Genomic DNA, 112,957 nt, shown 5'->3' with positions numbered 1-112,957 from the left:
CACGCTGAGGATAGGTTTATCGCTTAACGCGTGGATCTCATCGGACACCGGCCAGCGAAGGCGACCATTACGGACAACCGCATGAAGAATAGTTGCGCCGACCAGATGGGGCTCAATGCCGCGGCGGCTGGTCTCTACCTCGGGTAATTCAGGCATGGTTCCTCCGTTGGGATACAGAATGCAAAAAACCCCGCAGTTGCGGGGTTTTTCAATACAAGGAGACTAAAATTATTTGATTTTAGCTTCTTTGTACAGTACGTGCTGGCGTACAACTGGATCGAATTTTTTCAGTTCCAGTTTTTCCGGCTTAGTACGTTTGTTCTTCGTGGTGGTGTAGAAGTGACCTGTACCAGCAGAAGAAACCAGCTTGATTTTCTCGCGAATACCTTTAGCCATGATTTATTTCCTCTTTAAGTACTTAGTACTTTTCGCCACGGGCACGCAGTTCGGACAGAACTGTATCGATGCCTTTCTTATCAATAACACGCATACCTTTAGCAGATACACGCAGGGTGACAAAACGCTTCTCGCTCTCAACCCAGAAACGGTGAGAGTGCAGGTTCGGCAGGAAACGGCGTTTAGTCGCGTTCAGTGCGTGGGAACGGTTGTTACCGGTCACCGGACGCTTGCCAGTAACTTGGCAGACTCGGGACATGTCTATTCTCCAAAAATCAAATTAGCTCGAGCTTCGTATGGGGTATCGGCGCCTCGTCAGGCTTTACAGCCCGGTCATCGCATAGTTCTAAGTGAACTCTCGATTGCCAGGCCCAAATGCCAAACCCGAGATTCTCAAAGGTGGCGTAGTATACGCTGACTCGGCGGTGTGCTCAAGTCCCGAACAGACAAAGATCCCAATGGATCGCGAGAAAGGGCCTAAATCCAACCCCGTTCTGCAAAAGAAATGTACTCTCCGCGGCCAATTATCATATGGTCCAGCACACGAATGTCCATGAATTGACAGCACTTGATAATGCGTTGGGTGATTTCTTTATCCGCTTTGCTCGGTTGCGCACAGCCAGAGGGGTGATTATGCGCGAGGATCACGCCGGCTGCATTCACTTTTATCGCTTCCCGCACAATTTCACGCGGATGAACCTCCACATGGCTTAACGTCCCTGAAAACAGATGGCTGTGCTTGATTATCCGATTCCTGTTGTCGAGGAAGATCACCATAAAGATCTCGCGCTCCGCATCTGCCAGCTGGCTTTGCAGGAATTCACGCGCGCCGTCTGGCGTCAGAACCGGGTCTTCCTCCTCCAGACGGACATTGTAAAAACGTCGGGCAAGCTCGGCGATGCCTCTCAATTGAGCATACTTCGCAACGCCAATTCCCTCGACGTGCCTGAACTCCTCCAGCTCTGCCGTCAGCAAACCGTACAGTGAGCCAAAGTGGTCTATCAAATCTTTTGCCAGCGTAAACACCGTCTTACCCTGCGTACCGGTGCGCAAAAAAAGCGCCAGCAGTTCGTCATCCTTTAACAACGTGACGCCATAGCGCAGTAATTTTTCGCGCGGTAGCATAAGTTCTGTCTCTTCCATGTGCCGTCTCCTTTTTGTTGCCTTCATGCTGCCACAGGCAAACCCGGCACTCGACGCGCATTTTTCGTTCTTGCGTAACGCCTCGCAAACTGGACAGCGGACAAAATGCCCCCGTTTTTATGATTGTGATAAAATGCCCGCTCTCTGGTGAACCCCAACAGGAAAGAATCATGATGAGCCTGGCCGGTAAAAAGATCGTTCTTGGCGTGAGCGGCGGAATTGCTGCCTATAAAGCCCCGGACCTGGTGCGTCGCCTGCGCGAGCGCGGGGCCGACGTGCGGGTCGCGATAACCGAAGGTGGAAAAGCCTTTATCACCCCGCTGAGCCTGCAGGCCGTTTCAGGATACCCGGTATCTGACAGCCTGCTCGATCCGGCTGCAGAAGCCGCAATGGGTCATATCGAGCTGGGAAAATGGGCAGATTTGGTTATCCTTGCCCCGGCTACGGCAGACTTAATTGCCCGCGTGGCCGCAGGCATGGCGAACGATCTCGTCTCAACCATTTGCCTTGCCACGCCTGCGCCCGTGGCCGTCGTGCCCGCCATGAACCAGCAGATGTACCGTAACGCCGCGACCCAGCACAATCTGGAGACGCTGGCCTCACGAGGCCTGCTGATCTGGGGGCCAGACAGCGGCAGCCAGGCCTGCGGTGACGTAGGCCCAGGCCGTATGCTTGACCCGCTGACGATTGTTGATATGGCCGCCGCCCATTTTTCGCCTGTCAACGATCTGCAACATCTCAACATCATGATTACCGCGGGCCCCACGCGCGAGCCGCTGGATCCGGTGCGTTACATTTCCAACCACAGCTCCGGTAAGATGGGCTTTGCCATTGCTGCTGCGGCAGCAAAACGCGGTGCGAACGTCACGCTGGTAAGCGGCCCGGTCTCGCTGCCAACGCCACCGTTTGTGCAGCGCATCAATGTCACCACCGCGCTGGAAATGGAAGCCGCCGTGCAGGCGCATGCGCAAAGCCAGCAGATTTTTATCGGCTGTGCGGCCGTGGCAGATTACCGTGCAGAGACAATTTCTGATGCCAAAATTAAAAAGCAAGGCGATGAATTAACGATAAAAATGGTGAAAAATCCGGATATCGTTGCCGGTGTCGCCGCACTGAAAAGCCATCGTCCTTACGTTGTTGGGTTTGCCGCAGAAACGAATAATGTGGAAGAATATGCCCGGCAAAAACGTACCCGCAAAAACCTCGATTTGATTTGCGCGAACGACGTATCGCTGGCCACGCAAGGATTTAACAGCGACAGCAACGCACTGCACCTTTTCTGGCAGGATGGAGATAAAGTCTTACCGCTTGAGCGTAAGGAACTCCTGGGCCAACAATTACTGGACGAGATCGTTACCCGTTATGATGAAAAAAATCGACGTTAAGATTCTGGACCCGCGAGTTGGCGAGCAGTTCCCGCTGCCAACCTATGCCACCTCCGGCTCTGCCGGTCTTGACCTGCGCGCCTGTCTCGATGACGCCGTAGAACTGGCTCCGGGTGCGACCACCCTGATCCCGACCGGCCTGGCGATTCACATTGCTGACCCGTCGCTGGCAGCGGTGATCCTGCCGCGTTCTGGCCTGGGCCATAAGCACGGCGTCGTGCTGGGCAACCTGGTCGGCCTGATTGACTCTGACTACCAGGGTCAGCTGATGGTGTCCGTCTGGAACCGCGGTCAGGACAGCTTCACCATTGAGCCCGGCGAGCGTATCGCGCAGATGGTCTTTGTCCCTGTGGTGCAGGCAGAATTTAACCTGGTAGCAGACTTTGATGCTACCGACCGTGGCGAAGGCGGCTTCGGCCATTCCGGGCGCAAATAGTCGCCCGACAGATACGCATCTCACAGCGCCATAATGTCATAACAAACCGCAAACGTTAGTTTGCGGTCGCTGTGTGGATGCCAGCCTGGCAGTGCTTATTTTCAGGGGTATTTTGTAACATGGCAGAAAAACAAACCGCGAAAAGGAATCGTCGCGAAGAAATACTTCAATCTCTGGCTCTGATGCTTGAATCCAGCGATGGCAGTCAACGCATCACAACCGCAAAACTGGCCGCTTCTGTAGGCGTGTCAGAGGCGGCGCTGTATCGCCATTTTCCGAGCAAAACCCGGATGTTCGACAGCCTGATCGAGTTCATCGAAGACAGCCTGATCACGCGCATCAACCTGATTCTGAAAGATGAAAAAGACACTACCGCACGTATTCGACTGATAGTGCTGTTGATTCTGGGCTTTGGTGAACGCAATCCGGGCCTCACCCGTATTCTGACCGGCCACGCGCTGATGTTCGAGCAGGACCGTCTGCAGGGCCGCATTAACCAGCTTTTTGAGCGTATCGAAGCCCAGCTGCGACAGGTGCTGCGCGAGAAGAAAATGCGTGAAGGTGAAGGTTACACCACCGATGAAACGCTGCTGGCGAGCCAGATCCTGGCGTTTTGTGAAGGGATGCTCTCCCGCTTTGTGCGCAGTGAATTCAAGTACTGCCCAACGGAAGATTTCGACGCTCGCTGGCCGTTAGTGGCCGCTCAGTTGCAGTAATGCCGTTGCCGGATGGCGGCTTCGCCTTTTCCGGCCAACGAAATGCGCAGGCCCGGTAAAGCGTAGCGCCACCGGGCAATTCAACTACACGCCGAACTCTTCCCGGTACGCACGTACCGCCGCCAGATGGTCCGCCATCTCTGGCTTCTCTTCCAGGTATGCAATCAGATCTTTCAGGGTGATGATGGAAGTCACCTTGCAGCCGTAATCACGCTCAACTTCCTGAATGGCAGAAATTTCGCCACGGCCGCGCTCCTGACGATCCAGAGAAATCAGCACGCCGGCCAGCGTCGCACCGTTAGCCTGGATAATTTCCATCGATTCACGAATCGCCGTGCCGGCGGTGATCACATCGTCTACCAGCATAACGCGGCCCTGCAGCGCGCTTCCGACCAGGTTGCCGCCCTCACCGTGGGTTTTGGCTTCTTTACGATTAAAGCAGTAAGGCACATCACGGTCGTGGTGCTCCGCCAGCGCAACCGCGGTGGTGGTCGCAATCGGAATGCCTTTGTAGGCCGGGCCAAACAGCAGGTCAAAATCAATCCCGGAATCCACCAGCGCTTCGGCATAGAAACGGCCTAACAGAGCCAGATCGCGCCCGGTATTAAACAGTCCGGCGTTGAAGAAATAGGGGCTCTTACGCCCGGATTTCAGCGTAAACTCGCCAAACTTAAGTACCTGCTTGTTAAGCGCAAACTCGATAAACTGGCGCTGATACGATTTCATGGATTCGCTCCTTTGGTTTTTCTGTCTTACAGGCAAAAAAAAGGCGACTCATTGGTCGCCTGTAAATCAATTTTCTAACGCCGCTTTCTGCGTCGTTACAATGGATTCGATTCCCCCTCGGGCCAACGCCAACAAGGAGAGAAGCTCTTCGTGGGTGAACGGTTCGCCTTCCGCGGTGCCCTGCACTTCGATGATGCGACCGTCTTCAGTCATCACCACGTTCATGTCGGTTTCAGCGGCGGAATCTTCAACATATTCCAGATCGCAAAGCGCTTCGCCGTTAACAATACCCACGGAAACTGCCGCAACCATCCCTTTCATGGGGTTGGTTTTCAGCTTACCGGCCGCCACCAGCTTGTTCAGCGCATCCGCCAGCGCGACGCAGGCACCGGTAATGGATGCGGTACGCGTGCCGCCATCGGCCTGAATCACGTCGCAATCGAGGGTGATGGTGAATTCGCCGAGGATTTTCAGATCAACCGCTGCACGCAGTGCACGTGCGATCAGACGTTGAATTTCCATGGTACGGCCGCCCTGCTTGCCCTTCGCTGCTTCACGGGCATTACGGGTATGGGTCGCGCGCGGCAGCATGCCGTACTCAGCGGTGATCCAGCCCTGGCCCTGACCTTTCAGGAAGCGCGGAACGCCTTCTTCGATAGAGGCGGTGCACAGCACTTTGGTGTCACCAAACTCAACCAGCACGGAGCCTTCAGCGTGTTTTGTATAGTTACGGGTCAGGGTGACGGGACGCACCTGATTGGCGCTACGACCTGATGGACGCATGATGGATTCTCCGGCTTGAAACGAATGTGGCTGCGCATTATACGGATTAAACGCGCTTATTCCTATCCTGACAAAGCCCTGAAAGCTATAATCCCCCCATCTCACCTTTAAAAACGGGAATGTCTATGATCCGCAGTATGACCGCCTACGCCCGGCGTGAAATCAAGGGTAGCTGGGGTAGCGCTACCTGGGAAATGCGCTCGGTAAACCAGCGCTATCTGGAAACGTATTTCCGTATGCCGGAGCAGTTCCGCAGCCTGGAGCCTGTCGTGCGTGAACGTATCCGTACTCGTCTGACGCGCGGCAAAGTAGAATGCAACCTGCGTTTTGAGCCTGATGCCAGCGCGCAGGGTGAGCTGATCCTCAATGAAAAACTGGCAAAGCAGCTCGTGAACGCGGCGAACTGGGTCAAAATGCAGAGCGATGAAGGCGAAATCAACCCGGTTGATATTCTGCGCTGGCCTGGCGTGATGGCCGCCGGCGAGCAGGATCTGGACGCGATTACCACTGAAATTCTGGCAGCGCTCGACGGCACGCTGGATGACTTTATCATTGCCCGTGAAACCGAAGGCCAGGCCCTGAAAGCGATGATCGAGCAGCGCCTGGAAGGCGTGAGTGCTGAAGTCGCGAAAGTCCGTACCCATATGCCGGAGGTGCTGCAGTGGCAGCGTGAGCGCCTGGTATCCAAACTGGAAGAAGCAGAAGTCCAGCTGGAAAACACGCGTCTGGAACAGGAGCTGGTGCTGATGGCACAGCGCGTTGACGTGGCAGAAGAGCTGGATCGCCTGGAAGCGCACGTCAAAGAAACCTACAACATTCTGAAGAAGAAAGAAGCCGTGGGCCGCCGTCTCGACTTTATGATGCAGGAGTTTAATCGCGAGTCGAATACTCTGGCCTCTAAATCGATTAATGCTGAAGTTACCAACTCTGCGATTGAGCTGAAAGTGCTGATCGAGCAGATGCGCGAGCAGATTCAAAATATCGAGTAATGCCGCAGCCGGGTGGTGTCGCCTGACATCACCCATTAGTTTTTTTCATCCTTTTCATACGCAATTATCTCGCCAAAGCCTCCTTCATCAACATGAATCTTTAAGTTTGGATAAGATTTACTAAGGAAAATCGCGTCGCCTTAGAAAATCTCAATCGTGATCCTGCGCACAAATCGCTAACCTCCATGCCTGTATACCGGAGGTTTTATGCTGCTTCATATTCTCTATCTTATTGGCATCACCGCAGAAGCCATGACCGGCGCACTTGCTGCCGGACGTCGCCGTATGGACACCTTCGGCGTAATCATCATTGCTACCGCCACCGCGCTGGGCGGCGGTTCCGTGCGCGATATTCTGCTCGGTCATTATCCGCTCGGTTGGGTTAAAAACCCTGAATACGTCATTATCGTCGCAACGGCTGCCGTATTAACGACCATAGTGGCTCCCGTGATGCCCCACCTGCGCCGCCTGTTCCTGGTGCTTGATGCACTCGGACTGATCGTTTTTTCGATAATCGGTGCCCAGATTGCCCTCGATATGGGTGAAGGCCCGGTTATTGCTACCATTGCCGCCGTAATAACAGGTGTATTTGGCGGCGTCCTGCGCGATATGTTCTGCAAACGCATTCCTCTGGTGTTCCAGAAAGAGCTGTATGCCGGCATCTCTTTTGCCGCCGCGGTGCTCTATGTAGCCCTTCAGCATTATGTTTCTAACCACGATGTTGTGGTCATCTCCACGCTTCTGTTCGGCTTTACGGCTCGTATGCTGGCGCTGCGCCTGAAGCTTGGGTTACCGGTATTCCACTACAAGCACAACGCACACTAATCAGAATCCGTTGATGTGCTGCTCAGCAAGCCACTTTGTCAGCACATCAACCTGAGGCGAATTTATCCAGGTCACAATTTGCCGCGCTTTCTCCTCTCCCGTTCCCGGTAGCGCCCGCCAGTCCGCAACGCTACGCTCGCTCATCGTCTGCCACGTAAGCCCACCGGCAGCCTTTAGCGTCGCTTTGGTGAGGGGAACCCCCATTGCGCTTATCCACCGAATAAAGGGCCGATCGCGCACCAGATTAAAACGATGCCAGAGCGCCAGTCCGCGTACGGCAGAAAGCCCCGGCGTTGCCTGCAGCTCTGCCTGCGTTAACAACAGCCATGAAAAAATATGTTCAAAATGATGCGCCTGGTAGAGCGCACGCCAGCCTGACTCGCCTAATCCTTCGATATCCAGCCCCTGCTTCGAGCTGAGCCAGATCAGCCGGGCAAAAAACTGCTCCATACAGTCCGGCGAGGCGTAAAAACAGCTCAGTGAATGATATTGCGAGGTGGGGGGCTGCGGTTTTTGCCTGTCTACGCCACGCCATACCACCCTATCCAGCCGAGGGATACCCTGACCGGCCAGGCTAACCAGCACCTGGTCGCCGGGAGCAACGTCCAGCTGTTGCCAGCGAACAACCGAACCAAGGCTAACCCGCTGCACCCGTTTATCATCCAGCAATACAGGCTCCAGCACCGCCACGACGGACACCCTGCCCGTGCGTCCGACGGCAAACTGAATATCCTTTACCCCAGCCAGCTGCGCGACGGGCATATATTTCCACGCTACGACCCAGGTTCCCTCCCCCGGCAACCAGTTTTCACCCGTGGGTTCCTCCGCTGAGCGCACCACAATGCCGTCCGTGGCAAAGGGTAACGCTGTGGTTTGCCATGCTGAGCGCTGCTTTTCTACCGCCTCAATCGACGCAGCAGGCAACGTAAAGCGGGATGTGAGGGTAAATCCGGCTTTTGACAGCGCAGCCAAAGCGACCGGCATGTCTTTCGGTCCATCAGGCCAGGCCCAGATAAAAATTCCAATCTGGTTCAGAATTGGGGCGTCCTTTTGTCGCATCATCGCACCCGCGACTTTTGCCCGCGCGTTCATCCCGCCCATCTGCTGCTGAACGTGGCGATCGCGCAGCCAAAAAAGCTCACCCTGCAACACGCTGTTCGCAAGCGCGCCGGCCAGATTTTGCGGAACTGACGGTATTAAACGTATTCGCGCCGTCCAGTCTTCACCTTTAAGCCCGTCGCCCCGGCTGATGGCCTGAGCGAGCTTCCCGTCACGGTAGACCAGCGTCACCGCCACTCCGTCTACTTTGGGCTGCATCCAGAGATTGCGCCGGGCGCGCATCCACTGATTCAGCTCTACTTTACTGGCAACCTTATGGACCCCCGTATGGGCTACAGGGTGCTTTACGCGCCCAATCAGTGCGGGCAGCTTCTCCTCTGAAGGATCGCTGCCAAAACAGTGCTGCCACTGCGCTAACCGTGCGTTGAGCTGGTCGTAAGTCTCGTCATTCACCTCGCTCACGCCCTGCTTCCAGTAGGCATCATCCCAGCGTTTGATTTGCGCGCTTAACAACGCTATCTCTTTCTCTGCTTTTACCTGCGACCACACCGGACACACCGCCGCGCCATAGCCACACCACAACAGCATTAATCCGCTTATCCATCGCCACATCGCTACCCCTCCTTTGCATTGCAGGAGGTATACCCGAATGCCTGAAACAACGCTAACGGCAACGTTTCACAATGCGAGGTGCTATCCAGCGTTTCTTTTTGTTGCTGAAAACCCCACATAAAACCTGAAAACGGCACGCAAAATTCAATAATCCAGGGGAAAAAGTGTGACAAAGGCTACGTCACGGTGCGCCGACGTGTATAATAAGCCCGTATGTAGGACTTCTTCGTTAACACATACAAAAGACTCTCATGGCTCAAGGCACGCTTTATATTGTTTCTGCCCCTAGTGGCGCGGGTAAATCCAGCCTTATTCAGGCATTGTTAAAAACCCAACCGTTGTACGACACGCAGGTTTCTGTTTCTCACACCACGCGAGCGCCGCGTCCGGGTGAGGTGCACGGTGAACACTATTTCTTTGTCGATCACGACGAATTCAGAGCGATGATTGGTAGAGACGCGTTTCTTGAACACGCAGAAGTTTTCGGTAACTACTACGGTACCTCGCGTGAAACCATTGAGCAGGTTCTGGCAACCGGCGTAAATGTTTTCCTGGATATTGACTGGCAGGGTGCAGAGCAGATTCGCAAGAAAATGTCGGATTCGCGCAGTATCTTTATTTTACCGCCATCGAAAGATGAGCTGGTTCGCCGTCTGCGCGGCCGCGGCCAGGACAGCGAAGAAGTGATCGCAAAGCGTATGGAGCAGGCAGTTGCAGAAATGAGCCATTACGCGGAATATGATTACCTTATTGTGAATGATGATTTTGATGCCGCCCTTAGCGATCTCAAGACCATTCTTCGTGCAGAACGCCTGCGTATGAGCCGCCAGAAGCAGCGACATGACGCATTAATCACCAAACTGTTGGCAGACTGAACCCACTTTCAGTATCATGCCCAGTCATTTCTTCACCTGTGGAGCATTTTAAGTATGGCACGCGTAACTGTTCAGGACGCTGTAGAGAAAATTGGTAACCGTTTTGACCTGGTGCTGGTCGCCGCGCGTCGCGCTCGTCAGATGCAGGTAGGCGGCAAAGATCCGCTGGTACCGGAAGAAAACGATAAAACCACCGTTATTGCACTTCGCGAAATCGAAGAAGGTCTGATCAACAACCAGATCCTCGACGTGCGTGAGCGCCAGGAGCAGCAAGAGCAGGAAGCCGCAGAACTGCAGGCCGTAACCGCCATTGCTGAAGGTCGTCGTTAATTAAACCTGCGGGTCGCCCTTGTATCTGTTTGAAAGCCTGAATCAACTGATTCAAACCTACCTGCCTGAAGACCAGATTAAGCGTCTTCAGCAGGCGTATCTCGTTGCACGTGACGCTCACGAGGGCCAGACACGTTCAAGCGGTGAACCCTATATCACGCACCCGGTTGCGGTAGCCTGCATTCTGGCCGAGATGAAACTCGACCACGAAACGCTAATGGCCGCCCTGCTGCATGACGTGATTGAAGATACCCCCGCCACCTACCAGGATATGGAACAGCTGTTTGGCAAAAGCGTTGCCGAACTGGTGGAAGGGGTGTCTAAGCTTGATAAGCTGAATTTCCGCGATAAGAAAGAGGCGCAAGCCGAAAACTTCCGCAAGATGATTATGGCGATGGTGCAGGATATCCGCGTCATTCTCATCAAACTCGCTGACCGTACCCACAACATGCGCACGCTGGGCTCGCTTCGCCCGGATAAACGTCGCCGCATTGCCCGTGAAACCCTCGAAATCTACAGCCCGCTGGCGCACCGTTTAGGTATTCATCACATTAAAACCGAGCTGGAAGAGCTGGGTTTTGAAGCGCTGTATCCTAACCGCTACCGCGTGATCAAAGAGGTGGTGAAAGCCGCACGCGGTAACCGTAAAGAGATGATTCAAAAGATCCTCTCTGAAATTGAAGGGCGTTTACAGGAAGCGGGAATTCCGTGCCGCGTCAGCGGTCGCGAAAAGCATTTGTACTCCATCTACTGCAAAATGGTGCTCAAAGAGCAGCGTTTTCACTCGATCATGGATATCTACGCCTTCCGCGTCATCGTCCACGATTCAGACACCTGTTATCGCGTGCTGGGGCAGATGCACAGCCTCTACAAACCGCGTCCGGGGCGCATGAAAGATTACATCGCCATTCCAAAAGCGAACGGCTATCAATCTTTGCACACCTCGATGATCGGTCCGCACGGCGTGCCTGTAGAAGTGCAGATCCGCACCGAAGACATGGACCAGATGGCAGAGATGGGTGTAGCCGCACACTGGGCCTATAAAGAGCACGGTGGCGAAAGCAGCACAACCGCACAAATCCGCGCCCAGCGCTGGATGCAGAGCCTGCTGGAGCTGCAGCAAAGTGCGGGTAGCTCATTTGAATTTATCGAGAGCGTCAAATCCGATCTCTTCCCGGATGAGATTTACGTTTTCACACCAGAGGGGCGCATTGTCGAGCTGCCTGCTGGTGCAACACCGGTCGACTTCGCTTACGCCGTGCATACCGATATCGGTCACGCCTGCGTGGGCGCGCGCGTCGACAGACAGCCTTACCCGCTGTCACAGCCGCTTTCCAGCGGCCAGACGGTGGAAATTATTACCGCGCCGGGCGCACGTCCGAATGCGGCGTGGCTGAACTTTGTCGTGAGCTCCAAGGCGCGCGCGAAAATCCGTCAGCTGCTGAAAAACCTCAAGCGCGATGACTCCGTCAGCCTGGGTCGTCGCCTGCTCAACCATGCGTTGGGCGGAAGCCGTAAGCTGGCTGAAATCCCGCCAGAGAATATCCAGCATGAGCTGGAGCGAATGAAGCTCGCCTCGCTGGACGATCTGCTGGCAGAGATCGGCCTCGGTAACGCCATGAGCGTGGTCGTTGCGAAGAACCTGCAGCAGGGCGATACCCCTGCGGTTCCGTCAACGACACAAAGCCACGGCCACCTGCCGATTAAAGGCGCGGACGGGGTGCTAATCACCTTCGCAAAATGCTGTCGTCCTATTCCTGGCGATCCGATTATCGCCCACGTCAGCCCGGGTAAAGGGCTGGTTATCCACCATGAATCCTGTCGTAACATCCGCGGCTATCAAAAAGAAGCGGAAAAATTCATGGCGGTTGAGTGGGATAAAGAGACGGCGCAGGAGTTCATCACCGAAATTAAGGTGGATATGTTCAACCACCAGGGTGCCCTGGCAAACCTGACGGCAGCGATCAACACGGCCTCTTCCAATATTCAAAGCCTGAATACGGAAGAGAAAGATGGCCGCGTGTACAGCGCCTTTATCCGTCTGACCGCCCGTGACCGTGTGCATCTGGCGAACATTATGCGCAAAATCCGCGTGATGCCGGACGTCATTAAAGTCACGCGTAACCGAAACTAGTTTTATGAACTCACAACGTTATGCACGGATATGCGAGATGCTGGCCAGGCGTCAGCCTGACCTGACGGTCTGCATGGAGCAGGTTCATAAACCGCATAACGTCGCTGCTATTGTCCGTACCGCTGACGCCGTAGGCGTGCATGAAGTGCACGCCGTCTGGCCAGGCAACCGCATGCGCAACATGGTTTCTGCAGCAGCAGGCAGTAACAGCTGGGTATCCGTCAAAAATCATCAAACCATTGGCGAAGCCGTATCGCACCTGAAAGCGCGCGGTATGCAGATCCTTGCGACCCACCTCTCCGATAAAGCCGTAGATTTCCGCGAGATCGACTACACTCTTCCGACCTGCATTTTGATGGGGCAGGAGAAAACGGGGATCTCTCAGGAAGCGCTGGATCTGGCGGATCGGGATATCATCATCCCGATGACCGGCATGGTGCAGTCCTTGAATGTGTCTGTTGCCTCCGCGCTCATTCTGTACGAAGCGCAGCGCCAGCGGCAAAACGCAGGCATGTATATGCGCAGTAACAGTATGCTCCCGGAGGAGGAACAGCAGCGACTGCTGTTTGAAGGGGGTTATCCGGTACTTGCGCGCGTTGCGAAGCAGAAAAAATTGCCTTACCCCCACGTTAACGCGCAGGGCGAAATTGAAGCCGACGCCGAGTGGTGGTCCACAATGCAGTACGCAGGGTAACCATGAAAGGCCGCCTGCTGGATGCCATTCCGCTCAATACGCTTACGGGCGTGGGCGCGGCGCAAAGCAGCAAGCTGGCGAAAATTGGCCTGCACACCGTGCAGGATCTCCTGCTTCACCTCCCCCTTCGTTACGAAGACCGCACCCAGCTGTATAAGATTGGCGATCTCCTTCCCGCGATCTACGCCACCGTTGAAGGCGAAGTACTGAACTGCAACATCACCTTTGGCGGACGCCGGATGATGACCTGCCAAATCAGCGATGGCACCGGCATTCTCACCCTGCGCTTTTTCAACTTCAGCGCAGCGATGAAAAACAGCCTGGCGACGGGCCGACGCGTGCTTGCCTACGGGGAAGCCAAACGCGGGAAATACGGCGCAGAGATGATCCACCCGGAGTACCGCGTGCAGGGCGATCTCAGCATGCCGGAACTCCAGGAGACGTTGACCCCGGTTTATCCGACGACCGAAGGCATCAAGCAGGCGACGCTGCGTAAGCTCACCGATCAGGCGCTGGAGCTGCTCGATACCTGCGCCATAACCGAACTGCTACCGCCCGAACTGGCGCAGGGTATGATGAGCCTGCCGGAGGCGCTGCGCACCCTGCATCGCCCCCCGCCGTCCCTGCAGCTCAGCGACTTAGAGACCGGTAAACACCCCGCCCAACGGCGTCTTATCCTTGAGGAATTACTGGCACATAACCTGAGCATGCTGGCGCTTCGCGCGGGCGCACAGCGTTTCCATGCCCAGCCGCTAAGCCCGCGTGATGAGCTCAAGGATAAGCTGCTGGCCTCATTGCCGTTTAAACCCACCGGCGCACAGGCGCGCGTCACCGCCGAAATCGAACGCGATATGGCGCTCGACGTGCCGATGATGCGCCTGGTGCAGGGCGACGTCGGGTCAGGTAAAACGCTGGTTGCCGCCCTGGCCGCCCTGCGCGCGATTGCCCACGGCAGACAGGTCGCGCTAATGGCGCCGACCGAACTGCTGGCCGAACAGCACGCCAACAACTTCCGCGCCTGGTTTGCGCCGCTAGGGATTGAAGTGGGCTGGCTCGCCGGGAAGCAAAAAGGCAAAGCGCGCCTTGCGCAACAGGACGCTATCGCCAGTGGCCAGGTGCAGATGATTGTCGGCACCCACGCCATCTTCCAGGAGCAGGTGCAGTTTAGCGGCCTCGCGCTGGTGATCATCGATGAACAGCACCGCTTTGGCGTGCATCAGCGTCTGGCATTGTGGGAAAAAGGTCTGCAGCAGGGCTTCCACCCGCACCAGCTGATCATGACCGCCACGCCGATTCCGCGCACCCTGGCGATGACCGCCTACGCCGATCTGGATACCTCCACCATCGACGAACTTCCGCCTGGCCGCACGCCGGTCACCACCGTTGCCATTCCGGATACGCGCCGCAGCGAGATCATCGAACGCGTGCGCAACGCCTGCACCCACGAAGGGCGACAGGCATATTGGGTATGTACGTTGATTGAAGAGTCCGAGCTGCTGGAAGCGCAGGCCGCTGAAGCAACGTGGGAAGAGCTAAAGCTGGCGCTGCCGGAACTGAACGTTGGCCTGGTGCACGGGCGAATGAAGCCCGCCGAGAAACAGGCGGTAATGCAGTCATTCAAGCAGGGTGGTTTGCATTTGCTGATTGCCACCACGGTTATCGAAGTGGGCGTGGATGTACCGAATTCCAGCCTGATGATCATCGAAAACCCGGAACGTCTGGGCCTGGCGCAGCTCCACCAGCTTCGCGGGCGCGTGGGCCGCGGCGCGGTAGCCTCCCACTGCGTGCTGCTCTACAAAGCTCCGCTGTCGAAAACCGCGCAGATGCGTTTGCAGGTGCTGCGCGACAGCAACGACGGTTTTGTGATTGCGCAAAAAGATCTGGAGATCCGTGGCCCCGGCGAACTGCTCGGCACGCGCCAGACGGGTAACGCGGAATTTAAAGTGGCAGATTTACTGCGCGATCAGGCCATGATCCCCGAAGTTCAACGCCTTGCGCGCCATATCCATGAACGCTACCCCGAGCAGGCGGCAGCGTTAATTGAGCGCTGGATGCCGGAAACCGAGCGCTATTCCAACGCCTGATTTCAGGCAAATATCGGCAGCATCAGGTACAGCTTGATCACCAGCGCGTTGACGATATCAATGAAGAACGCCCCGACCATCGGAACCACCAGAAACGCCATATGAGAAGGCCCAAAGCGTTCAGTGATCGCCTGCATGTTCGCGATGGCCGTTGGCGTTGCCCCCAGACCGAACCCGCAGTGGCCTGCCGCCAGCACCGCCGCATCGTAGTTTTTGCCCATCATGCGCCAGGTGACAAAAATCGCGTACAGCGCCATAAACACCGTTTGCACCGCGAGAATTGCAACCATCGGCAGCGCCAGCGATGCCAGTTCCCACAGCTTGAGGCTCATCAACGCCATCGCCAGGAACAGTGACAGACAGACGTTTCCCAGTACGGAAACCGCACGTTCAAACACGCGGTAGAAGCCCATCAGCGCCAGGCCGTTGCTCAGGATCACCCCGATAAACAGCACGCAGACGAACGTTGGCAGCTCAAATGCCGATCCTGCCAGCCATTGCGCAACCACTTTGCCGACCGTCAGGCAGATGGCAATCATGGCGATGGTTTCAATCAGCACCAGAGAGGTGATAGTGCGTCCGACGTCCGGTTTCTCAAACGCAGTCGGCACCAGCTCATCATCCGGACGACCGTCTGGCGTGGAGGAGTGTTTCACCAGATACCTCGCCACCGGGCCCCCTATCAATCCGCCCAGCACCAGGCCGAAGGTCGCGCAGGCCATCGCCACTTCCGTTGCGTTTTCAAAACCGTAGCGCTCAATAAACAGCTTGCTCCATGCCGCCCCGGTCCCGTGTCCGCCTGACAGCGTGATTGACCCCGCGAGCAGCCCCATCAGCGGGTCTAACCCCAGCAGGGATGCCATGCCGATACCGATGGCGTTTTGCATCAATAACAGCCCAACAACCACAATCAGGAACACGCCGAGCACTTTTCCGCCAGCGCGCAGGCTCGCCAGGTTAGCATTCAGGCCGATGGTGGCGAAGAAGGCCAGCATCAGCGGATCTTTCAGGGACATGTCAAAATCGATTTCCCAACCCATGCTTTTTTTCAGCACCAGCAGGGCCAGCGCCACCAGCAGGCCGCCGGCAACGGGTTCAGGAATGGTGTACTTTTTGAAAAGGGAAACACTGTGCACCAGCTTACGGCCCAGCAGTAAGACCAGCGTTGCGGCAACAAGGGTCGACAACGTATCAAGATGAATCATAGTAGGCTCCTTTATGCGCGTGTTCCATGCACACGCGGCGTTATCCTGGGCCGGCTTGCGCTCCTCATAAGACACCGGCGCGAAAAGTGTAATTTTTTTTTCGTGTGCATTGTAGAAAACCCGCCCACACCAGCAGATTTTCTTCTCTTTTTTTGCTGGCAATCGTTTGCTTTTACCAGGTGGTCAGATAAAATGCCCGCTTTTCCACCGTGGGATTGCCGCAGATGTCCGTTAACACCGTAGAGTCCGCCGATGCGCAACCGATTGCGCACAAGCACAACAGCGAATTGATTTACCGCCTTGAAGACCGCCCGCCGCTGCCGCAGACGCTGTTTGCCGCCTGCCAGCACCTGCTGGCGATGTTTGTTGCGGTGATCACCCCCGCGCTGCTGATTTGTCAGGCGCTTGGCTTACCGGCTCAGGACACGCAGCACATCATCAGCATGTCTCTCTTTGCCTCCGGCGTGGCTTCTATTATTCAAATTAAAGCCTGGGGTCCGGTGGGGTCTGGACTGCTGTCGATTCAGGGTACGAGCTTTAACTTCGTGGCACCGCTGATCATGGGCGGCACGGCGCTGAAAACCGGCGGCGCGGACGTGCCGACCATGATGGCGGCGCTGTTCGGCACGCTGATGCTGGCCAGCTGCACGGAGATGGTGATCTCCCGCGTTCTGCACCTGGCGCGCCGCGTGATCACTCCGCTGGTGTCCGGCGTGGTGGTGATGATTATCGGCCTGTCGCTGATTCAGGTGGGCCTTACCTCCATCGGTGGCGGGTATGCGGCAATGAGCGACCACACCTTTGGCGCACCGAAAAACCTGCTGCTGGCAGGCGTGGTGCTGGCAATCATCATTCTGCTTAACCGCCAGCGTAACCCCTACCTGCGCGTAGCATCCCTGGTGATCGCGATGGCGGCCGGTTATCTGATGGCCTGGGCGCTGGGCATGCTGCCGGAGAATACCGCGCCGACGAATGCTGCGCTGATTACTATCCCAACGCCGCTGTACTATGGTTTGGGCATCGACTGGGGCCTGCTGCTTCCGCTGATGCTGGTCTTTATGATCACCTCGCTGGAAACCATCGGTGATATCACCGCAACGTCCGACGTCTCTGAACAGCCGGTCTCTGGCCCCCTGTACATGAAGCGCCTGAAGGGCGGCGTGCTGGCAAACGGCCTGAACTCGTTTGTTTCCGCGGTATTCAATACCTTCCCGAACTCCTGCTTCGGCCAGAACAACGGCGTGATCCAGCTGACCGGCGTTGCCAGCCGTTACGTTGGCTTTGTGGTGGCGCTGATGCTGATTGTCCTCGGCCTGTTCCCGGCGGTGAGCGGCTTCGTGCAGCACATTCCTGAGCCGGTGCTCGGCGGCGCGACGCTGGTGATGTTCGGGACCATCGCGGCCTCCGGCGTGCGCATCGTCTCCCGCGAGCCGCTGAATCGTCGCGCGATCATGATTATCGCGCTGTCGCTGGCGGTCGGTCTGGGCGTATCCCAGCAGCCTCTAATCCTGCAGTTTGCGCCAGATTGGGTGAAAAACCTGCTCTCTTCCGGCATTGCTGCGGGCGGTATTACGGCCATCGTGCTGAACCTTGTTTTCCCGCCTGAAAAAAACTGATCGTCATCACGGCAGGCAGTCAATGCCTGCCGTGACATCTAATTACACCATTCCCGCCTTGAGCATTGCGCATAAATCGTGCATAACTCCCTTATGTGCGTTTTGCGGGATGGAAGACCATGAAATTTATTGGAAAGCTGCTTGTCTATCTTCTTATCGCCCTGCTCGTGGTGGTGCTGGCGTTCTATATTCTGCTCCAGACCCGCTGGGGCGCGTCGCAGGTCAGCAATTGGATAACCGTTAACACCGATTACGAACTCAGCTTCGACCTGATGGATCACCGCTTTTCATCGCCTTCCCACATCATCCTTGAAAACGTCACCTTTGGGCGCGACGGCAAACCGGCCACGCTGGTCGCCAAAAAAGTCGATATTGGTTTAAGCAGCCGCCAGGTGACCGATCCGCTGCATATGGACACCATCACCCTGTTCGACGGCACGCTGAATCTCTCCCCCCAGACCGCGCCGCTTCCCTTCCAGGCCGACCGCCTGCAGCTGAACAACATGGCGTTTAACAGCCCGAATACCGAGTGGGATTTAAGCGCGCAAAAAGTGACGGGCGGCGTCAGCCCGTGGCAGCCCGAGGCCGGCAACGTGCTGGGCAAGAATGCGCAGATCCAGATGAGTGCAGGCTCGCTTACCCTCAACGGCGTGCCGGCCAGCAACGTGCTGATCCAGGGCCAGCTCAACGGTAAAGAGGTGGTGCTGAACACCATCGGTGCCGATATGGCGCGCGGTTCGCTCACCGGCTCCGCCCTGCGTAATGCCGACGGCAGCTGGGTGATCGACAGCATGCGCCTGAATGAGATCCGCCTGCAAAGTGATAAATCGCTGCTGGATTTCTTCACGCCTATAACCACCCTGCCATCCCTGCAAATTGGGCGGCTGGAAGTGACCGACGCCCGCCTGCAGGGGCCTGACTGGGCGGTAACCGACCTCGACTTAAGCCTGCGTAACCTGACGCTGAGCAAAGGCGACTGGCAGAGCCAGGACGGGCGCCTGTCGATGAATGCCAGCGAGTTTATCTACGGCTCGCTGCATCTGTTCGATCCGATTATGAATGCAGAATTCTCTCCGCAGGGTATTGCACTACGCCAGCTCACCTCCCGCTGGGAGGGTGGCATGGTGCGCACCTCCGGCAACTGGCTGCGCGACGGCAAAGCGCTGGTGCTGGACGATGCCGCCATCGCCGGGCTGGAATACACCCTGCCGGAAAACTGGAAAACGCTGTGGATGGAACAGCTGCCGCAATGGCTGGACAGCGTTAAGCTGAACAAATTTAGCCTCAGCCGCAACCTGGTGATCGATATCGATCCGACCTTCCCATGGCAAATCACGTCTCTCGACGGCTACGGCGCAAACCTGCAAATCGCTAAAGACCGACAGTGGGGAGTATGGGGCGGCAGCGCGACGCTGAACGGGGCGGCGGCCACCTTTAACCGCGTGGACGTGCGCCGTCCGTCGCTGGCGCTGAATGCCAACGCCGCCACGGTGAACATTACCGACCTGAGCGCCTTTACCGAGAAAGGGATTCTTGAAGCCACGGCAACGGTTTCACAGCTTCCGCAGCGGCAGACCACCGTGAGCCTGAACGGGCGCGGCGTACCGCTCAACGTGGTGCAGCAGTGGGGCTGGCCTGCGCTGCCGATTACGGGTGACGGCAATATTCAGCTCACCGCCAGCGGCAGCGTGCAGGCCAGCGCACCGTTGAAACCAACGGTGAACGGTAAGCTGAACGCGGTGAATATGGATAAACAGCAGGTGCAGCAGACGATGACGGGCGGTGTGGTGTCAACACCCCCCTCACCCCAGCCCTCTCCCTAAAAGGGAGAGGGAGCAAACCATTCCCTCTCCCCGTGGGAGAGGGTCAGGGTGAGGGGAATTAAAGGTGAACCACCACCTCATTCCCCTCGGCTTTCACCACCACACCCCACTCGCTGCCCGCGTGTGAACCCCCTTTTACGCCGCTCACCTTCTGAACGTTGCGCAAGCACACCGACCAGTTTTGCGCGTCTCCCGCGCCGGTAAAGGTCACGATGTCGCCCCGACGTGACGCTTTCAGCGTAAACGCCACCGAACCGTCCGACGCAGGCACTTCGCTCACCGCCGTTGCGCCATCGGCCAGGTTAAACAGCTGGAAGGCCGTCCCCGCGTTCCACGCGTAGTCCGGCTTCTGGTTATTGTTACCCAGCGCCAGCAGGGTGTTATCGCGCACGTAGACCGGCAGGCTCTGGAAATCATGCTGCTGCTTATGCCAGCGGCTGCCCTGAATTTCGTCGTTGTGCCACAGGTGCGTCCAGCGGCCTTCCGGCAGGTAGAACTGAACGTCACCCGCCTCGGAGAACACCGGTGCCACCATCATTGCATCACCCAGCATGTACTGGCGGTCAAGGTAATCGCACGCCGGATCGTCCGGGAACTCCAGCATCATCGCCCGCAGCATCGGCGTGCCGAACTCGCGCGCCAGCGCCGCCTGGCGATACAGGTACGGCATCAGCTGGCACTTCAGCTGCGTGAAGTGACGCACCACGTCGCAGGACTCATCATCGTACGCCCACGGCACGCGGTAGGATTTGCTGCCGTGCAGTCGGCTGTGGCTGGAGAACAGCCCGAACGCGCACCAGCGCTTATAGACGTGCGCCGGAGCGGTGTTTTCAAACCCGCCGATGTCGTGGCTCCAGAACCCGAAGCCGGACAGGCCGATCGACAGGCCGCCGCGCAGGCTTTCGGCCATCGACTCGTAGTTGGCGTAGCAGTCGCCGCCCCAGTGCACCGGGAACTGCTGCGCGCCGACGGACGCAGAGCGGGCAAACAGCACCGCCTCTTCTTCCCCTACCGTCTCCTTCAGCACGTTCCACACCAGCTCGTTGTAGATGTAGGCGTAGTGGTTGTGCATCTTCTGCGGATCGGAACCGTCGAACCACTGCACGTCGGTCGGGATACGCTCGCCGAAGTCAGTCTTGAAGCAGTCGACGCCGATATCCACCAGGCCTTTTAGCCTGTCGGTATACCACCGGCACGCTTCCGGGTTGGTAAAGTCATAAATCGCCAGCCCCGGCTGCCATTTGTCCCACTGCCACAGGGAGCCGTCCGGGCGCTTGAGCAGGTAGCCCTTCTCTTTCAGCTCGCGGAAGATCGGGGATTTCTGGCCGATGTACGGGTTAATCCACACGCAGACCTTCAGCCCTTTCTCCTTCAGCCGGCGGATCATCCCCTCTGGGTCCGGGAAGGTCACCGGGTCCCACTCGAAGTCACACCACTGGAAGGCCTTCATCCAGAAGCAGTCGAAGTGGAACACGTGAAGCGGCAGGTCGCGCTCGGCCATGCCGTCGATAAAGCTGTTTACCGTCGCCTCGTCGTAGTTAGTGGTGAACGAGGTGGTTAGCCACAGGCCGAACGACCAGGCAGGCGGCAGCGCCGGACGCCCGGTGAACTGCGTATAGCGATTCAGCACCTCTTTCGGCGTCGGGCCGTCGATCACGAAGTACTCGAGATATTCTCCTTCCACGCTGAACTGCACCTTGGAGACCTTCTCGGAGCCGACTTCAAACGAGACGTTCTCCGGGTGATTCACCAGCACGCCGTAGCCGCGGTTGGTCAGGTAGAACGGGATGTTTTTGTAGGACTGCTCGGTGCTGGTACCGCCGTCGCGGTTCCAGGTTTCGACCGTCTGGCCGTTGCGCACCAGCGCGGTAAAGCGCTCGCCCAGACCGTAGACCGTTTCGCCCACGCCCAGATCCAGACGTTCGAACACGTAATTGCGATCGGTATTGGTATCCTGCACGTATCCGTTATTTTTCAGCTGGCTGCCGGTAATGCGCTGGCCGTTACGCAGGAAATCCAGCGCCCAGAATTCGCCTTTGGTGACGCGCACGCTGACGCTTCCGCTTTTCAGCTCGGCAAAATCGGCGTTGTTTTCAATCTCTACCTTCACGTCTTTCAGAACGTTCAGCGGATAGTGCGGGCCATTATTCAGCGCGCCCTGGAAGTGCTCGATGCGCACCCCGACAATCCCTTCCTGCGGGGCAAACAGGCGCACCGTGAACATCAACGTGTCGAGCTGCCAGGTGCGTTCGCGCACGTCGCGCGGCGCAACAAACACCACCAGGTCATTGCCCTGCTGCTCCACGTCGAACACCTGAACCGGATAGGTCACGTTCAGGCCCGGTTGAATGAGCCAGTTTCCATCACTGATTTTCATACTCTCGTCCTCTTAGTTCTGTAATTCTTTGCTGACCGGCAGGTTTTCAAACTCCTGCTGATTGCGACGCGCGCCCTGCGCCAGCTCGCCCATGATTTTGGTCAGGAAAGGGGTTTTCAGCGTGTAGTAGCGTTTAGCGATGATGGCGCTCAGCACGTAGCAGACCGCCGGGGCCAGGGTAAACAGGCCGATAATGATGCTGATGGTCGCGCTGTTCTGGGTTTTGGCTGCCGCGTCGTAGCCCCCGCCTGCCAGCATCCAGCCGATCATCGCCCCGCCCAGCGCCAGGCCGAGCTTCAGCACGAACAGGGTGCCCGCAAAGCTAATGCCGGTCAGGCGTTTGCCGTTGGTCCATTCGCCGTAGTCGACGGTATCGGACATCATCACCCACTGAATCGGCGTCACCAGTTGGTGCAGCACGCCGATGACGAAGATAAAGGCGAACATCAGCACGGTGGCATGCATCGGCACGAAGAACATCGCCACGCTGATCACCGCCAGCGCGGCGTTGGTCCACCAGAAGATGCTGACCTTGCACTTCCAGTCGGTGAGCGGTTTCGCCAGCGCGGAGCCGATCAGGTTGCCGACGCAGTAGGTGGTGAGGAACGCGACGAACACCTCCGGCGAGCCCATGATCCAGGTGCAGTAGTACATCATCGCCCCGCCGCGCACGCAGACGGCGAGGATGTTGAGGATGGTGAGCACGCCGACGATGCGCCACTGGTCGTTGTGCCAGATGTCGCGCAGGTCTTCCCGCATGGAGGTGGTGCTTGGCGGCACCTGGATGCGCTCTTTGGTGGTAAAGAAGCAGAACGCCAGCATCAGGAACGCGACCACCGACAGCACGGCAATCCCGCCCTGGAAGCCGAACGCTTTATCGTCGCCGCCAATCAGGTTCACCAGCGGCATCATCAGCACCGTGGAGAGCATGCCGCCCGCCGTCGCCAGCACAAAGCGCCAGGACTGAAGGGAGATACGCTGCGTCGGGTCGTTGGTTATCACGCCGCCCAGCGCGCAGTATGGGATGTTGACCACGGTATAGAGCAGGGTCAGCAGGGTGTAGGTAACGGCGGCGTAAACCATTTTGCCGTTGAGGCTGAGGTCCGGCGTGGTGTAGGCCAGCACGCAGACGATGCCGAACGGGATGGCGCCGAACAAAATCCACGGACGGAACTTGCCCCAGCGGCTGCGGGTGCGGTCGGCAATCAGCCCCATGCACGGGTCGGAGATCGCATCCAGCGCGCGGGCCAGCAGGAACATGGTGCCAACAAACCCGGCGGGAATGCCGAAAATATCGGTGTAGAAAAACATCATGTACAACATAACGTTATCAAAAATGATGTGGCTGGCGGCGTCACCCATGCCGTAGCCAATCTTCTCTTTTACTGACAATACTTCGCTCATCTTTTTATATCCTTCACGCTGTAGGGGGCGCTGAGACCGGTTGCATTCGTTTTAAACCATTGTTTCAAAGGCGGGTATTGCGTTTTCTGGTTAGCAGATTACGTTTCTTCTTTTTTGTGATCGGGGTAAAAGTCGATGAGCACGAAATGCTAACCTGAGGATTTTCTTAGGAATTAACTGAAACAGGGGGTTTAAGGTCAAAAGAGATGTGAAAAAAGTGTGTGGGGGTATGTGGTAAATGCCTGAAAGTAGCTATAATGCGCCCCGCCTCCATGTAGCAATCGAGGCGCGGAAGATCGTCATCTCCGGTGAGGTGGCTGGACTTCAAATCCAGTTGGGGACGCCAGCGTTCCCGGGCAGGTTCGACTCCTGTGATCTTCCGCCAGTTTGCCTCTACTGAACTCCACTGTCTCAAGTAAATCCCCTATAATACCCCCAATTACTGCTAATTATGTTCTCCCGAGTTCAACTGTCTCCACCAGAATCAAGTGCATTCTGGGGGCATAATGGGGGGCATGATTTATAGCCCCATTTTGAGATGCCCCCAATGAAGCTAACAGTCAGACAAATCGACACAGCCAAGCCCAAAGAGAAGCCGTACAAGCTATCTGATGGTGGAGGCCTCTACCTTGAAGTAACCACCAACGGCTCACGCTATTGGCGTTTAAAGTATCGTTATGCGGGTAAAGAAAAGCGCCTTGCTTTCGGCGTTTATCCCGAGGTTTCTCTCGCTCAAGCTCGTGAAAAACGTGAAGCTGCGAAAAAGTTACTATCTGCTGGAAGCGATCCCGGAGAGCTAAAAAAAGCAGAGAAAATCGCTCAAAAGCTTAACTATGAAAATACCTTCGAAGCTATTGCCCGGGAATGGCATCAACTGAGAGCGGATCGTTGGTCGCTACGTTATCGTGATGAAATTATTGATACCTTTGAAAAGGATATTTTTCCCTACATCGGTAAGCGTCCCATAGCTGAAATTAAGCCCATGGAATTGCTGGAAACTCTTCGCCGGATGGAAAAACGTGGCGCATTAGAAAAGATGCGTAAAGTCAGACAGCGCTGCGGTGAAGTATTCCGTCATGCAATCGTGACCGGACGCGCTGAATACAATCCAGCACCCGATCTCGCCACAGCCCTCGCAACACCTAAGAAAACACATTTTCCATTCCTGACTGCCGAAGAACTCCCTCACTTTCTTAGGGATCTTGCCGGGTACACCGGTAGCGTTATTACTAAGACTGCGACTCAAATCATCATGCTTACAGGGGTACGAACTCAGGAATTACGTTTTGCCCGCTGGGAGGATATCAATTTTGAAAAGCAGCTATGGGAGATCCCTGCTGAAGTGATGAAGATGAAACGACCACACATCGTTCCGATGTCGAATCAGGTTGTCTCACTTTTTGAGTCACTAAAGCCTATTACGGGGCTATACCCACTGGTTTTCGTCGGACGCAATGATCGAACGAAGCCGATCTCAAAGGAGAGCGTTAATCAGGTGATTGAGCTATTAGGATATAAAGGAAGACTGACGGGGCATGGTTTCCGCCACACGATGAGTACTATCCTTCATGAAAAAGGGTTTAACTCAGCATGGATAGAAACGCAACTTGCGCATGTGGATAAGAATGCGATACGTGGGACATATAACCATGCGCAGTATCTGGAGGGAAGGAGGGAAATGATGCAGTGGTATGCGGATTATATAAGTCAATTCGGAAAGTCGAATTTAATACTTGCCTCTTAATAATTATTAACAGAATTGTTCTTATAAGGAAAAGGAAAAAATATCATTAGAGCGCTTCCCCAGGGAAGTGCTCCACAACGTAACTTCTCATCTATTTTTTGTTGCCGATAGTAAATCTTTCCCCCACTTATCTCAGGACGTCCTCAGAATCCGTCCTTCATTCGCCGCTGCACCGACAGCCAGGTGAGCTCTTCCAGCCCGTCCGGGACGATCCGTTCCGGATTGGTGTAGATGGCGCAGGCATCCCCGGTCAGCCACCAGGAGCCGGAGGCCCGGATACGTTCAGCCACCGTCTGGCCGTCCCAGGTGACAATCAGCCAGTTATGTACGCCATGGTCATCAGGGGAGCGGAGCCAGAGCCGCTGATGACCGAGGGCGGTCAGCGCCCGCCAGACGGTTTCAAGTGAAACCGGAACGCGCTCGCTTTCATGTGATGGTATATTCATATGGAATAGTCACTCAGAGTAATTAGGATGTGCAGCACAACTGACTGCGAACAGGACTGCATCAGTCACCCACCTGAATATTGCTATGCTTATTTTTCCTGTCGTGAATATCACCAGAATGATAATAAGCAGCCTTATAACCACGCCATTAAATTACCGGATGACCGTTTCAGGCAGATCCGACTTTCCGTCTTATAACAACTTTCCGGAAGTGTAACACGGCGAGGGAATAAACAAAGCGGCAATATCTGCTCCTGCGCACCCGGTCACGGGGCAGGGGGTAAACACTATATAGAAGAAAACGCAGCTGACGGCGTGGCACATGTTGTGTTTCTGCGCAGCTGCGCGCCGGCGAGTGAGAGATAGATCCGGAACCTGGGGTTTTCGGATCTGCGGAGAAATAAGAGGGGACAGGCATTACAGTAGCGCCGTACTCATCACTCTCATTAATTCATGATGCATCACAATGTTAAGAATCAAAACAAACTGATTAATTGCTAATAATAAAATGCTAGGTTAGCATGAAGAGCAAAACAAACATGCAAGGAACGATGATGCTCAGCCAGCTTAACCTGCGTTTTCATAAAAAGCTGATCGAGGCGCTTAAAGCGCGTGCCGGTCGGGAAAATACTTCGGTCAACGCCCTGGCCGAACGCTTCCTCGATGACGGACTGAAAACGGCCGCCGCCGGCGACGGATATTTTCAGCTGGTCGCAGATCCGGATGGCACGGTCCGGCAGCTGTACCGGCATATCATTCTCGGCCAGACCTTCGGCACTAGCCCGGTTTCCCGGGATGAGTTGCGCTTCATCCTAGCCTATGCCCGGGAGGCCTTTATTTGCGGGCATAACAGGCTGGCCACTCTCCCGGCTCTGGGCACGCTGCTCGACATCACCCGCGACCTGCTGGCCTGGCAGGTGGAGCATGACCGTCCGGTGGACGGTCACTACCTGAAGGGGATTTTCCGCCTGGCCGGAGAAAACTGGACAGAAGAGTTTGACGACTTCCGGGCAGAGCTGCGCCCGGTCGTGGATCAGGTGTATGCCGAACACCTTCTGCGTCCGCTGGAGAGCGACTCCTTTAACCTCGCCGATATTCCCGACAGTGCGCTCGCTGGGATTTTCACCCTGCCGCGGCTGAAGGCCGTTTTCCCGCTGATGCTGCGCGGGCTGGACTGGAGCGGGGAGAAGGCCAGAGATCTGGCGCAGGAGCTGCGCCCGGTGATTCCGGCCGTAACTGAAACCATCGAGGCCGGCACGCTGCGCCTGGAGATCCGCATTGACGGCCTGCACCCCGGAGAACGCCCGGGGGCCTGGTACACCACGCCCCGTCTGCACCTGCTGATCACCGGACAGGACTTCGTGGTGCCGTACGGCTGGGAGACCTTCTCCGAACTGCTGGGCCTGTTCACTCTGTATGCCCGTCATCCGGAAGCCCTGACGCACGGTCACCAGGGGGAGCGCGTGATGTTCTCCCCGCCCGGGCACGTCTCGAAAGAGGGATTCTACGGTATCGACGGGCTGCGAATTTTTATGCCGGCAGAGACCTTTGAGATGCTGGTCCGGGAGGTCTACACGAGATGTGCTGAAGGCACGCTGGCGGAGGCCCTGACTGGGCTGCGTTGCCTGTACGGAGATCTGTAGATGACCACTAAAAATGCACTGTCCCGCGCCGGCTTTGAAGGCCCGGTACTGAAGGCTGAAGATGACCGTTACGGGTATACGGCGACAGCGGAGGGGCTGGCCCGCAGCATCAGCGCCCTGGATGAAAATGTCAGTTCGGGAGGCGATTTCAAGGAAAACTGGGACTAACGAAGATTCATATTTTTAAGTAACCCAGCATATCAGTCTAAACCAGATATTTTGGGAATACTCAGGGACGCTTAGTCTTACATTAATATTCCCCTAAATGATTCAATTATAAAGGTGGTGTTATGACAATGAAACGCGGTTGTTTGGCGATTATAACTGAAAATAACAAAATTTTACTGGTTAAGAGAGCAAATCCTCCTGAGCGTCATTGCTGGGGTTTACCCGGGGGATCCCTGCTTCAGGAAGAACTTCCTAGTGATGCAGTTGTCAGAGAGACATCTGAAGAAACAGGCTTAAAAGTGAAGGCATTAATATCATACTTTCCATTTAAAGAAAAATTTCATAATAAAAATGATGTTCTTAGTTATGAATTTATCCTTTATCCCATAAAATGTGAAATTGAATCTGGTTTTTTGAAAGCCAACGACGATGCGATTGATTTGGGCTGGTTTAGTTTGGATGACTTACCCAGCCAAAGAGTTAAAAATCTTGACTGGTTGTTAACTGTAATCCTGTAAATGAATTTTGTGTTCTATAGTCAAAACTAAGCTACTTATATCGCCTGCTCCACTGTCTTTCAGGATGGTGCGGTCAGGCGCCTGAACCACTTACCCATTAATATTGATACGCGGCAAAGCCGCAATCAAAATACTGTCTGAACAACTGGCACATGAGCTGCGTCAGGTTGCTGGCGGCAGAGTGACGGAGCACCCCTGATTCCTGGTTTTACCTGGACGCCAATGAATTTTCCCGACATGGATACCGGCAAAGACTCTCAGCCGGCAGAGACGTGGACTGCCGAACAGGTGATCGACTGGTTTATGCCCCGATTCAATGCAGGCGATTTTTACATACTGTGCCCGGATTGCGAAGTCACACCGAAAATGGATACCAGACGGATCACCTGGTCGTCGCAGTATATCACGGAGAACCGTCCGGCATTATCCCGCTGGCATCCGGAATGGAAGTCTTTCTTTGCAGAAGGGCTGAGGTGCCCATCCCGTCCGTTCATGACCTTTCGCTCCGGAGATTGATATCCCCGAGGCGGAAATAATTCCTGCCGTTTCCCTTCATTCTGTATCCGGTCCATCCGTATTCAGCCCCTCAGCCTGATTTACTCGCATCCCCCTCACTTCCGAAAACTTTTTACCTCGCCTTTTTCAGTCCCATAAAACCGATCAATTTATTGATTTTAAGTAATTATTTAATTCAGGCTTACCGCGCGGCCCCGTTTCCGTTTTCCCGCCGGTGCGAGCCTTTCAGGAATCTCTTTGCCCGTGGTTCCGCTGTCCGTGCAGCGTATCTCCCTGAATCACCAACTCAACCGTCACTCTCCGGCTGCACCAGAAATCGGATCTGAGAAGAGCAAGAGAGAGATTATTGCAGCAGAGTCACAAAAAAGTTGAGATTGTTGTGATTAGAGGATTATTACAATTTTAGCAAATATAAATGACTTTATATGCCGTGGGGTTAAATATTTTGTTCCTGCCGTCCGGCTGAACCAAGGGGCAGGGGATCAGCCGGGAAGGGATGTGTCACGGTTCTGTTTTCTGTGACAGGGTCTTTCGTTTTTTCTTCAGGTACATCACTTCGTCACATTTTCCGATCTTCTCCGCCAGCGTCGCGTACTGGTCTGCGTTATTGATCAGTTCGCCAAAGGATTAATTGATGTTGTAGGGCTTACCCGAGGTGTCATTGTAATGATCCAGGCTGTCGCTCAGCGCATGCAGAAAAGCCTGGGTGTTGCCGTTTCGCCGGATAAGGGCGGCAAACTCATCCCCGCCGAGGCGGCCAGCAATTTCGCCCGGTTCAAGGTGCTGATGTAAAAAGGCGGCAAAGACCTTCAGCACCTCGTCACCCTCTGCGTGCCCCCAGAGATCGTTAACCGGCTTGAACTTGTCCAGATCGAAATAGATGAGGCTGAACGACGCATCCTGCCTGTTCATTGAACGGAAGAGTTTTTCGCCGGCGCGGTAAAACCCGCGCCGGTTGGGAATGCCCGTCAGGCTGTCCGTCATGGCCAGGCTGATGGACTCGAATTCGTCCTCCACGATGCAGGCCAGATCCCGGAGGGACGCAATGTCCTCATCCGTGAAGTCACGGGGTGACGTGTGGATCAGGCACAGCGTGCCGGCCACCGTGCCGTCCGGCAGGCTCACCGGTGACCAGGGGATTATCACGGAACCGTTCATCTGCGGCCGCATCGTGAATGATGAAGGGCCCTTCCTGCAGAATGGCATGCCCGCAGAACGAGATGTTACGGGGGGGTTCACGGACACCGACACCCTGGCAGGCGAGGAGCCACTGACGCTCGCGATCCAGCAGGCTAATCAGGGCCACCGGCACCTGAAAGGCTCTCCGGGCCAGCCGCGTCAGGCGTTCAAAACGCTCATCGTCACGGGTATCAAGAAGGCCAGTAATATACAGGGACTTCAGCCTATGTTCTTCATTCTCCGGAATACCGGGTGCCTGCATGTGCTCTCCTGCATTGTTCAGAACAGATAAACAGACAAGTACGTGCCTGAGTCTGGCTGAGTATAGTTCACCGCGCCTGACCCGGTGGCTGACGTAATTTCTTTCAGGGGCCTGCACTTCGGTTCCTGAACCGCACAATAATGCATGAAGACTGCGGGCTGTCAGAGCCTGTTTTACCTTATTTCGGATCTGACGCGAAAAAGAGAAAAATACGAACAGGTAAGGCCTCGACTGAATGATACATGTTATTAACTCTTAAAAAGGCTACTATCTCAGGTAACCTCAGCTCACAGTACCAGTCCGGTGACCCCATGCATATGAATCAATTGCTTCGTATTATTGTCATCATCACAGTTTTAATGGCGGTGCTGTCTCTTTTCAGGGAAGGAAAAAGCCTCGCCTTGCTGGACATGCTCTGGGAGCGTTAATCCCTGTAAAAAGCATTAGTGCTCAGGAGTGTACTTAACGGCAAAGTACCTGATTCGTCTATGGTTATAATAATAAGTATATATTTACCATCAGCATATGCTCGACACGAACATCTGCTCGTTCATCATGCGCGAGCAGCCGGAAGCCGTACTGAACCGCCTGGCACAGGCTGTGCTGCGCGGTCACCGCATTGTGGTTTCGGGCATCACCTACTCCATGATGCGCTTCGGCGCCACCGGCCCAAAGGCCTCGCCGCGTCACATTGAACTGGTTGACGCGTTCTGTGCCCGCCTCGATGCTATCCTGCCCTGGGACCGCGCCGCGGTGGATGCGACTACAGAAATTAAGGTCGCGCTGCGCCTCGCCGGGACGCCGATCGGCCCGAACGACACGGCTATTGCCGGGCACGCCATTGCCGCCGGCGCGGTACTGGTGACCAATAATACGCGGGAGTTTGAGCGGGTGCCGGGACTGAAGCTGGAAGACTGGGTGAAGTAGGGGGATGGTGTCAGTCTCACTTATCCCGAACACCTCGTAACCCCATTTAAAATGAACGGGGGAGAATATCAGCCAAAGGATAGGGTAATGATTTAAAAGCTCAGGAAATCAGTTAATTCGGCTTTCCTTTGCGTTGAATCCCAACCTGAATCATACATGCAATTATTGAATATTATCTCTCTGCTCGCTTCATTAGCATCAGCATAGTCATAATCCTTTTGATAATACTCCGTTATTCCACGCCGCTTACCTTCCTTCTGCCCTTCTTTCTGCTCAGAGGTAACCTTATTATCTGGCGGTAATTTTTCAAGTGCTATGGCACTGCATTTAGTGATAGCTTTATTTTTTTCAGATGCACTGGTATTTGCCTTGCTCCACTCAGTGGTCGTACAGCCGGTTATGAGTAAAACAAATATGAGCATTAGACTACGGTTGTCAAACTTAGATAACAACATTATGAAACCTGATATTTGATGATAAAAAACAGAGAGTTAATCTTGCTCGGTATACTTAATTAGTTCGCCTGGGGTGCACTGGAGAGCAGTACATATTTTATCGAGAGTACTAAATCGAATAGCTCTGGCGTGTCCGTTCTTGAGTATAGACAGGTTCGCATCGGTGATATCTATGGCATTGGCAAGTTCACGTGCCGTCATTTTTCTGTCCAGCAAGAGTCTGTCTAATTCAATAATAATTGGCACAGGCTTCCTCAGATGGTCAAGTCAGTGTCTTTTTTAATAATCATTGCCTCTTGCATTATCAGACCAAGGCAGTAGCTAATCACTGCTGCGCAAGGGATAGCGAGAGACTGACCATCAAAGGAAAATATCAGGGAAAATTGTCCATGTGAATCATTGCTGACGAAGTCTTCCAGTGATGAAAGCAAACAATAAGAGAGGGAAGTGATGAGTAGCCAGAATCCTATTTTCTTAAAAAGGCTCACCTGATCGCAGGTGAAAAACTCAAGTCTCTGATAACCTGAAAAAAGATTAAGTAACCTAACCAGGAAAATCACTGGTGGAATATTTGCAATAAAAGATATTAATGTGAACAAAATTTTGTACTGCATGGTTAGTGCTAAAACATCACCGCTGGAGTTTCTGAAATAATCCTGTACTGTTAATGGAAAAACAATAGCTGTCAGTGGAAGTAGAATTATTGAGGTAAAAATAAAAAAACGAATCAGAGTACAGAGCCCTGTCAGTCGCTTAACTGCATACGTATTGTCTGGCATGAAACACTCAGTGGTTTATTGTTTATCGATAAACTCTATGGTAGCAATCATCGTTTTCTATCTCAAGATATTTATCGATAAACGATAAGGATATTGTACCAGTTACCCATTGTTGAGAGGGTTTCACAAGACTCTGACTACTCAACTCCTAGAAGTGCCCACACACATAACGGAAAAATCTAAGCAGCTTTACGTGATTTAGGATCGCGGACTCTGTGTTAGATAAATCGGTCAATTCAACTGCTTGACATATAACTCATGCACTGGATTCTCTCATCTGTTATGGACGAGCAAAGCAATTTTCATTCATATTCGGATGTTGTTAGCGATAATCCAGATGCATTATTTTAAGTAAATTACACCTTATCACCTTCAATCTTATTTATAAATAATTTCTGGCGTTACTTGTTTACGTCATATTAAAAAAACGCAACTCAATAAATTGATTTAATTAGGATTGACTTTCTCTGAATTTTTTGTGGTAATTTCATTTAGATAAAAAGTGTGACCGACATTAAACTTTATCATATTTCAAAAAAAGAAAGTCAGACTCAGAGACAGTATCATTTGTAATGTTTAGTTATCTATTTGTAAAATTTTCATATTTTCAGTTCAAAACTTTGACTGATAATGATGTTTATTGCATTATTTAATAGAGTCTATGATTCAGGATTTATAAACATACAAAGGAGGCATAGTATTTGCTATGAATTTACATGGATATGTACTGTTCCAGTCGCTTGAGTTTAAGATAAGCAGACGGTTATTGATTAACATTCGAAATGGAAAGAGCGTTGTATTACCGGAGAAAACATCCAAATGCTTAGAATACATCTTGCTTTATTCTAATGAACATGAATTCATCAGTAAAAAAAACATCGATGAAATTTTAATAAATAATGAAAACAAGGCTTCGAAATTATCTTTATCAAGATTAATAAACCAAATACATGATGCTTTTCTTAGTGTTGGGTTTGATAGAACTCTAATAGAGAAGGTCGCTAAAAAAAAATACAGAGTCGATAATAGTGATGTTTCAATTGTGTATTCACAATAGCACGAAACCTTATCATTATTAATGAGCTACATTAATCAAAAACATCAATAAGGTATTTTGATATGAATAAAAATAAATTTCTAGCCTGTCATATTATATTGTTTATCTCATTTGGTGCAAATGCATATCTGGTCGATGGAAGCATGCTTCTTAGTGATTATGAGAAAAGGAAGCCGGCGGCTATAGGATATATTGAGGGGGTATCTGACATGGGGAATCGCAGTATTTTTTGTATACCAGCAGGTACAGGCACAAGTCAGCTAAAAAAAGTAGCTTTCGAATATCTCACTACTACGGAAAATATAAAAAAACCCGCGGCTCATCTGGTTTCAAAAGCATTCACAGAGGCCTTTCCATGCAGTGAAAGCGCCTCACCGCAAGTCTAATAATCAGCCGTCTCTAAGAGGGAGGGAGGGATAAATTATATTGAGCCCATAATGAATAGGTATATTCACAAAAAAACAATACCGAAAATTTTATTCAGATATTCATTATGCTTGCCTACAACTGACATTAATTAACTAAAAAGAAGTTCCATTATACAGACATCAGTTTAAATCGGAAAGGCTAGTAGTTTATTTTTGCATTAAAGCTTTAAGTTCCATGAGCTCAGCCTGAGTTTCTTCTAGCTTTTGCTGCCGCTTAATAATTTTGTCCTGACGCCCGTCAGTCTGAGCTTTTACAAACGCCTGACGGGCTTTCTCAACCTTACGATCTTAATTTCGCACATTTGATTCCCGCTGAGCGCGGAGTCCTGTATCAGTGCAATAAGTATTCTAATTTATAGAGGAATCCCCAGACCTTCTACATGACAAGCATTGCCATGCGCTCGGGCAAACTCTATTTTTAGGTCAATGTTCCTGCGTTTAGCAGCGCACCAGATGGTCGCATTGAATGATGTTTGAGCACTAAACATCGAGGAAACCACTAGTAGACTAGTCAGCAATGGTGTGGCGTATTTCATTATTTCACTTTTTAATTAATTCTAATAATAAGGGATAATACAGAATAGTTAATAACAAATCATAAACTTTTATAACCTTTTTCATATACCGCCCCAACCCATTTTAGTTATTTATAGTTAAGCGTAAAGGTAATAGTCGCATCGGCCTGTCCTGATGTGACCGTATTTTCCGTCTGGATATAGCGCGCACTGAATGGAAACTCAGTAGTACCAGCTACAGTAATCGCATTCATTGCGACAGCAGTATTTTGTTGCACCGTATTCCCGTTGTAGAGCAACTGAACTCCCACACCAGATGCAGCACCAGAACCACTATTGATGGCGAAGACATCAGATGTCCCACCGCTTGTTCGCCCGCTAAAGGTAATGGTAGGCATTACGCCAGAATCGCAGTTGGCACCAATTCTGAAATCAGTAGCGGTAGTCGTGCTACCGACGCTGGTAAAACTACTTTTAAATACCCCAGGCATTTTTACTTCCACCACAGGGGTTGTGATGCTACAGGCAAGAACATTCACTGTTATCGCGCTGGTAGACATATTCATCACCTGTAACCCGTCGGATATTTTCAATTCAGCAACAGGTCCCGCTGCTATAACCCCCCCCTGGCGAATCGGCCCTGTCTGATAAAGAACTAAAACAACACCACCCATAACGGACCAAGGCGGTATTGCACTATGGATCGTTGTCAACGAGCGTGACCAGGCACTCCCATCCTGTTTAGGGGTTAAAAATGGACCAAAGGCACCTGTTGTCGCTTTCCCTGAATAAAGATAAAAATTAAGGTTTTCAATTCCAGTTGCAATATAGCCAGTCCCACCAGGAGAGGCTCCTGAAATTCCCGGTCTTAATGGATTCCAGATTAAATCCCCTTGGCATCCACCCCAGATAGCAACGGTAGAGGATATCCCCATTGCCGACGCAAGAGAGGCCGCAGATACGCTGGCAGATGCGAGCTCACGAGGCCCTGTATCGGACGGGTTCAATGATTGCGTCAGTGCCGGGAGGACAAAATTAACACTCCCCGTTTTTGCCCCGTTGGCGAACGCGCATTCCGCGTATGTATTCTGTTGAAATCCGAATATTGCTAAGGATCCCACAGCCATAGCGAGCAAGTGTTTTGTGTTCACGATAGTATTCCCTCTCGGTGAATCGTCTGTACTACTGACATTCAACAGCACCTGTGTAGACCTCTCTAGAGAGCACCAGCCGGTTGTAGTGGATGTGAATACGACATTGCCTGCCATCGACGTTGGCGTTTAGCTGCTCGCCGTCAGTCAGCCCGGTGATCCAGGCATAGCCTTTATCATCGACAATCCCGCTGGCCCCGTTTTTTCCGAACAGCTCTGTACCCAGAGAGAGCGGCCGGTTGCGATACAGAATATGCACCCAGGCTTTATGACCAATATGCGTGCCGAATTTCGCCGCAATGGCTGTTCCAAAGCCTGGAGTGGACTGCGTTTGCGTTGATGTTAGTGAGGTGGTATCGCTCGCCGTTGTCGGGTCAATTGCGATGCTGTTCTGGCGATAGGCCGTCAGCGCCGGCACGATGGCATAGCCGCGGCTGTCGGTTTTCACCCCGGATTTGGTGGTCACGGATACGTTGCCCGCGCCCGGCGCACTGACAATCGCAAAGGGCTCTTTCGGAGTAATACTTTGTCCCAGCGTCACGCCGCCGGGATGGAAGACTACCGAGCCGCTTGACCCTAAACTGTACTGGCGGGAGCCGTTGTTATTTCTGCTGTAAGCTGCGTTAACTGAGCCTGAGCCACCATCATACTGGATGCGCCCAGCCTGACCGGTCTGGTCCTGCGCCCAGGTCTGAGACAGGGAGTAGTTCAGGTTGTTGTCACGCAGCAGGCTACCGCTGAGGGTGGTCTGGTTCTGGGCCAGCCCGCTGCGGCTGGTGATATAGCTGTGGTTGATCCGCGCCTGCGAGGACGGCCCCCACAGTGACGAGAAGGGCACCACCACATTCAGCGCCAGCACGTTATCCTTGTATCGTGTAGTGCTCGTAATATCGGACTGCGAATAGCTGATTCCGGCACTGATCCCCTTCCAGTTGGTGTTGTAGCTGGCATTCAGCGTTTTACTGTTGTAGGTATCATCCCACGATTGCTGTGAGTAGTAATTGAGCGAGAGCGAGCCGAACTGAGCCAGCTCCTGGCTCAGCCCCGCCTGCCACTGGCGTTTAATATTCCCCGGGAGATTCGTTGACCCGTGATTAGTCTCGTGCCGCGCCTGATAATCGGCGTAGGTAAAATATCCGCGTTCATGACTTTGCGTGTAAGAAGCCTGCAGCGACGTACCGGAAAGACCGAAATATTTACTGTAATTGATTTTTGAGGCATAGCCGGAGTCGGATTTCAGCCATTCTGATTCTTTATTGCGCGACGTATCGATCTCTAAGGAGATCCCGCCGAAGTCGCCCAGATTAAGACCCACCCCAGCAATCCCCGACTGATAACTGCTGCTGGCCATCGCGCCACTGAACACAGATACAGTATTGCCAACACCGTAAAGGCCTTCGGCCTGCACGAAAATTTCTTTGTCACCGGCGGCATTCCCGTTGTCGTAGCGGCCGGAGCTCAGAGCGTAGCGCAACTGGCCCTGCCGGACCATTTTGGGCTGCGTGGCATAAGGCTGAATGAATTTTCTGACTTCCCCGGTGCTTTCGCGAATTGTGACTTCAAGATCGCCGCTGCTGTTGTTCGGTACCACGTCGGTCAGTTCAAAACTGCCTGCCGGGATACTTTTTTGGTAAATGAGGTTCCCGTCCTGACGAATCTCAATATTGGCCTGGCTGAGGGCGATCCCTTTAATCACTGGCGCGTAGTTACGCTGGCTGTCAGGCAGCATTTCATCAATCGAAGACAGGCTCAGCCCTTTAAAATTGAAGCTGTCAAATACCCGACCACTGGTGGTGGTCTGGCCCATCATCAGGCGCGACATCAGCGAAAGAATATCGCGACCAATATAAGTCTGCGTGGGCTGCCAGTTCATTTCGGACTGGCTGCTTTTCACCAGGTTCGCGCTCTGGCGAAGACGCCATGCCCCCAGGTTTATTCCATTGTTGAGGCTGACAAAGTGCTGGTCGTCGCTGTCACCGGCCGATTCATTGCGCTGTCCGCTATAGTAGTACGATAAAAACAGTGTGGGGATACTCTCCTCGGTGACCGAAGCCAGGAAATTGGCATCGTCATCCAGCAGGTATTTCTGTGGCACGTTAAGAATGAGCTTACTGGCATTGGCCGATAGCTTAACGGTGGTGCCGGGAATAGCCTGCTCAAAATGTAAGGGCAGCACAGCGTCGTCATCACCGGAGTCTTTTGACACAAACGGTCCCGGGGCGATACCCCATTTTTGGAGCGTGCCCAGGGTCATCTGAGGGCAAAGCTCTGCCTCACACTTAACAAAACGAATGACTTCCGTGCTGATTTTACGGCCATTAAGAACAACTTCTACCGGGTAAGTCCCCGGTAACTGTTGTCCCACCTGTGCTAGCTGTTGCTTTGTGTATTCGCTCAGTTCGCTGCCGTTTGATTCCAGCGCCGAGAGATCGAAAGACAGCGCAGCCCATCCTTTTAGTGGCGAGATTAAAAGCAGTACGTTAAGCAGTAATTTTGTCTTCACGTGACGGATCAGAATTTTAATTTATGTAGTGCAGACGCACCGCCGAAATCGCTAATGACGTTATATTCAACGGAAACAGGACGTTCATTTGCTTTAAGCGTGATTTTTTCAACCGAGAATGGGGCTATATAGCTTATTTTTTCAGCATGTCCGTTTACCGAAAGCATGCCAATGTTAATAAAATACGGTGTCGGGTTATTCAGCGTGACAACGCCTGCCTGAGGTGTTATTACCATTTTTTTCCAGGCATCGGCGGCATCCTGGAAGTTCAGTGATTTAGGGCGATAAATAAGCTTAATCACGCTTTTGGTGGCAAAGGTGATTTTATTCTTAACCGCATCGTTAACGGCTGGAATCGCTTTCACATTTATAAATGAAAGGCTTTCACGGTCTTCAGGAAATTTATCGCTCAGAGTCCGAATTAACAGCGTGTTTTCTGAATCTGGCATCAGTTTAAATACTGGTGGTGTAATAATGAAAGCGCTTGACCGTGGGCTGTTATCATTTTCATTTTCGTTAATCCAGGATTGAACCAGGTAATAGTCTCCGTCACCGCTATTAATTACCCGCAGGGTAGACTGACGCTCGGATTCATTATAAACAACCCGAGTCTGGCCAAGAGAAAAGCCGGCATGGGCCGGCAGTGCAACAATAGACACCAAAAGAACAGATAATAAATGTTTTTTCATATATTAATAGTTTATTAGATAGTTAGTTATAACGGGCAGTCCATGTCAACGTAGTTGCCAGATCACCGCTGGTAACCTTATCAGCGGTAGCCACTGCTTGGGCTGTATACGTAAACCCCATATTACTAGTTCCGTTTTTTTGTATAAAACTGGTTTCTTTATTTGGCATGACGTCAACGAGGTTATTGGGTTCTAGAAGAGTAGCCACTTGCAATTTTAATGCTACGCCTGTTGCTTTTCCGCTCCCTACAGGGATTTTAAATAACGAAGTATTGGTATCATCAGGGGTTCCGGCAACAGTAAGGTACATGCCAGGTATATCTTTACAGACTAATGCAATAGCTTCTGTCTTTCCTTTAGGTGACATATCCCCTTTAGCTTTATACTCTGCTGAGCTAGTTGTCGGTAGAGCCAAACTAACTGCTGTGGTAGGGTTAGTTGTACATGCTGAAGTGTATGCTGAACCTTTAACTGTAATAGTTCCGGTCTGCGTTGCGCCAGGTACATCAGCAGAATAAGAATTAAAACTGGCTAAACCAAGTGAGACAATAACTGCGATTTTTTTCATAATGTTTATTTCTTAATTATAGGCCAGTGTATAAGTGAGTGTGGTATCAATTTTGCCAGCTGTTGGCGTCGCTACTTTGCTTCTAAGGTAACCTGATAACGTCCCGCTGAAATTACCAGAAGCATCAGGTGTCACTGCGATAGCTCTATTCGGTAAAATGAAACTGGAAGCTGAGGGAATCCCAGTTAAAATAAAATCGAAGCCCGTTGCGTTAGTGCTTTCGGTTGCAGTGGCAAAGGTCGATACCAGAGCCCCTTGTGTTCCTTGAATCGTAAGGCTCAGGGAGGTGTTTGCAGGACATCCCGTCAGCTTAAAATCTACCGGGTCACTTTTTGGCCCCGTGTCACCTACTGCAGTGAATGATGAGGTCACGACAGGAGGTAGCTGAACAATAAAATCTTTAACAGCCATATCACAAGTTTTATCAATGATTTTCCCTGTGATATTTAATGTACCTGTAGGCATTGCTGGTGATGCAACAGCTGCGGCATTTGCATCAGCAGATAACATCATCATCAGCGAAATGAATGATCCTAGTGTAGCTTTGTTTTTCATATTTCCTATTTATCCAATATCAAGTTGCATAGCTTTGCTTTTCGCTAAAAAAAGAATTAATAGCTTGAATTCTAAAGAACTATCCAGTCGTAACTTTTTCTTTCGTATATAATAGACCTTATTTAACTCAATCCTTGAGAGAGACTTGGATTTCCCAGTATCAGTGTTATAGAGAGACCTTATGAGTAAGTACTCTTCGCATGAAAGAGTTCTATTTAACTTACTTATAATATCTTCGTAAATGCTTTTTTTAACATTTCTAACTCCATCACCCCATGCAAAAAAGAAAATAGCTTTCAAATGAAATATTTCAGCCACCAGTGATAGTCCAGGCGCAAAGCTATTAGCTAACATAGATAAAGGAACCAGATAATGCACTTTTCTTTTCTTTACTTTATCGAGTCTCATACCAAGCCACTTTACATTCCTATCATTCTTATTAGTTGCATCAATTAATAAAACTGAATTATCAAGCACCTTAGCACAGGCTAGGAACTGTACCCGATTTGCAAAGTAGGTCACTGAATTATTTTTATCAGTAAGTGAATCAATTGCACACCTGACATAATAATTCTGTGTATAGACTAACAGCTGAGCCAATGTGTATCTTCCATACTGGTATAATTAACAGTTTTCTTCTTGGTATATATTTCTGAAATCTTTCTTGAATCGACTCGATATCCCTTTCTATCACACCTATAAAATGGCGCTCTCTCGTATCCCACACTAATGAATGCGAGATGTAGTTTACGTGTCATCGCCCACAAGTATGATTTAGAACAGCGCAATCCACTCTTTTCAAATACATTAACAAATATATCCTCGTCAAGAATAATATTCTTCTCAGCGTTATGTAAAAGATATAAGAAAAGTCTATCTTTAGTTTCTCGAAATCTTTTTATCTTACCATTATTTATATTGATAAGAGTCCTGGAGGAGATATTGTATTCAAGACCTTCATATATTGAATATCCATATAGTATTGTTCCTGGCATTACTTTCCTCCTTACATACGTGAGGATACAAAGGCAGTCATTCTGATAATTGCAAGTTACTGCTTGTGCATGGCTGCCAATCTATCCCCTACAATTTCAGCGGGCAATAGGATTGTTTTATCAAAATTAAAACAACTTATAAATAAAAAAAACAGACATTTATGCTAATTTACATACCAACGTTAGAATTTTAACTCAAAATGTATACGGATTGTTAAAATTAATTCATCAAATTAACATTTTGCAAACACTAATGTTTTCATCCAAAAAAACACAAATTTACAGAATTAAGTTCCAATTAATATAAATATTTATTAAAAATCAAACATTTAATAAAACAGAACAATATCAATAATTACATAGATTTAACATTATTTTAGGAATAATCATAAAAAGACCCAGAAAGGCTGTTCAACAACAGCAAGGAAAAATAAAAAACAAGCAAAAACAATAAGTAAGGTTTATAAATTATCAAAATGGCATTTTCCATCATAACTGATCTGTGTCACATGTTAAGGTTTCACAATGACGAGCTCTTATGTGCTTACATCAATTTACGCACTCCATCAGCCCATTTTCGTTGCTTATTTTTTAACCTAAGCATTTTTTTTCAAGCATTTCTATCCGAGCGGCAAACAGTTTACCTAGCTAAGTTTTACTTGACCGTCACCCATATCCCACATGTTTACTCGTGTTTTTGAAACCATAAAACGCTCATTCCAGTTAAGGCTCTAGGTGTCCTCTGATCCGATTTGGCTTGCAGCTCAAGGTGTGGAAGAAATTTCCGTTTTCTTTGAAACCTACTTATATTGTCTTTTGGAATACAAAACGTTCGACAGGAGATTTGTATCTGGCGCTCATTAGGCGAGTCGACCTTACTATCAATTTTTCTCTGTTACAGAAAAATTCATTTATAGCAATAAAATCAATAATTTAATATGAGATCGCGATGCTTCAGGCTGTGCTGTCGAGGTCATGCGGGAAACGTTCGAATATAATTACCCTATAAACATTAACTATGATGTGGGCATACTCATTAACGTTCATTTAAACGCCCATCATAACCATTTCTCTACATTTTTTACTTAGTATGAAGAAGATTATCACTATTAATTAATGATTATAATGCTAATAAAATAGCTATCACTGTTGCGTTATACGCAACAGTGATGTGGGAGAAAAAAATGGATATGCAAGCGTCGCTTGAAGCTTTTAATGTAGTTATTGAGGAGGGTGACTAGCCTCCTCCAAGATCAGATACAGTCTTCAGTTAGTAATGTCGGTTGGTTTTTCTTCACATTTCCCGTTTCGCCAGTCCGCCCTAATATGCAAAATTGTCACCTGGTAACGGAATATATTCAGTTATTGCTATCGTCCAAATGCTCCATCAAAAAATCGATAAAAACTTTTACTTTTTTTGTGTTGCGTCTCGATGGGTGATATATGGCATAGATTGCCGGCTCTTCCTCTGTATCACTGACCTCAGCCCGCCAGTCTGAAAGTAACTGCACTAATTTTCCCTCTGTGATATCGCTTCCAACCAGCCAGTCGGGCAGAAGCGCAATGCCATAGCCACTTAGTACAGCTTCACGGAGAATGTCAGAATTATTGCATTTAAGCGTGCCTTTTACGCTAACACTCTCTTTTTCTTCACGCCTGAAATACCACCGTGTTTTTCCGGAAGAGTACGAGAACATCAAGCAGTTAAATCGTGATAATTCCTCTGGAGCTGTTGGCTCCCCCTGTTCCGCCAGTAATGCTGGGCTAGCGCACACCAATCGACGCTGTGCCAGTAGCTTGCGGGCAATTAAGTTAGGCGAGTCGACTTTACCTAGGCGAATTGACAAGTCTAACCGCTTCTCGACTAAATCTACCACATCGTCCGTGAACGTCAGGTCCAGAGTAATAAGGGGATACTGGCGTGAGAAAGTTGCCAGTAATGGCGCTATGTACTGTCGGGAGTAGGAGACTGGCAGACTGACACGCAGGGTACCGCGCGGTTCCCCACTATGATCTCGCGCTTCCTGATTAGCCGATTCAAGATCATTAATAATTCTTACCGCGTGTTCAAAATAGGCATGTCCGGCTGTAGTTAGCACTAGATTGCGGGTTGAGCGCGTGACAAGCTGTGTACCTAATGTTCTTTCCAGAGCATCGACCTTCCGCGTGACAGATGATGTAGCTATCGACAAATGCCTCCCTGCGGGGGCGAAGCCACCTTCTTCAACGACAGTAATAAATGCCTTTAATGAAGCTAGCATATCCATTCTTCTTTTTTCTCCCTGTCAGGTGTTGTTCAATTCTGCTGCAATATCATTGCGAAAATTGCAAAACTGCAAGCCATTTCTACCACATTATCAGCTTAATTAGTCAGTGATAGGATTTTTTCCATAGAGAGGTGAATCATGAAATTAAGCATTGAAGTGACATCTGATTTTATTTGCCCGTGGTGCCGAATCGCTGAAGCTCGCCTGGACGTAGTACTGAAAACGCTGCCAGAAGATGTTGAGGTCGAGGTTAACTGGCTCCCCTTTGAACTGAATCCGGATATGCCGCTTGAGGGCATGGATCGAGTGACCTATCGCAGTAGAAAATTTGGTAGCTGGGATTATTCTCAGAAACTTGATGCTCACACCGAGGAGGCCGCAGCTGGAGATGATGTGAAATTTAATTATACGGCAATGAAGCGTGTTCCAAACACGAGGGCCGCTCATCGTTTGATCTGGCTGGCAGGTAAAACCAATATGCAAACGATATTGATTGAGCGTCTGTTCCGCGCTTACTTCCAGGAAGGTAAAGACATTGGCGATCACGACGTGCTGGCAGATATTGCCTCTGAAGCAGGCATGAATCGGCTAAACGTAAAAACGTTTCTGGCGGGCCATGACGGTGAAGCTGAGGTTATTCAGCAGGAATATTGCGCCCGGCGAAATAAGATCAACAGCGTACCTTCTTTTAATATCGGCGGTGTGCGCGTATCAGGGGCCGTTTCGGCGGAGATTCTTATTCAGCATATAAATGAAGCTATAAACAACCAATCCAAGAGGGAGGTGAAAGATGTTTAGTGAAATCAAATCGCGTAAACGTGCCCTGATTATTGGCGGATCTCTAGGGGGGTTATTCGCAGGTAGCATGTTACAGCAGGTAGGCTGGGAAATAGATATCTTCGAACGTTCGACGAACGACCTTGATAGCCGTGGCGGCGGTATCGTGCTCCAGCCAGAGGTTGTTGAATTGATCCGCCGCAGTGGGATTGAAAAATACTGGGATAATCTTGGGGTACACTCAGAGAATCGCATATTCTATCGCGCTAACGGTGATGTTGAGCACATTCAGTACGCCCCGCAAATGCAAACTTCATGGTCGTTAATTTATACCTTGATGCGCTCAACCGTGGGGAATGAGCACTATCATAAAAACCGTGTGCTCTCAGGCATTGAGTTTCCCGCTGAAAACAGAGTTACAGCGGTATTCGAAGATGGTTCCCGCGAAACCGGTGACCTGCTCATTGGTGCTGATGGTAATAACTCGTCAGTAAGGAATTTGATGTGGTCAGAAATACCAGAATACGCGGGATATATCGCCTGGCGGGGATTAGTACCGGAGAACGAGATGCCTGAGCGAGCAATGCTGGATCTTCACGGAAATTTTGCTTTCGCCGGAAACCACGGCTCACACATCCTCGGCTATCTGGTGCCGGGTGCAGACAATGACCTTCGCCCAGGACACCGTTTGTACAACTGGGTCTGGTATCGCGTGGTAGACGATTTTCAGCGTGAAGAAATCATGACGGGAACTGATGGCATATCTCGTCATTATTCAGTTCCTGAAGGGTTACTTTCACCGAAGTGGCAAGCACAGATTTATCGCGATGCTGAAGACCTTCTTCCACCAGGCTTCCGCGATGTCGTGATGGCTACGAAGCAGCCGTTTGCTCAGGCAATCCGCGATCTTGCTGTTGACTCTATGGTAAAAGGGAGAGTTATTCTGCTTGGTGATGCTGCTTCTATCCCCCGTCCTCACACTGCAGCGAGTACGTCAAAAGCAGCCGGGAATGCACTGGCGCTGAGCCAGGCACTAAAAGATGGAAGCGAGAACATAGATGATGCATTAATAAGCTGGAATGCAGAGCAGGTCTATCGCGGAAAATTCCTGCACAAAACAGGTATGAGTATCGGTAATCGACTGTTGTTCGGCAGAGCGTAATTCATGCGTAAGACAATTCACTACAAAAATGGAGGCGTAGTGTGGAGCAAGGTAATGAATCTGAGCGCGCTATTCAGGCTAAAATTTTCAGATGCGCTCGTCACAGCTCTCTAATAACAAGCCCGCTTTTTAGCGGGTTCGCTGTTCAAGAGCGAATTCGTCAGTATTTTATCTGGAATCTCTTGAAATTATTAAGATAAATACAGGAACTCCGAGCATCGCCGTCAGGATGCCAACGGGTAATTCACGGGGCGAAAACAGCGTTCGGGCAAGCGTATCAGCCAGAACGGTAAAATTGGCGCCGAACAGCATTGATGCCGGTAGCAATAAACGATGGCGATAACCAATGAAGATACGAGCGATATGAGGCACGGTCAGCCCAATAAAACCTATTGCTCCGCAACATGCCACAATGACAGCAGTCAATAAGGTCAATAAACAATATAGTGCCAGCCTAATTGCGCCAACGTCCACACCAAGCGACGCCGCAGTAATATTGCCGAACATGAGCATATCCAACTCCTTTGCACGCCACCAACAGTACAGAAAGATCGGCAGTAGTACGAGTGCGCAAAGCAATACCTGAATCCAGGATGCATGTGCGAAGCTCCCCAGCAGCCAGAACATCACTCCGCGCGTGGTGTCTGCGTCTGTTTTCCAGAGAGTTATTAATGATGTAGCTGCGGAGAGGAACTGTGTTACGGCGACGCCAGTCAGGATAAAACGGCTGGACTGGCTGGATAGCGATTTCCGCGCCAGGAAAAGTACCAGCGAGAAAGCCAGCATTGCGCCACAGAATGCACCGGCAGGTACAACTGCCCAGCCCGCACTTAGACCAAGTGCAATGACCAGTACCGCGCCAAACCCTGCGCCGGATGAAATCCCCAACACCCAGGGGTCGGCAAGAGGATTACGTGTCAACGACTGAAGCACCGTCCCGGCAAGCGCTAATGCGGCGCCCGACAGAGCAGCAAGCAGGGTACGCGGCATACGCAGAGACCATACGATCCGCTGATGAAGCGTTCCTGCTGTATCGTTATGCCAGTAGCCTGCCAATATGGCATTTGCCACGTCCTTTATTGAAAAGTTAACCGGTCCATACATAATGGCAATGCCAAATACCAGCATTAGGCCTAGGAACAGAATGGAAAGGCGGAAAAAAGGGGAACGCAGCATGATTATTTCCAGCCAGCGATCACATAATCATCTAGGAATTGCCAGAGAGTACCCGTTTCGCTAAAGCCCGCCTGGCGCAGGGCGGCGAGCTGGAATTCGACCGTGGTGGGTAGTGGTGTCGGGCGGTCTTTAAAGATAGCGGTGCGCGCGTCCATCAAATCAGCCAGCTCATGATGAAGGGTGGCCGATGCAAACCAGCTATCCCAGTCCTGCACGCCCGCTGTCCAGGCTTTTTTCTGCGTATCTTCGTCATGAAGCTGGGCAATCCGTTTCTGACATGGATTGCGATTATCAAATCGCTGATGATCGGCGTTCATGAATAAGCCATGTTCATCCAGCAGGTTAAAGATATTGCGATAAAGCGCGACCTGCTGTTCCGGCAGCAGCCAGTGAATGGCCGTGCTGGAAACAACGGCCTGCGGTTTGTCGGTAATAGCGGCAAAGCAATCCGCTGCTGCAATATCGCCGCTGAAGAAATGAATACGGTCACTGTATTCAGATAACGCTTCTTTGGCCAGCGTAAGCAGAAGCGGGTCGAGGTCAATAGCAGTTACTCTTATCGCCGGAAAGCGATTCAGAAGACGCATGCTGAATGAGCCTGGACCACAGGCCAGATCCACCACATGGAATTCTTCGCCATATAGCATTGCCAGAACATCCAGCACGGCGTTATAGCGTTCTTCACGGTGAGCGATGTAGGCGCTTTGTTGTTCGTCCCAGTTTTTCAGTAATTCGCGGGCTGGAAAGGTCATGTTGTTCCTTAGCGTGTATTTGTGTGACTAGTCGGTGAAGGGCCAGAACTGAACGCGCAGATGCGTCCATATCATAGCCAGGTAAAATGATGTAACGTTTTGCTTTAACGGCCTTCATGCCTGCGGTGAGGAGATTACGTTCAAGAAAATCAATTTTGCTCCGGGCGCTGTCGCCATCTCCCCCTCTTTGCAGATCGCCCAGGATCAGGTAGTCAGGATCCCGTTCGGCAATGACCTCCCAGCTCATGGCGGGCCACAGTTCAGTACTGTTATCAAAGATGTTTTTACTGCCGATGGTTTTGGTTAACAGTTCAGAAGCGCCATATCCACCCGCCACATAAGGTGTTGCCGTGCCGGAATACCACCACATGAGCGTTCTGCGTGGCAGTTTTATGCGGCTGTCAGCAGCGACCTGTTGCTTCAGTTCATTGATAAGCACCTCTGCACGCGGCTCCACGCCATATATGCGCGCAATATTACGCAAATCGTCATAGATGCTGTCGAAGGTTACAGGCGCAGGGGGCCCACTTTGCAGGCCATTGCACATACCTTCAATGAGCCAGCTTCCAATTCCCCATACAGCCATCCTTTCACGACCGGCGGTCTCCGGGCTGTTAAACCAGTAATAGCTGCCGGAATAGATAAAATCTGGTCGGGTACTCAGCAAGGCCTCTCCCGACCAGGGCGAACTGTCGAGACGTGCTTTTAGCGGTTTGTACCAGGGGGAGGGCGCGGTATCTTCATCTGGCCGATAACCGACAGCACTGATCACGGAATCTCCCAGACGTAATGCGAGCATGTTTTCCATTGCGGTCGGCATATAGACGATTGCCCGCTGTGGTACGTGCTCAAACGTCCAGGATCTTCCGCAATTCTGCAACGTAACGGGATGCGCATTGCTGGCGAAGGTCGCCAGCAATGCGAGGAAGGCCAGGCGTTTCATCAGAAGCGCATGTTGACATAGGCTTCGTAAGTTCGACCTGGTGCAATCATTTCCTGCCCTGTATAAGTACGCTGCCAGGTGTAGAAGCGATCCGTCAGGTTACGCACGCGGGTGCCTACGGTAACGTCCTTAATCACTTCATAATCGGCGTTCAGGTCGACAGTCGTGTAATCGCCCATTTTGTTTTTGTTGGCATCATCGTTATAGCTACTGCCAACATAGTGGAGCTGAGCGCCCAGCCCCAGTTCGCTAATCGGCATATAACGGCCAGAAAGGTTAGCCGTCCACTCCGGGATATAGCGTGGCTGATTGCCGGAAAGATCCTGCGTACCTTGTTTGAAATTATCAAAGCGCGCATGGGTATAAGCCACATTTCCCGCCAGCGTGACGCTATCAAGCGGTTTAATCAATCCGCTGAACTCAATGCCGCGCGAAGTCTGCTTGCCAACCGCATTCCATACACCAGCCTGGACAGCCGATTGCTGATAAAGATTTTTTTTCTGGAGATCGTAAACGGCCAGCTTCATTTCGCCGTGGTCGAATGTCCCTTTTACACCGGCTTCATATTGCTGAACTCCTGTAAGTGGCAGGGACGTTTGTTCAGGGCTGATAAAGAAGATATCGCTGCCGGGCTCTTTACCTGTTGAATAGTTGGCATATACCGTCCAGTTTTTGTTAATGGCCCAGCTCGGCCCAATACCAACACTCATAAAGCTATAACTACGATTGATGGTTTTATTATCCTGCTGGTAATTCCAGTCCATGTCCAGGTTGGTATAGCGCAACTGGCTTAACAGGGCGACAGCATCAGTGATATTCAGATTGTCTTCCAGCAGCAAGGCATACTGGTTCTGAGTGATGTGACGAACAGGTGAGCGCATCTTACCACCCGCACCAGTGCGAAAGTCATTAGAGGCGGGGTGGGTCCGCAGAAGCTCCTCGCCCCCCGGGAAGCCGTTAGAATAGTACTGGAATTCACGTTTTGAAAAATCGACACCCGCAGTCACGCGGTTGGCGAATGATGCAATCGGGTGATCCAAGGTGACCATAGTACGATTGCCGGTAAGCCTGTCATCATGCGCAATATCACCATAAGAATCCCGTGTCACATAGCCCGCTTTGTTTGACTGGTAATAGCGTTCGGCGTTCTGCCATTCGCGGAATCCTTTGTAATAGTAGAACTGGTTATCAAAGGTTAAATCAGGTGTTGCATACCAGGACTGGGTCGACTGGAATGAGGTTGCCTGACTGCGGATATGCGCATCCTGAATGTTGTTGTAGTTTACATGGCGCAAGTCGCGATCAACTTTGCCGTTGATGACAGGCGTCCCGAAATAGGGATTGCGCATATCCGTTAAGCTACGGTCGATGTCAAAAGTAACCTGTGTGTTATCGGTCGGCGTCAGCAGGAGCTGTGCGCTGATGCGCTTCGGGCGACTGCGCTCTTTATCAACCTGAGTGCCGGTATTTGACGCGCTTACATCCACTCGGCCAGCAGCGATACCCTCAAAAAGCGTACCGCCCGCGCCGATGTGGGCGCGATGGCTGTTGTAGCTTAACCAGCTATAATCAGCTTCTACTGGCTGTCGACCAAAGGTTGCTTTACGTGATATCAGGTTGACGCTGCCACCGGCAGAACTCAGACCATTTAAAACGGAACCAGTACCATACAAGATGTCCAAATTCTCATAGTTAACCGGATCGCCTATTTGAATGGTGCTACCAGGCACGGCCACGCCATTAAGAAGCCAGGAAACGCCGGAAAAGCCACGCAGTGAAACGCTATTGGAAAGTGTAGGTGAGCTGGTGCCAGACATCCCAGGGGCGGTATCAACGACTTCAGTGAGTGTGCGTTTACCTTTAGCACTAATGGTTCTGGCTCTGATGGTTTCAGTATGGCGTGGCGTTTGCTTATCAGTCAGACCGAGTCGTGAGGCTGAACCAGATGAAAGATATTCAGAGTCATATTCGGTAGAATAGACAGGTACTTCACTGCCTGTGACAACGATAGTTTCATCAGCTGCAAAGGCCGGAGCCGAAGTATTTACTGCAACTACGATAATTATCAAAGAAGGCTTAAGTTTCATAGACGGACATCATATAAATTACCTTGTGTTATGTTATAACATAACATATGCTTTTGAAGAAGACAACGTGTTATATGAGAGCCAGTAGTTGGGGCCGGGAGGAGTTAATGCAAATCCAATATCGTGTTGTTCACCGAACGCAAACCTTCAGTTCTGCTGTTCTTGATGACGTTATGTCCGGGCTGTTACGAAGGTTATGAGTGTATAACAGTGTTGCGGCACACCCTGTGCCAGTTCGCGTACAAAGTCTTCGGGGTATGCATTATAAAAAAGTCTTCTTAGTAATATTTCAAAATTCACAGAGGCTATCATCTTTTTTTATCTACTTATTTACTTAAAATTTATATCAAAAAAGGTTGCTAACATGTCCATGCAAAAAAATTTCTTAATACTGCCATTGATTTTATCAGGAATATTATCCAGTTGTGCCACCTATGACGATTTTCTTACTGAAAACAAGGGTGGCGAACATCATGAAAATATATCAGAGCCAGATGGTAAACTTACTCGCGAGCAAAGAGAGTCTATCATGTCTGGCCAAAAACCTGATGTATCAACAAAAAAAGGCCGTGAAGTAACAATTCCTATTTTTAGATGGTGATATTTGGCGTGTACTCGAATGTATATGCTCGCGACGACACCTAATACAAATGGTATCCTAATAACTAGATACGGCTACCATTTCTAATGGGTGCTGAAAATTCAATTTTTCAGGTCGCGCAATTTATGCCAAGCTTTGGCTCTCTCCTCCCTGGAGAAAGGAGTTCTGCTTGCGCATAGCCGATTTTCTCCCATACACAGGTGTTTGTCTCAATGTAAAGAATGGATTTATCCGAAATAGGTCGGTTCGCCTGTAAGATAAGTAGTGATGGAGATAATCTGAAATATTCGGCGTTATCGATAGATATAGAATGCAGCCGAACAAATGTAAAGATAGATCACTGGAAAAACATGAGCAAAGGATAATTTAGGATTCCACTTAAACAGAACCCAGTTTGAAATATCCTAATACTTGAGGGGTATTTTAATTCTATGGTATTTGTTTAAAATTGGATGTCAGCTTTAAAATTAAATGAGTATCAATTGAAAAATAAAATTTTTTATTTAGTCCTTATCACTTATCTTACTGTTGGATGTGATGATACGAAGAGCATTGATTGGTACAAAGAACACCCAGACAAAATGCATAAGCGTAATTCAGAGTGTAAACAATTAGATAAACATTCTGATGATTGCCAGAATGCCATGCTGGCTGAAAGACGCTGGAGGCAAAGTAATGTGAGAATTTTAGACTGGGGTACAGCCTTCAAAGAAGATATCGATAAAGTTAAAGAGACTGTAAATTGAAAAGTACAAGTCTCAACTAAAGATTAATACTAATGAGTATTAGTCAAATAAAAATCCACAGCGCTCTTTCAAAACTTACGCAATGAGAATTAATGATGAAAAATGTACTTTTTATCTTCTGTATATATCTACTCTCTGGTTGCGACGAATCAGGAACTACGCAGGGCTACAAGAATTACATTGAGCAGCTAAATAAACATTATATTGAATGTAAGGAATCAGATGATAAATCAGAAGATTGCAGGAATACAATCGATGCTCACATAGTGATCGAAGAGTTTAATAAAGAATCACCTATTTTAAGTTAATTTTTTCACATAAATATATGTTATTATATAAATTCATTTGTATTTTTTGTTGCCTGTTAAAATATTAACCTTTAATTTCTAAAATTAAAGTTTGCTAATATTTTTTATCTTGGCGATCTCAGGTGGTCTCAGTGATCACCTAAGAGATGTCGGGTTTTAATGTTAGATAAAAACCATCAACATTTATTATGTGAGTTTTAAAAAAACTCTCAAGTATAAAAACTAGAAGTTTTTATTTATAACCTCCTAGTAATATCAGGGTGCATGAATACCACAACACAACGTAATTAATTGATTTTTCACATTAATCTTTAAGTGCAATGAACTATTACTTTGTATTGATTTTGCTTTTAAACTAAGGAAAAAAATGAAATTATCTACAACGATTCTGACCAGTATGCTAATTTTATCCCCGCTGGAAATAGTATATGCAGAAAAAATCACCACAGGATGCGAAGCAAAAAGACAAAATATCGAGCGGCAGCTTGATTATGCCCAAACGTATGGAAATACGCATCGCGTAGCTGGCCTTCAAACAGCATTATCGAAAAATAGCGCTTACTGCACCGATGCAGGTTTAAGGGCTAAGCAAGAATCTGATGTTAGAAAGAAAGAGCGTAAGATAGAGAAAAGACGACAGGAATTGGCCGAAGCTCGTGCTAATGGAAGGGAAGACAAAATCCGTAATAAGGAAAGAAAGCTAAAAAAAGCGCAGGATGAACTGGCTGAAGCTAAGTCAATAGTCAATCAATAGTCCCTAAAAAACCGACTTCATAAGTCGGTTTTTTAGGGACTGAGCAAAGCGAACGATACATATGATGACGTTGGATCTTGAATCGCCACGGGTTTAACAGACACCTGAGAGTAATTTAAGATGACTTAAAAGATAGATGCCCATAAGCGGTAAACGTTATCCCGAAGAGTTCAAAACTGTTGCGGTCACATAGGTTGTTGATCATGTTTATTCTGTTTCCAGCGTTGCAACACGTCTCGATATTTCACCCACAGCCTTTACGCCTGGATAAAGAAGTACGGTCCGGACTCATCCACTAATAAAGAACAGAGAGATGCTCAGGCCGAGATCCGCCGGCTCCAGAAGGAGCGAAGCGGGCGACTGACGAACGGGGCACATTAAAGCTGTACGACTGAGGTACGCCTTTATCCGTGACAACAGCAGTTGCAGGCCTGTTCGTCTGCTCTGTAGGGTGCTGGATGTTCATCCCAATGGCCCTTACGCATGGCTTCAGCAGCCGCATTCACAATGGCACCAGGTAGATCTGAGACTGACGGGACAGATCAAACAGTTCTGGCTGTAGTCCGGTTGCGTTTATGGTTATTGTAAAATCCATCTGGATCTGCGGGACAGCGGGCAACAGTCCGGAGTGAAAAGAGTCTGGCGACTGATGAATATTGCCCGCGGGCACTCAAAGGCGAGGCCAGTATCGTATCGCCCAACAGGCTCCAGCAACAGTTCAGTACAGATGCTCCGGATAAGCGTTGGGTAACGGACATAACCTACTTCAGTACCCACGAAGGCTGGCTGTATCTTGCTGTGGTTGTTGATCTGTTCTCACGCAAAATTATCGGCTGGTCAAATGCAATCACGGATGACAAAGGACATGGTCCTGAACGCACTGCTGATGGCTGTATGGCGACGTAATCCGCAAAGACAGGTGCTGGTTCACTCGGACTAGGGCAATCAGTAAAAAAGCCATGAGTGGCAGTCGTTCCTGAAATCACACGGCCTGAAAGGGAGTATGAGCCGTCGCGGTAAAGGTCACGATAACGCCGTTGCACAAAGCTTTTTCCAGTTACTGAAACGCGAGCGGATAAAGAAAAAAATCTACGGAACGCGGGAAGAAGCCCGCAGCGATATTTTTGATTACATCGAAATGTTTTATAACAGTAAGCGTCGACATGGTTCCAGCGATCAGATGTCACCAGCAGAATATGAAAGCCAGTATTATTAACGGCCCGAAAGTGTCTAGATTATCCGTGGCTATTCAGACTCCAAAAATCACGATGTGTCGTTCGTGGCTGGCAGAAGACCATCTCCAGTTGCTACAAGTTGCACCCTGAATCTGGATAAAAGAATTTGGTTCAACGCAGGCTTGATAAGGTATATAATCATAGCCAAATTGATGGTGATAGCTTACAAATCAGGCCTATTTCGATGCCGTGTTGTTACTCAACCCGAAAGCTATACCTGCAACAAGTACATTGACTGGTCTGACTGAAAACGACGCGGCGCAAATCCGTAAGTAATCATCTTTTCAGGCTCCCCTGCGTAAACTGGTGGATCAGTAGGGCTCCCTATTAGGAATTAACCATCTTGTCACAACGTAAATATATCACTGCAAAGATATTGATTATTGTCTGCACAACTTTAATATTTTCAGCATTGTTTGCACGTGAAGTTAAGGAACTTAAAAACTATTTAGGCTACATTGCTGAAAATGGACGATCAGCTCTGTTTCATGAAGAATTCATTAACCAGAATATTGCCTATCGCTTATCTCGCGCGTTTTCTAAACAGATGTCATCAGGACTGAATACTGAAAAAAAAGGCAAATCGCTCTGCCAATATGTTGAAACTGTTGGCGATATGAAAGGGTTTAATCTGGTGGAGAGAACGAGCATTTTACTGGAGGGGTCCCTTCAGACAAGGAACCCAGCTTGCGAAGCATGGGGGCAGGATGTGCCAGCTCTGTCTGTTATCAACATACCCGAAACTAACGCCTTTTCAAAATACTCTTTTTCTAATTATACGGGCTACGTGTTTGACAGCACTCGATATTATATAGATCTCGTTTACAGTTATATTTATTTCAATCACACATTAAATATTTTTGAATATAAATTCAATGACTGGTTGGTAGATGATGAAGGCAGAATAAATTTGGCGAATAATCTGGGCGCAGGTATCATAGATGATAATGCACTGGAAGACTTAAATCAGGGTGAAAAAATTGTAACCCACATATATAAAGATGTCTATACTAAAAGAAATATCATTAGTATGATCAATCCTGTATACATTGATGGTAAAATAAAAGGGTTGTTGATTACTGATGTCAATATTCGAGAGCTGGCAATGTCATTCATTACAAATGATCGCCCTGTTTTGTGGAAGTTTCTCTCCTTGTATGTCACCGATAATATCACTGGTGATGATATTATTTTCCATAAGCCTATCTTGAAGTCGACGGATCTGCTTAATTATAAAGGAAAAATGACACAGTACTACACCTTGTCCGTTAAGCTCGATGCTATTTACGTGTTAATTTTGACTTTCTGGCTGGTGCTTCTTTATGTCATGTCTACAGGGTTGCTGCTGAACTATGCCCGCAAGCAATTTATCCGTCAGGAATTACTCTCACGAGAAAATATTACTGATGGATTGACCGGACTTTATAACCGTAAAGTGCTCACACCAGAACTCAATCAAAAAATTCGGTCACTTGTTGATAGAAATATTCCAGTCACAGTGATTGCCATTGACTGCGACGGGCTTAAGAGGATTAATGACACCTTAGGTCACCATATGGGTGATAAGGTGATTCAGTCTCTGGGTATCGCTCTGGCTCAGTCTATCCGCAAAAGCGATTACGGACTCCGCCTCGGCGGCGATGAGTTCTGTTTAATTCTAATCGATAATAATATTGACCGCTCAAGAGATATGATTGCACGCATCGAAGATTATCTGCAGACCATCGATACAGATAAAATGGTCGTGTTCTCCTGGGGAAGCTATCAGATGAGTGAGGATGATACTCTGGAGGTTGCGATGTTGAAGGCGGATGCACTGCTTTATAAGCATAAACGTATTAAGTACGAATACCGAAAGTGAATGGATGTTTTGGCTTGTTAAACCCAGAAGGGTGATTATGTGCCGAAGGCACATGGGAGGCGCGATGCGCGGGAGACCCCGCAGCGAAGCGAGGATAAAAAAGCATTACGGCTTTACCCGTAATAACTTCCATCGACAATGTTTCCGGTACGACAATGAACCGTCCTGAACTGATCAGGCTTCTTGATGATGCGGAACCTGTGATGTGATTCACATTGAACAGGTCGACAGGCTTACTCGCCTGGGTGATGAAGGCTGGGAGACACTCAGAAAGCAAATTACCGACAAGCAGCTGGCCATCGTCAGTTTTTGATTTACCGACCAGCCATCTGGCGCTATCCAGTACAGTAAGTGATGACTTTACGCGAAGCATGCTGAAGGCCGTAAACGGCATGATGCTGGGGATATGCTCGCCGCTATTGCCAGAAAAGACTACGAAGACCGTCGATGTCGCCAGGCGGAGGGAATCAATAAGGCAAAATCTGAAGGAAAATACCGGGGCAGGGTGGCAGATACTCAAAAGTATGAATTGATACGCACTCTGCGTCTGGCCCACGGAAAATCATTGCGTGAAACAGCTCGCCTCGCTGACGTATCAAAGATGACAGTAATCAGGGTCTGTAAGAGAACAATAGATGAAGGTTACGATGCAGTCAGCCCGGAGTTAGCAGGATAAAGGGGAGGGGACCGAACCACCCCGGAACAGTCCCCTGAAGGAATGGCAATTCCGCCCCCCCCCAATATTAGCCTTTTCCAGGCTGTGATAACATCTCCGGGTCACTTTTTAGAGCCAGGGCTGATGAAGAAAAAAGCAGCACACCCACACCCCACGATGCCACGTTCAGGCAGTTCCTGACGCAACCTGATGTTGCGCGAGATTTTATGGAAATCCACCTGCCAGCAGAGTTACGAACAGTCTGCGATCTCAGCACGCTGAAGCTGGAATCCGGCTCGTTCGTCGAGGATGATCTCCGCCAGTATTTCAGCGATGTCCTCTACAGCCTGAAAACCACAGCCGGCGACGGATATATTCATGTTCTTGTCGAGCACCAGTCAACGCCGGACAAACATAAAGTTGCCACTGGTGATACCGGACTCATTGCACCTAATGGCAGCTTGATTCGCTTCTCGTTATACCAGCGTATGTACGTAAGCGTACAGCGAGAGCCGTATTGACAGGGATGTGTTATTCAGTTGGCAGTGTGATGCGCCAGGGCAGCAGTTCGCTGACCCGGTTGGCCGGTCTGCGCGTCAGCTATGCGGGCAGCAATGGCTGGAGTGCACAGGCCTCAGCAGAAGCCGGTCCGAACCTGGGCTTCAGCAAGAGTGCCCGTAAGGCAAGTCTGGAGGGGGTGAAAGGTCAGCAGTTCAGCATCGATGACGGCAAGCGCAGTGGCGGTGTGAACAGCCAGGTTCAGGTGGGCGCGAACTACAATGCGGGGAACAGCACCTTCGGGGTGAACGCCTTCCAGTGGAAGGAAGACGGTGCATCGGACCAGGGGATGTCCCTGAACTTCAGCCGCCGCTTCTGACGGTACAGCACTGCGCGGGGAGCCGGCGCTCCCCGCCCGGAGAAAGAATATGAAATCAAGAGGTTTATGGATCGCACTGGGCACGGGGGCTGCACTGCTGGCTCTGATGCTGACCGGATGTGATAACGGAGATAAGGGTAAAATGAGCAACACAATTCGTTTTGTAGACACGCAGAAGGTAATGGTGGATTCCGGTCTTGCCAGACAGGAAGCGGAGCATCTTCAGGCTGTTTACGGTGCCCTGAAAGAAGGGCTTGCACTAGTTGAATCGCATTACGGTTCAATGGAAAAAGAGAATCGTCAGCAGGCTGAACAGTCTGATCGGCAGATACTAGAAATGCAGTGGCAGGCGGAACAGCGTTCTGCGCGCCAGATAGTGAATAATGTCATGCTCAGAACTATTGCAGGCTGGCAGCAAAAAAAACGTATCGATGCTGTTCTTCCGAAACAAAGCGCTCTGGCCCTGAATGCAGACATGGACGTTACTGCGGATATCACTGATGAGCTACGTACAGCGACCATCACATTTGGAAAACTGCCTGAAATTAATCTCAAACAGGCTGATTCAAGAAATGCAGACCAGGCAGAAACGCATACGGCTGGATGACCACTGTTAATTAACCATAAAAAAGGCTGCCGAAGGCAGCCTTTTTACAGGATGTTCAGGATGAATTCTGTATATATTATTTCTGACAATCAGTACTTTGCGCTTGGTGCCACTGCATTGTTAGCCCCTCTGAAAGCAATCATTATTTCTCCCGAAGGACTTCTGAATCAGGAGATAATGATCACTGACGGAATTTGCTACATTTTTGTGCGGGACAGGACGCTCTATCGTAACCTGTGCCGGTATCTGAAGTCGACAAACTGTAGACTCATTTTTTTCCTGCCGGATAGGCACAAAGCAGTCGATACAGCCTCTTACGCATCAGTTGTATAAATCCAGTCAGCACATTGAGGACATATCTTCTCTCCTTGCCAACAAATGTGGCACCAGTTGCATCGCCATTGCCGTATTGTTGTGTTAGTAGGTCGAAGGCGCATTTCAGGAGGTGGGATGGTTTTTGGCAATGTCTGTTCTGGTGCTATTTGGAGCTTGTTAAATCGACATGTTTTAAGCCGAGCAACATTGTTGATACCCCCCAACAGGTGCACAAACGTTCTTGTAGATGCCAAAGGATCAAACTGAACACCTATCTGCAGTTTGCAGTAAATACAATGCAATGAATCAAAATCAACCTGTTGAACCGATTCTGGTGTAACCCATTCACCATTTACAGTGACGGCGTGAGTGGCTAAAACGAAGTAATTCATCATGAACTCCGGAACAAATAAAAAAAAGCCAGCATGGTTAGCTGGCTTCGTGGATAGATGAGGGAAGGAAGTATTAGCATCTGGTACAACGGGTTAGATCTCCCGGCTGCTTTTTGTTCTCTTCCTATTTTTCAATGAACTTACTTCTCCGCGCCCAAAGGTCCTGGCATTTCCAGGGAGAACCAGACGTGCGCAGGCATCTATTTTGGTGATGTAACTTAGCGCCTTAAGCAATCCCTTATCCTTACTACTGTCACCGCGTTCCAGTTTGCCGAGGCCGCAGTCCTCATAACGCGCTTTGTTAGCGTTGCAGTTGTAGAAGATGCCTTTACCTTTAGTGATGGTTTGTTTCCAGTATCTCCCGAAAGCATGAGCAATCATGCCATCCTGTTGTGCCTTATTGCCATTTAAGATGAATAGCATGTGGTAATGAAATTTACGCTGTGGCGCATATTCCAGTTTCCACACTGTCCCGAGAACATGGCGAAACAATGGATTTTTTTTCATATTACGAAATAACTGCTGGCGATGCTTACGGGCGTCATCAGCAGTGATGTCCGCTTTATGCTCATTCGCCCATGATAAATCAACCCGCAAGATCAGCAGGCGGGAATGACGCTCCTGCAGATGTCTGATGTAATTCATCACTCCCTTCAGGTTTTTAACTGAAACCCTCTGGTACTTTCTGCATGCCTTTTTAAACCCTGCCTGACTCACTGCGAATCGGTAATCCTGCATCAACTTGTTCAGCATCTCTGCAGTAGTTACGGTATCTGCCCCTATTATTTTCCCGTTATGGACACGAGAATATAAATCGGCGCTAGTAAATAAACGCTGGAATGTAGCTATACGTGGATTAGCCATTCGTACTTTCATCGCATCCAGGGGCAACATATTGAGATAACGGATGGCATCAAGAATGATGGCTGATTCTGCACTCTCTTTGTATCCTGAACGGTTATACAGAATAGTGAAGGGTAACTTACGTCCTCTGCTGAGAGTTTTAAGGCAACTGTCCAGTTGTTCTAATCTGAACCTGAATTCAATGTCATCGGATATGATGAGATAAGGATTGTTATTCTCAATGTGATATTCAGCGTGAGATAACAGTATTGATTCTGGTAAGTTCATAATGTATTTCTCTAAAGCCAGTCAACAATAGCTGACTGGCAATATGTAAGGGTGTTTATTGAATGAATGTCTTTGTATGATATTCAGTATGAATAGTGATATCAGAGGTTATGCTTGTGCAATAACACAATGTACCTGTGTGACGCTACACTGGGTGTGATATCGCATGTTTATATGAAGTGTTATTGATAGGTGGGAGTGTATTAAAGAGCATTTGATAATGCATTAAATACAATAATAAATAAACCGTCTTTATAAATCACATGAAACCCATGTGCGACAAGACACGGAAGTATAAAATCATGGTGTGAAGTTAGTGATCTTTTTATCACTATCTTTAATTGTCTTTATGCTCTCGATTCATTAATGCGGGCTTCAAACCATTCTTTTACTTCACGTTCAATCCAGCGGGAACTGCGGCCAAACTTTACAGGTTTTGGAAATTTACCTTGCTGAGCCATTTTATAAAACCACTTATCAGACAAACCGGTCATTTCGGTAATAAACTGCATACTGACAAATCTATCTTCGTAAATATCAATCGTGTTCATGACATGTCTCCGTAAATGTAACAGGAGGACACCGGTCGGCATCCTTTCATGTCATGGGTCGCATATGTAAGATTTTACTTTTATGAACAGGAGACGCGAATGACGTAACAGTGGCCATATTTTAACGTCATGGCTGTGCAGCCGGTCCACAACCTTCTCCTCCCTCTTTTGGATGCTGCGCGTTGCGCTCACATCCATCACTTTACTCCAGCATACCTGAAGGGTATGAATTTTCACTTTTCATGCATTAAACTCAGTATTCATAGCTACTTCAGATGATTTAACACCTACGTTTTTCCCTATGAATTTGCTATAGTCAACGCCATGAAACACCCTGTGACTGACACACGAGTGGCTGAGGGATGGGAAACGTATACGGTGAGTGAGGGGAATCGAATGAGCAGGAATGAGTCAGTTGTAAAATTAAAAAGTGAGAGGGAGTTAAGATTTTACAGGTGGTTTTACCAGTATGAGTCTGCGATATTAAATTATCATTTAAAACCTTCTGTTAATTCATTAAACATTAGCCACCTTTATTCTCTGGATAACCGACAGGCATCCAGAGTAATTAACACAGCTGTACATTCATTTTATCATCCTGAAATAGCAAATGGATTCATCAGAGCTATCCGAATGAATGTTAATGAGCGCTTCATACCTTCACGTGATTTTGCATGGATAAAAAACTGTCCGGATGCATGCTATTATGTCTGGCTGGTGATAAGAACAATAAATATTAAGATGCCTTCATTATTCTCTACTCTTCATGATGCACAGGTTTATGGCAATCCACCCATATCTCAAATATTAACTTATGATCAACTCAATCTTATCCAGTACCCTGCAAATCACACAGAACGAATGCTCACCATCACCGATTTTTTTGATCGTTGTGATTCCGGTTTAAAGGGCAAAATTGAGCTGATGAATACCATAAGAACAGAATGGTATCGTTTGTATATCTACAAAGATAAGTTTCCTTTAAATAAAAAAGAAAAAGAGAAGTGTGAATGGGCCTGGAAGTACTTTCAAAAAGACAGAGCCAAAATCAAGGAAGGCGCAAAAAAAAGAAAACAAAATAAAGAGTCAGAGAAAGAAAGGCAAGAGAGTAGCTACCAAAACGCATCGCAAAACAGCAATTTTATCATGGCTTATCAAAATATATATCACTCCCCTCATATAACAACACTGACTCAGGCTGCTCAATATATACCGCAACAGTACCCGGCATCAACATTAACTCAGCTTGCTCAATATCATCCTTCCATTGTGAGGCATTATGAATATAATGCTGATGGCCCGCTTAAAAATATGATCGAAAGTTCAGTGCATATAAATACAGCTACTTTAATGCCGTATCTTAAACCTGCCTCTAATGCAGAGAAATGCCTTATCATTCGTTGCCTTTACACATGCTGGTATCATAAAGACAGTGATTTTATAAAACGATTCAATAAAGCGTGGGAAGGCAGGAACGCCAGGAAGAAGTACCGAAGCCAGAAGAAATCGAAGGTGTCATCTGAAAATAGAGTGCCGGAAGATAATAACGTCCCTGTCAGTCAAATTGCAACGCAACCCTGTGTGGAATTACCCCATGAAAAAACACCCACGGAGGCCATGGGGGCATTGAATGAGAAAAGCAGTCCCCTTCCAGCTGATGAAAACATGGACGATAAATACGATGGCAATCATCCATTTATGTGGCTGCCTTATTAACGATTATATTTCCTGGGATGTCTACTGAGACGCCGGTAACATTCAGTATAATTGATTCTATTGCGCATTCCAGATTATTTCATGCCTGTATTACCTGTATGATGCCACGCCGGTATGTATTACCGGTATGGCTTCTGTACATTGATCTGTTATACCGATCGAAACCAAACGCACGATAGGTAAAAACTATTAATATCTTGGCATTGATCGTTTTTATTATAGTTAATAACGATCAATTGCGTAAAACTGATCTGTATTAACGATTATCCCATCTCCTCTCAAATGCATACGATCAAGTGGCCTTTTATGCAAAAAAGGCCCACTTCCGCTTATAAAACACACAGTAAGGAATATCTATGTTGAAGATCATCCCTTCATTTCTTTTCGGCGCAGCATTGTTCAGTGGTGCTGTGCATGCAATGGGCCCGGAGCAGCAATGGGGCAACTGGTTTGGCACTGTCAATGCGATGGAGTTTGAACTTAACGCCGACAATAGCGCCGGAGAGCGTATGACGCTCACCTGCCGGGACAGTCATTTGATAGTGAGCTACAGCGGGTCAGATAAGGAGCCAATGTATATACCAGATAATGGGAAAGAAACTATGGGAATCAATATCAATACAGTTCATTACCCTCCGAATGAGGCGGCTTTTATAGCGCTCAAAAACACAGACAGCCATGGGCAAATTGAAATCACCCGGATGAATAAATCCGTATCTCACCCCTTCAATACCGCAGGGCTCAGGGAAGCTCTGGAGGGTCTTAACTGGGAAGACTGCATCAGCCATTAACCACCCCATCCGGTAGCTCATGCTCCCGCATTGTTAATCATCAGTAAGGATATCTTTATATGGCGACATTCATTTCACGCCTTATTTTACTCTGTACGCTTTCGCTCCCGGCCTTCAGCTTTGCCATCACCATTCCCGGTAATATTCATCCAGAACGCTACACGTTCTTTCTGACAGATGGCGGTGGTGAAATGCTTCGCGAAATGAACGATGCGGCAGTCAGCGTAAAACTCAACAATAAAGCTGGTTTCAGCGCGGAGGCACAGAGCAAGGCGGCTGCAGCGAATATCTCTCCTTTATTGTACGCAGCATCACCGCTTGAACAGAACTTTATCCGCTACGACAGTAAACCGGTTAAGGCTCTGACTTGTCTCGTAACGACCCGCACTATGCCGGGTCAGAATAAAAATTACTCATGGGAGGAAACCTATTGCCTGGATGAAACCGGTGCTGCCTACATCGGCACAAAAGGCTGGCCGTCACGTGCTATCGTCGAAAAGAGCTGCGAGGTGGGTGCCTCCGGTTGTCCTGTATATCTTGTTCTGAACAATGATCCACCGACCATGCGGAATGATGCTGCGCAATATATTCCTTATAGCAGCGATCGGGCAAGCGGGCAGAAAGAACGTAACTCTGGGCCAAAATCAACGACCGCTGAAACCGTCGCAGAGCAGGACGGTTATGTGGTGAGTTTTGTTAAAGCCAGCAACTGTGCAGACAACAAACTGATTGTCAAAAACACAAGCTCCGGGAAAACCGCCGCAATTGCAGGATTAAGAGGTTGCTCTTTTGATCCGAAGAAAAATGCAGTAATTATCTTCCCTCAAAATGAATATGTCGGCGTTTACAGTGGCCCCACAAACGCTTCTGAGGAAATAGCCTCAGTCGATCTCCCCTAATTACTCTTCTAGTCCGGTATAAGCTTCCTGCGATACCGGACGCCTTTTGGATCAACCTATGAAAACTAAAAAATCCCCGGACGATACAACGCCAGATGCAGAATCATTTGGGTTGACCTGGCCCGTTGTTTTCAGCGTAGCAGGCCTCACTCTGCTGAGAAGTAAGTCGGTCGTATGCCAGACAATGGGAGCCAGCCTGATGACCTATAGCCTGATAAGACTCATAAAAAAACTCGCCACGCTTGCCTGAAAAGTCCCAATCAGGCAACACGGTTTGTGTTCTAACACCTGTACCAGACGTACTATCACCTTCCGAAGCTCGCAAGGAAGCTAACTCTCGACAAAAGCTGAAGCGTTCCTTTATCAAAGGGCTGGCTGCAATAGCAGAGGACAGAATCAATGATGATGCCTTTGTTTTATCGGTGTGCAGCAAAGCGTATGAACGCTTACCTCTGAACATAAGGCGAGTCGTTAAATACGAGTGGTGTCTTCGATACTTCCAGTACAGTAAACCCTTTATTCTGCAGCGATTACAACATCACCAGGCCGAAAAGCTAATACCACCGGCATTACCTGACAGAGAACTCTCGCCACAGCAGAGCCAGCCACCAGCCTCTCCCTGAACATTTTATCTTCCATCCAATGCCACTCTACTGGAGTAGCTTTTATGCCCGATTTAAAAGGAATCAACTATGACCCGTTTAGCCAGCCGCTTTGGTGCAGTCAACCTTGTTCGTCGTGACCGCCCGTTAACTCGCGACGAACTAGCCCATTATGTGCCCAGTGTCTTCAGCGAAGAAAAGCATGAATCCCGTAGTGATCGCTATACCTACATCCCGACAATTACCCTTCTCGATAACTTGCAACGTGAAGGCTTCCAGCCATTCTTCGCGTGTCAAACCAGAGTCCGCGACCAGAGCAAACGAGAGCATACGAAGCACATGCTGCGCCTGCGTCGTGAAGGCCAGATTACTGGCAAACAGGTTCCCGAAATTATTCTGCTGAACAGCCACGACGGCTCCAGCTCATATCAGATGCTACCGGGGTTATTCAGAGCAGTTTGCCAAAATGGGCTGATTTGCGGTGAGAGTTTTGGCGAAGTACGCGTGCCGCATAAAGGCAACGTAGTAGAGAAAGTCATCGAAGGGGCCTACGAAGTACTGGGAATATTTGACCGCGTAGAAGAGAAACGCGATTCCATGCAGTCGCTTTTGTTGCCGCCGCCCGCTCAGCAGGCTATGGCGAAAGCGGCGCTGACATATCGCTTCGGTGAGGAGCACCAACCGGTGACAGAGACGCAGATACTTTCCCCACGCCGCTGGCAGGATGAGAGTAACGACCTGTGGACCACTTATCAGCGCATTCAGGAAAACCTGATTAAAGGCGGGCTATCGGGGAGAACAACCAAAGGAAAGCGCGCCCATACCCGAGCAGTGAAAGGTATTGACGGTGATGTGAAGCTCAACCGGGCCCTCTGGGTGATGGCTGAGAATATGCTGCAGCTTGCTTCATGATCTCTTCCACTATTTTCCCTTAACGCCTTTCCGAAGATTCGGAAGGGCTTTTCTTTCTAAGGAGCAACCATGTCTACGATCAATTTATCCCCGGTATTTCCTGCAAACGAGCAGCGAGTCATCCAGCGAGCATTACGTCTGCTGGAGAAATACCAGCGTCAACCGAGTGAGTCATTTACCTCTACCAGCCTTACAAAAACCTGGCTGCAACTGCAGATGGCTCACCTGGAACGGGAAGTCTTCATCGTAATGTATCTCGACAATCAGCATTGCCTGCTGGAGCGAGAAACACTGTTTACCGGCACGCTCAGCCATACCGAAGTGCATCCCCGCGAAGTGGTTAAATCAGCCCTGAAACATAACGCTGCTGCGGTCATTTTGGCGCATAACCACCCGTCCGGCACGACAGAAATCAGCCAGCAGGATAAACATGTCACTCAGCGAATTGCTAAAGCCTTGGCTCTGGTGGAAGTGCGTGTGCTGGATCATCTTGTGGTCGGGAACGAAGTGGTGTCTTTTGCTGAATGTGGCTTGTTATGAGGTGCAGAATGAAAATTATCAGTAAGCGCCAGGCGATGCATATTTATCGTCAGCATCCCGAATCCAAGTTATCTGCCTTCTGTACAGGTCACTACCAGTGGCATGGCAGTGTCTGCCATTACTACGGACGTGAAGTTCAGGATATCAGCGGCGTTCTCGCTGTTTTTGTTGAACGTCGTCAGGACCGGGCAGGCCCGTACGCCATTCTGCGCAGCGTGACAGTGAACTAATCTACCCACTCAGTCATTAAGGAATATATTAATGCAGTCGACCACCTTATCCGGCACATCGGCGGAGAACGCATCCTGCCTTCAGTGGGGTTTAAAACGTAATATCACGCCATGCTTCGGCGCTCGCCTGGTACAGGAAGGCAACCGCCTATACTTTCTGGCTGACCAGGCAGGATTTAATGGCTCATTCAGTGACGATGAAGCTTTGCGTCTGGACCAGGCATTTCCACTGATGATGAAACAACTTGAGCGGATGCTGACGGCTGGCGAGCTTGATGCTCGCAGCCAGCACTGCGTCACACGGCATCACAACGGACTTACTTGTGAAGCTGACACTCTCGGCTCTCATGGCTACGTTTACATTGCCATATATCCCCAGTCAGCTCTAACCAGATAACACCTTCCTCTTCTTTTATCAGGGACTCAACACATGCATATTTCAACTGTACCGGCAACGGTGACGGTTTCGTCACGCCTGTCTCCTGTCCAAGTTTGGCAAAAACTATTAACGTATATTTTAGAGCATCATTACGGCCTCACGATCAACGACACACCGTTCAGTAACGATATGACGATTCAGGAACATATAGAGGCTGGAGTGAATCTTACTGATGCTGTTAATTTCCTTGTGGAACGATTCGAGCTGGTGCGCATTGACCAGAAGGATTTCTCCTGGCAGGATCAAGAACCCTGGATAACATCTTTGGATGTTCATCGGGCACAGTTCAACCTTGGCTTGAAACGCTCATAAATCAGCCAACTGATCATTAAGGAAAACATGTGGGGGCATAATCGGGGGCATATCAGTAAACCGCATAGGAAAATAATCAATAAATTCAACATGATTAATCACCAAATGCGACTCCTGTGATCTCCGCCAGATTTTCTCTCTATTAACTAATTAAAAATTAGTTTTTAATCAAATATTCAAAGTAATCAACTCTCTGTCGTCACTTTGGTTTTGCTGCTCATCAGGGCTGATGGACTTTAGATATTGCATTACGGAATCATTTTCCAAAAGTGAACGATAAAGTACAAACTCCCAATTACTTCGTGCCTCATGCAAATCATGCTCCGAATATCGTGCATGGAGAACTTGCTCAATATTGAAGTTTGTATTTTTTAACTTCCTAATCCATTTTTTTATTTCTTTATCGCAATAAACGAGGATTCTTTCTTTAACTTTAAGAGATATTATATGCAATATAATCGCTCTTTGTTCTTGAACATTATCCGTTCTAGTTGAAAATTTCACCTGAAAAGTAACCTTACCCTCATCCAGTGAAGAAATTATTTCTATAATAACATTATCAAGAAGTGTTGAATAAAATGGATGGGCAAACATAACTAAATCATTTTCTTGGGAAAAGTATTTATTACTTTTTATCGGTGCACATGACCGACATTGTGGAACTAAATTATTTGGATATATAGAATATTCAGCAAGCTTATCTTTTGGTATAAAATGGTCTAATGTATCCGGAATAGTTGGATTTCCACAGTATGGGCAAGATGTCAATGCATGCTCACGTCTTTTAGAAATCAAAAGCTCTTTGAGCCTTGAAGTGGGATAGTTGTATAAATCAATAAAATGTTTTTTTAGGTCGCTATTTGCTTCAGATGAAAACATACTTTCGGGAAGATTGTTATCCAACCCATTGACAATATAAACATAATCATTATATTTTTCGCATATTTCTTTTTTTAATGTAGGTAATGAGACATCTCTAGCCTTCTTACAAGCAAGGCCTAAATTCAACCATATTTTCTCGTCCTGCGTCAGTAATGCTTTAATAATTTTCATTTGCACTACCTTAATTAGAACTGTTTATCTTAGAAGCTAAGTATACCAACCCTTCGTCACCAATCTTATGCGATAACTTATCCAAATTTTCATTAAGACTTAACTTTTCATCCATAATATCATCAATCTCATGTTGATATGGTTTCTTTATGGAATAATCATCAAAAATCTCTCCAATTATTTCTTCTAAGGATTCTCCGTATGTTTCTATATTAGGACGATCAATCATCGTGCCAAAGGTAGCTTCTTTTAAAACATGAACACAATTTCTCTGAACTTCTCTTGCTATCAATGAAGAATGAGTAGCTATAATTGCATATGATTTTCTGTTTTTAAGTATAGTTTTCAACATTTCAATTAACCCGATCTCTAATGCTGGATGTAAATAAAGTTCAGGCTCATCTATGATAATTAATGTTTCATCTTGAATTTCTGACACTATTGATGGAATCATAAAAGAATAAATTTGTTGACCAGAGCTTAGTTTTAATTCTTCCCCATTATTTAGAAAACTGGCTCCTGCTTGGTAATTAATTTCTTCATCTTCATTGTTAAAATTAATTTTGTCACCGCTCATAGTTACATCTATATTTTTATTTTTTATAGTTTTAAATCTTATGGTGTCAAATTTCATTGATAATGAGAGTGTTGAAAAAATCGTTTTAAGTTTTCCTTGCCCACCTTCCGCCCACCACGCTACATCTCTGTCATATTCAATAGAGTTTAAAATAGATTTGGCTGAAAACGAAGTCGGCCATTCTCTATCAAATTGCCCTTCAACATTCTTGAAGCCTATGTAAGTATAATCATTTATTGATAATGGATTGTCATGGATATTTATCGGGTTTTGTAAACCATATTTAACAGATAAAAGTTCAGATAACTCTCTATTCGTATTGAAACTCTCAAAAGGAGAATAAGAGACTACGATTAATTTATTAAACAATGGCTTAGATCTTGCTGATTTTAACCCAGTTATGACATCACAAACCTCTTTAAGTATGTGTGTTTTTCCTAACCCATTTTTACCTATAATAAGATTAATATCTCTAGGTATATCATTCAATTTATTAAATGAAAGAGTAAATGGCTCAAAAGAATCGCCTAAATCATTTAATGCGATTTCAATAACCCCATTAATCTCATAACTACCCATGGCAATTTTTGTGCCGTTTTTAAGTATAGACTTACTGCTTGAATTATCCCTATAAAAACGGCTAGTAAACCCATACCAATTTTTATAGAGATTCAAATTATCCTTGTAGTAACTAACATCACACAATCTTTTTAAAATATATATTGCTTGTTGTTCTTCAAAAAGACTGGCTATAGCCTTGTAATATTCAATGTTATTCGGCATTGATACTATCATTTTGGGTCGAAAAAGTTTTGTCACTTCGTAAATTTTATTCCCTTCAATATGGTTACCTTCCTGTTCGAAAAACTCCCTCATATTTCGACTGTCTGGAGATAATACCATTACATTTCCAATCTTTTTTGCTAAATTCTTAGATTTCACATAATATAATTGGAAGTTTATAGCCAAACCACCTTCTTTATTTCCTTTTTTCTCAGGATATCCTAAATTATCAGGAAGAAAGTGCAGACCTATATAATATTCAAACCCATACCAATTGGAAAAATAAATTTTCATTCATTATCCTTAACATTTTATAAAAAGCATTAATATCTAATTATAATTTTGGAACAATACCTTTCCTAATCAATTCATTTTTAGCAATAGTTTTTATCCAATTCCCCAAACTCATCCCTGCATCTTTTGCTGCAGCCTCAAATTGCGCCTTCAACTCAGGCGTAATACGAATCTGAAACGTCGGTGCTTTGCCAGATTTAGATTTGTTAGGGTCACGTTTAGCTGTTGACATGTACGTACCTACAAGAGCAAGATATCTTCATTGAGGTACGTACCTTAACATACGATAACCTCAAATTGAAACGCCCTCGCCCGGTACTCGCAATACCGGACGAGAGCTAACCTCACCAACTATCAAGGAGTTGATTATGGCTGATTCGTATTCTACCCCAGACACCGACCAATCCGGAACCGAGCGTTCGTTAATTGTGGGATACCGCCCGAATGTTTTCGACAAATCCACGCCGAAAATCATCCTTTCCGGCAAGTGGCTGCGCGCGGCGGGGTTTGATACCGGGCATCAAGTTACGGTAAAGGTGATGAAGGGTTGCATCGTTCTGGTGGCGTATAACGAGCAGGAGCAGCGGTTGCAGGATGATTATAAACGGACGAAGGCAAAGCTCGTTGAGCTAGAGGATGCGCTTGCAGCGATTCAAATTCAGCATCCTGGAAAGCGCCTCGCAAAATAAAATACAAACCACCTGGCTTAGCGGCTGTTTCTGGCATACTACGAGCTGATAAGGTTAACCGCTCAAAATGAGAGGCGACATGGCAGATAAAGACGTAATCCAATCTCCAGCAGGTGAATTTGTTATGTTTGCCAGCGATGACGGAACTGTTCGCATCACATGTCGCTTTGAATACGAAACGCTCTGGCTGTCGCAAGCAGCTATAGCTGCTCTTTATCAGGTCACTCCTCAAGCCATTACTCAGCATATTAAGGCAATTTACGAAGAAGGTGAGCTTGAACAAAAAGCAACCTGTAAGGCTTACTTACAAGTTCAGCAAGAAGGTCAGCGTAAGGTCAATCGCAACACACTTCACTACAGTCTGCCCGTCATTCTCGCCATCGGCTATCGCGTCCGATCCACGCGAGGTACACAGTTCCGTCAGTGGGCCACCCAAACGCTGCAGGAATATCTGGTAAAAGGCTTCGTTATGGACGACGAGCGCCTGAAAAATCCGCCTGTCGGATCTTCCGCCGTACCTGACTATTTCGATGAAATGCTGGAGCGCATTCGCGATATACGGGCCAGCGAACGCCGGGTCTATCTTCGCGTGAGGGAGATTTTTGCGTTAGCCGCTGACTATCAGCCGTCGCTTAAAGAAACTACGCAATTCTTCCAGACCATTCAGAATAAGCTGCATTTTGCTTGCACGGGCCATACCGCTGCTGAGTTGATTCACCAGCGTGTGGACGCCACGCAACCGCATATGGGGCTGACCAGCTATAAAGGCGAAGAAGTCCGTAAAAGCGATGTCACCACCGCAAAAAATTATCTTTCTCAGGATGAAGTGAGCGAGCTTAATCGCGTCGTTAATATGTGGCTCGATTTTGCCGAAGATCAGGCCAAACGCCGTAAGCAGGTATTTTTAGAAGACTGGCAAACCAAGCTCGATCAGTTCCTTCAATTTAACGATCGGGACGTTTTAGAAGGAGCAGGCAAAATCAGCAAGAAAGCGGCTGATGAAAAGGCGTGCTCAGAATACATTGAGTATGAAAATAAGCAGCGCCTGCTGAAAGAAGCCGAAGGTGAAAAAGATATCGTCGGCCTATTAAAATGGGATAAGCAGGCTAAGCGCTAATCCCGGTATTCCTGCCCAGCTTCATATGCAGCAGCGGAAACGCATTACCCTGCCCGTCAAGCTCCGAGCGCCCGACCTGCTCAAACCCCATATGCCGATAAAACGCGACGCCCTGCGGGTTTTGCTCATTCACATCTACTTCATTCGCGCCAAACTCCGAAATAGCGTAATTCAGGAGGAGCTTACCCACGCCCTTGCCCCGGCTCGCATCGTCAACGAACAGCATTTCAATGCGCTTTTCATCAACACCTATAAAGCCGTGAATAACGCCAGCATCATCGCGGGCAATCACGACCTTAAGATTCGGCAGATAGGCGTTGAGCAATAACGGGCGCAGCGCAGCGATATCGCTTTCCCGTAAGAAGTGATGCGTGGCGCGGACGGAGGATTCCCAGATCGCGACGAGACGTTCAAATTGTGAAGAGACTGCGGTTTCAATTTTCATGGGAAGATCATGTTTGAAAAACCACATTAATACAAGCAACTCTTTGCGGATAGCACGCTTAATTTTCACCCGAAAGGTGTCGCTTTGCTTTGGTAAGTCACCGGAGCGATATAAATGAAAAAATTCACCTTCCTGCTGTTTTTACCGCTATTTCTCAGCGGCTGCGCGGCCATTGTGGGCAATAACGACGAGACGGTTAACATCGAAAGCCAGCCGACTCACGCCTTCTTTATCATTGCGGATCAAAGCGGCGCAATCATTAAGACGGGCACAACGCCGCAGTCTGTGATCCTTAAAAAATCTGACGGGAGCTACTTCGGCAAGCGTGAATATACGCTCACGGTAAAACAGGAGGGATACTATTCGCTGATCGTGCCGCTGGAAACGCGTTTAAGCCACTGGTACACCCTGGGGAATATTATCTTCCTCGGCGTGCCGGGCTGGCTGATTGTCGATCCGTTCTTTGGCGGGATGTATACGCTGAAAACTGACGCCATCAACGCGGTGCTGCGTCCCTGCCCACCGGGTCCGTTTAATTACATGTGTACCTAAGTCTGCGACGCGCGCCAGACGCCCGGCGTGCAGCCGTATTCGGTCTGGAAATGACGAATGAAATGGGCGCAGTCGCTAAAGCCCATCCGCAGGGCGATATCGGTTACGCTCCGCTGCGAGTTTTTTAATAACCAGCAGGCATAGCGCAGCCGGGCGCTGCGGATAAATTCTCGGGTGGTTTTACCAAACTCAGCGTTAAACAGGCGGTTAAGCTGCCGCTCGCTCAGGGCCACTTCGCTTGCCAGACCGGCCGTGCTGAGCGGACGCGTGAGGTATTGCTCAATCAGCATGACCACGCGGCGCAGCCGCGAGTCGGGGATAAGGGAGACGTTGGCCGGTCGCGGCGTGGCAAGCTCATTTGGCACAAGCGACAGCCGCTGGCAGGCGGCGCTGGCCGCGTCACGCCCTGCATGGGCGCGAATCAGCTCGGTGGCCAGCGTGATGGTTGAAATGCCTCCCGGGCAGGTCACCACATCACCTTCATCAATAAAGTCATAGCCTTGTTCGGCGTAGACCTGCGGAAAACGCTGTCGAAACGTGTCCAGATGATAAGGATGCACCGAGGCCCGTCGCTCGTTGAGAAACCCCTCCTGCGCCAGCACAAAACTGCCGGTACCAATGCCTATCAGCGGAACTCGCGCCTGATGCGCATGAGCGAGATACTCTCTGTCGCCACCGTAACCGCGATTAAGATGCTCCAGGCTCCCCCCGATGGCCGCAATATAGTTAAACGAATCGGGTGGCGCATGTGCGGACTCAGGTTTGATGCTCACGCCCGTACTGCTGGTAATTGGCACATCGGGAAACTCACTTATCAACCTGATCTTGAGAGATATTTCTTTTTGCGTTTTCGCTGCAAACCGCAGCGCCTCCAGTAATCCTGATACGGCCAGCAGTGAATAGTGCGGCCATAACAGCAACCCTATATGCAGCCGTTTTTTCGGCGCGGGTATGCCGTCGCCGAAAGGTTCAAATACTGTTTTCATTATCTTGCCAAATTTAATATAAATTACATTATCGCAACACGCGGGCTGCTTTTTATATTTCAAAGGTAATGTTTAAACCTTAAATCAAGCATAAATGAATCGAGCGCTCTTTATAACAATTTTCTCGTTTATCTCATTCTTTTTTTGACGATCGGCACATATAGGTCGGTAATGTTCCCAACGTAAAAAGATAGTTACCATTCTGTTGTTCATTTATACGTATATAAATACTTTTCCCGGGATAAACAAAAAATTGCGGCTCATATTTTTCCAGCCATTCATCCTCAACGTTATCGTCCGGAAATTTCATATTCTTATCAGACGTCAGAAAATAGACGCTGTCCTTCCGCTCTACCCGGAAGGGAATTTTCCGGTCGATAATTTTAGTCGGATCGCTTTGTACTCGACCGTTCATACTCAGCGTGCCGCTGTTGCCGTCGAAGATGTAATTCAGCCACAGCGACAGCGTCTCCTCCGGGTGATGCTGCACAAGGTTCGCCTGGCAGGAAAACGGCTGGACATAGTATCTCTGCCACAGAAAATAGCCCACTAACGCGCTGCCGGTCGTCAGACACGTTGCGAGAATAAAGAGCAGATGACGATAACGACGCATGCTAGCGATCCTCAATGAAATAATCCGAGATACAGCGGTTTGGCTCTTTCATGGGCCTGTCGCAGCGAATAACGGACGCGCGCGGAAGTAACGCATACCAGCTGATATACACCCAGGGGTGGCTTGCGCAGTCGGCTTTAAAAGGACCGGCATAGGCCAGCGCCTTCGCCCGTTCACTCTGGGTCTGAATATCATTAGCAAGATGAACGCGGCATGTACCCACCATTGCCGCAAAATGGTAATCATCCACGAAACGGTTATCCCGGGCATTCGAGTGCCCTATAACCCCCACGCCGGCAAATATGAACAGCATAGCCAGTACTGCGGCAAGCCAACGTGAACGCGCTACCGGCGGCGGCGCGGGCGTCTGCTGAGGCGGCATGAGGCAATCCTGCGTCATCCCTTGCGGTTCCTCGGTCGTTTCTGCCGGACGAGGAGGTAGTTCTTTAATGGTTATTTGCGTATCGCTGGCCAGCGTCAGACCAATACGCGGAATGGTCACGATGGGATCGGCCTCAAAACCAATCTTCTTAAGCCCTTTGCGCAGAATAGAGATGTTCTGATAATAGGTATTTGGCGAAACCAGCATGCCGCGGCGCTGCCAGACGATATCAAGGAACTCCTGCTGCGTAACAATGGTTCCCGCCCTGTCGATTAATAACAACAGGCAGCGGCCTGCAGGTGAATTTAACACAACCACACGATCGGGATTGTTGAGATCGCGTAACGTGCTGGCTGCAGGGTGGAATTCAACGATGTTATTAATAACGTAATGCTTGTGCATAGGGTGGTAGTCATTCTCCGGTTAACGCCAGCTAATCTCACTTATCCATGACTTCGCACGGACAGCATATAACGCTCACAATTTCTACATCTGGATTAATGTGACTGATAAAATTAACGCTGTATATCGCGTCAATTGGCGAAAATTCTTATTTATAGCGCATCGCTGCAGCTTCACTGAACTGATGATTTCACTTAAACCCCAGTTCTCATGCGGCCTACAGCGCATTATGCCATGCATCAAATCACATTCTCATCTTTTCTGAAGTCCTATTTTTCATGCTTTGGGACAATCTTAATGACACCTACTCCCTATTAAGGATATAGACGACAACGCGGGCTAAATCACGCCCTTGACATTGACAAAACCAGACAAAAGGCCAAATTGAATACAGCGGACACGGGTGTCTAATTCATTCAGAAACGCTAATTCTCAACTTTTATGAATCTGCAGAAAAATCAATATAGATAGCGTTTTAACCCCCTCAATGCGGGCGTCGTATCATCAGTATAAACCGATGATACCACTCGGAAATTGTTATCCACCGTCAGCAAATCCGCCCTAAAACTGACGCCAGCAGACACTCCGCTTACAAAACCTTTCTCAAAGCAAAACTTTCATTGAAAAGTGCAGGTATGATTATTTCAGGGCAGCGAAACAGAACAAAACCAATATGAGGATGATGCTGTAACTTGTTTTTAACAAAGGCTTAATACAAATTAAGATTACTTCAGATTACCTCTTTATTGGCCCGAGTATAGTAGGCCTACACCATGCAATGCGTGATTGCTTCGAAAGAACAGGCTGACGCCCGCGCTAATCGCTCGCCTGATTACTATTATAAATCGAGGGAATAACATGGCGAATAAACCCGAAAAAACACAACGCGTAAATATTGCATTAATGGGCAGCGATCATTATGCACGGCATGGCATCACAACGCTATTAAGGAGCATCAGTCCAGAATTAGAGATTAAGATTTCCGTGGGGGATTACCACCAGCTGAATACCGAACTGTCGGCAACACCCATTGATATTTTACTAATGTCAGGGGCGGAGAAGTATCACACAGGATATGACTGTCTTAAATATATCAAAAGAATTAAAGCTAATTACCCTGACGTCATTATCTGCATGTACTCCGCTCCGGCGAATTCACTGCACTGGGTCAGAGGGGATATTGATGCGTATATCTCGCTGCAGGACTCAATTTTTCGCTGGCGAGCCACCTTATTAAAAATGGGCGATAGCCGCTTCCGCCCAAAAAAGAAACCAGCGGCACTCACGCTGACGCCAGGAGAATGGAGGGTATTAAAGGAACTCAGGAACGGACTGGATATGCGTTACATCGCAGAAATAGAGAAGCTTTCTTATCGCCGGGTGAGCGCATTAAAGACCTCCGCGATAAGAAAACTTGGGCTCAGGAATAAGACAGATTTGCTGGTCTTTTTAACCAGTTAGACCTGCCGCTTTCAGAGCAAATCTCGTAATAACAACACAATGGAATCAAGACAATGAAAGCTAAATTCAATACCAAAACTCTGCTGGCATTAAGCGTTGCTGCACTGCTGCCGGCGGGCTCCGCCCTGGCTGCCACCACCAGCGGCGGCACGGTGAACTTCAACGGCAAAGTGGTGACCTCGGCCTGCGCCATCAGCGCCGGCAGCGCCAACATCGATGTCGATATGGGTGAAGTACGCACCGCAACGCTGGCCGCGGCAGGCAGCGAGGCCAGCACCGCGAAAGCCTTCTCCATCGTCCTGGAAGATTGCGAAATCGCGGATACCTCGGCCTCCACCGAAGAAAATCCTATTGCCGCCACCACGGTAGCCGTGACCTTTACCGGCACGCCGGATAGCGCAGACGCCAACAGCCTGGCCGTGGGTTCAAACGGCAGCGCCAACTCTGCACAGCACGTCGCCATTCGTCTGTATGACGAACAGGGCAACGTGGTGAAGCTGGGCGAAGCGGCGGCAGCCGTTCCGCTGCGCACGGGCTCTAACACCCTGAATTTCAGCGCAAAATATTACTCCCCGGAAGGCAGCGCCACGGCGGGTGATGCCAGCGCCGTTGCGACCTATACCGTGACCTATTCGTAATTTTCAGGCCCGGTCGATTGGCCGGGCCTGACTCAGCTTTCAGGAGAAAGACTATGCGCGCATCAACATGGGTTTGTCTGGCGGGCTCTTTATGTTCTTCCGTCGTTTATGCAGGCGGCGTGGGATTGGGCGCGACGCGAATGGTTTACTCCAGCTCGACCACGCAGTCCATGATGCAGGTCAGAAACACCCACCCCGAGGCCACCTTCCTGATCCAGTCATGGATGGAGAGTGAAAAAGGGGAACGCACCAACGACTTCGTCATTACGCCGCCGCTGTACGTCTTAAAACCGGCCAGCGAGAGCGTGGTGAAAATCATGTTCAACGGCAGGGCGCTGCCGCAGGACCGCGAAACGCTCTACTGGATGACGGTGAAGGCGATCCCGCAGCAGATGAAAAACGGCTCAGGCAATTCCCTGCAGTTTGCTTCCGCCAACCGCATCAAGGTCTTTTATCGCCCGGAGGGACTCGTGGAAGGCGCGGGTGAGGCGTGGAAACGCCTCGGCGGTACGGTCCGCGCGGGCAAAGTCAGCCTCACGAATCCGACGCCTTACTACCTCACCACCATCAACGTGAAGGTCGACGGTATGCCCGTCAAGCCCGTAATGATACCGCCAAAGGCAAGCGTGACGCTGGCAGAAACCTTCAGCCGCGCCAGCAGCGTGAGCTACCAGACCATTAACGATTACGGGGCCTGGACGCCCGTTACCCGCTCGTCGCTGTCGCAACAATAAAAACAGAAGGGCGTAACCGCGTGAAAATGAAAATCCTGTGCGTCATGGTGTCAGCCATGATCGTTCGGCAAGCCGTGGCTGCCGAAAACGAGCTGCAATTCAACCCTGCCTTCCTCAACGGTGAAAGCGCGAACAGCGCCGATCTCACCTGGGTCAACGCAGGCAGCACGCTGCCGCCAGGAGAGTACAGCCTCAACCTGTACATCAATAACAATTACGCCTTTACCGGGAACGTTGCGTTCCATGCCGATGAAAGCACCTCAGGCGAAGCCCAGCCCTGCCTCACGCCAGAGCAGATTATTGCCCTCGGTATCGATACCCATCAGGCAAAGGGCGGCGCGCTGCCCCTTGCCCAGCGCTGCCTCTTTTTGCCGCAGGTCTTTCCCGGCGCCCGCTATGACTTTGACCAGAAGACCCTGACGCTTAGCTTTACCGTGCCGCAAAGCATGATGCGTAATCTGCCGCGTGGATACGTGAGCCCGGAAAGCTGGGAGTCCGGCATTCCTGCCGCGTGGCTGAACTACGTGGTGAACGGCGCCAACAATACGTATCAGGGCGAGACGCGAACGCGCGACCAGCAGCTGTTCGCAAGCCTCAACAGCGGCGTTAACCTGGGCGCATGGCGGCTGCGTGATTTCACCACGTGGACCAAAGACACAAACGAACTCACCCACGTGCAAACCTGGCTGCAGCGCGATATTCCCGCCCTGCGCGCGCAGTTCTATGCGGGCGAAACCTATACCTCGTCTCAGGTTTTCGATTCCGTCGGCCTGCGCGGCGTGGCCTTGAAAACGGATGACAACATGCTGCCCGCCAGCCTGAGCGGCTATGCGCCAGACGTGCGCGGTATCGCCCGCAGCAACGCCACGGTGACGGTGCGCCAGAACGGCAACATCATCTATCAGACCACCGTTCCGCCAGGCGCGTTCGTGCTGAAAGATCTCTATCCGACCTCCTCCGGGGGCGATCTGGCGGTCACCATTCAGGAAACCGACGGCAGCCAAACGCAGTACACGCTTCCCTTTGCCAGCGTGCCGAACCTGGTGCGCAACGGCCAGATGAAATATGCCCTTGGCGGCGGTAAATACCGTCCGACAGGCGATCAGGATACGCCCTCGTTTGCCCAGGGCGAGCTGTTCTACGGCTGGAAATACGGCCTGACGTTCTACGGCGGCGCGCAGGTGTCCGATCGCTACACCGGCATGGCCTTCGGCATCGGGCAAAATCTCGGCCGTTTTGGCGCCTACTCCGTCGACCTCACGCACGCGCGCAGCCAGCTGGCGGACGATAATACCTACACCGGGGATTCGGTTCGCCTGCGCTACAGCAAGCTGCTGAACGATATCGGCACGCGCGTAAACTTCTTCTCGCTGCGCTACTCGACGCAGGGGTTTTATACCCTGAGCGATACGACCTATAAGGGCATGGCAGGCGGGAATGCGAAGCAGGTCGTGGCGAATGACGGCACAATCTCTACACATTACGACACCGTCTATAACCTGCGCATGTCGCGCAAGGCGAAGAACCAGGTGCTGCTGTCGCAGCCCATGGGGGAGTACGGTTCGCTGTCGCTCTCCTGGGATCAGCAAACCTACTGGAACACGCCAAAAACCACGCAGAGCCTGCAGTTTGCGTGGAACGCCACGTTTCGCAACGTGTCGCTCGGCGTAAGCCTGCAGCGCGCTACCAGCCTGTACGATAACCAGAAAGATAACATCCTGGCGATGTCCGTTTCGGTGCCCTTTGGCAACCCGAAACTGGCGACCCGCGCCCGCTTCACCACCACCCAGGCGGATTCTACCGGCAACACCTCCAGCGCGGGCGTCAGCGGCTATATGCCGGGCCAGGAGAACCTGTTCTATAGCGTGAACCAGCGCTACAGCGCGCAGCAGCAGTACGGCGGCGATGCCGCGCTGCAGTACGAAGGCCAGTGGGGCGATTACAACCTGGGCTACAGCTATGGGAAAGATTCGCAGAACCTCAGCTACGGCATGAGCGGTGGCGCGGTTCTGCACGAAGATGGCCTGACGCTGAGCCAGCCGCTGGGCAATACCAACATTCTGGTAAAGGCGCCCGGCGCCAGCGACGTGGCCGTGCTCAATCACAAAGGAATTAAAACCGACAGCCGGGGCTATGCGGTGATCCCCTATGCCACGCCGTACCGCGTCAATCAGGTTGCGCTGGACGTCACCACCGTGGGCAATGACGTGGAGCTGGATAACGCCATCGCCAATAAAACCCCCACCGACGGCGCGATGGTGCGCGCCACGCTGACCACGCGTCAGGGGGCAAAAGCGATGTTCATCGTGCGCCACCGCAGCGACGTGCTGCCTTTCGGCACCCTGGTATCGCTGAAAGACGATAAGGCCAGCGGCATCGTCGGAGATGGCGGCAGCCTCTATCTGACCGGGCTATCGCCGCAGGGCACGCTGCGCGCCGTGTGGGGACGCAGCAACAATCAGAGCTGCAGCATTGATTACCGGTTAAATAAGCAGGATTACAACCCGCGCACCGGCCTTTACTCACAGGAGGTGGTATGTCAGTAGCCTTTCGCCTCACCTGTCTCGCCCTGCTGATGGCGTTTACCGTGCCGGTGCGCGGCTACGACGTGCTGGTCTCCGTAACCGGCAGCGTCATGGGCAACACCTGCATCGTGGCGGCGGATTCCGAGGAGCAAACCGTGCCGCTGGGCACCATCGGCATTAAGCAGTTCACCGAGACGGGCGCGGCCAGCAATATCAAAACGCCCTTTACGCTCACGCTTGAAGAGTGCGGCCCCACCTTCGCGGGCGTAAAAATCCGCTTCAGCGGCACGCCGGACGACGATGACCCGCAGCTCGTCAAAATCGCCGGGGGCGGTGCAACCGGCGTCGCGGTGCAGATTCTGGATAAAGACAGCGTGCCGATCCCGCTGGACACCCAAACCGCCGCCTACGGCGCAGCGGGGGATGAGAGCGTAAAAATGACCTTCTATGCGCGACTGGTCGCCACGGGTGCGCCGGTCAATGCCGGAGACGTTTCGGCAGTAGCGACCTGGACTACGGAGTATCAATAATGCGTTTACTAATGTTAGCCCTGCTCTTCGTCACGTCCCAGGCCTTTGCCCTCTCCTGGACATCGGATATCGCCCTTTCGCCAACGCCCATGACGTGGTCCGGCCCGGCGGATTCCATTGTGCCAGGAAAGACGATCGGCTCTGAATGGAGTGCAAGCGCAAGCGTTTCAGAAGTGTTCTGGTGCGGCCTGATATTTACCTGCTCCAAAGGTACGCTGGAGCCGAGCAGCAGCATGATTGCCACCGGCATCACGGTCGTCGTCAATGGCGCAAGCTACATGGTGTTTGAAACGGGCGTGCCCGGTATTGGCTTCATTCTGGGGCTCAAAGATTTTAACGGCACCACCTATGTCCCGATGCAGTCCGGCATCACCCAGAGCTATCCGGCCGACGGGACTAGCGGTTACGCCACCGCGCTGGGCTGGTCGGCAAAAGTGACGTTTATAAAGACCGGCGTAGCGCTGAAGTCCGGCGTTTACCAGACGCCAACCATTAACGCCGCGATCCTCACCGCCTACAACAACGAAGTGAAAACCGCGAAGGTGATCATTAACCCCACCACCATCACGGTGACGGCGAGCGGCTGCACGGTGAGCACCAAAAGCGCCAGCGTTGAGCTGGGCAACATTGATATCCACACGCTGCCGACCGTGGGTAGCACGTCGCCGTCGGGATCGTTTACCGTCGGCCTGAGCTGCGACGCCAATATCGCGGTGAACGCCGTAATGACCGACCAGACCACGCCGTCGAACACCTCTTCGGTCGTGACGCTTACCGGTGAGTCGTCCGCTTCCGGCGTGGGGGTGCAGTTCTTTTACAACGGCACCGGGCCGCTGATGATGGGGCCAGACAGCTCTGCGGCAGGCACCACGAACCAGTTCTTCATCCAGACGACGACCGCCGCCCAAACGCTCTCTCTGCCGTTTCAGGCGCAGTACATCCGCACGGGCGAAGTGGTGCCGGGCACCGCCAATGCGCTGGCGAGCATCACCTTCTCGTACCAGTAAGGGCTACTGCTTCACCCATACCAGCTGGTCGACGCGGAAGCCAAGACTGCGCGCGGTGTTCAGGTAGTCCTGCTTCACCGCGTCCGGGATGGTTGGCGTGCGTGACAATATCCACAGATAGTCGCGGTTCGGGCCGCTGACCAGGGCGTACTGGTAGTTATCGTCCAGTCTGATCACGTTATAGCCGCCGTAGAACGGGCCGAAGAAGGAGACCTTGAGCGCGGCGGTTGTCGGTGCTCCGGTAAAGTAGGCTTTACCCTCGCTCTCATTCCACTCGTTTTTCACCGGGTCGTAACCCTTGTTAAGCACGCTGATGCCGTCGTCGCTCCGCTCGCCGTAGGTCGCGGTTACCTGCTCCAGCCCGCGTTCGAAGCGGTTTTCAAGGCGGGCGATTTCATACCATTTGCCGAGATAGCGGCTGGCGTCAAAGTTGGTAATAGGCTGCACGCCTTTCGGCGGCGTGGGGGATTTACAAGCCACCAGCGTCAGGGCAATGGCGACACCGGTCACAACAGGCCATAGCTTCATGAGAATTCCTTTCATTTGTGCGGTTGGACGTTAAGTGTAGTGCACCCATGCGGCGCTTCATCACGTCATCAAAAATTCGTAGTATATTGAGATTATTCCTCCTCATCGGGCACCGACATGGCTTACTCCATCGGCGAATTCGCCAGACTCAGCGGCATCACCGCCACCACGCTGCGCGCGTGGCAGCGACGCTACGGTTTACTCAAGCCTGAACGCTCGGAGGGCGGCCACCGCCAGTACAGCGAAGAAGACGTCCAGCAGGCGTTAAAAATCCTCGACTGGGTAAAAAAAGGCGTTCCCATCGGCCAGGTAAAACCGCTGCTCGAGCGCCCAGCACCGCGCCGCACCAACAACTGGCAAACGCTGCAGCAGGCCATGCTGCAGCGGCTGCAGGACGGGAAAATCGAGTCTCTGCGCCAGATGATTTACGACGCCGGTCGCGAATACCCGAGACCCGAGCTGGTGGCTAACGTGCTGCGCCCGCTGCGCGGCCAAATGTCGGCCAACGTTCCCGCCGCCATGACCCTGCGCGACATTCTCGACGGCATCCTCATCGCCTACACCTCGTTTTGCCTGGAAGGTGATAAAAAAGCGCCGGGCGACAACATCCTGATGACCGGCTGGCACCTGAACGACCCGTGCGAAATCTGGCTCGAAGCCTTAACGCGCACCGGACAGGGCCACCGCATCGACATTCTGCCCACCCCACCCGCCGCGCTGGCGCCGGAAATCTTCCCGGACCGCAAATGGCTGCTGGTGACGCGCGGTAAACTCACCGCCGCGCGCAAAAAGCAGGTCGAGCAGTGGCAGCAGCAGGTATCGCTTGACGTGATTATCCTCTGATAATTTTCTCCTGCGGGAATCTTCACGAAAAGTTGAATATTTTCCCGCGCCGCAGATGCTAACGTTTTCCTGTGACTGACAACTCCACAGGAAAACACCATGAAAAAAACGACCCCTCTGCTGATCCTGGCCGCTATGGCCTTTGCCCCTGCCGCGTTTAGCGCCCCTGTCGGTACGCTGAGCGTTCACGTTCTCGACCAGCAAACCGGCACGCCGCCTCCTGGCGTCACCGTCACGCTGGAAAAGCAGCAGCAGGATAAATGGACCCCGCTTGCCAGCGGTAAAACCGACCAGGACGGACGCATCAAATCCCTCTATCCGGCGGATCAGGATATGCAGCCTGGCGTCTATAAAGTGACCTTCAAAACCGCCGATTACTTCCACACGAAGAAGCTGGACTCCTTCTTCCCGGAGATCCCGGTGCTGTTTACCGTGACCCGCACCAACGAAAAGCTGCACATTCCTCTGCTGCTTAGCCAGTACGGTTACTCGACCTACAAGGGCAGCTAAGTATCATTGATTTTTAAAGAGAATAAAAAATAACTCCGCCAATACTTGGACAAATTAGCCATGTTGTGTAAGTTTTAGATAATAGAACTGGAGGACCACACCATGACAACGAAACCTGTACTGGGCATTAGCGGATGTTTGACCGGCTCCGCCGTTCGCTTTGACGGCGGGCATAAGCGTATGGGCTTCGTCATGGATGAGCTGGCCCAGTGGGTGAACTTCCGGCCCGTGTGTCCTGAAATGGCGATCGGCCTGCCGACGCCGCGTCCGGCCATTCGCCTGACGGTGACGGACGGCAGCGAGACGCAGCTGCGCTTCAGCAAGCCGCCGCACGACGACCTGACGCAAAAGATGGCCGACTTTACGGCGGAATATCTGCCAAAAATCGGCGATCTGACGGGATTTATCGTCTGTGCGAAATCGCCAAGCTGCGGCATGGAGCGCGTGCGGCTGTATGATGAAAACGGCAACCGGGGCCGCAAGGAGGGCGTCGGGCTGTTCACCGCCGCCCTTCTTGAAACTTATCCGTGGCTGCCCGTTGAGGAAGATGGCCGACTTCACGATCCGGTGCTGCGGGAAAACTTTATCGAGCGGGTTTTTGCCCTCCACGAACTGAACACGCTGCGCGCGAACGGCCTGACGCGCCGCGCGCTGCTGGATTTCCACAGCCGCTACAAGCTTCAGCTGCTGGCGCACCATCAGGCGGGCTACCGGGAAATCGGGCCGTTCGTTGCCTCGCTCCATGAATGGGACGATCTGGACGCGTTCTTCGTCGCGTACCGTGAAAAGCTGATGGCGATCCTGAAAAAGCCCGCCTCGCGGAAAAACCACACCAACGTGCTCATGCATATTCAGGGCTATTTCAGAAACCAGCTCAACAGCCGCCAGCGCGTCGAGCTGCGCGACGTGATCCTGCACTATCGCGACGGGCTGCTGCCCATCCTCGCGCCGCTGACGCTGCTGAAGCATTACATGGCTGAATACCCCGATCGGTATCTGATGACGCAAAACTACTTTGATCCCTATCCTGATGATTTGGGTCTGCGTCTGGCAGTAACCTGATGAATAAAATGCGAAGGCCCATTTGACCCATAGAGGCCCAAAGCAGTACCCCGTTTAGACGACAACTCACTGTCGTCTTTTTTTTTGCATTCAGCCTAAAACACTGTGATTATAAACAGGTGTAATTGCATAAATGGATACGGCGATGATCAAAACCCTGCACATTCAAAACTACCGCTCAATTCGCGATATGTCGCTGGATCTGGAGCAGCTCAACATCGTCTTCGGCCCCAACGGCACCGGAAAATCGAACATTTACAAGGCGATTTACCTGATGCACAGCGCGGCGCAGGGGCAGTTCTCCCAGGCGCTGGCGAATGAGGGCGGTATCCTGAAGGTATTCTGGGCCGGTAAAACCCGCAGCGACCAGCTTCGGCGCATGAACCTGGCGGTAGAGACAGAAACCTACGAATACGAACTGCAGGTCGGCTTTGTGGAGAAGCTGCCGTATCCGTCGCAGTTTCAGCTCGACCCGGTGATCAAAGAGGAGTCCATCTGGCTGAGCGGCCAGCACCGCCGCCCGTCGTCACAGCTGATGAAGCGTAAGAATCAGGCCGTATTTCTGAACAACGTGCATCATGAAAAAGTGACCCACAGCGGCACGCTGTATGAGAACGAATCGGTGTTCGGGCAGCTCGGTGAACCGCACCTTTACCCCGAGGTGTCGCAGATGCGCGAATCCCTGCGTAACTGGCGTTTTTATCACGAGTTTTCTGTATCAATCGGCTCGGCCATTCGCGCCCCACAGGTAGGCTTTCGCTCGCCGGTGCTCGCCAGCGACGGCGCAAACCTGGCCGCCGCGTTTCAGACCATCGTTGAGATTGGCGACGAACTGCTGCTGATGCGCATCCTCGACCAGGCCTTCCCCGGCTGCGTGTTTTACAGCGACAACACTGGCGGACGTTTTCGCATGATGATGCAGCGCGAGGGGTTGAGCAGGCCGCTGGAACCGGCGGAGTTCTCCGACGGCACGCTGCGCTTCCTGTGCCTCGCGGTGGCGCTGTTAAGCCCGCGCCCTCCCGCATTCATCGCCCTTAACGAACCGGAGAACAGCCTGCACCCGCAGATGCTGCCCGCGCTGGCGAGCCTGATTGCTGAAGCCAGCCGCTATTCGCAGATCTGGCTCACCAGCCACTCGCCGGAGCTGGCGACGTTGATTGAGAAACACCGTTCGTTTTCGCTCTATCAGCTGTCGATGGTGGAAGGGGAGACGAGGATGGAGAAGCTGGGGTAAACGCCGGGTGGCGCTGCGCTTACCCGGCCTACTGGCGAGTGCGAAACGTCCTGCGCCACTCCGCCGGGCTGACGCCAAAGCGCGCCTTGAACTGCTGGCGATAGGTTACTGCCGACAAAAACCCAACCTGCTCTGCCACGCTTTCAATCGGCATATTTCCGGCCTCCAGCAGGATCTGGCTGCGCCGCAGGCGCTCGGCGGTGAGCCAGTCGGCAACGCTCATGCCCGTGGCCTTGATAAAATGGCGGGTCAGCGTGCGGCGGCTCATCGATACCACGTCCGCCAGCGAGTCCAGACCGTGCGGTTCGGTAATATGCTGCTGTAGGTAGTCAATCAGGCAGTTAATCCGCGCATCGCGAGTGTCCTTCGGCACGGGCTGGGCAATAAACTGCGCCTGCCCGCCCTCGCGGTGCGGGGGCACAATCATCCGTCGGGCGATCTGATTGGCGACCACGCTGCCAAACCGCTGGCGGATGATATACAGACAGCAGTCCAGCGCCGCGGCGGTGCCTGCGGAGGTGATGATGTTATCGTCATCAACGTAAAGCGCGTTGATATCCAGCCGCGTATCCGGAAACAGGGACTGAAACTGGTGCTCAAACTCCCAGTGGGTTGCCGCCCGTTTACCGTCGAGAATACCGGCATAGCCCAGCACAAATGAGCCAAGGCACAGCCCGACAATTACAGCGCCCCTGTCTCGCGCCTGGACCAGGCTGTCAATCAATGACTGGGGTGGCCGTTCAAGCACGTGCTGCCAGTAAGGCACCACGACGATATCCGCCTCCACGATGGCGGAAAAATCCTGCGTCGCATTCAGCGCAAAGCCGTCTTTAGAGGTGAGGAAACCCGGCGTTTCAGCGCAGATCGTAACGTTGAAGCGCTTTTCACCGGATACCGTATCGCCAAACAGAATGCAGGGAACGGAGTAGTGAAACGGGCTAAATCCATCCACCGCGACAATCGCGACGTTAATAAGCGGCATCTGTCTCTCCTTTCCCTTTTAACACTCAGAATATAACGCTTTCGCCATCCTGTGGAATGCTCAGCGCATCGCTGAACTGGTTGGCTTCAGCGTACTCACGCAGCGCGCGACGGGTCAACAGACAGTGGTTAATGGCTTCCATGTGGACCGCGACAATCTGCGCCTGAGGCAGCAGGAAATGCACGTTAAGTACATCCAGCTCGCCCATGATGATGGGACCAAAGCCAATCACGTGCGCATAACCGGCGTTCAGCACTACGACGTCCGGCTGGTGCTTTTGCAGGTCGGCCGCCACCTCTTCACGCCAGATGGTATCTCCCGCGATGTAGAGCGTCTTCTCGTCGGGATGACGGAAGACGACGCCGCAGGCTTCACCCAGACGCTCCGCCAGCTCCGGAACGGCGTAAGCGCGATCGGTTCCGTGCTGGCCGCCGTGCGTTTTCGCGATGCGAATATCGCCAAAAGCCGTTTCATCGGTCATGACCGTCAGCCGGGTAAACCCCTGGCTGCGCAGCAGCGCGGCGTCGCTGTCGTTTTGGACGTAGATCGGCTTGTCTTTGGCGATCAGCGCAATGGCGGATTGATCCCAGTGATCGTCATGCGTGTGGGTAACAATCACCGCGTCGGCATCCAGCAGCGTCGTCACGTCAACAGGAAGCTCGACCGTCGGGTTGCGGATTTCCGCATGCGCCGTACCGGGAAAGCCAGGGTAAGCCCCCTGCGGAGCAAGCATCGGATCGATTAAAAAGCGCTTCCCCGCGTAGGTAATCAGCTGGGTGGCGTTGCGTATGTGGGTAATGTTCATGGGCTATCCTCCTGTAGGTGTGACAAGGAGAATAGCCCGGAGCCGTGCTGGCCGATGTGGGCTAAAGGGCGATGATCGATGAAATCGGGTCAATCGATAAAGCGCTTCCTCACCCTTTCAAGCGGTGCGATAAGCAAGTTAATCAGCGGTTTTCGGTCAATAACGATATCCGCATTAACCGTCATCCCGCCCATCAGCATGCGCTTCTTTTTGTCCGGATCGGTAAACCATGACGGCACCTGTACTTTCGCCAGGTAGTAGTTCTGCCCCTCCTGGAGCGGGATCAGCGCGGAGTGGGCGTCGATATTGACCTCATAAAAATCGGACAGCGTGGCGTCAACCGAGCCGTATTTATCCACCGGCCAGGAGTCAAAGCGCAGCTTCACCTTGTCGCCTTTCGCGACCCGCCCGACGCCCGTCGCCGGGACATAAAGATACCCCTCCATGGTCGCGGCGGTATTTTTGCGGATCACCACCACCACTTCGCTGTTTTGGGTGATCGCCCGCCCTGGCGGGAAGTTAATCGCCACCACGTAGCCCTCGGCGGGTGCCAGCATGGACATGGTCGAACTGCCCCGGCTGGAGAGGTTACGGTCGATTTCACTGATGCGGTTTTTCACGTACAGCTGCTCCTCGCTCAGGGAGTCGATTTGCGACTGGGTGCTGTCCGACAGGCTGGTTTTACGCGCTTCCAGATCCAGGATGGTACTCTCTTCCAGCGTCAGATTGAGCTGAGCGTTAAGCACATCGTTGTGGCTTTTATCGAGATCAACTTTGGAAACATAGCCCTTGCCGGATATCGCTTTCCAGGCGTCGTAGGTGTCGGTGCTGTTTTTCAGCAGCGCGCGCAGCTTTTTGACCTTATCTCTGGAAACGCCAATCTGCCTGTCAGTGATGTTGAGCTGCTGCGCCAGGTTTTTGCGGTACGTGGCGATAGACTCCTCGATGGCCTGAATGCGCTGCTCGCTGCGTTTTTTCTCCGCCTCCATCTGCTGGCGATCGAACTGCACCACCGATCCCTGCTTGCCGCCATAGTCTTGCGACACCGTAAACAGCGGGGCGTTCTCCTTCACGTATTCCCCGGGGCGTACCGCAAAATCAACGATGGTGCCGGACTCTCTGGCCCGCACTTCGACATCGCCCTGAGCGGGGATCAGCACGCCGCGCGCCAGGGTGGTTTCAGAAAAATTAAAGACCACGGAAAAGACCAGCAAACAGAGAAAGAAGGACATGAACAGCGTCAGCACGGCCTTAAGACGGGGCGCGTTGATCTGATAACTTTTTGAAAAATGCTGCGGGATCAGCGGTCGGCGCTGCCGGCTACGGTTTTTTAATTTCACGACATGTCATCCATGATAAATCACTGAAAGATCGTCCCATGCACTCCAGAGCGTGGGGATGTTGCGCAGCGCATTGAGCGTGGCGGCGGCGGCCTGTCGATACTCCGCTGGGGCATAAGCCTGGCTCTCCAGCCCAAACGCCGGTGAAGCGAGCGAGCGGGTGGGCAGCAGGGTGCGAACGCCATACCCGTAGCGGGTCAGAAAGCGGGTAGAGACATCCGTTAACCATACCGGCTGCTCGCCTGCACGGGTCATAAACAGCGGGGCACCCGGCAGGCGCTCGTCCATCATCAGCACCGTGACCCGCCGCTCCGGGGCGAAAAAGGAACCAGCGCGTCGCGCCGGGTGCGCGGCCATAAGCTTATGCAGCGCGGGATAGTGGGTTATAAACTGAAACCGCACGTCGTCAGGCGCCGTGGACAGCAGGGCGTCCAGCACCAGCCCAAACCCCGCCCAGCGCATGCCCAGCAGCAGCGTATGCCGTCGGGCGTAAAAATCCTGCTCGCGGGTAAAATCCGCAACGCGCTGGTGCAGATCGAAACGCACGTTTCGCCGCCAGAGCGCGGGCGGGAAAACCTGCTCCACAAAGCCAAATCCGCCCAGCTCCCACGCGTTTTCACGCAAAAAATCGGCCGGTACCTCGCTCTTCGGGCAGCGCATAAACTGGCTGTAGTTTTGCGAGATTCGGTCTGCCAGCAGGGTGCGCCCGACGTTTCGGGCGCAAAGGCGCGCGTAGAGCCGCGGAAGAAACATCATTGTTCACTCTCCCGCAGATTGCCGTTTTCCATGGTATAGAGCCGCCCGTGGCATCCCACCACATCCGGGGAGTGGGTAACAAATACCAGGCCAATCCCCAGGCCGCGCAGGTTCGCCAGCACCTTTTGCGCGGTGGTTTTATCCAGATTCGCCGTCACTTCATCGCACAGCAGCAGCTTGGGCTGGCTGTACAGGGCGCGAGCCAGCACCAGACGCTGCATCTCACCGGCCGAGAAGAAGGTGTTTCCCGGCAGCATTTCGGTTTCATAGCCGTGCGGCAGACGCGTCACGACGTGGTCGACCTCCGCCAGGCGGCAGGCGGCAATTACCCGATCTTTATCCGGCGCGCTGTCGAAGCAGGCAATGTTGTCCAGAATCGACCCGGTGAAGAGAATATCGTCCGCATGCACGATACGAACGTGCTGGCGCAGCGAGGAGAGATCGCACTCGTTAATCGGGATCTTATTGATCCGCAGGCTGCCCGACGTCGCCAGCAGCATGCCGGAGATCAGCCGCAGCAGCGTGGTTTTACCGGAACCGCTCTGCCCGACAATAACCGCCTCTTCGCCCTGCTTCAGCGTCATATTGATGTGCTGCAGGGTTGCCTCACGGCCGGGGTAAGCAAACGAAACGTCGTCAAACTCCAGGCTTACCGGCGAGGTGACGATCCGCTTGCCAAACTGGCTGGCTTCTGAGGGAGCAAACAGCAGATCGCCCACGCGGTCCAGCGGCCCCTTCAGGGCATTTTTATCCAGCAGCTTTTGCGCCACCTGCACCATCGCATCGGAAAAATAGCGCTTATAGCTGATGTAGGCGTAAAGCATCCCGATACTCATCTGCCCTTCCAGAATCAGCCAGGCGCCAAAGCAGACCACCAGCAGCTGTTCGGCATTGATGACCAGCAGCGAGGCCACGTCAAAACGGGCCAGCAGCCGCTCTTTGCGCATCAGCCCGGCAATGTGTTCCCGCTGGGATTTGTCCATCACCGCATCCCGCGCCTGCTCCATGTTGTTGGCTTTGAGGGTGATGATCCCTTTCTGCGTTTCGACCAGCAGCGACTCGTACTGCGCGGTGCGTTCAATCGAGTCGTCCACGGCGCGTTGATACGGGCCAATCAGCGAAAAGCGGATCAGGAAAAAGACGCCCATCAGCAGCATGGTCAGCACCGCGATTTTCACGTTGTACAGCAGCATAAACAGCAGGCTGGTGATGGCGATCAGGCTGGAGAAGAGGATTTGCACGTAGCCATTGCTGATGAACTCCGCGCAGGCGTGCAGGGATTTTTCGATCGCCAGCACGATACCCGGCGGACGCGAGCGGAACCAGCCGGTCTGGGTGCGCAGCATGTAGTGGCGCACCGACTGGCTCAGATCGTCATAGGCGATGTTGCGCATCAGGATCTCAAGCAGCTGCTTGAGGAACTTCCCGATGACCTCGAAAATAAAGACGATCGCGAAGATGGCGGTGAGCAAGATCACCAGGTCGTTATCGCTGCGGGAGATGGCCTCATCCATAATCAGCTGCACGTAGGTTGGGCTGGCCAGCATGGTGATGAGGGTAAAAATAGAGAGCACGAACAGCAGCAGCTGACGCTGGAACAGGCTCGGTGATTTATTGGCTAACCGCCCAAGGGTCAGCTTTTCGTCCGGCGATTTCTTTTCAAAACGCGGGGTGGGCTTCAGCTCCAGCACGTAGCCGGAGAACAGTTTTTCCGCCTCCTTGAGACGGTAACGGCGCACGCCGCTGGCAGGATCGTGAACCGTGACGCTGCGGCTGTCGACCTTCACGATGACGACAAAATGGTTCCCACGCCAGAAGGCAATGAGCGGCAGCTCCGAGGTTTCAATTTCAGTGATTTCGCCTTTCAACACCCGGCCCGTCATGTTCTTATCGCTGGCAAGGGTCATCAATTCCGCCATCGACGTTCCCGCATCGGCGGAAACCGAGATCTCCCGGCGCAGCTGGCTTACGGAGACATGATGCTCGTAATGCCCCATCACCATTGCCAGGCAGGCCAGTCCACATTCGGTAAATTCATGCTGGCGAATAACAGGTGTTTTACCCTGTTTTTTATACTGAAAAAGCGAAAACATAATTATCCGTGGCTGAAATAAAAAAATGGCCCGGCAATGCGGGCCATGAGTGCATAGGTCAAAAACTTATGCGCTGAAGAAGCCGCCGATGAAGCCGCCCACCAGGCCGAATACGCCGCCGATGGTGCCGCCCAGCGCGCCTAACATCTGGCTGCCTGCGTTATAGCCTGCGCTCGCGCCCTGCAGTGCTGCAGCAAACGGGTCCCAACCACCGATGATGGCCTGTGCTTTCTTGAAATCGATAACTTGCATGATTCTCTTCCTGTTAACGTGAATTAGTTGTAGCTGCCAACCAGCGCGCCCAGGAAGCCCATTGCGCCACCCAGGATCCCGCCAACAACACCGCCTACCATGCCCATGATGCTGGCACCGGTGTCATAACCCAGCTGTGCACCCTTAACCAGACCAGCGAACGGGTTCAACGCGCCACCGATAATATCTTTCGCTTCTACGAATGAAATCGCTTTCATTTTATTCTCCTGTTGTTATGGATCTTTAGCGTGATGCTAAAGGTTAATTTCCTTTTATGAAGGAAAGCGGTTGCTACGGGCAGGTTGAAAGCGGGATGATTTTATTTCCATAAATAATCATCCGCCTTGCAGGCTGCCCGGCATTATCTATTTCCAGCCGTTGTCCCGGTGGAAGATATCTCGAATTGTTATATTGCGTACTGCACCCAACCGAGGAAACGTATTTAAAGTACGTATTCCCCGTATTACTCACCACCCCGTTGCTAAACGCATAATCAAAATGTCTTGTCCAGGGACGGACAATCAAAATCGCCTCAAGCGAAACCACCACATCCGACTGGATGCGTTGGCCTTTGCTCATCACAACCCGCGCCTGTAGCGGCGTCTCGGTGAATTTGACGCGATAGTAACGCTCTTTGCTATCGTGAGGGCCGGTATAGTAAAACTTGAACCCGGCGCGTTCACCGCTCCCCAGCGTCAATTGCTTTGGCGAAAACATCAGCTCGCCATCTTTTATTTCCGTCTCTTTGCCTTTTTCTTTTGGAACGTCTACCTGAATAAGCGAAACTGTATAATTCTGACTTTCACTGGTATCGTTTTTTATAGGCTGAAAAACCACTTCTTTTTCTGGCAAAAAATCAATATTCAGACTTTCGATAATTAAAGCATTTGCTCCGAATGAAATGAAGCAATTTATTGCAAAAATAGCCAGGATTTTTCCAGTCATATTCGTTTAATTCCAGGATGCGCTGACGTCTATTTTTCCCTGCGCGGTCACTTCACCAAACCAGCTATTCCCGTCATAGGTTGTTTTCGACACCGGATTATCCATGACAAATTGCAGGACCAGCGGCGTTTGCCATAGCCACATGTCCGTCACGCCAGAGCTAATTTTGTTCCACTCCTCCGCGTGCGTGGCCGGGGCCGGCACCTGAAGCACTTCACCCTTACAGTTGTGCGCCATCAGCGTCTGGCTTTTCCCCACCAGCACGTTACCCGGGATGGGCACCGTAAAGCCGTTGCCGCTGAACGCGCAGTAGTCCACCCCGTTCAGGCTCTGCGTCGGCCCGGTCACTTTTACCGTTACCGCTATCGCCGCATCTTTTTGCGCGCCGCTGTAGGTAATGGTGTAGGGGATCTCAATGGGCGTTTCGCCAATAATGCCTTTCCCGGAACCGCCCAGACCGTTCGGATCGAGTGTGTAATCAGGATTGTCAGGCACAATCGCCAGCCCCGGCTGGATGGGGTTAATCACCAGCCCGCCACCCGGCTGGAAGCAGAAGTCGGCAGCCAGCGAGCTGTTGCCCGGCGTCAGGCACAGGCTGACGATATTGCCAATGCTGCTGCCGTCCCCTGCCTGCGCCACGCTCATGATCAGCGCCTTAGGCAGGAAGATTTTGAGGTACGCTTTCCCACCGTTTTTCTGCGGTGCCGCGAGGAAGGTGTTCGCCAGCACGCGGGTGTCGCTCAGGATGCCGCCGGAGATGCTGTACCAGTTGCTCTCATCAAAGGTCAGCTCGGCAGCCAGGCCCGTACCGCCGTTCATGTGCGACTGCAGCACGCCATTCACGCGCGATGAGGTCAGCGCCAGGCCCGGGCTGTAGCCAGTGATATCCTCCCCGACAAAGGTGTACTCCAGCAGTTCGCAGAGCACGCCCGATACCGTATTGCGCGTGTATTTGGTGCAGGCGGTGCCGGTGGAACCGTCGACAATGGTGACTTCCCCGCTGATCGGGTCAATCCCCAGGTTGAGCGCACGGGAGTTGGTCATCGTCAGCGTCCCTACCTTATGCAGGGTGTTGGTGGTCGTGACCTTGTTGATCGAGCTAATTTGCGGCGTGGAGGTAATGGTGACCTCATCGCCCGGCGCGGAATTGAGCAGGTAGTTAAAGAACGGATCGCCCAGCACCCAGCGGCCATAGGACGTACCCGGCTCGATCACCGGCGGCTTTACCACCATCGAGGTGTCGCTGTAGCTTGTCGTCGGGCTATAGCCGCTCGTGCCGCAGTTGGATGAACAGGCCGTCCCTTTAAAGAACGGCGAGGCGCTGGACCCCGTCACGGCAAAGTTTATCGTCAGCGCGCTGCCCGCGGGGCCGCTGAAGCTGTTGTCCGGGATGTAGGTGGCTACCCCGTTGTTGGTTTTCGCACTCAGCGACGGCCACTCCCGGGACCCGTGTAAAAACGAGGTCGAGGTGCTGTTCAGGCTAAACAGCGCGGCGGAGTTTCCCGTACCGTTATTGTCGGGATTATTAATGGCGAAATAGGGCATCTGCTGCGCCTGGGCAGCCGCGCTCATCAGGAGCAGATTAAGAGCGAATATCTTTTTCATCATCACGTTCCAGTGTTCCTTTTGCTTCCTGCCAGACGTAATCGCCCTTATTGCAGGAGATGTCCCCCAGCCACAGCGCGCCGCGGTTGGACTCGATATCCAGACGGACCTCGCAGACGCTGTCATCCGGAGTGGCGATGCTCAGAATCGGGTTGTTTTTGTCCACGTCAATCACGAAGCGACCGTCGTTTTCCGTGCGGGTCAGCCCGACGTGGTTCTTGATCTGCGTGGCGCCAACCGGGGCACCCTTTGCATCAACCAGACGACCAAACAGGGTGACGATTTTCTTCACCTGCGGCTTCATCACCACCGTGTTCCCCGGGTAAACGGTGATGTGGCGACGCGCATTCGCGCCGATTTCATAGCTTTCCGTACCGGTTTCGCTGTTCATCACTTCCAGGTCATAGGCCTGATACGCCGGCAGCGACAGCCAGGTTTTATCCCCTTTGATGCGCTCCGCGCGGCCGTTGAGCTTCAGCGTCAGCGCCTCGTCAGATTTAAGGCCGGTGCTGACAATCACCCCCGCGCTGTCGGTGCCTTTCCCGGCGGCAATGGCCTCTTTAGACCAGCCAACGCTGCCGTCGCTGGTCAGCGTGGAGTTCCAGCCTTTGCTCATGCCGCTCTGCACGCTGAGGATGTTGCTGTTCCACGGCGTATCGAAGTTCACGCTGCCCCCGCCGCTGACGCTGCGGTCGTAGGTGCTGTTAAAGGCTTTCGAGACGTTGGCCGTGGCCGACTTCAGGTAGTCGCCGTCAAACTGGCGGCTGGCGCTAACGTTTAGCGCCGTGCCGGTATCGCGGTTATGCGAAACCCCTACCGAGACGGTGTTGCCGAGCGGAATTGAGAAGTCGAGCATCACGTAGCGATCTCGCTCTTCGTAATAGCCATCGTATTTATTGCGCGACATGCCAACGCGCAGGCGGGCAGTACCGTAGCGACCGGCGTACAGCCCCTGGGAGTAGTCCAGCTGGTAACGCTTGTAGCGGTACATCTCGTCTTCCTGGCGCATCAGGCTCAGGTTTCCGGCAGACGGCAGGCCGAAGGAAGGCAGGCTAAATGACGCCCCCCAGGTGTTGCCCTTCGCCTCGTAGATATCAAGGAACTTGCCGCTGGAGAGCTGCTCGTGAGAGTACCAGACCGAGCCAATCTGCCACGGCAGGCTGAGATTCGCCCCATAGTTGGCGCGATAGGTTCCGTCGGAGGCCGCCATCGTCTGGGTGTTTACCGAGAAAGCGTCCGTCAGGTTTACCGACGCCCACAGCTCGCTGACCACGTGCTCGCGCATCATGTAGGTCGACGCGTTCCAGTCAACCATTCCGCTGCGCTTGCTGAAGGAGGCCCCGACCAGAGACATGGTGTCTTTATGTTTGGTGTCGTAATCGTAGTAGTAAGTGTTGTCCTGCTTGTTTTTGCGCTTCGCGTATTTTTTATAGTTAACGATGGATTTATCGCGGCTATAAATGCCGCCCCACGTCTGCCAGCGCAGCGTTTCCGACACGTTATTGGAGAAGGGTTTATTGACGGTATACATGCTGCGCGACACGGTGCGGCTACCGCTGACCACCTCAACCTCGACGCTGTAAATCCCGTAAGGCAGATTGCTGGTGTCAATTTCGTGGTTGCCGACGTCAAAGCGCTGAATGCCGATAAGCTGGCCGTCGCGGCGAATGCGCGCCTCGCCCGCCGTCGGGAAGTAGACCACCACGGGCGTAATGGAAAGCGTGTTGTCGCGCTTGCGCGAGTTCGCCTGGTTGCCCATCGACACGCCGTACACTTCCCCGCCGGAGATACCGCTAACGCTGGCCAGGGACTGCATCGCCCAGCCGTTAAGCATGCCGGCGGCGTAACGCATGCCCTGATAATCGCGCTCCCACATGGCGGCGTTCATCTGGGTATCGCTGCTGTTCTCGTTCACATAGCCGGAGCCGTCGATCAGCAGGTGATCCACCCCCATCGACACCCAGCTCTTCGCGTTGAGGTAGCCGGATGACCAGCTGTCGCCGTAGCCGCTTTCGGTATGGTACGCGCCGAGGTTATAGGAGAATGTTCCGCTCAGGTCATCGCTTTCAGGCGCATCGATATCCACCTCGCGCGGGCGGATATTCACCCCATAGTCGCTTTGGGATAAATTCAGCAGCAGGCGCATCTTCTTCTGATCCAGTTCGAATGCCGAACCGGCGCTCACCGGGATGCGCATCTGGTCGTTAAACTGCTTATCGTTAATGCTCTGCAGCAGCGCGCGCATCTCTTTCGACAGGCGAACGCCGTTATCGGACTCCTGAACCTGAACATCCCTCAGCCCCAGCTTGAGATCCTTCGCAAAGAGCGTCACATCGCCAATACGAACATATTCATTCGCCGTGCTATCGCGGGTTCCGGGCTGGGCTGTATTCGGACGGGTATTGACCAGATACACGGGGATTTTGATCCCCTGCTCCAGCAGTCCATAAAGCGAGTCGGGAAAACGGTAATTAGCGATAACCACGGAGCCTGGAGCTGCATCCGCCAACGCGGGCAGCGTGCCGGATGCGCAAGCCATCATCACCGGCAACACTAATTTATTTTTCACCATGCATCCTTACTTAACAGGAATGAACTGTTTCTGGTCCCAAATTCCGAGATGAAAATGGTTGTCCGTCACGTTGATATCGTCGATAGCGCGCGAGGTTCCGGGCATCAGATAAAAGTTTTTGGTGCAGGGGGTCGTCGGTGATTCCGGGTTCGGTTTCAGGCACGTTCCCGTCGCATTGACGCGAAACGAGGTGTTGCCCTTGTTGGTCATCTTTCCCGCCACGTAGACGAAGTCGATCTTTTTATCCCGGGGCTGGACCACAAGAATGGTGCTCACCACCGCGCGCGTCATCCCTTTACCGTTCTTTTGTGAACCATTGTCCAGGTCTTCGCTCACGCCTTCATCGATGAAGGTAATGCGGTAATAACGCTCTTTATTATCGGCATTGCCGTGATAGTAAAATTTGACGATATTGCTGGTGCCGGCTGGCATCACCATGCGCGTGGGCGTCAGCAGCAGCTCGTCCACTTTCTCCGGATTAATCACGATCCCTTCGTCCATCGGGCTGCTGATACGCTGCGCGCTAATGGACACAATGCGCACGGAATCGGCTTCGTTTTTAATTTCCTTGGCGGTGGTATCTGCATTTGCAGGAATAATGGTGGTGACTTTTCCCACATTAATGGCCAGCGCGGAGGAAGAGGCGAGCAATAAGAATAAGAGGGCGGGTTTTAGGCTTAGCATGATATTTCCCTAAACAGGGGCTTGCGCCCCTGGATCTGTCAGGCATTAGCCCCAGGTTGCGCGGAACGCAACGGACACGGTACCTTCCCACAGGCTGTTGGTCAGGTCTTTGAACTCTTTCGCTGCGCCTGCGTTGTCCTGAGCGGAATCAACGTAGAACACGAATTTGTCCTGGCCAGTAATTTCGGTATCCGCCGCAGCGCCAGCGCTGGTGGTCAGGTTCCACAGGCCAGAAGAGACGCCGGTGTTGGACGCAGAGTCAACCAGCGTGGTCCACGCGGTAGATTTCGCACCTACAGTACCGCCCACGGAGCCCAGGTCGTTGCCGCCCCAGCGCGCGCCCACTTTCAGCTTGGTAGACTCACCGCCAACGCTGAACAGGGTGTTGTTGGAATCGTCGAGGATCGCTTCGAGCTTGAAGCTCGTTGCGGTAGAGTGATCGCCACGAATAGCCACATCAAACAGACCGGTGTCGGTGTTGAATGCTTTTGTATTTGCGCTGTATACAAAGTTCAGCGCACGAGTCGGGGTGATCACCAGGTCAGATTCGCTGTCCTTAGTTGCAGACGCCTGCCAGGTTGCAGATGCAGTTGTTTCAGCAGCATTAACAGCGCTCAGGGCAGAAACAGACAGCAGTGAGCCCAGAACGATAGCGTTCAGTTTGTTCATTTAATTAGTCCTTCAAAAAATAATCCACATGTATAAAAAGGGGTGCCCCTTTTTCGAGGCGGAGTATAATCAGCCCAAAAATAATGAGGCAATACAGAATAATTCACTCGCCTTTGATAAAAGACGAATATAAAAATGAACGCTTTGTATCCTATTGTTACACAATGGATTAATTCTCTGGAAATCAGAAAGTAGATAATCGTCGATTCTGTTATTGAGGCTAAATATCAGGACGTAGGAACAGCTACGCACATCATTACAGGTAATACCAGCCCTTTGATTAACCAGGCGTGCTTTTTAATACTGGTTATATAAAAGAAGTTGATATTGTCCAGCAACATTTCATTTACAATACCATCAGGCGCCACATCATCCTCAGATTTGTTCAGCTTTTTGTCTTTAATATAGTAAATATTACTCCCATCGACTTTCTCAACCGTCAGGATATAATTCCTGTCGATCAGATAATTTTGCCCGTCTTTTCTGAGCACGCCCTTATGAATAACCGTCACCACGTCTTTACTGTTAAACAGAAAAAGCGTCGTTAAGGACATATCGGTTGATTCTCCCGTTGAATACGTTTTCCAGGAAACCGTATCCGACTGGCAGCCAAATCCCTCATCCTGCGTCCTCGTAAAATAAAACAGCAGCAAGGCGATTGTCGACAACACCAGTACCACACCCGATAACACACTCAGCTTTGTCCTTGACATATTTTAACTCCCGGTCAGGCTTCTGTAAGAAAGGCAATTCTTATAATCATCAATGCTCTCCTGCTGGTAACAGATAGCCAGGAAATAATTTTCCATCTGCGATTTTGTGAAATTTGAATAGTAAGCATCAGCAACTTGATGTTCGCAGTCGATATGCTGCCTGGCGATGGCCTCTTTTACCCGGTTAAAATAATGCTGTTTCGGCTGATACATGTTCTTATCGATAAGGTATACCGTACACCGATCGACTTTGCCGAGCAGATGGATATCAGACTCTTTCAGCGTCTCTGCAAACGGCTCTTTTTGGTGAATCAGAAAGAGGGCTGCACCGACAATGACCGTTAACGACACAATGCATAACGTAATAAAAGCGTTGTGCCAGACTCTTATTCGGTTAGGCGGATCTGGCGCTCTCTCCTGTAAGAGCGGTTCAGATTCTTCTGACGCAGTGTATTCAGTAACGGATTGAACAACCGGGGGTCTCACCGTGTGATGTTCAATATGTGCTGCAAGGCTAAATCCTTTTCCGCGAATCGTTTTAATCAGTAAAGGATCGCGCCCCAGCGTACGAAACGCCTTCCTGATTTCACTTATGGCAACGTTAAGACTCACGGAAGAACCTGAGAAGCCGCGCTCTTCCCATACTTTCTTTATCAGCTCGTCTCTGTCGAGTGTCTTTCCATTATTGATGATAAGTTCATAAAGTAAACGTGCAGCCTGATTGGATAACTTAATGGAGGACTCCTCTTCTCCATTAATCATGATCATACCGGTGTCAACCTCATAAAGCATTGCAAGATCAATGAGATACTTCATATTATTATTACACCACTGTTATAAATTTGTGTATTTCCCTGGCAATAATAAGTCTAAAGAGAGTGTGGTCAAGTCATGTAATATTATTTGAGGGGGGGTTTTAGAAAACTTCATTAATTAACGATTATTAAATCATTAATTAAAATCTTCGAACGAAGGCATTTAGGTTAAGATCTTATAAAAACCCAGCAATCCAGATTATAATCTTAATGTTGACGGTTTGTCAGAATAATGTTTTGTTATGTATATTTTTGATGCAACATAATATCGACAAGGCGTTTTATGCGTTTCGCTATGCGCTTTGTCCGGCAAGAGTGCGATGCGCGGCCGAATAACATTCATTTTATATAAAACAAATCTTTATGGAGTTTATCATGTTCAAGACGATCATGACCGTTTCTGTGCTGGCCGCTGCTGTCGCCTCTACCAGTGCTGTGGCTGCAGATAATTCTGCCGGTGGCGTAATTAACTTTACCGGCGCAATTACCGATACCACCTGCACCATTAACGGTGGAAAAAGCGCTGACTTTACCGTTGCGCTCTCCCCAATCTCGGTGAAAGATGCCGGTACAACGGTCGGCCTGATTACCAAAAATAAAAAATCGATTGCTCTGACCTTCTCCGGCTGTTCCCCAGCGGCGGGCACCACCGGTACTCCGCTTAAGGTGTACTTCTCCAGCGCGGATAATATTTCCACCGACGGAAAATATCTGCTGAACAACAGCGTTAACGAAAGCGACGCGAGCGTTGCGCGTAACGTAGGTTTTGCGTTAGTGGAACCGGGCGCATCTGCACCGATTGCGCTGAACCAGGCGTACACCACCGATATTATGGGTACCGCAACGGCGCCAGATTCAGAGACGCTGACGCTGGACGTTTATTACTATAAAACTAACGCCACCGCAGCAACCGTGGGTGAGTTAAGCTCCAACGTTACCTATACCATTTCCTACCTGTAATATTAATTATTCAGGCTCTGCGTTTGCAGGGCCTGTATTTAAGGTTTCAATCATGCGTAAGGCAATTTTGCTGGCGGTATTACTGCTGAGCACGGGTCACTCATGGGCCAATATTGTCATCAATGGCACTCGAGTCTTGTACCCTGAAAATAATAAAGAGGTGATCGTTCAGTTAATGAATACCGGCGATTCACCCGCACTGGTGCAATCCTGGATTGATGACGGCGATATTAACTCGACGCCGGAAACAGCCAAGGTCCCTTTCCTTCTCTCACCGCCGGTGATTAAGGTCAGCGGACATAATGGCCAACAGCTGCGCATTAAAAAACTGCCGGCAAATTTACCTGCAGATCGGGAATCTGTTTTCTTTCTTAACGTGCTGGATATTCCGCCTAAACCGGAAAACCTGCAGAACCAGAATACCGTGCAGCTGGCGATTAAATCGCGTATCAAACTTTTTTACCGTCCGGCTTCGCTGGCGGGTTCGCTGGATAACGCGGTAGAGAAATTGACCCTGACTGCCAACGGTAATCAGTTCCGCATCAACAATAACAGCCCGTTCCATATCACCGTCGCCAATATTTCTCGGGGTAAAACAAAATTACTCAACGAGTCACCGATGGTTTCCCCGTTTGGGCAACTGACGGTAGCCACTAAGAATGACGTTAAGCGTGGCCAGACCTTCCAGCTGATGTACGTGGACGATCTGGGCGCCTATAAAACCCGGACCTTCACCAGCCAGTGATCGGAAAGACTCACCATGAAATTGAAACAAAACAGGCTCTGTCTGCTGGCAGTCTGCTCGCTTCTGCTTTCGCATAAATCCGGGGCCGTGTCGTTTGATACCTCCCTGCTTGCTGGCGCATCCGGTGAGTCCGATCTGTCACGCTTTTATGAAAACAACCTCATGCCTGCCGGCAAGCAGGAGATGGACATCTACGTAAACGGGAGCTGGAAGGGGCGCTACAGCGTGACCTACGGCGAGCAGCCGGATGACATTCACCTTGCCTGGAAAGACGCGCAGTCTCTGGGAATCAGCATGAAGGACATTCCCGCGCCGGCCATCGCGCAGGGTGAGGTTCAGTTACATGATTTAGTACAGGGCGGTGAGGTCAAAACCGATCCGGGTACGCTGAGCCTGGCGCTCACGGTGCCGCAGGCGGCCCTGCTGCGTACCGAAGAGGGCTATATTGCTCCCCAGTTCTGGAGCGAAGGCATACCGGCGCTTATGCTCTCCTGGAACACCACCTGGTACAACACGCGTACAAAAGGAACGGCAAAGGAGACCAACGACGATTTTTACGCCGGGCTGGACTCCGGCGCAAACCTGTTCGGCTGGCAGCTTCGCGACAGCAGCACCTGGCAAAAATCGGCCAGCGGCGACAGTCGCTGGCAGAACAACACCCGCTATCTTCGCCGCCCGCTGGCCTCGCTGACCTCAAACCTGACGCTGGGTGATTTCTATATTCCGGGCGATCTGTTTGATTCCCTCCGCGTGCGCGGGGTATCCCTGGCGTCAGACATGAAAATGCGGCCTAACTCCCAGCAGGGCTTCTCGCCGGTGATCCACGGCGTGGCGCGCACCAACGCCCTGGTAAAAGTGTCCCAGAACGGCAACGTCATCTATCAGGAAAACGTCCCGCCTGGACAGTTCACGCTCGACAGCATCCAGCCCACCGGTTCAGCCGGCGATCTGCTGGTCGTGGTACGCGAGGCCGATGGTTCTCAGCAATCTTTTACCGTACCGTTTTCTGCGGTGCCCGGCATGTTGAAAGAGGGCGTGAGCCAGTACAGCGTGGTGGCGGGTAAAGTCCATCAAAATACGCTGGACGCCGATCCGGCATTCCTGCAGGCCACGCTGCGCTACGGGTTCAATAACCTCATCACCGGCTACACGGGAACGATCGTCAGCGACAACTACCAGGCCGGGCTGATCGGGACGGGCTGGAACTTTCCGTTTGGCGCCGTTTCCTTTGACGTCACCCACGCGAAAACCACGCTGCAGGATCGCACCGACAGCGGCCAAAGTTTTCGCGTGTCGTACAGCAAATTTATCGATACCACCGCCACTAACTTCACCCTGGCGGCCTACCGCTATTCCACCAAGGGCTATTACAGCTTTAGCGATGCGCTCTATTCACGCGAAGGCTATCAGCGCCTGAAAGAGCAGTATGACGACTATGAAGATCGGTTCGGCGTTGCGCCGGAAATGTCGATGAGCACCTGGGATGCCCTGCGCGCGGCGCAGCCTAAAAATACCTTAACGCTCAACCTCAACCAGCGCCTGGCAGAAAACTGGGGCACGGTATTTATTTCCGGGACGCAGCGTGACTACTGGAATTCGCAGCAAACCACGCGTGAGTATCAGGCCGGGTACTCGAACGCGATTGGCCGCGCCAGCTATACCCTGTCGGCAAGCCGGGTCCGCAACAGCGACAGTGAAGAAGAGACGCGCTTTTACCTCTCGCTCAGCCTGCCGTTCTCGCTGTTTGATAATAATGCGTGGATCACCTCCAGCATGACGGCCAGCGATTCTCACTACGAGCAGAGCAACATCAGCATGAGCGGCAATGCGCTGGAGTCGAACCGCCTGAGCTACACCCTCTCCGGCAGCAACGCGCGAGGGGGCAGTAACTCGGCAAGCGTTAATACGGCCTACCGCTCGAGCTTTGCCACCCTTGGCGGTTCTTACAGTGAATCGTCTGACTACCGCCAGACCGGCCTCAACGGGCGCGGAAGCCTGGTGGCTTACCCGTGGCATGTTCTCGCCTCCAACGAAACCGGTTCGACCATGACTATCGTCGACGCGCCGCAGGCCGAGGGGCTGATGGTCAACGGGGATGAAAGCATCGTGACCAACCGCGACGGCGTGGCGCTGGTGCCTTACGCGACGCCGTATCGCAAGAACTCGATCACGCTGTCTGAAACCGAAAACAGCTCTGGCGCGGAAGTGCTCGGCAACATGGCCAACGTGGCCCCCTACGATGGCGCCGTGAACTATGTCCGCTTTGAAACCGACAAACGTCAGTCCTGGGTGCTTCACGCCACGCGCGCCGACGGCAAGCCGTTGCCATTTGGCACCGAAGTGCTGGATGAGAAAGGCGAATCTGTAGGTTACGTCGGCCAGGCAAGCGTGCTGTACATCCGCGCCGAGCAGGCGCCGCGCGCGCTCAACGTTCATCTTCGCGGCGGCACGTGTGAAATCACCGCGCCGACCTGGGGGCTGGACAGCTCGTCATCGGTTTGCCATTAATTACGGAATATCATTATGTTAAGGTTTTTCGCTTTCCTGATGCTGGCGTGCATCAGCACCGCCAGCTACGCCACCTGCTCCGGCGGCAGCATCGTCTACGGCACGCCGATCAGCGTTGATTTATCCGACAAGCTCAGCCCGGCCACGCCGACCTGGACGGGGAGCTACACTACGCAGTACAGCGGTTCGTTTAACTGTTCAACGAGCAACAGCGAGTTCTCCTATACCCCGATCCTGTCAACCAACAGCAGCTACGCCACCATACTCGGGTTCAGCAACAACAAATATATGGTGCACGCGGAGATCACCAGCACCCAGCCCAACAAAACGCTCGCCGCCAGCGGCAGCCACACGGCGTCGGAGCTGAATACGCCGTTTACGGTTCGCTTCACCCTTGTGAACCAGAGCGGGACGACGCTCACCGGGGATACCGCAAACATGAGCGACGTGATGTTCGTGAGCGACATGAGCGGCATGTCATTTTGGGAAATCATCGGCTGGCCGATCAGCCAGCTGGTGAAAATTGTCCAGTGGCTGTTCAACGGATTTCAGTGGCCCTACGACAACCGCGACATGTTCGGCCAGCCGATGACCATCAAATATGCGCCAAAACTGACCACCTGTTCGTTCGACAATGCCGGGCTGACCGTCAAACTCCCAACCCTCGGTATTCCCCAGTTGAACGCGGCTTCGCAGCCGGGGCTTACGCCGTTCTCGCTGAACATGAGCTGTCAGAACGTGGGCGTTAACGGCAATTCGGATCGGGCCATTGAGATGTTCCTCTCCAGTACGCAGCTGCTGTCTACCGACAGTTCAGTATTGATCGATAGCACCAGCAGCGCCGCGCAGGGCGTGGGCCTGCGGCTGATTCAGCGTAATAATCCGCAGTTGCCAGTGACGTTCTCAACGTCCACCACCAGCCGCGGTAACGCCACGATGATTTTCAACGTGGCGGCAGGCGGCGCGCTGAGCGAGCACTTCACCCTGCCGATGGCGGCATACTATTATGTCTGGGCACCCGCAAAGGTCACACAGGGCAAGATCAATACCTCCGCAACGTTGAATATCATCTACCCCTGACGCGGGCTAGCCGCCCATCTTTCCAACCGTATGCAGATACTTAATCAGTTCGCTATGGTTGGAAAGATTGAGTTTTTTCATCGCATTGTGTTTCTGGGTGGCAATTGTGCTGACGGATCGGTTTCGATGGCGGGCTATCTCGGTAATGGAGTAGCCTTCCACAATCAAATGAATCACTTCCCATTCCCTTGATGAAAGCACCGAACGCGAGCGCGAACCTGTACGCATCGCCTTCCTGAGCCAGGAAGAGACGACCGGCTTTGGCTCTTCTGTCATCAACAGCGTGTGCAGCTCGTTTTCCAGCTCCGCCAGTTCATCCTGCAGGCTGATGGTCAATTCAAACTTCATCTCCAGCACTTTCTTTAATAGCCCATACTGCAGGTCAGGAACAAAAAGAACGCGTCTGACATTGTTCGATTTACACAAAAGCGTTAAGCGGGCGCTGGTCTCTGTGCTCCACTCCTTATGGTTAAGAAGATAATTAAATTCGGTGATAAAAATATCGAATTTATTATCAGCCAGAGACGTCAGCATCTGTTCCGTAGAGTCGATAATGGTAATTTGCAGTACGCAATCGGGGAGAAGATTCTGGAGAGCATCGCATATTACCTCCTCAAATATATTTATTTTGTAGAACACCATCACCCTGACGGGAATTTCAGCATTAATCATGTCATTTCTAAATTATCGTAAAAAGAAAATCGATAATAGGTTATGCATCCTCCACTCACAACCTCTTAGCGCCAGGATTTTATCCTCCTGAATGCTAAAATTCTGAACATGGATATTAAATTTATAGAAAAACTTCTATTTTATCCTTCCGCCCTGCCGTTAATTAAAGCCGTCCTGCAGGTGAGAACCCGATCTAACTATGATTTTTTCTGACAAAAACGCTGAAAAACCACGTAAAATCCGTGGATTACCGGCATTAAAAACCAGATCAAAGCTTAATATTAGCCTATTCTCAGGATAAAAATCTGGCTTGAAGATTATTAAAAGATTAAAGAGATTGTATTTCTCATTAAATCAATTTTTCAATTTTATATTCTCACAATAATTAGCATAGCCTTTACTCATATGTTTCTGATGGCTTACATTTACTCCGTCGCATCAGTCTATTAAAAACGTAGTTCTCTATTTTCTCTTCCAGGGACTGATTATTCAGCGAAAGGAGAATGCCAATGAAAACCAAAAAAACAATACACGTTGCCGTGGTTGATAGCTGTGAATTCACCATGATTGGCCTGCAGTCGTTAGGAAAGCGTGAGGCAGACGTACAGCAGGATGTCATTTTCCATGGGTTTACGCATATCGAAGATCTTGCGCTTAGCGAGCAGTCCTTTGACATTATTATTTACGATCCGCTGAATACCGGTCATTTCAGGGTCACAACCAATGACGATATTCTGTGTATTAAGCAAAAACAGCCTGGAGCGAAGATCTATATTTATTCGCTGTCCGTCGGTTATCTGAAATTTAAGCATGTTGACGGGGTCATCAGCAAAAGGGTTTCTCTGGGCGACATCAAGGCGCTGTGGCAAATCCTGATGAGCCAGACGCCGCAGGCGCCCGGTCTTTACAACGTGAGCATGACGACCCGCCAGCGCACCCCGGCGAGATTGTCCAGCGAGGAAGCCAGCGTACTGCGCGGTTACTCATGCAACCTGAAAACCAAGCAAATTGCCCGCCAGCTGGGCTGCAACGTGAGGCTGGTGTATTTCTACAAGAACAATGCCATGAACAAGCTGAAGGCGGTGCGAGGCCCTTCGTTCTACCAAAGCATCCGCTGGATACTGAATTAAGAATTTGACCGTGTGTCGTTTGCCTTTTGTTCCCGTGTCCGCGGGAACCTTTTTTTATCTCTCCTGAAGGCTTTTCATGTATACCGTTCTCCCTTCCCCCGTCCTGCAGAACATATCAGGGCTGCGGTTCCAGCCACTTGTCGACTTTCATACAGGCCACGTTGTCGCGCATGAAGTTCTCGTGGAGATCCCCTGCGTCAATCTCGACGTTTTCTTTGCCTCACTCCCCGCCCGCTCGGCGCTGCAAATTTTTTTCTGGCAGGCGACTACCCTCCTGCAAATGCCAGACCGGGGGCATTACTGGTTAAACCTTCCGGCAGAACATTTCCTGGACGATCGCGCCCTCCGGCTGCTGCTTTCGCTGCGCCACCAGCAGCGTATAACGATAGAAATCCAGGACCCGCTGACCATCACCCGCATGAGCGAAGCCGAACGGCAGCGCCTGCGTAATTCCCTTATTCAGCTCCGAGCGGCGGGCTGGAAGATCTGGCTCGACGATCTCACCCGCGACCTGACAGAAGACTTTCTCCGCCTTGCGCTTGCGCTGGACGGGGTAAAAATCGATCGTTCAGAGCTGAATGCTCGCGGGTCGCTTAGGGCGTATATCGAGTCGGTCAAAACCGGGATTGCAGATCGTATCGTGATCGAAGGGATTGAGAATTCACAGGATCTGGAGCGAGCCCGCGCCACGGGGGCGCGCTTCGGCCAGGGTTTCCTCTGGCCGGAGAGTCGAATAGATGCCCGGGTGCCGCTCTAGCAGAGGCAAATCACCAGCCCGGCACCGCGCCGCCGTTAAAGATAGTTTCTGCCGCTTTCGCCACTTCAGGTGACTGATACGACTGAACAAACGCTTTCACGTTTTCCGCATCCTTATTGTCTTCACGCGTCACCACGATGTTTACGTACGGCGAATTTTTATCCTCGATAAAGACGCTGTCGTGAACAGGAGAAAGCCCGGTTTGCTGGAGATAGGTGGTGCTGATGATGGCGACATCCACTTTCGGGTCGTCCAGCACGCGCGGCAGCTGCGCCCCTTCAAGCTCCATAATCTTCAGATTCTTCGGGTTCGCCGTGATATCCAGCGCCGTTGGCAGCAGGCCAACGTCCGGCTTCAGGGCAATCAGCTTCTCTTTTTGCAGCAGCAACAGCCCGCGACCGAGGTTGGTCGGGTCGTTTGGAATGGCAACGGTTGCGCCGTCCTTCAGTTCATTCACCGATTTAATCTTGCGGGAATAGCCGGCCATCGGGAAGACAAAGGTGTTAGCAACGGCAACCAGCTTATAGCCGTGCGCCTTGTTATCTTCAGCAAGGAAAGGCCGATGCTGGAAGACGTTGGCGTCCAGTTCACCGTGGTTGGTCGCGTCGTTGGGCAGCAGCGAGCCGCTAAAGCCCACCAGCTCCACGTCCAGACCGTATTTCTCTTTTGCCACTTTTTTTGCGACTTCCGCGACATCCTGCTCGGCGCCGTTGATCACGCCGACCTTTATGTGTTTGGCATCGTTGCTGCTTTGGTCACAGCCCGCGAGCAGCAGGCCAGTCAGGAGAAGCGCACCCAGTCGAAGTTTCACGAGACAGTTCCTTTTGAAAGACGTTTTGAAGACTATATCGACAACGCGGCGGCGCGCTAAAAAACGAAAAGGAATCAATAAGAAGGAAAAGTTATATGTTGTCTTTAAAAAACACCCCTGAAATTTTAGATGGAAACGTTTTACAGAAACATCTAAGACCCCGGCACATACAAAGCAATAAGAATGCATGACAATACAATCATTCTGACAACAGGAATGCAGGAAACAATAAAAACAAAGAATGTGTTGAAAAGCATTAATTCACCAAAATTATCATTCTAAATTAACATCATTAAAAACACTAAGACATAGAAATCAATTTGACATAACTCAATATTCCTTATTCAAACACCTCTACTATTTTGGGAAGTAATCAGTACCCTCTATGAAAAAGTTAAACTGACATAAGGAATATGCGATGAAGGACTACAAACCGAATGAATTTATATCAATAAGTGAAGTAATAAAAAGTAAAGGAGGTAAAGCAGGAAGACTACCTGTAACGAATAGCCTAAGCATTACTCAAATTTGTAGAAATACTAATAATCAAAAAATTCGCTTTATGACAATAAGAATCCCCGAGGATATTATGTCAAGAGCAAGATTCAAAAAAGGCGATCGAGTGGATATTGGATTTACTGAGGATGGCTTAGCCTGGCGACTTAAAGTTATTTCAAGTGGTGAACAAGGTTATAGCATCACCACTCCATCAAATAATATCAAAAGGGGACAACTTCGGCTGACTTGGTGTGAAGGAATACCAATTATTGGTGGTGATCCAACTATTCGAAAAGCCCGCGCTATCGCAGACGAAAAAACGATGAGAGTTTCTCCTGCTGAGATCATATTTGAAATCGGAGAGATAAGAGTCGAAGCTAAAGGCGACTCTTAGAATGTAAAGCGTCTGTCTTAATGATATAAAAGCGACCAATATTTAGTTATTAAATGGTCGCTTTCGATGAACTTATCGTGTCCAGTCCTCAACAGTAAGTTCTTGCACCATCCCAAACGCACGATCGTTAGTAACAACCGTTGTGCCTCTGCTGATGGCATGCGCAGCAATCAACTGATCGAGATCGCCCATCACCTTTCCTTTCTTCTCCATCGCGGCACGCAGTTCGCCGTAGGTGGCTGCGGCTTCGCTGCCCCAGTCGCAAATGGTGATGGTTTTAAGAAATGTTAAAATTGCCGCTTTCAGTCCGCCACTTTCCTTCTTTTCGGCTCCATAGCGTAATTCCGCTTCTGTGATACTGGAGATACATACTTCCTTCGGTGTCAGAGAAGCCATTCTGGCGACAACTCCTGGATGTTTCTTAAACAAGTGACTCACAATATTCGTATCGAGCATATGCTTCATGAACGTACTCCATCCAGTGGATCTCTTTTCGTTACACTCTGACTCCTCTCCTCCGGACTTAAAAATGACTCGGGTACATTTGTATTTTCCAGCAGTCTAAAAAAATCATCCCAGCTCTTAACTTGAGTCGATTTCGCCGTCAAAACAACATTCCCCTCGTCATCCCGCCGGATATAAACGCTCTCCGTATCAAACGCAAACTCAGCAGGCAGAACAACAGCCTGCTTTCGCCCTTTTTTAATCAGTTTTGCCGTGCGCTCCATTGCAACCTCTGTTGGTTTATTGACCAGGCCACAGCATGCGCCAACGTCCAGGAGAGTGACAAGGGAGACGTTTAAAATTCAGAAAGCGACTCGCAATAAATAACAGAAGCGCTTACCTCACGCCTGCCGACGCAGCGGCGCCTCGCGTAAAAACCACGACAGCGCAAACGCCAGCACCATAATCCCCGCCGCCAGCAGGAACACCGCGTGAATGGCCGAGCCAAACGCATCAAGGTAGTCCAGCCTCAGGGCGTCTGGCAGATGATGAATGGCGGTCGGGTTCAGCTCGCGCGGCAGCTCTGCCCCTTCAGGCAGCCTGTCCACCAGCCCCGACTGCAGAACATGCGTGAACACCGCGCCAAACAGCGCGACGCCAATGGCCCCGCCAATGGAGCGGAAGAGCGTGACGCCAGAGGTGGCTACCCCATATTGATCCGCCGACACGCTGTTCTGCACCGCCAGCACCAGCACCTGCATCACCAGGCCCAGCCCCATGCCCAGCACGCTGGTGAACAGGTAAAGCTGCCAGGTTGGGGAGGTGAGTGAAATGCGCGTCAGTAAAAACATCCCCACCACGCCGAGCAGGGTGCCGAGGATCGGGAACAGGCGGTATCTCCCGGTATGGCTAATAATGCGCCCGCTGATAATGGAGGTCAGCAGCAGCCCGCCCATCAGCGGGATGAGCTGCAGGCCGGCCTGCGTTGGCGTGGCGTCTTTCACCACCTGCAGGTACAGCGGCAGGAAGGTCACCGAGCCAAACAGCGACATACCGATGATAAAGCCAATCAGGCTGCAGAGCAGGAAGCTGCGGTCGCGGAACAGCGACAGCGGAATAATCGGCTCCCACGCCAGCCGCTCCTCATAGATAAACCCGGCGATCCCCGTCAGGCCAAAGGCCAGAATGCACCACAGCTGCGGGTCGCTCCACGGGCGAACGGTGCCGCCTTCGGTGGTAAACAGGATGATGCACAATAGCGCCATGCTGAGGTAAATCGCGCCCAGATAGTCAATCTCGTGCCTGCTGCGCCGCGCGCTGCCGTGGAACACCGCGCCGATTACCAGCAGGGCAAACAGCCCCAGCGGCAGGTTGATGTAGAATATCCAGCGCCAGGAGGCGTGCTGGACGATAAACCCGCCGATCAGCGGCCCGATGACCGTCGCCAGGCCAAACACGCCGCCAAACAGCCCCTGATAGCGCCCGCGATCGGCAGGCGGGATCACGTCCGCGACGGCGGCCATGCTGATCACCATCAGGCCGCCGCCACCCAGCCCCTGCAGGGCGCGCATCAGCACCAGCTGGGTCATGTTTTGCGCCAGCCCGCACAGCGCGGAGCCGACGAGGAACAGCACAATGGCGATTTGCAGGACGATTTTACGCCCAAACAGATCGCCAAACTTGCCGTACAGCGGCACCACGATGGTGGAGCTGAGGATATAGGCCGTCACCACCCAGGAGAGCTTATCCAGCCCGCCCAGCTCACCCACGATGGTCGGCAGCGCGGTAGAGACAATGGTCTGATCCAGCGCCGAAAGCAGCATCACCAGCAGCAGCGCGCTGAACAGCAGCTTAATCGACGGCGCTTTTTGCGCAGGTTGAGTCATTACGTCGGACTCCATAAGAGATCGCTTGAAATTAATTAATCGTATAATTAATATTTGTGTAAGTGATGAATAAGATCAAGAGGCACTGCGACTATGCCAGCACAAAAGGACAATTCCGAACCGCGCCGCCCGGGCCGCCCTCGCGGGGGTAAACGCGTCACCGCCAGCCGCGAACAGCTGCTGGATATCGCCCTGAATCTCTTTTCCCGTCAGGGGATCGCCAACACCTCGTTGAACGCCATCGCCAAAGAGGCAGGCGTCACGCCCGCGATGCTGCACTACTACTTCAACTCCCGAGAGCAGCTGTTGGATGCGATGATTGAGGAGCGTTTTCTGCCGTTACGCGAGAGGATCGGGGCGATTTTCGCCGATAACCGGGATTCGCCGGTGAACGCCCTGACGGAAATGGTTAAGGTGCTGGCCGAACTGGCGGAACAGCATCACTGGTTTGCACCGCTGTGGATGCAGGAGGTGATTGGCGAAATGCCGGTACTGCGCACCCATCTGCAGGCGCGGTTTGGTGACGAGAAGTATCAGGCGACGCTCGCCACCATCAAAGGCTGGCAGCAGGAAGGGAAGCTGAATCAGGCGCTGGCACCGGAGCTGCTGTTTACCACCTTGCTGAGCCTGGTGCTGGTGCCGTTCTCACGCATGCGCAATGACGAGAGGCTAAAATCCCTCTCGCCGGAGATTATTGTCCGTCATGCGCTTGCCGTGATCGGCACCGGGATCGGCGGTTAAAGCGCCTTTGCCAGATAGTGGCGCTGCATGCCCGCATACGGATAATCCTGCAGGGACATCTGCAGCCGGTAGCCCTGTTTTTCATAGAAGGGGCGTGCCTGGAAGCTGGCGGTATCGACCAGCGCGTGCCTGCAGCCTTTGCGTCGGGCTTCATCTTCTGCCGTTTTGATGAGCTTGCTGCCCACGCCGGAGCCGCGAACGGATTCGCTGACCCAGAGATAATCTATATTCAGCCAGTCGCCTTTACGCACCCCGATTAACCCGCCCAGCATTGCGCCATTATCGTCACGTACGTAAACGCCAATGTCGCCGCTAAAGTTCGCCATATCTAAAAACTGCCCGTTATAAGCTCTTAATCCTACAAATAACTCTTCTTTCTCTTCGGGTGTGACTTTTTCAGTGATGCTCAACTGCATATTGTTCTCCTTATTTTCAGCGCAATCTGAATATCTCACAGCTTAACCTTCATAAAAACTCCTTATTTCCTCCATTGTTTAAACCAGGAAATATTCATTCAATATGTAAATAAAAAAAGCCTTTCCAATACGCACCTAAAACGTATAATGAGAACGATCATTCTCACTTTTACACGGTAGCCGACGATGAGCACAAAGCTGGAAGAACGACAAAAACTGCGCCAGGACGAGATCGTTACCGCCGCGCGCCGCTGCTTTCGCGCCAGCGGGTTTCACGCCGCCAGCATGTCGCAGATTGCCAGCGAGGCGAAGCTCAGCGTCGGACAAATTTACCGGTATTTCAGCAACAAAGACGCGATCATCGAAGAGAT

At 51.2% G+C, this 112,957-nt stretch carries 117 protein-coding genes, 1 tRNA gene and 4 pseudogenes (2 of these 122 only partly in view); 63 read left to right on the top strand and 59 right to left on the bottom strand.

Features of this window, described 5'->3' with window-relative positions; all coding sequences use genetic code 11:
• The 4 genes from mutM to radC (VPX56_RS00865) form a co-directional block, all read right to left on the bottom strand.
• A protein-coding gene (mutM, locus tag VPX56_RS00880) for a bifunctional DNA-formamidopyrimidine glycosylase/DNA-(apurinic or apyrimidinic site) lyase (RefSeq protein ID WP_119936365.1) crosses the window boundary here: on the bottom strand, positions 1-156 show its 5' end (the start). The gene continues 654 nt to the left of window position 1, outside the view; only the first 156 of its 810 coding nucleotides appear in the window; it begins with the start codon at positions 154-156; its stop codon lies beyond the left edge, outside the window.
• A 72-nt stretch (positions 157-228) separates the two neighbouring features.
• The gene (gene rpmG, locus VPX56_RS00875) at positions 229-396 is read right to left on the bottom strand and encodes a 50S ribosomal protein L33 (protein ID WP_003024094.1); all 168 of its coding nucleotides are present in this window, start codon (positions 394-396) and stop codon (positions 229-231) included.
• A 22-nt stretch (positions 397-418) separates the two neighbouring features.
• Positions 419-655, bottom strand: coding sequence for a 50S ribosomal protein L28 (gene rpmB, locus VPX56_RS00870; RefSeq protein WP_002436699.1), 237 nt, complete (start codon positions 653-655; stop codon positions 419-421).
• A 218-nt stretch (positions 656-873) separates the two neighbouring features.
• A complete protein-coding gene (radC, locus tag VPX56_RS00865) occupies positions 874-1,539 on the bottom strand; it encodes a RadC family protein (protein WP_131634659.1) in 666 nt (221 codons plus the stop codon).
• Positions 1,540-1,712: 173 nt separating this feature from the next.
• On the opposite strand from radC (VPX56_RS00865), the gene coaBC reads away from it, so the two are divergent.
• The 3 genes from coaBC (at position 1,713) to slmA (ending at position 4,076) form a co-directional block, all read left to right on the top strand.
• The gene (gene coaBC / locus VPX56_RS00860) at positions 1,713-2,924 is read left to right on the top strand and encodes a bifunctional phosphopantothenoylcysteine decarboxylase/phosphopantothenate--cysteine ligase CoaBC (protein WP_326472188.1); all 1,212 of its coding nucleotides are present in this window, start codon (positions 1,713-1,715) and stop codon (positions 2,922-2,924) included.
• Entirely contained in the window at positions 2,902-3,360 is a 459-nt protein-coding gene (dut, locus tag VPX56_RS00855; RefSeq protein ID WP_015570042.1) for a dUTP diphosphatase, read from the top strand. The genes coaBC and dut overlap by 23 nt, the downstream gene beginning before the upstream one ends.
• Positions 3,361-3,479: 119 nt before the next feature.
• Positions 3,480-4,076: a nucleoid occlusion factor SlmA gene (slmA, locus tag VPX56_RS00850; protein ID WP_131634658.1), complete on the top strand. Its 597-nt coding sequence runs from the start codon at positions 3,480-3,482 to the stop codon at positions 4,074-4,076.
• 84 nt (positions 4,077-4,160) lie between these two features.
• Here slmA and pyrE read toward each other — a convergent pair whose 3' ends face one another.
• A complete protein-coding gene (gene pyrE / locus VPX56_RS00845; RefSeq protein WP_120158955.1) occupies positions 4,161-4,802 on the bottom strand; it encodes an orotate phosphoribosyltransferase in 642 nt (213 codons plus the stop codon).
• Positions 4,803-4,868: 66 nt separating this feature from the next.
• A complete protein-coding gene (rph, locus tag VPX56_RS00840) occupies positions 4,869-5,585 on the bottom strand; it encodes a ribonuclease PH (RefSeq protein WP_010426431.1) in 717 nt (238 codons plus the stop codon).
• A 125-nt stretch (positions 5,586-5,710) separates the two neighbouring features.
• Here rph and VPX56_RS00835 point away from each other — a divergent pair, with 125 nt between their 5' ends.
• Entirely contained in the window at positions 5,711-6,574 is an 864-nt protein-coding gene (locus VPX56_RS00835; RefSeq protein ID WP_131634657.1) for a YicC/YloC family endoribonuclease, read from the top strand.
• Positions 6,575-6,781: 207 nt separating this feature from the next.
• Entirely contained in the window at positions 6,782-7,399 is a 618-nt protein-coding gene (locus VPX56_RS00830) for a trimeric intracellular cation channel family protein (RefSeq protein ID WP_131634656.1), read from the top strand.
• Here VPX56_RS00830 and ligB read toward each other — a convergent pair whose 3' ends face one another.
• On the bottom strand, positions 7,400-9,070 hold the full coding sequence (gene ligB, locus VPX56_RS00825; RefSeq protein WP_263610590.1) for an NAD-dependent DNA ligase LigB: 1,671 nt from the start codon (positions 9,068-9,070) through the stop codon (positions 7,400-7,402).
• 251 nt (positions 9,071-9,321) lie between these two features.
• Between ligB and gmk the strand changes: the two genes are divergently transcribed.
• The 5 genes from gmk to recG are packed head-to-tail and all read left to right on the top strand — an operon-like array spanning position 9,322 to position 15,187.
• A complete protein-coding gene (gene gmk, locus VPX56_RS00820; RefSeq protein ID WP_326469317.1) occupies positions 9,322-9,945 on the top strand; it encodes a guanylate kinase in 624 nt (207 codons plus the stop codon).
• A 54-nt stretch (positions 9,946-9,999) separates the two neighbouring features.
• A complete protein-coding gene (gene rpoZ / locus VPX56_RS00815; RefSeq protein ID WP_000135058.1) occupies positions 10,000-10,275 on the top strand; it encodes a DNA-directed RNA polymerase subunit omega in 276 nt (91 codons plus the stop codon).
• A gap of 19 nt (positions 10,276-10,294) precedes the next feature.
• Positions 10,295-12,409, top strand: coding sequence for a bifunctional GTP diphosphokinase/guanosine-3',5'-bis pyrophosphate 3'-pyrophosphohydrolase (gene spoT, locus VPX56_RS00810; RefSeq protein WP_131634653.1), 2,115 nt, complete (start codon positions 10,295-10,297; stop codon positions 12,407-12,409).
• A gap of 4 nt (positions 12,410-12,413) precedes the next feature.
• Positions 12,414-13,103, top strand: a complete 690-nt coding sequence (gene trmH, locus VPX56_RS00805; RefSeq protein ID WP_131634652.1) for a tRNA (guanosine(18)-2'-O)-methyltransferase TrmH — start codon at positions 12,414-12,416, stop codon at positions 13,101-13,103.
• Between the two features lie 2 nt (positions 13,104-13,105).
• Positions 13,106-15,187: an ATP-dependent DNA helicase RecG gene (gene recG / locus VPX56_RS00800; protein ID WP_326469313.1), complete on the top strand. Its 2,082-nt coding sequence runs from the start codon at positions 13,106-13,108 to the stop codon at positions 15,185-15,187.
• A gap of 2 nt (positions 15,188-15,189) precedes the next feature.
• On the opposite strand, the gene gltS is transcribed toward recG, so the two are convergent.
• Positions 15,190-16,392 carry a sodium/glutamate symporter gene (gltS, locus tag VPX56_RS00795; RefSeq protein WP_131634650.1) on the bottom strand — a complete coding sequence of 401 codons (1,203 nt, stop codon included), beginning with the start codon at positions 16,390-16,392 and terminating at the stop codon, positions 15,190-15,192.
• A gap of 224 nt (positions 16,393-16,616) precedes the next feature.
• On the opposite strand from gltS, the gene VPX56_RS00790 reads away from it, so the two are divergent.
• Positions 16,617-18,008 (top strand): nucleobase:cation symporter-2 family protein, encoded by a 1,392-nt coding sequence (locus VPX56_RS00790; protein ID WP_131634649.1) that lies wholly within the window; start codon positions 16,617-16,619, stop codon positions 18,006-18,008.
• A gap of 119 nt (positions 18,009-18,127) precedes the next feature.
• Positions 18,128-19,831, top strand: coding sequence for an AsmA family protein (locus VPX56_RS00785; RefSeq protein ID WP_326469309.1), 1,704 nt, complete (start codon positions 18,128-18,130; stop codon positions 19,829-19,831).
• Positions 19,832-19,889: 58 nt separating this feature from the next.
• Here the strand turns inward: VPX56_RS00785 and yicI are convergent, their stop codons facing one another.
• On the bottom strand, positions 19,890-22,208 hold the full coding sequence (gene yicI, locus VPX56_RS00780; protein WP_131634647.1) for an alpha-xylosidase: 2,319 nt from the start codon (positions 22,206-22,208) through the stop codon (positions 19,890-19,892).
• A gap of 12 nt (positions 22,209-22,220) precedes the next feature.
• A complete protein-coding gene (locus VPX56_RS00775) occupies positions 22,221-23,612 on the bottom strand; it encodes a glycoside-pentoside-hexuronide family transporter (protein WP_131634646.1) in 1,392 nt (463 codons plus the stop codon).
• Between the two features lie 290 nt (positions 23,613-23,902).
• Here VPX56_RS00775 and VPX56_RS00770 point away from each other — a divergent pair.
• A tRNA-Sec gene (locus VPX56_RS00770) sits at positions 23,903-23,997 on the top strand.
• 162 nt (positions 23,998-24,159) lie between these two features.
• Positions 24,160-25,356, top strand: coding sequence for a tyrosine-type recombinase/integrase (locus VPX56_RS00765; RefSeq protein ID WP_060579745.1), 1,197 nt, complete (start codon positions 24,160-24,162; stop codon positions 25,354-25,356).
• 143 nt (positions 25,357-25,499) lie between these two features.
• Here the strand turns inward: VPX56_RS00765 and VPX56_RS00760 are convergent, their stop codons facing one another.
• Positions 25,500-25,802 (bottom strand): hypothetical protein, encoded by a 303-nt coding sequence (locus VPX56_RS00760; RefSeq protein ID WP_326469306.1) that lies wholly within the window; start codon positions 25,800-25,802, stop codon positions 25,500-25,502.
• Positions 25,803-26,356: 554 nt separating this feature from the next.
• Between VPX56_RS00760 and pifC the strand changes: the two genes are divergently transcribed.
• From pifC to VPX56_RS00740, 4 genes are all read left to right on the top strand, one after another.
• On the top strand, positions 26,357-27,445 hold the full coding sequence (gene pifC / locus VPX56_RS00755; protein ID WP_326472186.1) for a transcriptional repressor PifC: 1,089 nt from the start codon (positions 26,357-26,359) through the stop codon (positions 27,443-27,445).
• Entirely contained in the window at positions 27,446-27,613 is a 168-nt protein-coding gene (locus tag VPX56_RS00750) for a hypothetical protein (RefSeq protein WP_326469305.1), read from the top strand.
• Between the two features lie 122 nt (positions 27,614-27,735).
• Complete coding sequence (locus VPX56_RS00745; RefSeq protein ID WP_326469304.1) at positions 27,736-28,131, top strand: NUDIX domain-containing protein; 396 nt, start codon at positions 27,736-27,738, stop codon at positions 28,129-28,131.
• A 222-nt stretch (positions 28,132-28,353) separates the two neighbouring features.
• Entirely contained in the window at positions 28,354-28,647 is a 294-nt protein-coding gene (locus VPX56_RS00740) for a hypothetical protein (RefSeq protein WP_326469302.1), read from the top strand.
• A gap of 501 nt (positions 28,648-29,148) precedes the next feature.
• On the opposite strand, the pseudogene VPX56_RS00735 reads toward VPX56_RS00740, so the two are convergent.
• Positions 29,149-30,088, bottom strand: a pseudogene (locus tag VPX56_RS00735) (diguanylate cyclase domain-containing protein).
• Between the two features lie 242 nt (positions 30,089-30,330).
• On the opposite strand from VPX56_RS00735, the gene VPX56_RS00730 reads away from it, so the two are divergent.
• Positions 30,331-30,516 carry a hypothetical protein gene (locus VPX56_RS00730; RefSeq protein WP_326469300.1) on the top strand — a complete coding sequence of 62 codons (186 nt, stop codon included), beginning with the start codon at positions 30,331-30,333 and terminating at the stop codon, positions 30,514-30,516.
• 97 nt (positions 30,517-30,613) lie between these two features.
• Complete coding sequence (locus tag VPX56_RS00725; RefSeq protein WP_407655094.1) at positions 30,614-31,015, top strand: PIN domain-containing protein; 402 nt, start codon at positions 30,614-30,616, stop codon at positions 31,013-31,015.
• Between the two features lie 92 nt (positions 31,016-31,107).
• Here VPX56_RS00725 and VPX56_RS00720 read toward each other — a convergent pair whose 3' ends face one another.
• Genes VPX56_RS00720 through VPX56_RS00710 form a run of 3 tightly spaced genes read right to left on the bottom strand, consistent with a single transcriptional unit; the run spans position 31,108 to position 32,249 of the window.
• Positions 31,108-31,470 carry a hypothetical protein gene (locus VPX56_RS00720; protein ID WP_326469298.1) on the bottom strand — a complete coding sequence of 121 codons (363 nt, stop codon included), beginning with the start codon at positions 31,468-31,470 and terminating at the stop codon, positions 31,108-31,110.
• A gap of 36 nt (positions 31,471-31,506) precedes the next feature.
• Positions 31,507-31,671, bottom strand: a complete 165-nt coding sequence (locus VPX56_RS00715) for a helix-turn-helix domain-containing protein (protein WP_326472182.1) — start codon at positions 31,669-31,671, stop codon at positions 31,507-31,509.
• A gap of 53 nt (positions 31,672-31,724) precedes the next feature.
• Complete coding sequence (locus VPX56_RS00710; RefSeq protein WP_326469296.1) at positions 31,725-32,249, bottom strand: DUF2975 domain-containing protein; 525 nt, start codon at positions 32,247-32,249, stop codon at positions 31,725-31,727.
• A gap of 1,119 nt (positions 32,250-33,368) precedes the next feature.
• Between VPX56_RS00710 and VPX56_RS00705 the strand changes: the two genes are divergently transcribed.
• Positions 33,369-33,692, top strand: a complete 324-nt coding sequence (locus tag VPX56_RS00705) for a Rap1a/Tai family immunity protein (RefSeq protein ID WP_326469294.1) — start codon at positions 33,369-33,371, stop codon at positions 33,690-33,692.
• A 395-nt stretch (positions 33,693-34,087) separates the two neighbouring features.
• On the opposite strand, the gene VPX56_RS22985 is transcribed toward VPX56_RS00705, so the two are convergent.
• The 8 genes from VPX56_RS22985 to VPX56_RS00670 form a co-directional block, all read right to left on the bottom strand.
• On the bottom strand, positions 34,088-34,222 hold the full coding sequence (locus VPX56_RS22985; protein WP_407655157.1) for a DUF1090 family protein: 135 nt from the start codon (positions 34,220-34,222) through the stop codon (positions 34,088-34,090).
• Between the two features lie 155 nt (positions 34,223-34,377).
• Positions 34,378-35,400: a fimbrial protein gene (locus tag VPX56_RS00700; RefSeq protein WP_326469293.1), complete on the bottom strand. Its 1,023-nt coding sequence runs from the start codon at positions 35,398-35,400 to the stop codon at positions 34,378-34,380.
• Between the two features lie 31 nt (positions 35,401-35,431).
• A complete protein-coding gene (locus tag VPX56_RS00695) occupies positions 35,432-37,903 on the bottom strand; it encodes a fimbria/pilus outer membrane usher protein (protein ID WP_326469292.1) in 2,472 nt (823 codons plus the stop codon).
• Positions 37,904-37,911: 8 nt separating this feature from the next.
• Positions 37,912-38,592: a fimbrial biogenesis chaperone gene (locus VPX56_RS00690; RefSeq protein ID WP_326469290.1), complete on the bottom strand. Its 681-nt coding sequence runs from the start codon at positions 38,590-38,592 to the stop codon at positions 37,912-37,914.
• A 22-nt stretch (positions 38,593-38,614) separates the two neighbouring features.
• The gene (locus VPX56_RS00685; protein ID WP_326469288.1) at positions 38,615-39,160 is read right to left on the bottom strand and encodes a fimbrial protein; all 546 of its coding nucleotides are present in this window, start codon (positions 39,158-39,160) and stop codon (positions 38,615-38,617) included.
• A gap of 12 nt (positions 39,161-39,172) precedes the next feature.
• The gene (locus VPX56_RS00680; protein WP_326469286.1) at positions 39,173-39,715 is read right to left on the bottom strand and encodes a fimbrial protein; all 543 of its coding nucleotides are present in this window, start codon (positions 39,713-39,715) and stop codon (positions 39,173-39,175) included.
• Between the two features lie 9 nt (positions 39,716-39,724).
• Positions 39,725-40,315, bottom strand: coding sequence for a hypothetical protein (locus VPX56_RS00675; RefSeq protein WP_326469285.1), 591 nt, complete (start codon positions 40,313-40,315; stop codon positions 39,725-39,727).
• 1,753 nt (positions 40,316-42,068) lie between these two features.
• Positions 42,069-42,971 carry a LysR family transcriptional regulator gene (locus tag VPX56_RS00670; RefSeq protein ID WP_326469283.1) on the bottom strand — a complete coding sequence of 301 codons (903 nt, stop codon included), beginning with the start codon at positions 42,969-42,971 and terminating at the stop codon, positions 42,069-42,071.
• 144 nt (positions 42,972-43,115) lie between these two features.
• Here VPX56_RS00670 and VPX56_RS00665 point away from each other — a divergent pair, with 144 nt between their 5' ends.
• Together VPX56_RS00665 and VPX56_RS00660 are read left to right on the top strand one after the other, a co-directional pair.
• Positions 43,116-43,775 (top strand): DsbA family oxidoreductase, encoded by a 660-nt coding sequence (locus VPX56_RS00665; protein WP_326469281.1) that lies wholly within the window; start codon positions 43,116-43,118, stop codon positions 43,773-43,775.
• Positions 43,768-44,916, top strand: coding sequence for an FAD binding domain-containing protein (locus VPX56_RS00660; RefSeq protein WP_326469280.1), 1,149 nt, complete (start codon positions 43,768-43,770; stop codon positions 44,914-44,916). Before VPX56_RS00665 ends, VPX56_RS00660 begins: the two co-directional genes overlap by 8 nt.
• A 168-nt stretch (positions 44,917-45,084) precedes the next feature.
• On the opposite strand, the gene VPX56_RS00655 is transcribed toward VPX56_RS00660, so the two are convergent.
• The 4 genes from VPX56_RS00655 to VPX56_RS00640 are packed head-to-tail and all read right to left on the bottom strand — an operon-like array spanning position 45,085 to position 49,874.
• On the bottom strand, positions 45,085-46,092 hold the full coding sequence (locus tag VPX56_RS00655) for a FecCD family ABC transporter permease (protein ID WP_326469278.1): 1,008 nt from the start codon (positions 46,090-46,092) through the stop codon (positions 45,085-45,087).
• A gap of 2 nt (positions 46,093-46,094) precedes the next feature.
• Positions 46,095-46,844, bottom strand: a complete 750-nt coding sequence (locus VPX56_RS00650) for a class I SAM-dependent methyltransferase (protein ID WP_326469276.1) — start codon at positions 46,842-46,844, stop codon at positions 46,095-46,097.
• On the bottom strand, positions 46,774-47,787 hold the full coding sequence (locus VPX56_RS00645) for an ABC transporter substrate-binding protein (RefSeq protein WP_326469274.1): 1,014 nt from the start codon (positions 47,785-47,787) through the stop codon (positions 46,774-46,776). Before VPX56_RS00645 ends, VPX56_RS00650 begins: the two co-directional genes overlap by 71 nt.
• Entirely contained in the window at positions 47,787-49,874 is a 2,088-nt protein-coding gene (locus VPX56_RS00640; protein WP_326469272.1) for a TonB-dependent receptor, read from the bottom strand. Before VPX56_RS00640 ends, VPX56_RS00645 begins: the two co-directional genes overlap by 1 nt.
• A 364-nt stretch (positions 49,875-50,238) precedes the next feature.
• On the opposite strand from VPX56_RS00640, the gene VPX56_RS00635 reads away from it, so the two are divergent.
• The 8 genes and pseudogenes from VPX56_RS00635 to VPX56_RS00605 all read left to right on the top strand — a co-directional run.
• Entirely contained in the window at positions 50,239-50,475 is a 237-nt protein-coding gene (locus VPX56_RS00635; protein ID WP_326469270.1) for a hypothetical protein, read from the top strand.
• Positions 50,476-50,957: 482 nt separating this feature from the next.
• Positions 50,958-51,221 carry an EexN family lipoprotein gene (locus VPX56_RS00630; RefSeq protein WP_326469268.1) on the top strand — a complete coding sequence of 88 codons (264 nt, stop codon included), beginning with the start codon at positions 50,958-50,960 and terminating at the stop codon, positions 51,219-51,221.
• Between the two features lie 92 nt (positions 51,222-51,313).
• Positions 51,314-51,529 carry an EexN family lipoprotein gene (locus tag VPX56_RS22980; RefSeq protein WP_407655093.1) on the top strand — a complete coding sequence of 72 codons (216 nt, stop codon included), beginning with the start codon at positions 51,314-51,316 and terminating at the stop codon, positions 51,527-51,529.
• Between the two features lie 367 nt (positions 51,530-51,896).
• Positions 51,897-52,283 (top strand): DUF1090 domain-containing protein, encoded by a 387-nt coding sequence (locus tag VPX56_RS00625; protein WP_326469266.1) that lies wholly within the window; start codon positions 51,897-51,899, stop codon positions 52,281-52,283.
• A 142-nt stretch (positions 52,284-52,425) separates the two neighbouring features.
• Positions 52,426-53,499: pseudogene (locus VPX56_RS00620) on the top strand (IS3 family transposase).
• 362 nt (positions 53,500-53,861) lie between these two features.
• Complete coding sequence (gene dgcJ / locus VPX56_RS00615) at positions 53,862-55,379, top strand: diguanylate cyclase DgcJ (RefSeq protein ID WP_326469264.1); 1,518 nt, start codon at positions 53,862-53,864, stop codon at positions 55,377-55,379.
• A 104-nt stretch (positions 55,380-55,483) separates the two neighbouring features.
• Positions 55,484-56,055 (top strand): annotated as a pseudogene (locus tag VPX56_RS00610) (recombinase family protein).
• 92 nt (positions 56,056-56,147) lie between these two features.
• Positions 56,148-56,450 (top strand): annotated as a pseudogene (locus tag VPX56_RS00605) (Rpn family recombination-promoting nuclease/putative transposase); the annotation flags it as partial.
• Here the strand turns inward: VPX56_RS00605 and VPX56_RS22975 are convergent.
• Complete coding sequence (locus VPX56_RS22975; protein WP_456077555.1) at positions 56,411-56,500, bottom strand: hypothetical protein; 90 nt, start codon at positions 56,498-56,500, stop codon at positions 56,411-56,413. The pseudogene VPX56_RS00605 and the gene VPX56_RS22975 sit on opposite strands and share 40 nt — an antisense overlap.
• Before the next feature lie 60 nt (positions 56,501-56,560).
• Between VPX56_RS22975 and VPX56_RS00600 the strand changes: the two genes are divergently transcribed.
• The gene (locus VPX56_RS00600; RefSeq protein WP_326469262.1) at positions 56,561-56,911 is read left to right on the top strand and encodes a hypothetical protein; all 351 of its coding nucleotides are present in this window, start codon (positions 56,561-56,563) and stop codon (positions 56,909-56,911) included.
• A 49-nt stretch (positions 56,912-56,960) separates the two neighbouring features.
• Entirely contained in the window at positions 56,961-57,518 is a 558-nt protein-coding gene (locus VPX56_RS00595) for an OmpH family outer membrane protein (RefSeq protein ID WP_326469260.1), read from the top strand.
• Between the two features lie 314 nt (positions 57,519-57,832).
• On the opposite strand, the gene VPX56_RS23055 is transcribed toward VPX56_RS00595, so the two are convergent.
• From VPX56_RS23055 to VPX56_RS00585, 3 genes are all read right to left on the bottom strand, one after another.
• Positions 57,833-57,955, bottom strand: a complete 123-nt coding sequence (locus tag VPX56_RS23055; protein ID WP_439196569.1) for a putative zinc ribbon protein — start codon at positions 57,953-57,955, stop codon at positions 57,833-57,835.
• A 363-nt stretch (positions 57,956-58,318) separates the two neighbouring features.
• Positions 58,319-59,356 (bottom strand): YagK/YfjJ domain-containing protein, encoded by a 1,038-nt coding sequence (locus tag VPX56_RS00590; RefSeq protein WP_326469258.1) that lies wholly within the window; start codon positions 59,354-59,356, stop codon positions 58,319-58,321.
• Between the two features lie 347 nt (positions 59,357-59,703).
• Positions 59,704-59,907 (bottom strand): helix-turn-helix transcriptional regulator, encoded by a 204-nt coding sequence (locus VPX56_RS00585; protein WP_023334626.1) that lies wholly within the window; start codon positions 59,905-59,907, stop codon positions 59,704-59,706.
• Positions 59,908-60,243: 336 nt separating this feature from the next.
• On the opposite strand from VPX56_RS00585, the gene VPX56_RS00580 reads away from it, so the two are divergent.
• From VPX56_RS00580 to VPX56_RS00545, 8 genes are all read left to right on the top strand, one after another.
• Entirely contained in the window at positions 60,244-61,623 is a 1,380-nt protein-coding gene (locus VPX56_RS00580) for a hypothetical protein (protein WP_326469256.1), read from the top strand.
• 356 nt (positions 61,624-61,979) lie between these two features.
• Entirely contained in the window at positions 61,980-62,414 is a 435-nt protein-coding gene (locus tag VPX56_RS00575; RefSeq protein WP_023334629.1) for a hypothetical protein, read from the top strand.
• 59 nt (positions 62,415-62,473) lie between these two features.
• The gene (locus VPX56_RS00570) at positions 62,474-63,313 is read left to right on the top strand and encodes a hypothetical protein (protein WP_023334630.1); all 840 of its coding nucleotides are present in this window, start codon (positions 62,474-62,476) and stop codon (positions 63,311-63,313) included.
• A 692-nt stretch (positions 63,314-64,005) separates the two neighbouring features.
• Complete coding sequence (locus VPX56_RS00565) at positions 64,006-64,827, top strand: DUF932 domain-containing protein (RefSeq protein ID WP_044599778.1); 822 nt, start codon at positions 64,006-64,008, stop codon at positions 64,825-64,827.
• A gap of 69 nt (positions 64,828-64,896) precedes the next feature.
• On the top strand, positions 64,897-65,367 hold the full coding sequence (gene radC, locus VPX56_RS00560; RefSeq protein WP_032294514.1) for a RadC family protein: 471 nt from the start codon (positions 64,897-64,899) through the stop codon (positions 65,365-65,367).
• An 8-nt stretch (positions 65,368-65,375) separates the two neighbouring features.
• Complete coding sequence (locus VPX56_RS00555) at positions 65,376-65,597, top strand: DUF987 domain-containing protein (protein ID WP_023315134.1); 222 nt, start codon at positions 65,376-65,378, stop codon at positions 65,595-65,597.
• Positions 65,598-65,628: 31 nt separating this feature from the next.
• Positions 65,629-65,994, top strand: a complete 366-nt coding sequence (locus VPX56_RS00550) for a type IV toxin-antitoxin system YeeU family antitoxin (protein WP_326469252.1) — start codon at positions 65,629-65,631, stop codon at positions 65,992-65,994.
• A gap of 33 nt (positions 65,995-66,027) precedes the next feature.
• Positions 66,028-66,348 (top strand): TA system toxin CbtA family protein, encoded by a 321-nt coding sequence (locus VPX56_RS00545; RefSeq protein ID WP_326469250.1) that lies wholly within the window; start codon positions 66,028-66,030, stop codon positions 66,346-66,348.
• Positions 66,349-66,516: 168 nt separating this feature from the next.
• Here VPX56_RS00545 and VPX56_RS00540 read toward each other — a convergent pair whose 3' ends face one another.
• From VPX56_RS00540 to VPX56_RS00530, 3 genes are read right to left on the bottom strand one after another with little or no spacing between them, the layout of a single operon-like run.
• On the bottom strand, positions 66,517-67,401 hold the full coding sequence (locus tag VPX56_RS00540) for an HNH endonuclease (protein ID WP_131634645.1): 885 nt from the start codon (positions 67,399-67,401) through the stop codon (positions 66,517-66,519).
• 10 nt (positions 67,402-67,411) lie between these two features.
• Positions 67,412-69,055 (bottom strand): AAA family ATPase, encoded by a 1,644-nt coding sequence (locus VPX56_RS00535; protein WP_131634644.1) that lies wholly within the window; start codon positions 69,053-69,055, stop codon positions 67,412-67,414.
• Positions 69,056-69,095: 40 nt separating this feature from the next.
• Positions 69,096-69,287: a toxin-antitoxin system HicB family antitoxin gene (locus VPX56_RS00530; RefSeq protein ID WP_131634643.1), complete on the bottom strand. Its 192-nt coding sequence runs from the start codon at positions 69,285-69,287 to the stop codon at positions 69,096-69,098.
• Between the two features lie 136 nt (positions 69,288-69,423).
• Here VPX56_RS00530 and VPX56_RS00525 point away from each other — a divergent pair, with 136 nt between their 5' ends.
• Both VPX56_RS00525 and VPX56_RS00520 read left to right on the top strand, forming a co-directional pair.
• Entirely contained in the window at positions 69,424-69,744 is a 321-nt protein-coding gene (locus VPX56_RS00525) for a SymE family type I addiction module toxin (RefSeq protein ID WP_131634642.1), read from the top strand.
• A 79-nt stretch (positions 69,745-69,823) separates the two neighbouring features.
• Positions 69,824-70,861 (top strand): virulence RhuM family protein, encoded by a 1,038-nt coding sequence (locus VPX56_RS00520; protein ID WP_131634641.1) that lies wholly within the window; start codon positions 69,824-69,826, stop codon positions 70,859-70,861.
• Here VPX56_RS00520 and VPX56_RS00515 read toward each other — a convergent pair.
• Positions 70,851-71,306, bottom strand: coding sequence for an acetyltransferase (locus tag VPX56_RS00515; protein ID WP_326469244.1), 456 nt, complete (start codon positions 71,304-71,306; stop codon positions 70,851-70,853). The two genes, VPX56_RS00520 and VPX56_RS00515, sit on opposite strands and share 11 nt — an antisense overlap.
• A gap of 114 nt (positions 71,307-71,420) precedes the next feature.
• Here VPX56_RS00515 and VPX56_RS00510 point away from each other — a divergent pair, with 114 nt between their 5' ends.
• Positions 71,421-71,858, top strand: coding sequence for a hypothetical protein (locus VPX56_RS00510; protein WP_326469242.1), 438 nt, complete (start codon positions 71,421-71,423; stop codon positions 71,856-71,858).
• Here the strand turns inward: VPX56_RS00510 and VPX56_RS00505 are convergent.
• From VPX56_RS00505 to VPX56_RS00495, 3 genes are all read right to left on the bottom strand, one after another.
• Complete coding sequence (locus VPX56_RS00505) at positions 71,855-72,844, bottom strand: GlxA family transcriptional regulator (RefSeq protein ID WP_326469240.1); 990 nt, start codon at positions 72,842-72,844, stop codon at positions 71,855-71,857. The genes VPX56_RS00510 and VPX56_RS00505 overlap by 4 nt on opposite strands.
• A gap of 133 nt (positions 72,845-72,977) precedes the next feature.
• Positions 72,978-73,457, bottom strand: coding sequence for a hypothetical protein (locus VPX56_RS00500; protein WP_326469238.1), 480 nt, complete (start codon positions 73,455-73,457; stop codon positions 72,978-72,980).
• 1 nt (position 73,458) lies between these two features.
• Positions 73,459-74,241, bottom strand: a complete 783-nt coding sequence (locus tag VPX56_RS00495) for a winged helix-turn-helix domain-containing protein (protein ID WP_326469236.1) — start codon at positions 74,239-74,241, stop codon at positions 73,459-73,461.
• A gap of 858 nt (positions 74,242-75,099) precedes the next feature.
• On the opposite strand from VPX56_RS00495, the gene VPX56_RS00490 reads away from it, so the two are divergent.
• The 6 genes from VPX56_RS00490 to VPX56_RS00465 are packed head-to-tail and all read left to right on the top strand — an operon-like array spanning position 75,100 to position 81,136.
• The gene (locus VPX56_RS00490; protein ID WP_131634635.1) at positions 75,100-75,702 is read left to right on the top strand and encodes a LuxR C-terminal-related transcriptional regulator; all 603 of its coding nucleotides are present in this window, start codon (positions 75,100-75,102) and stop codon (positions 75,700-75,702) included.
• A gap of 53 nt (positions 75,703-75,755) precedes the next feature.
• Positions 75,756-76,340: a fimbrial protein gene (locus VPX56_RS00485; RefSeq protein WP_131634634.1), complete on the top strand. Its 585-nt coding sequence runs from the start codon at positions 75,756-75,758 to the stop codon at positions 76,338-76,340.
• A gap of 53 nt (positions 76,341-76,393) precedes the next feature.
• On the top strand, positions 76,394-77,074 hold the full coding sequence (locus VPX56_RS00480; RefSeq protein WP_131634633.1) for a fimbrial biogenesis chaperone: 681 nt from the start codon (positions 76,394-76,396) through the stop codon (positions 77,072-77,074).
• A gap of 20 nt (positions 77,075-77,094) precedes the next feature.
• Positions 77,095-79,620, top strand: a complete 2,526-nt coding sequence (locus VPX56_RS00475) for a fimbria/pilus outer membrane usher protein (RefSeq protein WP_131634632.1) — start codon at positions 77,095-77,097, stop codon at positions 79,618-79,620.
• Positions 79,611-80,129: a fimbrial protein gene (locus VPX56_RS00470; RefSeq protein WP_131634631.1), complete on the top strand. Its 519-nt coding sequence runs from the start codon at positions 79,611-79,613 to the stop codon at positions 80,127-80,129. The genes VPX56_RS00475 and VPX56_RS00470 overlap by 10 nt, the downstream gene beginning before the upstream one ends.
• Entirely contained in the window at positions 80,129-81,136 is a 1,008-nt protein-coding gene (locus VPX56_RS00465) for a fimbrial protein (RefSeq protein ID WP_131634630.1), read from the top strand. Before VPX56_RS00470 ends, VPX56_RS00465 begins: the two co-directional genes overlap by 1 nt.
• A gap of 3 nt (positions 81,137-81,139) precedes the next feature.
• Here the strand turns inward: VPX56_RS00465 and VPX56_RS00460 are convergent, their stop codons facing one another.
• On the bottom strand, positions 81,140-81,664 hold the full coding sequence (locus VPX56_RS00460) for a lipocalin family protein (RefSeq protein WP_263610606.1): 525 nt from the start codon (positions 81,662-81,664) through the stop codon (positions 81,140-81,142).
• 117 nt (positions 81,665-81,781) lie between these two features.
• Between VPX56_RS00460 and VPX56_RS00455 the strand changes: the two genes are divergently transcribed.
• The 4 genes from VPX56_RS00455 (at position 81,782) to VPX56_RS00440 (ending at position 85,313) form a co-directional block, all read left to right on the top strand.
• Positions 81,782-82,507 (top strand): MerR family transcriptional regulator, encoded by a 726-nt coding sequence (locus VPX56_RS00455; RefSeq protein WP_131634628.1) that lies wholly within the window; start codon positions 81,782-81,784, stop codon positions 82,505-82,507.
• Between the two features lie 99 nt (positions 82,508-82,606).
• Entirely contained in the window at positions 82,607-83,017 is a 411-nt protein-coding gene (gene uraH, locus VPX56_RS00450; RefSeq protein ID WP_131634627.1) for a hydroxyisourate hydrolase, read from the top strand.
• A 102-nt stretch (positions 83,018-83,119) separates the two neighbouring features.
• Complete coding sequence (locus VPX56_RS00445) at positions 83,120-84,079, top strand: YbgA family protein (RefSeq protein WP_326469229.1); 960 nt, start codon at positions 83,120-83,122, stop codon at positions 84,077-84,079.
• Positions 84,080-84,224: 145 nt separating this feature from the next.
• A complete protein-coding gene (locus VPX56_RS00440; protein WP_326472180.1) occupies positions 84,225-85,313 on the top strand; it encodes an AAA family ATPase in 1,089 nt (362 codons plus the stop codon).
• A gap of 28 nt (positions 85,314-85,341) precedes the next feature.
• On the opposite strand, the gene VPX56_RS00435 is transcribed toward VPX56_RS00440, so the two are convergent.
• The 14 genes from VPX56_RS00435 to VPX56_RS00370 form a co-directional block, all read right to left on the bottom strand.
• Entirely contained in the window at positions 85,342-86,295 is a 954-nt protein-coding gene (locus VPX56_RS00435) for a GlxA family transcriptional regulator (RefSeq protein ID WP_131634625.1), read from the bottom strand.
• A gap of 25 nt (positions 86,296-86,320) precedes the next feature.
• On the bottom strand, positions 86,321-87,100 hold the full coding sequence (locus VPX56_RS00430; RefSeq protein ID WP_131634624.1) for an MBL fold metallo-hydrolase: 780 nt from the start codon (positions 87,098-87,100) through the stop codon (positions 86,321-86,323).
• 89 nt (positions 87,101-87,189) lie between these two features.
• On the bottom strand, positions 87,190-88,440 hold the full coding sequence (locus VPX56_RS00425; RefSeq protein ID WP_131634623.1) for an HlyD family secretion protein: 1,251 nt from the start codon (positions 88,438-88,440) through the stop codon (positions 87,190-87,192).
• Positions 88,441-88,446: 6 nt separating this feature from the next.
• On the bottom strand, positions 88,447-89,196 hold the full coding sequence (locus tag VPX56_RS00420; protein WP_326469223.1) for a hypothetical protein: 750 nt from the start codon (positions 89,194-89,196) through the stop codon (positions 88,447-88,449).
• Positions 89,193-91,289: a peptidase domain-containing ABC transporter gene (locus VPX56_RS00415; protein ID WP_131634621.1), complete on the bottom strand. Its 2,097-nt coding sequence runs from the start codon at positions 91,287-91,289 to the stop codon at positions 89,193-89,195. Before VPX56_RS00415 ends, VPX56_RS00420 begins: the two co-directional genes overlap by 4 nt.
• Positions 91,290-91,355: 66 nt before the next feature.
• Positions 91,356-91,541: a hypothetical protein gene (locus VPX56_RS00410; protein WP_013094847.1), complete on the bottom strand. Its 186-nt coding sequence runs from the start codon at positions 91,539-91,541 to the stop codon at positions 91,356-91,358.
• 23 nt (positions 91,542-91,564) lie between these two features.
• A complete protein-coding gene (locus VPX56_RS00405; RefSeq protein ID WP_013094846.1) occupies positions 91,565-91,759 on the bottom strand; it encodes a hypothetical protein in 195 nt (64 codons plus the stop codon).
• A gap of 73 nt (positions 91,760-91,832) precedes the next feature.
• The gene (locus tag VPX56_RS00400; protein WP_131634620.1) at positions 91,833-92,486 is read right to left on the bottom strand and encodes a putative pilus assembly protein; all 654 of its coding nucleotides are present in this window, start codon (positions 92,484-92,486) and stop codon (positions 91,833-91,835) included.
• Positions 92,487-92,492: 6 nt separating this feature from the next.
• Positions 92,493-94,094: a receptor gene (locus tag VPX56_RS00395; protein ID WP_326469220.1), complete on the bottom strand. Its 1,602-nt coding sequence runs from the start codon at positions 94,092-94,094 to the stop codon at positions 92,493-92,495.
• Entirely contained in the window at positions 94,069-96,663 is a 2,595-nt protein-coding gene (locus VPX56_RS00390) for a CS1-pili formation C-terminal domain-containing protein (RefSeq protein ID WP_131634618.1), read from the bottom strand. The genes VPX56_RS00395 and VPX56_RS00390 overlap by 26 nt, the downstream gene beginning before the upstream one ends.
• A gap of 6 nt (positions 96,664-96,669) precedes the next feature.
• On the bottom strand, positions 96,670-97,347 hold the full coding sequence (locus VPX56_RS00385) for an EcpB family pilus assembly chaperone (RefSeq protein ID WP_131634617.1): 678 nt from the start codon (positions 97,345-97,347) through the stop codon (positions 96,670-96,672).
• Between the two features lie 45 nt (positions 97,348-97,392).
• Positions 97,393-98,016 (bottom strand): common pilus major fimbrillin subunit EcpA, encoded by a 624-nt coding sequence (locus VPX56_RS00380; protein ID WP_131634616.1) that lies wholly within the window; start codon positions 98,014-98,016, stop codon positions 97,393-97,395.
• 227 nt (positions 98,017-98,243) lie between these two features.
• Positions 98,244-98,729: a hypothetical protein gene (locus VPX56_RS00375; RefSeq protein WP_326469217.1), complete on the bottom strand. Its 486-nt coding sequence runs from the start codon at positions 98,727-98,729 to the stop codon at positions 98,244-98,246.
• Between the two features lie 3 nt (positions 98,730-98,732).
• Complete coding sequence (locus VPX56_RS00370; protein ID WP_131634615.1) at positions 98,733-99,545, bottom strand: winged helix-turn-helix domain-containing protein; 813 nt, start codon at positions 99,543-99,545, stop codon at positions 98,733-98,735.
• Between the two features lie 374 nt (positions 99,546-99,919).
• On the opposite strand from VPX56_RS00370, the gene VPX56_RS00365 reads away from it, so the two are divergent.
• From VPX56_RS00365 to VPX56_RS00350, 4 genes are read left to right on the top strand one after another with little or no spacing between them, the layout of a single operon-like run.
• Positions 99,920-100,504: a fimbrial protein gene (locus VPX56_RS00365; RefSeq protein ID WP_131634614.1), complete on the top strand. Its 585-nt coding sequence runs from the start codon at positions 99,920-99,922 to the stop codon at positions 100,502-100,504.
• Between the two features lie 52 nt (positions 100,505-100,556).
• Positions 100,557-101,249, top strand: coding sequence for a fimbrial biogenesis chaperone (locus VPX56_RS00360; RefSeq protein ID WP_131634613.1), 693 nt, complete (start codon positions 100,557-100,559; stop codon positions 101,247-101,249).
• 15 nt (positions 101,250-101,264) lie between these two features.
• The gene (locus VPX56_RS00355; protein ID WP_326469212.1) at positions 101,265-103,757 is read left to right on the top strand and encodes a fimbria/pilus outer membrane usher protein; all 2,493 of its coding nucleotides are present in this window, start codon (positions 101,265-101,267) and stop codon (positions 103,755-103,757) included.
• Positions 103,758-103,772: 15 nt separating this feature from the next.
• Complete coding sequence (locus tag VPX56_RS00350) at positions 103,773-104,837, top strand: fimbrial protein (protein ID WP_263610617.1); 1,065 nt, start codon at positions 103,773-103,775, stop codon at positions 104,835-104,837.
• A gap of 6 nt (positions 104,838-104,843) precedes the next feature.
• Here the strand turns inward: VPX56_RS00350 and VPX56_RS00345 are convergent, their stop codons facing one another.
• Positions 104,844-105,509, bottom strand: a complete 666-nt coding sequence (locus VPX56_RS00345) for a LuxR C-terminal-related transcriptional regulator (protein WP_326469209.1) — start codon at positions 105,507-105,509, stop codon at positions 104,844-104,846.
• A gap of 509 nt (positions 105,510-106,018) precedes the next feature.
• On the opposite strand from VPX56_RS00345, the gene VPX56_RS00340 reads away from it, so the two are divergent.
• On the top strand, positions 106,019-106,639 hold the full coding sequence (locus tag VPX56_RS00340; RefSeq protein ID WP_131634610.1) for a LuxR C-terminal-related transcriptional regulator: 621 nt from the start codon (positions 106,019-106,021) through the stop codon (positions 106,637-106,639).
• Between the two features lie 76 nt (positions 106,640-106,715).
• A complete protein-coding gene (locus tag VPX56_RS00335) occupies positions 106,716-107,396 on the top strand; it encodes an EAL domain-containing protein (RefSeq protein WP_326469207.1) in 681 nt (226 codons plus the stop codon).
• A gap of 10 nt (positions 107,397-107,406) precedes the next feature.
• Here the strand turns inward: VPX56_RS00335 and nlpA are convergent, their stop codons facing one another.
• A complete protein-coding gene (gene nlpA / locus VPX56_RS00330; protein ID WP_326469205.1) occupies positions 107,407-108,207 on the bottom strand; it encodes a lipoprotein NlpA in 801 nt (266 codons plus the stop codon).
• Between the two features lie 418 nt (positions 108,208-108,625).
• Here nlpA and VPX56_RS00325 point away from each other — a divergent pair, with 418 nt between their 5' ends.
• Entirely contained in the window at positions 108,626-109,099 is a 474-nt protein-coding gene (locus VPX56_RS00325; RefSeq protein WP_326469203.1) for an SH3 domain-containing protein, read from the top strand.
• A 72-nt stretch (positions 109,100-109,171) separates the two neighbouring features.
• On the opposite strand, the gene VPX56_RS00320 is transcribed toward VPX56_RS00325, so the two are convergent.
• The 3 genes from VPX56_RS00320 to VPX56_RS00310 form a co-directional block, all read right to left on the bottom strand.
• Positions 109,172-109,564 (bottom strand): type II toxin-antitoxin system VapC family toxin, encoded by a 393-nt coding sequence (locus VPX56_RS00320; RefSeq protein ID WP_326469201.1) that lies wholly within the window; start codon positions 109,562-109,564, stop codon positions 109,172-109,174.
• Positions 109,561-109,827 carry an antitoxin gene (locus tag VPX56_RS00315; RefSeq protein ID WP_326469199.1) on the bottom strand — a complete coding sequence of 89 codons (267 nt, stop codon included), beginning with the start codon at positions 109,825-109,827 and terminating at the stop codon, positions 109,561-109,563. Before VPX56_RS00315 ends, VPX56_RS00320 begins: the two co-directional genes overlap by 4 nt.
• Before the next feature lie 117 nt (positions 109,828-109,944).
• Positions 109,945-111,444, bottom strand: coding sequence for an MDR family MFS transporter (locus VPX56_RS00310; RefSeq protein WP_407655091.1), 1,500 nt, complete (start codon positions 111,442-111,444; stop codon positions 109,945-109,947).
• 78 nt (positions 111,445-111,522) lie between these two features.
• Between VPX56_RS00310 and VPX56_RS00305 the strand changes: the two genes are divergently transcribed.
• Positions 111,523-112,170, top strand: a complete 648-nt coding sequence (locus VPX56_RS00305) for a TetR/AcrR family transcriptional regulator (protein ID WP_326469195.1) — start codon at positions 111,523-111,525, stop codon at positions 112,168-112,170.
• On the opposite strand, the gene VPX56_RS00300 is transcribed toward VPX56_RS00305, so the two are convergent.
• On the bottom strand, positions 112,167-112,586 hold the full coding sequence (locus VPX56_RS00300) for a GNAT family N-acetyltransferase (RefSeq protein ID WP_326469193.1): 420 nt from the start codon (positions 112,584-112,586) through the stop codon (positions 112,167-112,169). The two genes, VPX56_RS00305 and VPX56_RS00300, sit on opposite strands and share 4 nt — an antisense overlap.
• Before the next feature lie 186 nt (positions 112,587-112,772).
• Between VPX56_RS00300 and VPX56_RS00295 the strand changes: the two genes are divergently transcribed.
• Positions 112,773-112,957, top strand: partial view of a TetR/AcrR family transcriptional regulator gene (locus VPX56_RS00295; protein WP_326469191.1) — the start only. Its footprint extends 385 nt past the window's final position; 185 of the gene's 570 nt are visible here — the first part of the coding sequence; its start codon is at positions 112,773-112,775; the stop codon falls past the right edge of the window.

This window comes from Enterobacter wuhouensis, assembly GCF_035835995.1.
Classification (GTDB): Bacteria; Pseudomonadota; Gammaproteobacteria; order Enterobacterales; family Enterobacteriaceae; genus Enterobacter; species Enterobacter wuhouensis.
Note: the sequence above shows the minus strand (reverse complement) of the source record. Positions and strands in the feature narration are given on the sequence as shown.

Excerpts from the sequence above, each read along its gene's own strand:
- VPX56_RS23055 (WP_439196569.1), bottom strand. The coding sequence starts at position 57,955 with ATGCGCCTTCGACCTACTAACACAACAATACGGCAATGGCGATGCAAC.
- VPX56_RS00765 (WP_060579745.1), top strand. The coding sequence starts at position 24,160 with ATGAAGCTAACAGTCAGACAAATCGACACAGCCAAGCCCAAAGAGAAG.
- VPX56_RS00410 (WP_013094847.1), bottom strand. The coding sequence starts at position 91,541 with ATGCAAGTTATCGATTTCAAGAAAGCACAGGCCATCATCGGTGGTTGG.
- VPX56_RS00685 (WP_326469288.1), bottom strand. The coding sequence starts at position 39,160 with ATGAAAAAAATCGCAGTTATTGTCTCACTTGGTTTAGCCAGTTTTAAT.
- VPX56_RS00440 (WP_326472180.1), top strand. The coding sequence starts at position 84,225 with ATGATCAAAACCCTGCACATTCAAAACTACCGCTCAATTCGCGATATG.
- VPX56_RS00375 (WP_326469217.1), bottom strand. The coding sequence starts at position 98,729 with ATGTCAAGGACAAAGCTGAGTGTGTTATCGGGTGTGGTACTGGTGTTG.
- VPX56_RS00500 (WP_326469238.1), bottom strand. The coding sequence starts at position 73,457 with ATGCGTCGTTATCGTCATCTGCTCTTTATTCTCGCAACGTGTCTGACG.
- VPX56_RS00485 (WP_131634634.1), top strand. The coding sequence starts at position 75,756 with ATGAAAGCTAAATTCAATACCAAAACTCTGCTGGCATTAAGCGTTGCT.
- VPX56_RS00415 (WP_131634621.1), bottom strand. The coding sequence starts at position 91,289 with ATGTTTTCGCTTTTTCAGTATAAAAAACAGGGTAAAACACCTGTTATT.
- VPX56_RS00325 (WP_326469203.1), top strand. The coding sequence starts at position 108,626 with ATGAAGGACTACAAACCGAATGAATTTATATCAATAAGTGAAGTAATA.
- VPX56_RS00585 (WP_023334626.1), bottom strand. The coding sequence starts at position 59,907 with ATGAACACGATTGATATTTACGAAGATAGATTTGTCAGTATGCAGTTT.
- VPX56_RS00320 (WP_326469201.1), bottom strand. The coding sequence starts at position 109,564 with ATGAAGCATATGCTCGATACGAATATTGTGAGTCACTTGTTTAAGAAA.
- VPX56_RS00640 (WP_326469272.1), bottom strand. The coding sequence starts at position 49,874 with ATGAAACTTAAGCCTTCTTTGATAATTATCGTAGTTGCAGTAAATACT.
- VPX56_RS00405 (WP_013094846.1), bottom strand. The coding sequence starts at position 91,759 with ATGAAAGCGATTTCATTCGTAGAAGCGAAAGATATTATCGGTGGCGCG.
- VPX56_RS00680 (WP_326469286.1), bottom strand. The coding sequence starts at position 39,715 with ATGAAAAACAAAGCTACACTAGGATCATTCATTTCGCTGATGATGATG.
- VPX56_RS00635 (WP_326469270.1), top strand. The coding sequence starts at position 50,239 with ATGTCCATGCAAAAAAATTTCTTAATACTGCCATTGATTTTATCAGGA.
- VPX56_RS00345 (WP_326469209.1), bottom strand. The coding sequence starts at position 105,509 with ATGATTAATGCTGAAATTCCCGTCAGGGTGATGGTGTTCTACAAAATA.
- VPX56_RS00545 (WP_326469250.1), top strand. The coding sequence starts at position 66,028 with ATGCATATTTCAACTGTACCGGCAACGGTGACGGTTTCGTCACGCCTG.
- VPX56_RS00400 (WP_131634620.1), bottom strand. The coding sequence starts at position 92,486 with ATGACTGGAAAAATCCTGGCTATTTTTGCAATAAATTGCTTCATTTCA.
- VPX56_RS00705 (WP_326469294.1), top strand. The coding sequence starts at position 33,369 with ATGAATAAAAATAAATTTCTAGCCTGTCATATTATATTGTTTATCTCA.
- VPX56_RS00520 (WP_131634641.1), top strand. The coding sequence starts at position 69,824 with ATGGCAGATAAAGACGTAATCCAATCTCCAGCAGGTGAATTTGTTATG.
- VPX56_RS00460 (WP_263610606.1), bottom strand. The coding sequence starts at position 81,664 with ATGAAGCTATGGCCTGTTGTGACCGGTGTCGCCATTGCCCTGACGCTG.
- VPX56_RS00335 (WP_326469207.1), top strand. The coding sequence starts at position 106,716 with ATGTATACCGTTCTCCCTTCCCCCGTCCTGCAGAACATATCAGGGCTG.
- VPX56_RS00480 (WP_131634633.1), top strand. The coding sequence starts at position 76,394 with ATGCGCGCATCAACATGGGTTTGTCTGGCGGGCTCTTTATGTTCTTCC.
- VPX56_RS00310 (WP_407655091.1), bottom strand. The coding sequence starts at position 111,444 with ATGGAGTCCGACGTAATGACTCAACCTGCGCAAAAAGCGCCGTCGATT.
- VPX56_RS00530 (WP_131634643.1), bottom strand. The coding sequence starts at position 69,287 with ATGTCAACAGCTAAACGTGACCCTAACAAATCTAAATCTGGCAAAGCA.
- VPX56_RS00835 (WP_131634657.1), top strand. The coding sequence starts at position 5,711 with ATGATCCGCAGTATGACCGCCTACGCCCGGCGTGAAATCAAGGGTAGC.
- radC (WP_131634659.1), bottom strand. The coding sequence starts at position 1,539 with ATGGAAGAGACAGAACTTATGCTACCGCGCGAAAAATTACTGCGCTAT.
- VPX56_RS00790 (WP_131634649.1), top strand. The coding sequence starts at position 16,617 with ATGTCCGTTAACACCGTAGAGTCCGCCGATGCGCAACCGATTGCGCAC.
- VPX56_RS22980 (WP_407655093.1), top strand. The coding sequence starts at position 51,314 with ATGATGAAAAATGTACTTTTTATCTTCTGTATATATCTACTCTCTGGT.
- VPX56_RS22985 (WP_407655157.1), bottom strand. The coding sequence starts at position 34,222 with ATGTTTAGTGCTCAAACATCATTCAATGCGACCATCTGGTGCGCTGCT.
- slmA (WP_131634658.1), top strand. The coding sequence starts at position 3,480 with ATGGCAGAAAAACAAACCGCGAAAAGGAATCGTCGCGAAGAAATACTT.
- VPX56_RS00465 (WP_131634630.1), top strand. The coding sequence starts at position 80,129 with ATGCGTTTACTAATGTTAGCCCTGCTCTTCGTCACGTCCCAGGCCTTT.
- VPX56_RS00535 (WP_131634644.1), bottom strand. The coding sequence starts at position 69,055 with ATGAAAATTTATTTTTCCAATTGGTATGGGTTTGAATATTATATAGGT.
- VPX56_RS00370 (WP_131634615.1), bottom strand. The coding sequence starts at position 99,545 with ATGAAGTATCTCATTGATCTTGCAATGCTTTATGAGGTTGACACCGGT.
- ligB (WP_263610590.1), bottom strand. The coding sequence starts at position 9,070 with ATGTGGCGATGGATAAGCGGATTAATGCTGTTGTGGTGTGGCTATGGC.
- VPX56_RS00775 (WP_131634646.1), bottom strand. The coding sequence starts at position 23,612 with ATGAGCGAAGTATTGTCAGTAAAAGAGAAGATTGGCTACGGCATGGGT.
- VPX56_RS00455 (WP_131634628.1), top strand. The coding sequence starts at position 81,782 with ATGGCTTACTCCATCGGCGAATTCGCCAGACTCAGCGGCATCACCGCC.
- VPX56_RS00445 (WP_326469229.1), top strand. The coding sequence starts at position 83,120 with ATGACAACGAAACCTGTACTGGGCATTAGCGGATGTTTGACCGGCTCC.
- VPX56_RS00315 (WP_326469199.1), bottom strand. The coding sequence starts at position 109,827 with ATGGAGCGCACGGCAAAACTGATTAAAAAAGGGCGAAAGCAGGCTGTT.
- VPX56_RS00350 (WP_263610617.1), top strand. The coding sequence starts at position 103,773 with ATGTTAAGGTTTTTCGCTTTCCTGATGCTGGCGTGCATCAGCACCGCC.
- VPX56_RS00360 (WP_131634613.1), top strand. The coding sequence starts at position 100,557 with ATGCGTAAGGCAATTTTGCTGGCGGTATTACTGCTGAGCACGGGTCAC.
- rpmG (WP_003024094.1), bottom strand. The coding sequence starts at position 396 with ATGGCTAAAGGTATTCGCGAGAAAATCAAGCTGGTTTCTTCTGCTGGT.
- VPX56_RS00750 (WP_326469305.1), top strand. The coding sequence starts at position 27,446 with ATGACCACTAAAAATGCACTGTCCCGCGCCGGCTTTGAAGGCCCGGTA.
- gltS (WP_131634650.1), bottom strand. The coding sequence starts at position 16,392 with ATGATTCATCTTGATACGTTGTCGACCCTTGTTGCCGCAACGCTGGTC.
- pifC (WP_326472186.1), top strand. The coding sequence starts at position 26,357 with ATGCTCAGCCAGCTTAACCTGCGTTTTCATAAAAAGCTGATCGAGGCG.
- rpoZ (WP_000135058.1), top strand. The coding sequence starts at position 10,000 with ATGGCACGCGTAACTGTTCAGGACGCTGTAGAGAAAATTGGTAACCGT.
- VPX56_RS00305 (WP_326469195.1), top strand. The coding sequence starts at position 111,523 with ATGCCAGCACAAAAGGACAATTCCGAACCGCGCCGCCCGGGCCGCCCT.
- rph (WP_010426431.1), bottom strand. The coding sequence starts at position 5,585 with ATGCGTCCATCAGGTCGTAGCGCCAATCAGGTGCGTCCCGTCACCCTG.
- VPX56_RS00515 (WP_326469244.1), bottom strand. The coding sequence starts at position 71,306 with ATGAAAATTGAAACCGCAGTCTCTTCACAATTTGAACGTCTCGTCGCG.
- VPX56_RS00505 (WP_326469240.1), bottom strand. The coding sequence starts at position 72,844 with ATGAAAACAGTATTTGAACCTTTCGGCGACGGCATACCCGCGCCGAAA.
- VPX56_RS00555 (WP_023315134.1), top strand. The coding sequence starts at position 65,376 with ATGAAAATTATCAGTAAGCGCCAGGCGATGCATATTTATCGTCAGCAT.
- VPX56_RS00380 (WP_131634616.1), bottom strand. The coding sequence starts at position 98,016 with ATGAACAAACTGAACGCTATCGTTCTGGGCTCACTGCTGTCTGTTTCT.
- VPX56_RS00650 (WP_326469276.1), bottom strand. The coding sequence starts at position 46,844 with ATGACCTTTCCAGCCCGCGAATTACTGAAAAACTGGGACGAACAACAA.
- VPX56_RS00495 (WP_326469236.1), bottom strand. The coding sequence starts at position 74,241 with ATGCACAAGCATTACGTTATTAATAACATCGTTGAATTCCACCCTGCA.
- VPX56_RS00625 (WP_326469266.1), top strand. The coding sequence starts at position 51,897 with ATGAAATTATCTACAACGATTCTGACCAGTATGCTAATTTTATCCCCG.
- VPX56_RS00430 (WP_131634624.1), bottom strand. The coding sequence starts at position 87,100 with ATGAACATTACCCACATACGCAACGCCACCCAGCTGATTACCTACGCG.
- VPX56_RS00785 (WP_326469309.1), top strand. The coding sequence starts at position 18,128 with ATGAAATTTATTGGAAAGCTGCTTGTCTATCTTCTTATCGCCCTGCTC.
- VPX56_RS00470 (WP_131634631.1), top strand. The coding sequence starts at position 79,611 with ATGTCAGTAGCCTTTCGCCTCACCTGTCTCGCCCTGCTGATGGCGTTT.
- VPX56_RS00665 (WP_326469281.1), top strand. The coding sequence starts at position 43,116 with ATGAAATTAAGCATTGAAGTGACATCTGATTTTATTTGCCCGTGGTGC.
- VPX56_RS00300 (WP_326469193.1), bottom strand. The coding sequence starts at position 112,586 with ATGCAGTTGAGCATCACTGAAAAAGTCACACCCGAAGAGAAAGAAGAG.
- VPX56_RS00830 (WP_131634656.1), top strand. The coding sequence starts at position 6,782 with ATGCTGCTTCATATTCTCTATCTTATTGGCATCACCGCAGAAGCCATG.
- VPX56_RS00385 (WP_131634617.1), bottom strand. The coding sequence starts at position 97,347 with ATGCTAAGCCTAAAACCCGCCCTCTTATTCTTATTGCTCGCCTCTTCC.
- VPX56_RS00725 (WP_407655094.1), top strand. The coding sequence starts at position 30,614 with ATGCTCGACACGAACATCTGCTCGTTCATCATGCGCGAGCAGCCGGAA.
- VPX56_RS00565 (WP_044599778.1), top strand. The coding sequence starts at position 64,006 with ATGACCCGTTTAGCCAGCCGCTTTGGTGCAGTCAACCTTGTTCGTCGT.
- VPX56_RS00710 (WP_326469296.1), bottom strand. The coding sequence starts at position 32,249 with ATGCCAGACAATACGTATGCAGTTAAGCGACTGACAGGGCTCTGTACT.
- recG (WP_326469313.1), top strand. The coding sequence starts at position 13,106 with ATGAAAGGCCGCCTGCTGGATGCCATTCCGCTCAATACGCTTACGGGC.
- VPX56_RS00715 (WP_326472182.1), bottom strand. The coding sequence starts at position 31,671 with ATGACGGCACGTGAACTTGCCAATGCCATAGATATCACCGATGCGAAC.
- pyrE (WP_120158955.1), bottom strand. The coding sequence starts at position 4,802 with ATGAAATCGTATCAGCGCCAGTTTATCGAGTTTGCGCTTAACAAGCAG.
- VPX56_RS00525 (WP_131634642.1), top strand. The coding sequence starts at position 69,424 with ATGGCTGATTCGTATTCTACCCCAGACACCGACCAATCCGGAACCGAG.
- VPX56_RS00570 (WP_023334630.1), top strand. The coding sequence starts at position 62,474 with ATGGCGACATTCATTTCACGCCTTATTTTACTCTGTACGCTTTCGCTC.
- coaBC (WP_326472188.1), top strand. The coding sequence starts at position 1,713 with ATGAGCCTGGCCGGTAAAAAGATCGTTCTTGGCGTGAGCGGCGGAATT.
- VPX56_RS00670 (WP_326469283.1), bottom strand. The coding sequence starts at position 42,971 with ATGCTAGCTTCATTAAAGGCATTTATTACTGTCGTTGAAGAAGGTGGC.
- VPX56_RS00645 (WP_326469274.1), bottom strand. The coding sequence starts at position 47,787 with ATGAAACGCCTGGCCTTCCTCGCATTGCTGGCGACCTTCGCCAGCAAT.
- uraH (WP_131634627.1), top strand. The coding sequence starts at position 82,607 with ATGAAAAAAACGACCCCTCTGCTGATCCTGGCCGCTATGGCCTTTGCC.
- VPX56_RS00365 (WP_131634614.1), top strand. The coding sequence starts at position 99,920 with ATGTTCAAGACGATCATGACCGTTTCTGTGCTGGCCGCTGCTGTCGCC.
- VPX56_RS00420 (WP_326469223.1), bottom strand. The coding sequence starts at position 89,196 with ATGATGTTTCTTCCGCGGCTCTACGCGCGCCTTTGCGCCCGAAACGTC.
- VPX56_RS00355 (WP_326469212.1), top strand. The coding sequence starts at position 101,265 with ATGAAATTGAAACAAAACAGGCTCTGTCTGCTGGCAGTCTGCTCGCTT.
- VPX56_RS00740 (WP_326469302.1), top strand. The coding sequence starts at position 28,354 with ATGAATTTTCCCGACATGGATACCGGCAAAGACTCTCAGCCGGCAGAG.
- VPX56_RS00395 (WP_326469220.1), bottom strand. The coding sequence starts at position 94,094 with ATGATGAAAAAGATATTCGCTCTTAATCTGCTCCTGATGAGCGCGGCT.
- VPX56_RS00390 (WP_131634618.1), bottom strand. The coding sequence starts at position 96,663 with ATGGTGAAAAATAAATTAGTGTTGCCGGTGATGATGGCTTGCGCATCC.
- VPX56_RS00655 (WP_326469278.1), bottom strand. The coding sequence starts at position 46,092 with ATGCTGCGTTCCCCTTTTTTCCGCCTTTCCATTCTGTTCCTAGGCCTA.
- VPX56_RS00510 (WP_326469242.1), top strand. The coding sequence starts at position 71,421 with ATGAAAAAATTCACCTTCCTGCTGTTTTTACCGCTATTTCTCAGCGGC.
- VPX56_RS00730 (WP_326469300.1), top strand. The coding sequence starts at position 30,331 with ATGTTATTAACTCTTAAAAAGGCTACTATCTCAGGTAACCTCAGCTCA.
- trmH (WP_131634652.1), top strand. The coding sequence starts at position 12,414 with ATGAACTCACAACGTTATGCACGGATATGCGAGATGCTGGCCAGGCGT.
- VPX56_RS00660 (WP_326469280.1), top strand. The coding sequence starts at position 43,768 with ATGTTTAGTGAAATCAAATCGCGTAAACGTGCCCTGATTATTGGCGGA.
- VPX56_RS00745 (WP_326469304.1), top strand. The coding sequence starts at position 27,736 with ATGACAATGAAACGCGGTTGTTTGGCGATTATAACTGAAAATAACAAA.
- VPX56_RS00760 (WP_326469306.1), bottom strand. The coding sequence starts at position 25,802 with ATGAATATACCATCACATGAAAGCGAGCGCGTTCCGGTTTCACTTGAA.
- rpmB (WP_002436699.1), bottom strand. The coding sequence starts at position 655 with ATGTCCCGAGTCTGCCAAGTTACTGGCAAGCGTCCGGTGACCGGTAAC.
- VPX56_RS00720 (WP_326469298.1), bottom strand. The coding sequence starts at position 31,470 with ATGTTGTTATCTAAGTTTGACAACCGTAGTCTAATGCTCATATTTGTT.
- gmk (WP_326469317.1), top strand. The coding sequence starts at position 9,322 with ATGGCTCAAGGCACGCTTTATATTGTTTCTGCCCCTAGTGGCGCGGGT.
- VPX56_RS00595 (WP_326469260.1), top strand. The coding sequence starts at position 56,961 with ATGAAATCAAGAGGTTTATGGATCGCACTGGGCACGGGGGCTGCACTG.
- VPX56_RS00435 (WP_131634625.1), bottom strand. The coding sequence starts at position 86,295 with ATGCCGCTTATTAACGTCGCGATTGTCGCGGTGGATGGATTTAGCCCG.
- radC (WP_032294514.1), top strand. The coding sequence starts at position 64,897 with ATGTCTACGATCAATTTATCCCCGGTATTTCCTGCAAACGAGCAGCGA.
- VPX56_RS00490 (WP_131634635.1), top strand. The coding sequence starts at position 75,100 with ATGGCGAATAAACCCGAAAAAACACAACGCGTAAATATTGCATTAATG.
- VPX56_RS00340 (WP_131634610.1), top strand. The coding sequence starts at position 106,019 with ATGAAAACCAAAAAAACAATACACGTTGCCGTGGTTGATAGCTGTGAA.
- yicI (WP_131634647.1), bottom strand. The coding sequence starts at position 22,208 with ATGAAAATCAGTGATGGAAACTGGCTCATTCAACCGGGCCTGAACGTG.
- VPX56_RS00540 (WP_131634645.1), bottom strand. The coding sequence starts at position 67,401 with ATGAAAATTATTAAAGCATTACTGACGCAGGACGAGAAAATATGGTTG.
- VPX56_RS00550 (WP_326469252.1), top strand. The coding sequence starts at position 65,629 with ATGCAGTCGACCACCTTATCCGGCACATCGGCGGAGAACGCATCCTGC.
- VPX56_RS00600 (WP_326469262.1), top strand. The coding sequence starts at position 56,561 with ATGTGTTATTCAGTTGGCAGTGTGATGCGCCAGGGCAGCAGTTCGCTG.
- dut (WP_015570042.1), top strand. The coding sequence starts at position 2,902 with ATGATGAAAAAAATCGACGTTAAGATTCTGGACCCGCGAGTTGGCGAG.
- VPX56_RS00590 (WP_326469258.1), bottom strand. The coding sequence starts at position 59,356 with ATGAACTTACCAGAATCAATACTGTTATCTCACGCTGAATATCACATT.
- VPX56_RS00575 (WP_023334629.1), top strand. The coding sequence starts at position 61,980 with ATGTTGAAGATCATCCCTTCATTTCTTTTCGGCGCAGCATTGTTCAGT.
- VPX56_RS00690 (WP_326469290.1), bottom strand. The coding sequence starts at position 38,592 with ATGAAAAAACATTTATTATCTGTTCTTTTGGTGTCTATTGTTGCACTG.